This window comes from Halococcus agarilyticus, from assembly GCF_000334895.1.
Taxonomy (GTDB): Archaea; Halobacteriota; Halobacteria; order Halobacteriales; family Halococcaceae; genus Halococcus; species Halococcus agarilyticus.
Map to the genome: position 1 here is coordinate 55,502 of NZ_BAFM01000004.1, position 112,963 is coordinate 168,464.

A 112,963-nucleotide genomic window follows, 5' to 3' on the forward strand; every position below is an offset into this window, starting at 1 on the left:
AAAGCTTTGGGACGGCCTGTCAACGTCCCCGTGCGCCCGGCTCGCACGCCGTGAGCGGTTGAAAGCGTTTTTATGCGGGCCTCCGCTACCCCGCGCTACAACCCGTGCGGGGTTGATGACGCTCCCAGCCTCACAGGACTCTCAGGCCGCCGGCGGGGCGGCCAGTCGGGATCGACGTGGTTCCGGCGAAGGCGGGGGACGAAGAGCCCGCGCACGGGACGGACCAACCAATGTCAGTATACGTCACCTATGACGTCCCGGCGGATCTCGAGGACGACGCCATCGAGGCGCTCGAAGTCGCCCGGGACACTGGAACTGTGAAGAAAGGGACCAACGAGACGACGAAAGCTGTGGAGCGCGACAGCGCCGAACTCGTCTACATCGCCGAAGACGTGAGTCCCGAAGAGATCGTGATGCACCTGCCGGAGCTCGCCGACGAGAAGGAGATCCCCTTCGTGTTCGTCGAGACTCAGGACGACGTCGGCCACGCAGCGGGTCTCGAAGTCGGCAGCGCCGCGGCGGCGATCGTCGACGCGGGCGACGCCGACGAGCAGGTGGAGACGATTACGAGCAAGGTCGAGGACCTCCGATAGGACGATGAGCGCAGAAGGGGAGTCCGACTCCACGCCCGCCGAAGTCATCGAGGTCGTCGGCAAGACCGGGATGCACGGCGAGGCGATGCAGGTCAAATGCCGCATCCAGGGCGGCGAGAACCGGGGACGAATCATCACACGGAACTGTCTCGGCCCCGTCCGCGAGGGCGACGTGCTCCAGCTCAGGGAGACCGCTCGCGAGGCCGACGCCATCGGGGGTCGCTGATGGTTCGCACGCGTTCGTGTGATTACTGCGGTACGGACATCGAACCCGGCACCGGAACGATGTTCGTCCACGTCGACGGGCGCGTCGTGCACTACTGCTCGTCGAAGTGTGAGAACAACGCCGACCTCGGCCGGGCCGCGCGCGACCTCGAATGGACCGCCGAGGGCCAGCGGATGGCGGGCGGCGAGGCCGGCACGGCCGACGAGATCGAGCAGGTCGCGGCCGAGCCGGATGAGGACCAGACCGACACCGTCGCTGACGAGATCGACACGGCACCCGACGAAACCGAGGCCGAGGCGGTCGCCGCAGCGGCGGGCGACGCGGGCTCGCGATCGGGCGAGCCGACAGCCGACACCGACGCCGCCGACGACACCGGGGCCGAGACCGAGGAACTCGACGAGATCGAGGGCCGACCGGCCGGCGGTCGCGAGGACGAAGAGGGAACGACGGCAGCGGCCGATCCCGACGAGGCCGAGGCGACCGTCGATAACGAGGAGACGGTGCGCGATACCGACGACAGTGGCGAGGACGAGGACGAGCAGTGAGTCACCACGACGAGCGGACGTTCGTGATGGCGAAACCCGACGCCGTTCAACGGGGATTGATCGGCGAGATCGTCGCCCGGCTCGAAGGCAAGGGTCTCACGATGGTCGGCGGGAAGTTCATGCGGATCGACGAGGAGCTCGCCCACGAACACTACGCCGAGCACGAGGACAAGCCGTTCTTCGAGGGACTCGTCGAGTTCATCACCTCCGGACCCGTGTTCGCGATGGTCTGGGAGGGCACTGACGCGACGCGCCAGGTCCGCCGGCTGATGGGCGAGACGGACGCGCAGGAGGCTGCCCCGGGAACGATCCGTGGCGATCTCGGCAACGACCTCGGCCACAACCTGATCCACGGGAGCGATCACGAGGACGAAGGGGCCAACGAGCGCGAGATCGAGCTGTTCTTCGAGGAGAGCGAGCTCGTCGACTGGGAGCACGACACCGCGACGTGGGTCTACGAGGACGCGGACGACCACTGACAGTACTGGTGGGGACGTGACCGAACAGTCTCGCCGGTACCGCCAGTAACGAAGACCGATTCATCCGCGACGAATCTCGACGCAAACGAGAACCACAGACCACACACCTCCCCAGCCGACTCCCTCGCTCGCTACGCTCGCTCAGTCATCCCTCGCACGAGTCGTGCGCCTCCGGCGCACTCCCGCGCGCCACCGTAACGGAGAAGCGACGTTCGAACGATGACGGTCGGAGCAAATCACCAACCAGTTCATCACCGTTTTCGCGGCTTTATATCGCGCGCCACGTAGTGACACGCATGGACAGCGATCTCACGCGGCGCGCGCTCGTGGGGGCGATCCTCGCGGGCGGCGTCGGCGCGAGCGTGTTCTCGCCCGTCAGAGGGTATCTCGAACGGTTCGCGCCGCTCTCGGGGTCGGCGTGGGACGCGACCGACCGGCCGGACTCCCGCACGATCGAGGGCCCCTACGGCGCGGCCGAGGTGCGCTACGACGAGTACGGCGTGCCGAACGTCACCGGCGAGAGCGAGGAAGCGCTCTACTACGCGGTCGGGTACGCCCAGGCGCGCGATCGGGCCTTCCAGCTGGATCTCCAGCGCCGACAGATGCGCGGCGAGCTGTCGGCGGTCGTCGGCGAGCAGACCCTCGATTCCGACGAGTTCCGGACGAAGATGGATTTCGCGGGCGCGGCGCAGGTGACGTGGGACTCGCTCGCGGACTCTCGGGCCGGTGCACTCACCGAAGCCTACACCGCGGGCGTCAACGAGATCATGGCGAACGACCCGTCGGCGCTCGAATTTTCCTTACTAGAGTACGAGCCCGACCCGTGGACGCCGGTCGACACGATCTTGATGCAAAAGCAGATCGCGTGGACTCTCACGGGGAGCTTCCGGACGCTCCGGACGTCGCTCGTGGCCGACCGGCTCGGCGGGGAGGTCGCCGAGGAGCTCTACCCGTCGCGGCTCGACCACGAGTCGCCGATCATCCGCGATGGGGGGATCGACCAGGCGAGCCAGCAGGGATCGAGAACGGAGCACGAATCGTCGCCACACACCGTCGATCCCGCGCTCGCCGATTGGTTGAGTCAGTTCGAGTCACCGTCGGGGATCGGCTCGAACAGCTGGGTGGTTTCGGGCGAGCACACCGCGAGCGGCGCGCCGATCGTGGCGAACGATCCCCATCTGAGCCTGATGGCTCCCCCCGTGTGGTACGAGATGAACCTCAGCACCCCGGCAACGAGCGTTCGCGGCGTGACCTTCCCGGGGGTGCCGTTCGTGGTCATCGGCGAGAACGACGCCGGCGCGTGGGGATTCACGAACACCGGCGCGGACGTGATCGACTTCTACCGGTACGACACGCGGAACGGCGAGTATCGATACGAGGACGAGTGGCGCGAGTTCGAGACCGAACAGCGGACGATCGAGGTCGACGGCGGCGAGAACAAGCAGATGACCGTCAGGAAGACCGTCCACGGCCCGGTCATCGAGCGCGAGGGCGAACGGGTTGGAGTCGCGTGGACCGGCCACACCGCGGAGTCGACGCCCCAGGCGATCTATCAATACAGTCAGAGCGAAGGGCTCGACGACATCGTCGAGGCCACACGAAACTTCGACGTGCCGACCCAGAACCTCGTGTACGCAGACCGCGACGGCAACACGCTCTATTACGTCACCGGCAGAATCCCGATCCGCACCACCGACGGCGAAGTGGTTCCGGGGGATCGAATCTTCGACGGCTCCGCTGGCGAGGGCGAGTGGCAGGGGTTCACACCCTTCGGCACCTCCTCGTGGGAGGGGTTCGTGCCGTTCGAGGAGAAGCCACACGTGATGAACCCCGATTACATCGGCACGGCGAACCAGCGAGTCGTGGACGATCCGGAGCACTACATCGCCGAGGCGTACTCCGATCCGTATCGCGGCATCCGGATCTACGACCGGCTCGACCGGCGGGCGCAATCGGACGAGCCGATCGATCCTCAGTTCGTGAAGGAGCTCCAGCGTGACACGCTCGACCTGCGCGCCGAGGCGCTCGTGCCGCTGCTCGTCGAGATCGCGCGCGCGGCGGACGATACGGCCGAAATCGGGCAGTACGTCGACGCGCTCGACGACTGGGATCGCCGAATGGAGCGTGACTCGCTCGCGGCACTGCTGTTCACGCGGTGGTTCGACGAGTACCGAGAGCGGGTCTTCGGCCCGACCTTCGAGGAGCACGATCTCGGTTCGTCGTACTACCCGAACGACTGGGTACTCCAGCATCTCGGTCCCGACAGTCGGTGGTTCGAGGGACGTTCGCGTGCCGGGGTCATGCTTGATGCGCTCGACGCGGCGATCGAGGAGATCGAGGACGCCGAGTACGACACCTACGGTGGGTACAACACCACCGGGGCGATGGATCATCCACTCGGCCTCGACTTCCTCGGCTACCCCGCGCTCCCCACGGACGGCTCGCGCGCGACGGTGAACAACTACGCCGTCGAGAACCCCACGGGGAGCAGTTGGCGGATGGTCTGTCCGATGGACGGCCCCTCTCAGGGGGTGGTTCCCGGGGGCAACTCGGGATCGTACTACTCCGGGCACTACGACGACCAGCTCGAACTGTGGGCCGACACCGAGTACAAGTCGATGAGTCGGGAGATCCGGGGCGAGTCGACGCTCACCTTCGAGCAGGGGGACGACCAGTGAGCCTCACGAACCGGTGGCGGCGGTTCCGGTCGGCCGAGGCCTGGCGGTGGCTGACGATGATCGTCGCCATCGCCGTCGGGCTCGTTGCTGCGTGGGTCCACTGGGCCGGGCTGTTCGTCGGCGGCGCGCTCGTGGGGCTCGCGTCGGCCACCCGTGGCCGCGCGCTGCTCGCTGGCTTCGGGTTCGGCGTGCTCGTCGTGGCGCTGTTCGTCGTGGCGCTGTTCGTCGGCGGCGACCTGACGCAGTACCTCGCGATGGGCCGGATCGTCGCCATCAGTCTCGCCCTCCCGCCCGTGGTGGCGGCGTTCGCGGCGCTCTCGCGGTGGCTGGTGTAGCGCCGGTCAGGCCGTCGTGAGTGAGCTCTCGGTGCGAACGAGAACTGCCACACCCAGCAGTGCTGCGAGCGCGCCGAAGCCGGCGAGCACCGCGAACAGGACCGCCGGCGAGAACGCGGTCAGGATCGCGCCGGCGATGGTCCCGCCGAGCGCGCCGATGCCGAACACGCCGAGGTAGGTGTAGCCGTAGGAGACCCCCCGGGCCTCGGGCGGGCTGAACTCCGCGATCGCGGCCTGGTACAGCGGCTGGACGAAAAACAGGAAGAAGCCGAGCGCGGCTCCCACGACCAGAAGCGGAACGATCCCGATCCGGGCCACCGGGAGGAAGAGCACGGCGAGCACGGCGAGCGCGCCGTAGCCCCCGGCGATCCCCGCCGCGGGCCGGACGTGATCGGTGAGCCGCCCGCCGACGTACTGGCCGAGCACGCCGACCATCAGCAGGCCGGCGTAGAAGTACCGCTCGGGCAGGAGTTCGGAGCCCGCGAACGCGACGGGCTGGAACGCGGGGAACTCGGAGAGGATCTCGGGCAGGAAGGTGAGCACGCCCCGGTAGTAGAGTCCCGAGAGCATCGCCACCCCGAAGACGAGCACGAACACCCCCCCGAACAGCGCCTTCGAGCTGGCGAGGAACTCCCCGAACGACTCGATCCCGCCTGTCGCGGTGCCCGTCTCCGTTTCAGTCGCTTCGTCGTCGGGCGTGCCGCCATCGGTGGCACGGCTCCCGGTGCCGCCCTCGGCTGTGCCGACCGCAGCGGTCTCGTCGATGTCGGCCCGGAGCGCGAACAGCCCCGCGATCAGGGCAGGGATCGCGAGGAGGCCGGCGACAGTTCGCCAGCCGAACGCGAGGAGGGCAAGCGTGGTGGCGAGCGGCCCGAGCGCGATCCCGAGGTTGCCCGCCATCCCGTGGTACGCGAACGCGCTGCCGCGCTCGTGGACGCCCTTGCTGATCAGCGCGAGGCCCGATGGATGGTAGACGCTCGCCGCCGCACCCCAGCAGACGAGGGCAAGTGCGATCACGACGACGCCAGGCGCGAGCCCGAGCAGGAGAAAGGATCCACCCATCCCGAACAGACAGAGCGCGATCGAGGGGGCGCGAGCCGTAGGCGTCGGCGAGCACGCCGGCGAGCAGCGCGCCGAGCCCGAACAGCGCGTAGCCCGCCGACACCACGACCCCGAGCGTGGCCGCGTTGACCGGAAACGTTGCAGAAAGTACCGAGACGGTGTCGAACTCCACGAGCCAGACCGACACGAGGATCGGGATCGAGAGCTCGTAAGTGTGGACCATCGCGTGCGCGCCCATCACGAGGCCGACGATCGTGCGGTCGTTGCCGTTCACACTCGAAATCCTCCGGCGACCGATTTCAACCCGTCGGTCGGGGGGTTTCGTGGGGCCTCGTCACCGCCGATCGGTCGCCCTCGCTCGCACCACGGCCGAGAGAGTGACCGTGCGAGCCGGTCGTCGGCGCTCACCGCGACCACCTCAGTACACGGGATCGTCCGCCGGTCCGTCCCGACGGATTCCGGTGCTCGCGGACACGGTTGTTGGCGTGGCCCTGACCCCGCTGGCCCTCACCATCGAGTAGAGCAGCGTGTCTCGTTCCTGAGCATCGACTTGCAGCGCTATCCGGTAATCCTACCGACGCCAACGGAGATGGATTTATGAAACCCCCCATCCAACCAACAGCATGGCCTCGGAGAACCTGAAAGTGATACTCGGGCTTGCAGCCGTGGTAGTCGGGGCGTTCGTACTACTTGTAGCATTCACCTACCCAACGACGTTTTGCGTGAGTGGGACCGGGATCGAAGAAACCTGCACCACCGACACTATCGCAACGGCAGGCGTCATCGTTGCAGGAGGGATTGGCCTACTCCTCGGAGGAACGGGAATCCGAACTGCTTGGGCGAATTGGTGAAAGCACGACAGAGCAGTAGCAACCATCGAGGCCGGTGGATTTTGGCATAGAGCACTGAAATCCTACTGCGCCTCACTTTTCAGCCCCATCTGAACACCACTGTTCTACCGGCAGAACGCTAATACGGATACAGGAAGATCGTTGTGGTGGCGGCGATGACGAATCACCAACCTCTCTGAGCCCCTTATGATGAGATGGGAGGGTCACTGAGCCGCTACCGCTTCGATTACAAACGAGAATCGCACAGCGGCTTTCATCTGATTCGGGAGCCCTCAGCGGGTTTCTGATGCAACAGCAAGTCAAAGCAGCACAGCACTCCGGCGGACACCCGGAGAGGGCCCGTCGAAATCCCCACTGCTCTCCGAGATCGAACGCAGCCCTGACCTGGACGGCAAGCCGTGCCGCCGTGCACGCTCGAATCGCCTACGAGCAACGAGATCATGCGAACGGTTGCGCGATTTCGAGCACTGTGGTCAGCCACATGGCAAGAGAGACCAGCACAGCAGATAGCTACCAAACAGCCAGAGGATACAGGGATTTCCGTGCAGTACTCCGCTCAAGCGTGCATCAGACAGCCGTCTGGCAAGAACCTCTCGGTCGTCTCTGTCGAGTAGATCGCGGTTCGGCGCGTCCACGGGGAGCCACCAGTCATAAGCCGTCGCTCCGCCGATGACACGTCATGACGCCGGCCACCGAATCCGACGAGGCGCTGTTTCTCACGAGCGAGGAGTGTGCAGGGCTCGCGACGCCTGCGGAGTACGTCGCGGCGGTCCGCGAGGGCTACCGCCAGCGGGGCCACGGCGCGCCCGCGGCTCCGCGGACGACGCTCACGAACGACGATCCACCGGGGATGTTGACGGGCTACACCGCGATCCTGCCAGAGACGGGCGCGATGGGCGGGTACACCTACGCCGCGGGCTTCGGCGACCACGACGCTCACTTCATGCTGCCGCTGTTCGACGCCGACTCGGGCGCGCCGCTCGCGCTGCTCGACGGCGCGAGCCTCAACCCCTTCAAAACGGGAGCGGCGGGCGCAGTGGGGGTCGACGCGCTCGCGCGCGAGGACGCGACGACGCTCGCGGTGATCGGCAGCGGCGCGCAGGCCCGCGGCCAGGTCCGGGCGGCGGCCACGGTCCGCGAGTTCGAGACCGTGAACGTCTACTCGCCGACCCACGAGCATCGCGAGTCGTTCGCCGCGACGATGAACGAACGACTCGACCCGGCGGTGGCCGCGGTCGCCTCCAGCGCCGCCGCGGTCGAGGACGCAGACGTGGTCATCACCGCGACGAATAGTTCGGAGCCGGTGTTCGACGGCGACCTCCTCGAAACCGGCGCGCACGTCACCGCGATGGGCCAGTACAACCCGGAGAAACGCGAACTCGATGCGACGACCATCCAGCGCGCGAAATACGTCCCCGACCTCCGCGAGCGCGTGATGCAGGACGCGGGTTCGTTCATCCACGCGGTCGAGGAGAGCGTCGTCAGCGAGGACGCGATCCACGCGGAACTCGGCGAAGTGGTTGCCGGCGAGGCTCCGGGTCGTGAGGCCGACGAGGAGATCACGGTGTTCGACTCGGGCGGGACGGGCATCGAAACCGTCGCGGCCGCCCACCTGCTCTACGAGACGGCGCACGAGAAGGGGCTGGGGACGCCGATCGAGTTCTCGCCGGCGAGTCAGGCGCTTACTGGGGAATGAGGGGATGGCGGGACTATTTCACAAGAACGAGAACTGTCCCGACTGACAACAGAATTGACACTGAAACACCCCAGATTCGAAGCGCTCGGTTGAGTGTACTATTGTCCCTCCAATGATATCCCACGAGCAAGCTTATACCACAAAAAATGCCACCGGCGTATCCGCTAATCAGTCCAATCGTGAATACCGACGCTGAAAACGGGAGTCCTTGTTCTACCAACCCATCCAAACTGCTCAGAACATCCGGAGTCACTCGCAACGCGAGCACGAGAATCAAAACGCCGAGAGCCGCACCCCCCCCCAAGAGTCCGGTCGCATGGTATATTTCTCAGCCATTCGAGTAGCACGGATATAGCTTGCGCAGGATGGAAGAAGTCAATCCTCAGACGTACGGTCCGAGACCGACCGCGCGCACCAGCGGGATCCCGGCTGCGAGCGCGCCGAGGAGGTAGCCGCCGACCGCGCCGCCATTGAGAAGCGGAAGACCGGCGTGTGCGCGGCCCTGCATCACGAACCAGAGCAACGCCACGAGGCCACAGATCGTCCCGATCATCGCCGTGAGTGCGGGCAGAGTGAGCGCGAACCCGGTGACGAGCGGTGATGCGGGCGCGAACACGGCGGCGCTCGCCACCATCACGCCCGGCATCACCGCGTCGCCCAGACCGACGAACAGCGCCTCGCGCTCGTCGAGGCCCGGCCGCTCGGCCGCGTCGTCACCGTCGCTGTTGGCGTCCGCTGTCTCGTCGGTGGCTGCGTCGTCGCCGCCGTCGGACTCGCTTCGCTCACGGCCTTGCCGTTCGCTGTTTCGAGGCGCTCCCTCCGGTCGCACCTCGCCTCGCTCGTCCGACGAGGCGAGCCTCGTTTCGCTCGGCTCGCCGCCGTCCGCTTCGACGGCCCGTCCGTCAGAATCCTCCGCGGTCGAAGGGCTCTCGTCGAGAAACGAATAGGAGAGTGTGAGCGGGATCACGAGGACGACCGGGAGTTTGAGGTCCATCACACCGTCGGCGAGCGCGAGCATGTGTTCGGTGCCGTACACCGAGATGGCGTCGTAGACCGCGAGCGCGACCAAGAGTACGATCGCGGGGAGGAGGCCGAAGCTGATGCCGAACAGTGCGGCCGCGCCCGCACCCATCACGATCCCGGCGGCGTCGATGACGTACCACTCCGGGTAAAAGAGGAGTGCGCCCGCGAGCAGGCCCGCGGCGGCGAGCGCGAGCGGCGAGGTCGCGATCCCGGCGACCGACCAGCCGAGGGGTGCGGGCAGGAGCACCGAGAAGACATAGAGCGAGACGAACCCGGCCGAGAGGATCACGAATCCCCGAAGTACCCAGTCCGCGCCGAGTTTGATCGTTCCGAGCATCACTGCTGTGGCGACGAGGATCGCACCGAGATAGATCGCGCTGTTCGCCGGGTTCGAGGGGTTCTCGACCGCACGGTAGCCCGCGGATTCGAACGGGCCGACGAGCGCGAGCGCGCCCACCTGGACCGCGAGAAAGATCGCGATCGTGGCCGCGCCGGCCGCGACGACCCGCCTGCGCTGGTGCATGGGCCACTCACTCCCGGCGCACCCTTCGGGGTTTCGTTGCGGGCTCGCGGGAATGAGTGTTCGAACGCCGAGCGATGCGAAGAGTTAGGCGGTCGCACACCCTCATTCGGGGAAGGATCGAAGAGTCATGAACCTCCGTTCGTCACGGCCGGCGACGCTCGTCCGGGCGACGATCGCCGAGATCCGCGAGAACCATCTCACCTTTCTGGCCGGGAGTCTCGCCTTCTACGCGTTCGTCTCGCTGGTGCCGCTGTTCGTGCTGGCGTTCGTCGCGGCGACGGTCGTCGGCGGCGAGGCGTTCGCGACGCGGATCACCGAACTCCTCGAATCGACGCTGACCGAGAGCGCGCGCGACCTGCTCGCGGACGTGCTGACCGATCCCTCGGGCCAGACCGGCGCATCGGTGATCGGACTCGTGACGCTGCTGTGGAGCGCACTCAAGCTGTTCCGCGGGCTCGACATCGCGTTCGACGCGATCTACGGCGTGCGGCGGCCGAAATCGTTGCTCGCCCAGCTCCGCGACGGGGCGATCGTCCTCCTCGGCGTGGGGCTCGCGGTCGGCGCGATCGTGCTCACCAGTGCGGCGCTCGCGCTCCTTCCCACGATTCCCTACGTCGAGGGGTTCCATCCGTTGCTTCTCGTGGTTGGGCTCTCGCTCACCTTCCTGCCGCTGTACTACTTCCTGCCGGACGTCGACGTCTCGGTCGTCGAGGTGTTGCCGGGAACGCTGCTCGCGGCACTCGGCTGGACCGTGACCGAGTTCGCCTTCCAGCTCTACGTCGCCTACGCCGGCCAGTACGCCGCCTACGGCGTGATCGGTGGCGTTCTCCTCGTGCTGCTCTGGCTCTACTACAGCGGCCTCGTGCTCCTGCTGGGCGCGGTCGTGAACGTCGTGCTCGCGGGCCGATCGGGGTTTCTCGACGACGAACGCGCGCCGCTCGATGCGTCCCGTGCTCCCGACACCGCTTCCGACGGCGGGCGGTGGCGGTGGTGAGCGCGCCTTCGGCGCGCGAGCCTCACTGGACCGGAGGTCCAGCGGTGGTGAGAGAAGCTTCGCTTCTCGAACGTCGGAAGACGAGCGGAGCGAGTCTTCCGGAAATGAGCAGGCCTCCGGCCTGCGAGCCTCGTCGGGCGAGCGAAGCGAGTCCGGCGGTGGTGAACGTCTCAACCGAGAACGCGAACACAGAACCGCAGGACGCCGTACACTACCAGCGCCCAAAACAGCAGTTCGGCCATCCGATTCGCGGCCACGAACCCATCGAACCCGAACGCGAGCGTCATCGCCAGCACCGCCAGAGCGGTCACGACACCCGCCGCGACACGACGATCGCGCAGGACTGCCATTTCGTCCCCTCTCCAGCTCCGATCGGAAGTCAGTATCGCTCGGACGAGCTATCGACCCTCATCAGTCACTCGGCGTAGAGTCGACTGCCGAGCAACAACGCCGGCTCGTTTCTGGGATCGACCGCGAGATACGGCCGCTCGACCGGTCCAAATACGTCGACCACTTGGCCCACGGTCGAGAGCTCCTGATCGCTGAGCTCGGTCCCGATGTCGGGATGAGTCTCGTCGGGACAGCGGACGATCGCGAGTCCCTGAGCGACCCGGACGACCTCGCCGGCGCGTTTCATTCCCGGAGGACGGCGACGTACGCCGCGACCGCCTGGAGGAGATCGGACTTGCCGGCGTCGTCGGCGTTCTCGATCAGGACTCGCCCCCGAGGTTCGTACTCGCGCGGGTAGGTCTTCTCGCGCTCGATCACCACGTCGTAGCCGACCTGGCCAGCGGCGCGCGCGATCTCGTCGACCGTCGGTGCCGGGACCGCCGCCGACCGGGGGACCCGCCGGCCCTCGCTCCGGCTCAGCTCCCGATCGAGGTAGGCGGGCCAGATGACGTTCTCGACCATGCCGCGTCTTTCCCCCGGCCCCGCGTAAACGTCTTCGGTCCGGGCTGGTTCGGCTCCAGCTTCGAGCGGGTCGGGACGTTATCGGTGTTCCTGCTCTCCGCCGTCGGTGATTCGGCCGGAGCAGGTGGGTGGTGGATCGACCGTCTGCTTGAACTTCCTGAATCGGAGTCCGGACTCCTCGTCGATGTAGATCTGGATGTACTCGTAGTTGCTACAGCGAGCTATTTCCCACGTGAACGTCTCGCTCGCGCCGGATTCCGTTTCGGCTCGGATTCGGTAGCTGCCCTGTTTCGTTATCGGGTTGTCCACGCGCGTCGAGGAGTCGGCGTCGAGATCGAAGGTGTCGTCGAGCAACGCCGAGCCGTTTTTCGTGATCGAAACAGAGAGCGAGTGGGATGCGTCGTCGTCGTTCCAGAGGACGAACTTACCCACGTACCGGGCGTCACCGACGGTGGTCTGTGGGCCGGGAGGTGCAGTCGGCTCCGTCGTTTCGGTCACCGTGGGGTCGATTTCAGCCGTTTCGCCGTCGGTCGTCGCGTCCAGGGTCGTCTCGTTCGGGGTGGTCGATCCGTCTCCGACGGAAGTCGTGGTCCCCTCGGTCGTTTCGGTGTCGGTGGCGGCGGACGTGTTCGCAGCCGTTTCCGACGTGGACTGGATATTACCGGTCGTGGTGGTCGGTGATGACGATTCGTCGCCCGACCGTCCCGCGTTCGTGCATCCGGCCACGAGAGCGGTCGCGCCGAGAGCCGCTCTGCGAACGAAGCGCCGACGGCTCTCGTCCATGTCGTTCGTGGCGAACGGGGCGACAAGTGCTTTGTGGGGGCGATCGATTCGCCCCGCGCCAGACGATCCGCGGTCCGCTACCGGCCGCCACGTTTCGCTCGTCGGCGGTCGTGAGAGCCCGATCGAGTTCGGACGTCCCCTCTCGACAGCACCGCCTCGCACCTTCCGGAAAGCGGTCCGCCCGTCCGCTGGCTATTAGTCGGTCGGTCCCGACGACCGCGTATGAACCGTGTCGCGGCAGTCGGGAACCGTGCCGACCGGGCGCTTGCAGTGGCAGGCGAAACCGTCGCGCTCCCGCGTCGCGTCGACACCCCCACCCATGGTTGAGGCGATCGTCGGCATCGCGGTGCTCGGCCTGATCCTCGGGCTCCTCGCGTGGCGGATCCACGTGAACCGGGCGACAGCGCCGCCCGAACCGGCCCGCCCGGACGGTGGTGAGCGTGCCGACGGTGGCTACCTCCCCGCGAACCCCACCACCGAGGCCGGCACGGAGACCGCGGCAAAGTCGGCGGGGATCACGCGCTGGCTCACGACTGTCGATCACAAGGACATCGGGATCATGTACATCGTCTTCGGGACGATCGCGGGGCTGTGGGGCGGCACCGACGCGATGATGATCCGGACCGAGCTCCTCACCCCCGAAGCCGACATCTGGACCGAGGCGACCTACAACGCGCTCTTCACGACCCACGGGATCACGATGTTGATCCTCTTTGTCACCCCCGTGTTCTTCGGCCTCGCGAACTACTTCCTGCCCATCCTGATCGGGGCCGACGACCTCGCCTTCCCGCGACTCAACGCGCTCGGCTTCTGGCTGTTGCCGCCCGCACTGATCCTCATTCGGGGCGGGCTCGTCATCAACGTCTTCGCGAAGTTCCTCGGCGTCTGGATCCCCGTGGAGGCGATCGAGTTCCTGTTCGCGATCAAGCCTCCCGAGATCGGGTGGTATCTGTACACACCGCTGTCGATCCAGTCGCCGAACCCCCAGGTGGATTTCTTCCTGCTCGGCCTCCACCTGAGCGGGATCGCGACCGTGCTCGCCTCGATCAACTTCATCGTCACCGTGTTCGCCGAGCGCGGCGAGGGCGTCTCGTGGGCCGACCTCGACCTGTTCACGTGGACGCTCGTCACGACGGCGGGGATCGCGCTGTTCGCGTTCTCGCTGCTCGGCAGCGCGATCGTCATGTTGCTGCTCGATCGGAACTTCGGCACGGCCTTCTTCACACTCGACGGCGGCGGGCCGATCCTCTGGCAGCACATCTTCTGGTTCTGGGGCCACCCCGAAGTGTACATCCTCGTCCTCCCCGGGTTCGGGCTGATGAGCTACATCCTCCCGAAGTTCGCCGGACGGACGCTGTTCGGCCGAACCTACGTGATCTACTCGACGTTCGCGATCGGGGTGCTCTCGTTCGGGGTGTGGGCCCATCACATGTTCTCCACGGGGATCGATCCGCGGATCCGCGCGAGCTTCATGGCGGTCTCGCTCGCGATCGCGATCCCGAGCGCGATCAAGGAGTTCAACTGGATCACGACGATCTGGAAGGGGCGAGTCAGGCTAACCGCGCCGATGATCTTCTGTGTCGGCGGGCTCAGCACGTTCGTGATCGGCGGCATCACGGGGGTGTTCCTCGCCTCGATCCCGGTGGACCTGCTGTATCACGACACCTACTACGTCGTGGGACACTTCCACATGATCCTGATGGGCGTCATCCCGTTCATGATGATGGCGGCGAGTTACTACTGGTTCCCGATCCTCACCGAGCGGATGTACGACCGGCCGCTCGCCCGGTTTCAGGCCGTGCTGATGGTGGTCGGCGTGATCGTGACCTTCGGCGCGATGCTCATTACTGGTGCGCTCGGGCTGCCGCGGCGGTTCGCGAGCTACCCCGCGGAGTTCGCGCCGCTGATGGAGATCACGACGATCGGGGCGTACGTCGTCGGGATCAGCGTAATGTTGTGGGTGTGGAACATGCTCAAATCCTACTTCTGGGGCTCGCGGATCACCGAGGCCGACGTCTGGGATCTGAAGGAGGTCGGCCAGTTCACTCGCGAGTGGCAGCACTTCGAGGCGCAGCTCCGCGAGCGCTACGCGACCGATGGTTCGGGTACGCCGAGCGAGTCATCCGGGAGTGAGAGCGAGAGATGAGCAGCGACGACGAACTGGAGGGTAGCGACGAGAAGGACCTGCGAGAGCACTTCGCGCCGGTCGCGCGCAGCGCCCGGCGGGCGGTCACGAGCCGAACCCTTCAGGTCTACACGATCGCGTTCGTCGGCGTGGTGGTCCTCTCGGCCAGCATCGGCCCCACCGTCGTCGGTGCGTACGCGGTGTTTCAGGAGGACTTCGACCTGTGTAGCGATCCGTACATCGAGGTCCTGCCGCCGGAGGACACCGAGGCGGTCGACGCCGGAGCGGAACCGCCGGAGTTCGAGCGGCTCGACTTCGCGGCGCTGACCGCCGACGAACAGCGTGCGTTCCGCGCGGCGCTCGACGAGGCGAGCAACGAGCACCCGATCGAGGGGGAGAGCGTCGAGCACCTCGACGCGTTCCGCGACGGCGTCCTCGTCGAATACGAGGGCGCTGAATACTACGTGGCGATCACCTCCAACAACGAGTGTGTGACGGCTGGCGCGGTCCGCTTCCCGCTCTCGATCGCGGGCCTCGTGATCGGTAGCGGGATGGTCGTCGCGCCGGAGCTACAGCGCCGCTTCGGCCGAAAGGAGGACAAAGGTAATGAGTGAGTACGAGATCCACCGACCGAGCTTTTCGGGCACGACGCGAAACGACTGGGAGTTCCCCTCCGAGGTGGACTTCGACACCGAGGACCTCCCCGCGGCCGCCGATCGCTTCCTGCTCTCGAAATCCGGGTTCGACGAGCCCGGGGCGTTCGAGGACCTCGCGCTGCCGGTGGTCACCTCGCGGGGCGAACTCAGCTACAACGCGCTCTGGGCCGCGAAACGAGGCCCGTACAGCGTCGAGCGGATCGACGGGCTCGACGCCGAGACCAGACAGGAAGTCGAGGAACTCGTCGACGACCTCGGCCACGAGCACTTCGGGGGGTTCGACGACGTCACGCTACCCGCCGCACGGAGGGAGATCGCGCTCTCGAACGATGAACTCGACGAGGACGACGAAGGCATCGGCGGGTTCGTGACGGCAGGTCACGCGACGCCGACCCCGACGCGGGCCGCCATCGGCCTTCTCGCTCTCGTCGGGGCGTCCGTCGCGATCGATCGGCTCCGGCGCTGATTCACCCGTCCACCACCGATCACGGTCGATGGCTCGACGGGTCGAGTCGTCGTCCCGGGGCGTGTCTCGCGCTGGGCGGTCACTGGAACGTCGTCCCGACGAAGGCGACCTCGACGCGCGGCTCGGCGTACTCGAAGACGAGGCCGAGCACGAACCCGTAGAGACACTGGCCGACGAACGTGAGCACGAGAAAGAGCAGGAGCTCGATGCCGGTCTGACCCGAGTAGAAGGCGATCGCGAACCCGGACCAGCCGATCGCCGCGAACGTGATCCCGCTGACTGCCATCCGCCAGCCAGGCAGGTAGTGATGGAGCGAGGCGAAGAGGAACGGCCACGTCGTCATCCCGCCAGCGACGAAGATCGCGAAGCCGACCCGCGGGTTGCCCTCGCCGACGATCGGATCGCCGATCCCGGCGAGCCCCGCGAGTTCGCCGAACTGAGTCGGCTCGAACGCACCGAGGACGACCGCGAGGGCGAGCAGCGCCGAGAACGCGAGGGTGCCGAGCCCGCCCGCGATCGCACCCACGAGCCCGCCGACGACGATCCGCCGGAGGTCGGTGAGCGCCTCGCCCTCGGATTCGCCCGTCACCCACTCGATGAACCCGCCGGCGTCGACCATGCCCGTGGGTTCGCCCCCCGGGCGCAAAAAGACTCCCACCGCGCACTCCTCACGGCCTCCGTTCTGGCATCCCCGGCACCGACGGCCGCCGTCAGTAGATACTTGTGCGCGCCAGGCGATGATCGCCCAATGGCACGCAGGCGCGCGACAGTCGGGGGAGCGCTCGCCGCCGCGCTGGTGCTCGCCGTCGAACCGGCCGCAGCCCAGTCGATCAACCGGGCGCTGATCCAGAACCTGAATCGCCAGCTCCTCTACGTCGCCGCCCCGCTCGCGATCCTCGTCGAGACCATCCTCTTTTACGCGGTCTGGCGGTACCGAGACAACCACGACCCCACCCCCACGAAGGAGAACCGCTCGCTCGAAATCACGTGGACCCTCGCGACCGCGATCGTCCTGCTGTTCGTGGGGTTCGCGTCGTTCAACGTCCTGTTGAGTCCCTACATCTCGCCGAGCTACGGCGACGCGAGCGTCCAGACGAACGCCTCGGAGCAGGCCCTCCAGGGCGCGGTCGTGCCCGACGATCCCGACGCGATCGAGGTCGAGGTGGTCGCGTACCGCTGGGGCTGGGAGTTCGTCTACCCCGAGGCGAACGTCTCCACGCAGAACACGTCGGTGATTCCGGCGAACACCGACGTCTACTACCACATCACCGCGCGGGAGGTGATACACGCGTTCCATGCACCCGAACTCGGCCTCAAACAGGACGCGATCCCCGGCCAGTACAACACCATCCGAACGAGCGTGGGCGCGACCGGCGAGTACCGGGTCTACTGCTCGGAGTTCTGCGGGGCGGGCCACTCCCGGATGTACGCGAACGTCACGGTCAGAAGCGAGGAGCGATATCGGGCGTGGCTCGACGAGCAGCGATCCGGAAACGCCACCGGGTCGGCCGACTCGTCGAACGCGACGAGTTCGCAGAGGGCAGCGCAGCGCGCACCCGTCCAAGTGGGGGACGACGGTCGGTCTTCCACCAGTCACGCGCCAGCGGAACCCGCGACGGCGGCGAGGCCGTGACGCGATCGACGCCTGGACGCCTCAGAACCCGGCGACCGTGCCGTCCTTCCGCGGTTCGGTCGCACCCGAGAGCACCCCATCTTTGTTTCTCGCGATCTGCGCGCCGCCGAACAGCGTCGGCGCGAGCACGCGGACGTCGTGGCCCATTCGAGTGAGCTTCGTCGCGAGATTGCCGTCGATCCGGCCCTCGACCGCGAGCGAGCCGTCCTCGCGGTAGCGCCATCGGGGGCGATCGAGCGCGGCCTGGAGCGGCAGGTCGTGATCGACGAGATTGCTGACGACCTGGACGTGACCCTGGGGCTGCATGTACCCACCCATCACGCCGAACGCCGCCCAGTCGTCTTCCTGGGTATCGGGCGCGAGATCCACGATGCCGGGGATCAGCGTGTGAAACGGTCGCTTCTCGGGTTCGAGACTGTTCGGATGGTCCGGATCGAGCGAGAACGACGCGCCGCGGTTCTGGAGGGCGATCCCGGTGTCGCCAGCGACGAGACCGGAGCCGAACCCGGCGAACCGGGAGTTGATGAACGAAACCACGTTGCCCGCGTCGTCGGCGACGCAGAGCAACACGGTGTCGGAATCCTCGGCGCGCGCGTCGGGGACGCCGAAGCTCACGTCGCTCGCGGTCGCGTCGACGTCCGCGGCACGCTGCCGCGCCCACTCGCTGGAGGCGAGCGGCGGGACGTCCTCGTAGGTGGGGTCGGTGACGTAGCGGTGGCCGTCGTGGAACGCACGCTTCGTGGCCTCCGCGAAGTAGTGGACGCGCTCGGGCGAGTCGATGGGGTGTTCGCCCGCGCCGACTGCCGCGGCGACGTTGAGCGCTTCGAGCGCGATCAGTCCCTGATTGTTCGGCGGGAGCTCGTACACCTCCGCGCCGTTGTACCGCGTCGAGACGGGATCGGGGAACTCGGGTTCGAAGCCCGCGAGGTCCTCGCGGGTGAGGAAGCCGCCCTTCGCCTGAACCTCGCTCGCGATTTGTTCGGCGATCTCGCCCTCGTACACGGCGTCAGCGCCCCGTTCGGCGATCGTCCGAAGACTCTCGCCGAGATCGGGGAGGCACATGCGCTCGCCGACGCCCGGAGCTTCGCCGTCCTTCAGATAGGCGTCGGCGGCGTGCTCGTCGGTGAACAGGTCCTCTGCGGCCTGCCAGTGGTGGGCGATGACCTCCGAGACGGGGTAGCCCTCGGTGGCGTAGCCGATCGCGGGCTGGAGCACCTCGGCGAGCGAGCGGCGGCCGTGGCGCTCGACGGTCGCCTCCCAGCCCCGTGCGGTGCCGGGCACGGTGACGGCGTGGGGGCCGAGAAACGGCATGCCGAGTTCGTCGGCGGCGTCGCTGTCATCGACCGCGTAGCCGCGCTCGCTGGGGTACCACTCCGAGGGATCGTCGTGCTCGCGGATCGCGGCACGGACGTTTTCGATGGTCGCCTCGCGTGGCGCGCCGCCGCAGGCTCGCATCGCGCCGGTCTCGCCGTCGGCGGTTCGGTAGAGCGCGAACGCGTCGCCGCCCAGTCCGGTGCTCGTCGGCTCGACCACGTTGAGCGCCGCGGCGGTGGCGACGGCGGCGTCGAAGGCGTTGCCGCCCTCACGCAGGATCTCGACGCCGGCCTCCGCGGCGAGCGGCTGACTGGTGGCGACGACGCCGCGCTCGGCATACACGGTCGATCGGCGCGACGTGAACCGGTCGAGGTCGGGCGCTGGCATTACGGGTCCTTACACCGAGACCAGCCTAAAGGACCCACCGGACACATTCGGGGTGAACGTTATCGGCCGACATATCGTCGGACCGAGCATGACGTTCTCGATCTGTGTTCGCGAGACGACTGGCGCGGGAACGACCTTCGGCGTCGGCGTCGCGACCGACGCACCGGCGGTCGGCGCGTTGGCACCGCACGTCAGCCACGACGGTGTCGTCAGCACCCAGAGCTTCGTCAACGTGCGGCTGGGCCGGCGCGGCGTCGCGCTGCTGCCCGATCTCGGCGTCGACGACGCACTCGACGGACTGCTGGCCCGCGACGATCACGCCGACCTCCGGCAGGTCCACGGGCTCGACGCGCGCGGCAACGCCCACGCCGTCTCCGGCGAGGGATGTGAGGGGTGGTTCGGCCACCAGGTCCACGCCGACCGCGGCGTCACCGTCGCCGGGAACATGCTCGTCGGCGGGGATACCCTCGATGCGCTCGTCGAGACGTTCACCGAGCGGGATTCCCACGATGACGTGGTCGCGAAACTGATCGACGCGCTCGCGGCGGGCAAGGCAGCCGGCGGGGACAAGCGAGGCCACACCTCCGCTGCGGTCGCGGTGAAGGCCCCCGAAACCACGGCGTACCACGATCTCCGGGTCGACGCCCACGACGAACCGATCGCGGAGCTCCGGCGAGTGTACGAAACGGCGAAGGCGGCCAGCGACGGGTTCAGCGAGTCCTCGAAGGACCGGATCTTCGACTGACGGGGCTCCGGAACGGGGCCGGGCAGTGCTCACCGTGCCGGAACCGATCGAATGCGCCGGAACCGATCGGTCACGTTCACTCCTCGACCCGGTGGCAGGCCGCCGTGTGACCGGGGGACGCCTCCCGGCTTTGCGGAATCTCGCGCTCGCACGGCGAGGGGAACGCCTCGGCGACGACCGACTCCGCGCGGTCGCGGTTGCCGGCCGCGAGCTCGTCGGCGGCTTCGCGGACGGCGTCGGCCGCTTCCGGCGGCAGGTCGGCGGGATCGCGGGACAGCAGCTGTTCGACGAAGTACCCGGCGACGCTTCCCTCGTCGGTGCCCCGACCTTCCGAACGGAGGCGGTCCTTCGCTGCTTCGCGATCGAGCTCCGCCGAGAGCACCTGATTCCGGAACGAGAACGCGTCGCGGAACTCGTCCTCGGTTCCGGCCCACTCCTCGGGCGGGATCACGACCGGACACCGGGTGTGGAACCGACAGCCGGAGGGCGGGTCCATCGGTGATGGCACCGTCCCTTCGAGGATGATGCGCTCGTCGCGGTCGCCGGGATCGATCCGCGGGACCGCCGACAGCAGCGATCGCGTGTAGGGGTGGGCGGGATCGTCGAACAGCTCGTCGACCGGCGCGGTCTCGACGATCTCGCCGAGGTACATCACGGCGACCCGGTCGGCGACGTGGCGCACCACGCTCAGATCGTGGGCGATGAACACCAGGGAGAGACCGAGGTCGGCCTGGAGCTCGTCGAGCAGGTTCAAGATTTGCGCCTGAACCGAAACGTCGAGCGCGCTCACCGGCTCGTCGGCGATGATGAGTTCGGGTTCGAGCGACAGCGCCCGTGCGATGCCGACGCGCTGTTGCTGGCCGCCGGAGAACTGGTGTGGGTAGCGGGTGGCGTGGCCCGGCTTCAGCCCGACGCGTTCGAGGAGGCCACGTGCACGCTCCGTGCGGTCGTCGGCGTCCGTACCGATGTCGTGGACCTCCATCGGCGCGGTCAGGATCTCGCCGACGGTCTGGCGCGGGTTCAGCGCCGCCAGCGGGTCCTGAAAGATCATCTGGAGGTCGCGGCGATACGGCCGCATTTCGCCGGCCGAGAGTCCGGTGAGCTCCTCGCCGTCGTAGTGGACCGATCCCGCGGTCGCGTCGTCGAGGTTGAGGATCGTCCGGCCGAGCGTCGACTTGCCACAGCCGGACTCGCCGACGACCGCGAGCGTCTCGCCCTCTCTCACGGTGAGATCGACGCCGTCGACCGCCCGGACGGCCGCGTCGTTGCCGACGAGTCGGTCGAGCACGCCGCCGGACTGATCGAAGTGTTTCTTCAACCCCTCGACCGCGAGCAGGGGGTCGTCGGTGCGCTCGTCGGTTCGGGTCGTCTGGAGGCTCATAGCTGCTCCTCCTCGGGTCCACGGCGGAGACAGGCCGCCTCGTGGTCGCCCCACCCCTCGCCGGGCGTCGCCCCGGCGTCGAGGGTCCGTCCGACCGGTCTGAAGTCGGGCGGAACCTCGTAACACTCGCGTTTCGCCTCGGGACACCGCGGCGCGAAGTGGCAGGCGTAGGGGATGTCGATCAGGTCGGGGACGTTCCCCTCGATCGGCTGAAGATCCTCCATCGGGGTGTCGAGTCGCGGCGTGCTGGCGATCAGCCCCTGGGTGTAGGGGTGCTGGGGGTTGTCGAACAGCTCGCGGGCCTCCGCGCGCTCGACGATCTCGCCGGCGTACATCACGTTCACCCGGTCGCAGACCTCGGCGACCACCGAGAGGTCGTGGGTGATGAGCAGGATCGAGGTGTCGAAGGCCTCTCTCAGCGCCCGGAGTTCGTCGAGGATCTGGGCCTGGATCGTGACGTCCAGAGCAGTGGTGGGCTCGTCGGCGATCAGGAGATCGGGCTCGGCCGCGAGCGCCATCGCGATCATCGCGCGCTGGCGCATCCCGCCCGAGAACTCGTGGGGGTAGTCGACCGCCCGGCTCTCGGGTTCGGGGATCTCGACGGTTTCGAGCATCTCGATCGCGCGCCGCCACGCCTCGCCGTCCTTCGCCGCGCCGAGGATCTTGCGTTTGACCTCCGCCGGCAGGCGCGTCGACTCGCCGCCGTGGCCGTGGAGCCGGACCGACTCGGCGATCTGCTCGCCCACCGTCAGGGTGGGGTTGAGGCTGTTCATCGGGTCCTGAAACACCATCGAGATCGCCCCGCCGCGCACCTCGCGGCGCTCGGCTTCGGCCATCGACAGCAGCGACTCGTCGTGGAGCCGGACGTCGCCGCCAGCGATCTCGCCTGGCTCCTCGACGATGCCGGCGATACTGTCGGCGAGCACGCTCTTGCCGGAGCCGGACTCGCCGACCAGCCCCACGATCTCGCCCGATCGAATGGTGAGATCGACCTCGTTCACGGCGTCGACGGTGCCCCGTGGGGTCGGGAACCTGGTGTGGAGCCCGTCGATTTCGAGCAGGCTCATCGTCCCTCGACCTCCCCTTCGCTCACGTCGAAGACGTCGCGCAGCCCGTCACCGAGCGTGTTGAACGCGAGTACGACGATCATGATGGCGAAGCCCGGCATCACGCTGATCCACCACGCCTGGCTGATGAACTGCCGGCCGTCCGACAGCAGGAGGCCCCACGTCGGCGTGGTCGGCTTGACCCCGAGCCCGAGGAAGGAGAGGCCGGCCTCCGCGAGGATCGCGAGCGGGATCATCAGCGTCGCCTGGACGATCAGCGGCGCGACCGCGTTCGGCAGGATCTCGCGGGTCATGATCCGCCGGTCACTCATCCCGATCGCGCGCGCCGCGGTGACGTACTCCTCCTCGCGCAGCGAGAGCACCTCGCCACGGACCAGCCGCGCGAAGTCGTCGATGTACGCGATCCCGATGGCGATGATGACGTTCTGGACGCCAAGTCCGCCGGAGATGGCGATGATCCCGACCCCGAGGATGAGTTCGGGGAACGCCCACTGGAAGTCGACGTACCGCATCAGCGCGCTGTCGATCCAGCCGCCGTAAAAGCCGGCGAGCAGCCCGATCGACGTGCCGAGCGTGAACGCCACCGCGACGGTGGCGAGCGCGACGAGCAGGGAGACGCGCGCGCCGTAGATGATGCGCGAGAGCAGGTCGTGGCCGATCGAGTCGGTGCCGAGGGGATGCCAGACCCGCTCGGTGCCGGGATCGCCGTCGTAGTTGCCGACCGAGTAGCTGTTCGGCTCCTGCATCAGCCCGTAGGTCGCGTCGGGGTCGTGGGGCGCGATCATCGGTGCGAACGCCGCGACCAGCACGAACAGGACGACGACCACGGCCCCGAACAGCGCCAGCTTGTCCGCCAGCAACCCCTCGACGATGCGCTGACGGGTGGTGCGGTGTTCCTCGACCGACTCGTCCGTGTCGCGGTACTCGGGCGGGACGTCCGCCGGCCCCGGTTCGGCGGGCGTGTTCGGCCCGACGCCCGGTTCGGTGGCGTCGCTCATGCCTGCTGCCCTCCCTCGTAGCCGATGCGCGGGTCGATCACGGTGTACACGAGATCGACCGCGAGGTTCGTGAACACCATCACGGCGGCGACCAGCAGGATGACCGCCTGGGTCACCGGGTAGTTGCGGTCGAGCATCGAGTCGACCAGCAGCCGGCCGAGCCCCTGGATGCCGAACACGATCTCGACGGTGACGCTCCCGACGAGCACGAGCGCGAGCTGGATCCCCGCGACCGTGACGACCGGGATCAGCGCGTTCTGGAGCGCGTGCTTGTAGAGGGCGACCCGGCTGGTGACCCCCTTCGCGCGTGCGGTTCGCATGTACGGCTCGTTCATGACTTCGAGCAGCGACGACCGCATCATCCGCATCACGACCGCGGCGTACGGCAGCCCGACCGCGATCCCCGGCAGCAGAATGCTCTTGAGCCACGGCACGATCCCCTCGCTCGGCGGCGTGTAGCCGAAGACCGGCAGCACGTTCAGCCAGACGCCGAACACGAGCGCGAGCAGGATGCCGACGAAGAAGGCGGGCATCGAGACGCCGAGAAACGCCGTGATCGTCGCGACGTAGTCCGCGGGCTCGCCCTTCCGGGTCGCGCTCACGATGCCGGCCGGAACGGCGATACCGAGCCCGACGACGATGGCGAACAGGGCGATCGAGGCCGTCCGCGGTGCGGCCTGGCCCACGAGCGTCGCGACCGGCTGGCTCGTGCTCAGGCTCTGGCCGAACTGGAACGTCGCCATGTCGACCAACCAGTCGACGTACTGGACGTACAGCGGCTGGTTCAGCCCGAGCTCGGTGCGCAGCGCGGCGACCGCTTCCGGGGTCGCCTCCTGGCCGAGCATGGTGCGGACGGGACCACCGGGGATGAGCCGGAGCCCGAAGAACACCGTGGTGGCGACCATCCACATCACGAAGACGGCGTGGGCGACTCGTTTCGCGACGTATCGGCGCATGCTACTCGTCGACCCACGTCGTGTGGAAGTTGCGGAGGTAGGGGATGTGGGTGAACCCCTTCACGTTCGAGCGCTTCGCCGCGATGTCGTCCTGATGCATCAGGTAGGCGTGTGGCACCTGCTCGATCAGCCGGTCTTCGAGCGTCCGGAGCACCTGCTTGCGCTGCTCGCGGTCGGTCGTCCGGCGTTGCTCCGCCAGCAGTTCGTGGACGCGGTCGTCGACGAAGTTGACCCAGTTCCAGACGCCGCCCTCTTCGGGCTTGCGGTAGAAGTTGTACAGCGACTGGTCCGGGTCGGGATCGCCGACACTGCCGCTGATGGTGGTGTCGTAGTTGCCCTTCTCGTAGCGCTCCCAGTAGGTCGAACTCGTGACCTGCTCGATGTTCACCGAAAAGCCCGCCTCGTTCAGCTGCTGGCGGATCGCCTTCGCGCCGCGCAGGTTGCTCTTGGTCGCGAGAATACTGAACGAAGCGCCCATCGCTCCCGACTCCTCCAACAGCTGCTTTCCCCGCTCGGGATCGTGGTTCTGCACCTCGGGCTTGTCGTCGCGCCACACCCAGTTGGTCGCCTTGTTGATCGGGCCGACATCGGGGAGGGCGTTGCCGAAGTACGCCGTCTTCACGAACGCCTCGTTGTCGATGGATTTGGCGATCCCGAGCCGTGCCTTTCGGGAGCCGAACGGTTCGCGGCGCTCGTTCATCGCGAAGCCGTACCAGTTGACGCCTGGCGCGGCGAGCTTGCTCACGCCGTCGGCGTTCTCGACCTTGCTGACGTTCTGGAGCGGCACGAGGTTCGAGAACTCCACGTCGCCGCTCCGGAGCGCGTTGACCAGCGTCGCCGGCTCCGGGATCGGCTGGATGTCCACGCCGTCGAGGTACGGCAGCGAGTTGCCCTCCGCGTCCGTCCCGAAGTAGTCGTCGAACGCGTCGAGCGTGATCCCGGAGCCGACCTGGTGCTCCGTCACCTCGAACGGCCCGGTGCCGACGGGCGTGACCTTGTACTGGTCCGCACCCATCTCCTCGATCGCCTCCTCGTTCACGATGGTCGCGGCGCGACCCGGACCGCGCGACAGGTAGATGAGCGCGGGGGCCATCGCCTGCTCGAACCCGAGCTCGACGGTGTAGTCGTCCTTCACCACGACGCCGCCGTCGTCGACGGGTTTCAGCGTCGTGAGCTTCGAGGCGGCGGGGGCCTCCTGGGAGATGGTCCGGTTGATCGTGTACTTCACGTCCTCGGCGGTGAAGTCGGTCCCGTTGTGGAATTTGACGCCCTCCCGCAGATCGAACGTGTACGTCGTGCCGTCGTTGCTGACCTCCCAGTCCTTCGCGAGATCGCCCCGAACGGTGAGGTCCTGTTCGAGCGTGACGAGCCCATTGAACACGTTGCCGGTGACCTGGAAGTACTGGCCGACGCTGATGTACGGCGGATCGAGCACGTCGATGCTCCCGGTGTACCACGCGGCGGAGAGGCGACCGCCGCGCTGGTTCGACGAGGGCGTCGCCGTCGCTTCGCTGCCGTTCCCACCCGCACCGGATCCGTTGCCGGAGCCACCGGAACCGCCGCCGTCGCTGGAGCCGTTGCCCGAACCGCCGCTGCCGCCGCTCTCGCCACCGCCGCCGGTACAGCCCGCGAGGGCCGCCATGCCCGCCGCACCGAGTAGTTCGATCGTCGTCCGTCTATCGACGACCGGCCCGCTCAGGTCCGCGTCGGTGATGGTGTCATCTGATCCCATGGGACGATGGTACGGAGTGAGACACTTCGCTGTACACCCGAATATAGCCGGGGCGAACGGCGCACGCCTCGCGGGTCCCGAGCAAGGTTCAATTCGGTGGGGTCCGAAGGGGGTCCAATGCGAGAAGTGACTCTCCGGATTCGCCACCACGGCGAGCCCGAGAGCGATCTCAGCGCCGACCATCCCGACCTCACGCTCAAGTCGGTGTCGTCGATGACCGGGAGCGCCGCCGAACGCAAGCGCATCATCGAGATCTCGGGCCCGGCGGCGTCGATCGAGGGGTTCCTCGCCGACTTCACGGCGGCCGACGCCGTGCTCGACGCGTCGCCGCTGACGCCGCTCGACGTCCCGCGGGTGCTGATCGACATCACGTACGACAGCTACCGGTGGGACAGCATCTCCCAGCGCCTCGCCGACATGGGCGTTCACTACCGGACCGGCACGACGATCACCGCCGGCTGGGAGCGCTGGACGGTGTACCTCGACGACGGCGACGACCTCCACGAGATCATCGACTCGCTCGAACGCGCGGGCAACGAGACCGACCTCGTCCGGAGTGTCGAACTCGACGAGGTGAACGAGCGCGAGCAGCTCGAACTCTCCCCGGTCGTCGACGAGCTGACGCGTCGCCAGGCGGAAGTCCTCGGCACCGCGATCGAGCTCGGCTACTACCAGCGCAAGACCGACACCAGCATCGAGGACATCGCCGCCGCCGTCGGCATCGCCTCCACGACGGCGTGGGAACACCTCGCGCGAGCCGAGTCGAAGGTGATGACCGCGGTCGGGAACCACCTCGCCTCAGTCGGTCGCGGGTCCCCGGACCGATAGCACGATCCCGAGCACCGACGCGAGCGACGCGAACACCGCGAGCACGACGAACAGCGCCGTGGGCGAGGCGTACTGGAGCACGACGCCCGCGACCGCGGCACCCAGCGCACCGACCCCGAACACGCCGAGGTAGGTGTAGCCGTACGAGAGGCCGCGAGCACCGGGCGGAGTGTACGCCGCGACGGTGGCCTGGTAGAGCGGCTGGACGACGAACAGGAAGAAACCGAGGGCGAAGCTCACCGCGAGCAACGGCCCCAGCCCGGCGGCGCTCGCGGGAACGAACGCCAGCGCAAGCACCGCGAGCACGCCGAACGCGACCGCGATCCCGCGAGCGTTCTCCATCCGATCGGTCAGCTTGCCGCCGACGTACTGGCCCGCCATCCCGACGGTCAACAGCCCGGCGTAGAGGTATCGTGCGGGTTCGAGGCTCTCGCCAGCCACCTCCACCGGCGCGAACAGCGCGAGGCCGGAGAGGAGGTCGGGGAGGAAGGTGAGCACGCCGCGGTAGTACAGCCCGGAGAGCATGACGACGCCGAAGACGGCGACGAACCACCCCGAGAACAGCGTTCGGGAGTCCACCACCAGCTCCGACACCGAGGTCACGCCGCCGTCCGCGCGGGCGTCGCCCGCGCCGTCGGCTCCGACCGCGGCCGCCTCGTCGATGTCGACCCGGAGCGCGACCAGCGCGGCGGCGAAGGCGGGCATCGCGAGCACGACCACGACCGTCTGCCAGTCGAGCACGAGCAGGAGGAGCGTGGTCATCAGCGGGCCGACCGCGATGCCGAGGTTGCCGGCCATCCCGTGGTAGGCGAACGCGCTCCCCTGCTCGGTGACGCCCTTGCTGAGCAGCGCGAGCCCCGAGGGGTGGTAGACGCTGGCCGCCACGCCCCACAGGACCAGCGCGAGCGCGACGACCCACAGCGAAGGAGCGACGCCGAGCAGCGCGAACGCGCCGCCCATCCCGAGGAGACAGCCCGCGATCAGCCGCCTGGAACCGTACGCGTCCGCGAGGACGCCGCCGGGCAACGCTCCGATCCCGAACAGCGCGTAGCCCGCCGAGACGACCACCCCGATCGCCGCCTGGGTGGTCCCGAACTCGGCGAGCCAGACCGGCACGAGGATCGGAATCGAGAGCTCGAACGTGTGGACCATCGCGTGCGCCAGCATGGCGAGCCCCACGATGGTCCGATCGTTGTCGTTCATTCGTGCGTCGTTCGTTTCGATCTATACCGGCCGATGACCTAAACCGTGACCCGGATGGAGCCGGGGTTGTCCGTCGAGCAGCGAGGGATCATCGCGGGGTCAGGTCCGACCGCCACGCCCGATCCCGCCAGGCCTCACGGGCCTCAAAGGACCGGTGTGACCGACGCGCCGACGTAGAGGACGACGACGAGGAACACCCAGACCACGTCGACGAAGTGCCAGTACAGCGATACCGTGGCGATCGAGGTGTCGCGGCCGGGCTCGTACTGGCCGAGGTGGGCGCGCGCGACGAGGATCCCCAGGAGAACGGTCCCGAGCGCGACGTGGAGGCCGTGAAGTCCGGTGAGCGCGTAGAAGGCGCTCCCGAAGATCCCCGATGTGATGGTGAACCCCTCGACCACGACGAGCTCGTGGTACTCGTAGACCTGGCCGGCAACGAACAGCAGGCCGAGCACGAGCGTCGTCACGAGCAAGAACCCGAACCGCCGGTCGTTGCCCTCTTCGAGCGCCGAGTGAGCGTAATGGAGCGTGAAGCTGCTCACCACGAGGAGCGCGGTGTTCACCACCAGCACCGTGCTGAGGAGTGGCGGGATCTCACCGGGCGGCCAGCCGCCCGCCCGGATGAAGAAGTAGTAGATGAACCCGCCGGCGAAGGTGAACACGTCAGTTCCGAGAAAGAGGAGCATCGCCGCCCGGAGCGGCCCCGGTTCGCGCCCCTCGGTGCGTGTCCGGAAGTCGGCGATGAACGCCTGATACAGCCAGCCGAACAGCCCGATCAGGAAGACGAGCCCGCCGCCACCGATCACGCTTGGCCCGACGAACCCGGGAACGAGCGCGACCTCGCCGTGGCCGAACAGGTAGAGTCCGGCCCCCAGATAGAGCCCGGTGGCCCCGATCGCACAGACGATCGGCCACCACGACGACTCGCTCCGCCCGAGCGGGAAGTCCATGCCGACGGGCGGCTCGTGGGTGTCGTGTTCTTCGGTCTCGCTCGCCGATCCCATACCGTCGGTTGTGTGCAGGCCAGCAAAAACCCCCTGGCTGTGCGTCACCGATGGGGCGGCCCGTGGGTCGGCCGCCGGTCGATCGGTCCGACGCAGGCGGCCGATTTATCTGCCGACCGGACGTACCCGAATCGACCGATCGATCATGTCCGCACCGAACGCGTCGGCCGTCGTCTCGCCCTCGTGGCGGGTCGCGGTCGGCCTCGTCGCCGCCACAGTTGGCTTTCTCGCCGTTCTCGTCGGCGTCGCGCTCTACGCGTGGGGCGAGATCCACACGGTGTATCGCGTGCCGACGCTGGTCGTCCCAGTGATAGGTCTCGCGAGCGTCGTCGCCGGGAGCGTGCTGATCGGGCGCGAGCGCACGAACGGCTGAGATCACGCTCAGACGGCGCAGCACGTTGTAGAGATGTTTATAAGTCGGTCGATCCGATATCGCCGAACACCTCATCTGTTCGATAAAGTGTGTAGACTGAGCGCCTAAACGGTTATATCAACGTCACACATCGAGCATGATATGGTGAGCTTGCTTCGAATACTAACCAAAATATATCATTATTCGCATCCCGTGATCGGGTTCTGTGGTCTGACAGCGACAGTCGTACTATACAGCCCTGGAACTCACCTGATCACTGTCGGGCCGATGCGCTTGGACGTTTTCTATATTGTAGTGATCGCGTTCGGATCGTTGCTGATACTGTCTGCGATCGATAAGTATGACCCCGAAGAGTACGGTCTCGGTTCGTCGAAGGCTGATAGATAGTGTTTCGCCGCTGGGACATCGAGAAGCGACGAACGGTTGTGTGATTTTCACGATACCTTCGATCGGCGAGCTACGCCTCGTCGTCCGCGTCGGGTCGCTCGCCGGTCGCGAACGCGGCGATCGCCGTGGCGGTCTCGGAGTGGCCCGTTTTCTGGCTCTCGGCGATGATCCGCCCGGTGAGATACGTGGTTCCCGTGAGCACGACGAACGGCACGACGAGGAGCGCCTGGCTGACCACCGTCGCGATCGGGGTCGAGCCGACGGTGGTGACGGCGAACAGCAGGACGAAGAACAGCAACATGCCGAGCGGAATGACGTTGACGGTGAGATCGAGCAGCGTTTCGCGGTCGAAGACTCGCTCTGCCATCGCCGATGCGTACACGCCGAAGCGTCATGTAACTACCGAGAGACGCGTGGTCGACGGTTCCCCGCTTCCGTCCCGGATCGTCGTGGTCGGAACAAGGGGAACTATTTGTGTACCCGCCGAGCAGACGATGCATGGGATTCACGCCGATCGAGGAGTACGGGGTCATCGGGAACCTCGAGACCTGCCCGCTGATCGGGAGCGACGGCTCGATCGACTGGTGCTGTTTCCCCCACATCGAATCGTCGAGCGTCTTCGCCGGCATCCTCGACGAGGACGGTGGAGGGCACTTCGCCATCCAGCCGAGCGGCGAGTTCGAGTCGAGCCAGGAGTACGTCACCCGAACCAACGTGCTCCGGACGACCTTCGAGACCGATTCGGGGACGATGGTGGTGACCGACTTCATGCCCGTGGCCGACGGGGTGGAGCTCGGCCACACAACGAGTGCGATCTACCGGAAGGTGGCCTGCACCGAGGGCGACGTCGAGTTCGACGTCGAGTTCGATCCCCGCTTCGACTACGAGCGCGTCGGCACCACGGTCGAGCAGACCCACGAGGGCGTCCTCGCGCGTGGCAACGGCGAACAGCTCTACCTCTGGAGCCAGGCGTCGTTTCACGCCTCCGAGGGCGAGGAGGAACACGCCGAGGCGACCGAGACCCTCCACACCGACGAGACGATGTGGTTCGTGCTCCAGTACAACGACCGCGAACCGATCGACGCGGCCGACTGCGCGGCGCTGCTGCGCGAGACCATCGACTACTGGCAGGACTGGACCCACCAGTGTCTCGACGAATCGGGCTGTCCGTTCGAGGGCCCCTACCACGACGACGTGATCCGTTCCGGCCTCGTGCTTCGGCTGCTGATGAACCCCCAGACCCACGCCATCGCGGCCGCGCCCACGACCTCGCTGCCCGAGGAGGTCGGCGGCGTTCGTAACTGGGACTATCGGTACGCGTGGATCCGCGACGTCTCCTACACCATTCAGGCGCTCAACGAACTCGGCCACGAGCGCGAGGCGCGCAACGGGTTCGACTGGTCGCTCACGATGTGTCACAAGGACGATCCGGGCGAGATCGGCTACCCGCTCTACGGCCTCCACTACGAACCGGAGATGGTCGAGGAGGAGCTGCACCACTTCACGGGGTATCGGGGCTCCAAACCCGTGCGGGTCGGCAACGCGGCGGGCGACCAACAACAGCTCGACACCTACGGCGAACTCCTCACCGCGATCTACACCGCCACCGACTACGGTGCGGAGATCTTCGCGGGCGAGTGGGAGGTCTTGGCGGAGATGATCGAACACGTCTCGGGCGTCTGGATGAACGAGGACAGCGGCATCTGGGAGGTCCGGAGCGAGCCGAAACACATCGTCCACTCGAAGGCGCTGTGCTGGGCGGCGCTCGACAGGGGGATCAAGATCGCGGAGGACAACGAGTTCGACGCGCCGATCGAGCGCTGGACGGGTGAGCGCGACGCGATCCGCGAATCCCTGCTCGAAGAGGGGTTCGACGAGGAGCTCGGCTGCTTCACCCAGACGTACGAGGGCGAAACCGTCGACGCGGCCGCGCTCAGACTCGGCAGCGTCGGCTTTCTCCCGTTCGACGACGATCGAATGCAGGCCACGATCGACGCCGTGATGGACCACCTCATGACCGACGACGGGCTCGTAATGCGCTACGAGGGCGACGACGGCCTGCCAGGCGAGGAGGGAGCCTTCGTGCTGTGTTCGTTCTGGCTGGTCGAGTGTCTCGCGCTCTCGGGCCGCGTCGAGGAGGCCCGCGAGGTCTTCGAGGACGTGATGGAACACATCAGCCCGATCGGGCTGTTCGCCGAGGAACTCGATCCGGGAACCGGCGAACACCGCGGCAACTTCCCTCAGGCGTTCAGCCACATCGGGCTGATCAACGCCGTGCTCTACCTCAACGAGGCCGAGCCGGGCGAGGTCATCGACCCTCTCGATCGGTGAGAGCGAGATAGCGGGATCGGTCGGAAGGAAGCGAAAGCGCGGATCCGGTTTGACGACGGCGTTACAGCCCGTTGCGCCCCGCCGCGAGCAGCGTCCCGGCGAGCACCGCGACGACCGCGATCACGGAGCCGAAGCCGGGCCCGCTGCCCGAGCTGGTCGTCGTCGCGGTTCCGCCGTCGCCGGCCGTCCCGGCGTCGCCGTCGGCTGCCGCAGCAGTCGTTTCGTCGGTCATCGTCGCGTCGTTAGTCTCGATCGAGGTCGCGCTAACGGTCGTTTCGTCGGCAGTCGTTCCGGCCATCGTCGTCTCGGCGCTCGTCCCGGCAGTCGTCGTTGCGGCCGTTTCGCCGCCGTCGGTGGCCGCTGTCGTGTTCTCGGTTTCACCATCGGCCGTGGCCGCGGTCGCGTTCGTCGACGTGCGGTTCGCGGGCCCGATGGCGGCGTTCGTCAGGTTCGCCGCCGCCATCGCGTCGGGGTGGAGCTGTCTGGCGATCGCGGTCAGCGAAAGCACCACCCGCGGTGCGGGCTGGTTGATGTAGCTGTTGTTCACGACGACGGTCTGGTTCCCCTGGACGGCAGTCGTGTCCGCCCACGGCGTCCCGTTGGGCACCACCGCCGGGCTGGAGACGACGAGCCACTCGGGGTCTTGCTGGGCGACGACCTCGTCGCTGATCTCCTTGTACCCCTCGATGCCCGCGCTCGCCGCGAGGTTCTCGCCGCCAGCGGTCTCGATCACCGAGCCGATGAACGTGTCGTTGCCCGCGACGAAGCCGCCGCCGAGCAGGTAGAGCGTCCGTGGCGTGGACTCGTTGCCGACCGTCTCACGGATCGCCTCCACCCGCGTTTCCATCGCGTCGGCGGTGCGGTTCGCCTCTTCGCACGCGCCGACCAGCTCGCCGGTGAGCCGCGTCTTCTCGGTGACGTCCTCGATCGAGCCGGCGAACCCGAACCGGAACACGGTCACTCCGGCGCTGCGGAGGCGTTCGACCGTCGCGTTCGGGACGACGTTCGGCGCGAGCACGAGATCGGGTTCGAGCCCCACCACCGCCTCGACGTTGACGTACTGCTGGCCCGCACCCGAGACGTTGGTTCGGGTCTCGGCCCCGTCGAGGTAGGTGGCGTACTGCGTGACGCCCACCACCTTCTCCCGCGCACCGATCTCCCACATCGTCTGGGCCGCGCTCGGCGAGAGCGTGACGATCGACTCGGGTTCACCCTCGACGGTGACGTCGGTACCGGTCGCGTCGGTCGCCGTCGTCGGGAACGAGCAGGTCGCCTGAGCCGCGACATCCGCCGTCGCTGCCGGTCCGTCCACGGTCGAGGTCGTCTGTACACCGGTCGTCGCCGCGGCCGGGCCGATCGCGCCGACCAGCACCGTCGCGACGAGGAGGATCGAGAGGAAGTCCGTTCGCATGGACGGACGGTACCGCTGATACAATAAATATTTACCTAAAGCAACCCGGGTTGCAGTCATGGGAACCGGGACGCGAGCCGAGTCCGGGACCGCGGCCCCCGAGGGCGAGCCGGGCACGGACGCCGCCGTCGGGGCCTCCGGCGTGGTCCGACGCACCGTCGCGTGGTCCGCTGGCCTCACGGTCGCGCTGATCGCGGTGGTGCTCGCGAGCGCGACGATCGGGCCGGTCGGGATCGGGTACGGCGTGGTCGCGAGGGCCGTACTCGACGCGCTCCCGTGGTTCAGCTTTCGCGTCCCCGATACCGCGGCGACCATCGTGCTCGGCCTCCGGCTGCCCCGGATCGCGCTCGCGGCGGTCGTCGGGTTCGCGCTCGCGAGTGCGGGCACCGTGATGCAGGGCTTTTTCAGGAATCCGATGGCCGACCCCTCGATCATCGGGGTCTCGACCGGCGCGGCGGTCGGCGCGGTCGCCACCATCGTGTTCCCGCTCGCGGTCCCGTTCGGGCTCGGGCTCCACGGGGCGGCCTTCGTCGGCGCGCTGGTCGCGGCCTTTTCGGTCTACGCCATCGCCACCGAGAACGGCCGAACGCCGGTCGCCACTCTGCTGCTCGCGGGCGTCGCGATCCAGACCTTTCTGGGTGCGGTGATCTCGTACATGACGATCAACGCCGGCTGGAGCATCCGGCGGGTGGTCTTCTGGCTCTCGGGGAACCTTACTAACAGCACGTGGGGGAACGTCGTCACGACGCTGCCGCTCGCGCTCGTCGCGTTCGGGATCCTGCTCGCGTACGCCCGCGACCTCAACGTCCTCCTGCTCGGCGAGGCGGACGCCCACGCGCTCGGGATCGAGGTCGAGCGCACCAAGCGCGTGCTGCTCGCGGTGTCGAGCGTGCTGACGGCGGCCGCGGTCGCGGTCGCGGGCGTGATCGGGTTCGTCGGGCTGATCGTCCCCCACGTGATGCGGCTGCTCGTGGGTCCCGACCACCGCATCCTGCTGCCGACCAGTGCGCTCGCCGGCGGGGGCTTCCTCGTCGCCGCCGACACCCTCGCGCGGTCGGGGGCCGCCGAGCTCCCGGTCGGGATCGTGACTGCGGCGGTCGGCGCGCCCTTCTTCCTCTACTTGCTCCGCCGTCAGGAGGTCCACGCGCTGTGATCGACGTCGAGGACCTCTCGATCGCGTTCGGCGACGTCGCGGCCGTGAGCGACGCCTCCCTCGACGTCGATCGCGGCGAGGTCGTGGGCCTCGTCGGGCCGAACGGTGCGGGCAAGACCACCCTGCTGAGCGCGATCAACGGACTGATCGACCCCGCGAGCGGAAGGGTTCGGATCGACGGCGACCGCGCCGGGAGCCTCTCGGCACGCGCGATCGCGCGTCGAGTGGCAACCGTACCCCAGGAGACGAATCTCTCCTTCGCCTTTCCGGTCCGCGAGGTGGTCGCGATGGGCCGAACGCCGTACCGCTCACGATTCGAGCGCGCCTCGGAGAGCGATCGCGAGCACACCGCACGCGCCATGGAGCGAACAGGGACGAAGCGCTTCGCCGACCGCGCCATCGACGAGATCAGCGGCGGCGAGCGCCAGCGCGTGATTCTCGCCCGCGCGCTCTGCCAGGACCCCGAGGTACTCCTGCTCGACGAGCCGACCGCCAGCCTCGACGTCAACCACCAGGTGCGCACGCTCTCGCTCCTCGGCGAGTTCGTCGCCGACGGCCGGGCGGCGCTGTGTGCGATCCACGACCTCTCGCTCGCCGCCCGGTTCTGTGACCGGCTCGCCCTGCTTTCCGAGGGTCGTGTGGTCGCCACCGGTCCTCCAGAATCGGTGCTGACCGAGACCCACGTCGAGCGCGCGTTCGACGCCGACGCCGCCGTGACCCGCCACCCCGTCACGGGTGCGGTCGACGTGACCGCAACGGCCGACCGCCCCGAGCGTGACGTGCGGGTTCACGTCCTCGGCGGTGGCCGGGCGGGCGCGCGAGCCGTCGCCGCGCTCGCCGACGCCGGTTTCTCGCTGTCGGCGGGCGTGCTCCCGAACGGCGACGTCGCGCTCGAAACCGCCGATGCACATGGAGTCGAAACCGTCACCGCCGCGCCGTTCGCGCCGATCGACGAGCACACTCGTGAGCGTGCTGCGGCGGCGGTGCGGGCGGCCGACGTCGCGGTGCTCGTCGGGGGCGGCGAAACGAACCGCCGGCTCGCCACCGACGCGAGGCGATTGGTGATCGTCGAAGGTGAAGCGTCGGAAACCGCCGCCGAGGGGAGCGCGAGTGTGGCCGCCGATCGCCCCCGGCCCGCGTGCGTCGTCGGCGTCGAGGGAGTCGTCGCCGGGGTCGAGACGGCGTTCCACGCTTCGAGCGGTCCCGAGCGGCCCGAGGCGGCGGCCGACGACTGAGATCACTCCTCGACGAACCGATCGTAGGCGAGGTCGGCGACCCGCGTCGCGACCACGAGTGGCGGGAAGACCGAGAGCGCAGCCAGAAGTGCCAGCGTGAACTCCCGACTCGATGGTGTGCCCGATGCGGTGAGGCGTTCGACGTACGCGAACAGTGCTTCGTGGAACAGCGCGACGAAGGGGGCGAACACCACGACGACGGCGACGAGCCTGGTCGCGGTTCGTGGGTGGACGTCGTGGACCGACCGCGGTGGTGAGGGCGCGGTCACGACGTGGCCTGGCCCGCGCCCGCCACCCCGCGCCCCGCGGTCGTGGCGGCTGACTCGCTGAGCTGTGTGGTCACGAGCCCGGTCACGTGCTCGGGATCGGGGACGTCGCTGAGTGCGAGGTTCACGCCGCCCGAGCCGGCCGTGTACACCGCGACGTCGCCGTACGAGAGGAGGCGCTCGGTCAACGACTGCTCGAACGCGGTGTTCTGGATCCGGTCGATCGGCACGCGCGTGACCCGGATCGAGAACACGCCCGTCTTCTCGTAGATCGCCTTCGTCGTGAACACGTACCGGGTGCCCCAGCGGACGAGGTACACCCACGCGACGATCGCGATCCCGAGCGGAACGAGGGCGAAGGCGAGCCGTTCGGGCACGCCCTGAATCGTGACCTCGCGGGGGAGCCACGCACCGAGCAGGCTCAGCCCGAACCCCACGAGGATCGCGGGCGTCGCCGGGGCGAGGCTCGGCGTGCCCGCCCAGAGCACCTCCTCGTCGGCGGTGAGCGGGAGCCACCCGGTCGACTCGACGCCCGAACTCATCGGGGAACCAACGGCGAGCACGGACTTACGCGTTTTCGTCCGCCGCGGGTTCGGGGCGGAGTCGATCGGCGATCGGCGAACGTTTGTCACGGACGGTCGCCCGAGTACGAGGCGTTTTTATCTCTCGGCATGGGAGAACCGCCACGATCGGATGCAAGGGACAGCGCTCCGCGGGACGACGATCCGAACCACGAGCCGGCGATCGGTGCGGAGAGCGACGGCCGTCGCCGCGATGGGGGCCACGGCACGGCCATGACGGCGTCGGGTTCGCCGTCGGTCTCGATCATCATCCCCACCTACAACGAGCGCGAGAACATCGAGCGCGTCGTCGATCGCTGCCAGGCGGCGCTCGACGGCTACCGCTTCGAGATCGTGGTCGTCGACGACGACTCCCCCGACAAGACCTGGCAGGTCGTCGCCGACGCGTACGACGGTGCGGAGACGGTGCGGGTCGTCCGCCGCACCGAGGAGTCGGGGCTCGCGACCGCGGTCTCGCGCGGGTTCGACGAGGCGACCGCCGAGCTGTGCGCGGTGATCGACGCCGACCTCCAGCATCCCCCCGAGAAACTCCCCGAGCTCGTCGCGGCGTTCGACACCGGCGCGGACATCGTGATCGGGAGCCGCCACGTCGCCGGCGGCGGGGTCGAGAACTGGTCGCTCGCCCGCCGGATCGTCAGCCGCGGCGCGATGGCGATCGCGAAGCTCGCGCTCCCGCCGACACGGGGGATCTCCGACCCGATGAGCGGCTTCTTCGCGATCCGGCGCGAGATCATCGACGGCGTCGCGCTCGCGCCCACCGGCTACAAGATCCTGCTCGAAGTCCTCATGAAATGCGAGTACGACCGGATCGCCGAGGTTCCCTATGTCTTCACCGAGCGCGAGCGCGGCGAGTCGAAGCTCACCGCCGACGAGTACCTCGACTTCCTCACTCACGTCTACGATCTCCGGCGCGACGAGCGTGGCGGATGCGAGCGGGCGATCCCCGTCACGGTCGAAGGCCGGCGGTAGCTTCGGACCGACCGCCGATCGCTCGTCGTTCGAACGACGGCGAACGATCGGCAGCCGTCCCGAAGCCAATTAGCCGACGAACCAATAGCCCTAAACCGGGTCCCGACGTTCGATCCGGGTAGCACATGGCTCCGCTCTCCCGCCAGCGACTCGGGACGCTGTTGATCCTCCTCGCGGTCGTGGGCGTCGTCGGATCGTTCGCGGTGAGCGCGGCGACCGCACCCAGCGCCGGGACGGGATCGGCGAACGACTCCGCCGACCGCGGCCGGACGCTCGTCGGGATGCAGGCCGAGGGCCGGGTCGCGATGCTCGACGCGAACGGCGATCCGCTCTGGCGGATCGGCAGCGAAACCGTCGATTACTTCGACGTCACCATGCTCGACAACGGCAGCGTCCTCGCGGGGTTCGTCGCCGAGGACCAGGAGGAGTGTGGCCAGTACGAAGCGCCGTGCTCCCGCACGGGCTTTCGGCTAATCGATCCGGAGCCCGAACCGACCGTCGCGAACGAGTGGTCGTTCCCGGTGCGCACGAAACTGAACAGCGAGGTCCACGACGTCGAGCCGTTGCCCTCCGGCGAGTACCTCCTGACCGACATGGAGTACGAGCGGATCCTCACGGTCGCCCAAAATGGTTCGATCACGTGGCAGTGGAACGCCAGCCAGCACTACGACGCGCCGCCCGACGTCACACGCACCGACTGGCTCCACATCAACGACGTCGATCGGGTCGGTGACGGCCGGTACATGGTGTCGGTCCGGAACGCGAACCAGCTGTTGGTGATCGAGCGCGGCGAGGGCGTCGTCGACGTGATCAACGAGGACGAGGAACGGGGCAACGACGCCAACTGTAAACGCCGAGGCGGGCTCGCCGACTACAGCAACGACAGCGGCGGCGACGTGCGGTGTGGCGATCCCGAGGTCATGGACCACCAGCACAACCCGCAGTCGATCGACGACGGCGCAGTTCTCGTCGCCGACAGCGAGAACGACCGCGTGATCGAGCTTCACGAACAGAACGGTAGCTGGGAGGTCGCATGGGGCGTCGACACCTCGAACGGCGTCCGGTACGACTGGCCGCGCGACGCCGACCGGCTGCCGAACGGCAACACGCTGATCACCGACTCGCGGAACGATCGGGTGGTCGAGGTCACGCCGAACGGCACGACAGTATGGAAAGCCGACACCGGGCGGTGGCCCTACGAGGCCGAACGACTGCCCTACGGCGAACTCATCAACGACGACCGGCTCACGCGGCTCGACAGCAACGGCGACACGCCGACCCGGGGGACCGACTCCCCCCTCCCGTTCGTCGACCGGGCGTACGCCGGGCTCTCCTTCGTGGTCTCGCTGCCCACGTGGTTCCAGCCGTGGCACATCGGCGTGGTCGCGGTCGCGGTCGTCTTCGTCGTCGTCGGGAGCGTGCTGGTCGTGAGCGCGCGGTGGAACCGATAACGGGACTCGGCCGCCGGCCGAGACGCCATCGCCGCCCTCCGGATCCGGGGGACGGGAGTGGTAATATACGCCGAGCATACGCAGGCCGCGAGGACTTTCTCGATCCGCTCGACACACCGAGTATGGGGAGTGGAACGTACCCGACGAACGAGAGCGGGATGCCGGTGTGCGCCCGTCCTGAGGAGGACGAACAGCCGTGTCTGGAGGAGGTATCGGTTCCCGGAGCACCCTGCGAGGCCCACCGTGGCCGGAGCCCGATGGTCGACGAGCGGATCGTCTGGCGGCCACGGGACCCGCAGTGGACCCTGAGCACGACGAACGACGAACGACCGATCGAAACGGACGGCACGAACGGGAAGGTCAGCCGGTAGCGCGGACGCGAACGGGTTCTATTCGATGTAGCCGAGATCGCGGAGCCGTTGCTGGACGTCCTCGTCGCGCTCGGTCGCCTCGGTGTCGGCGATCTCGATCGCCGCGAGGCGGTCGTCGAGCGCGGCGCGGAGCGCGTCCCAGTCCTCGCCGGTCGGCTCCGTGATCGGGTCGCGTTCGCCGGGATCGTCGCGACGATCGTATCCCTCGATCCCGTCGTTAGTGTAGATGAGCTTCCGTTCTGGCGTTCTGACCGCGACCTGGAGCGCGTCGGGCGCGAGCCGGCCGGGTTCGGTCGGCGTCGAAGCGACCTCGCTGATCGCGAGTTCGTCGTCGAGGCCGTCGCCCTCGATCGCGGGCCGAAGCGATCGACCACGGTAGCTCGCCGGGAGATCGACATCGGCGTAGTCGAGGATGGTCGGCGCGATGTCGATGTGACGCGCCTGCGTGTCGACGGTATCGGTGTTCACGTCCACGTCGGCCGGTGGCCGGACCAGGAACGGGACGTGAGTCAGCTCGTCGTGGAGGTTGGGTTCGTGGCCGACCTGGCCGTGCTCGAACAGCGCCTCGCCGTGGTCGGCGGTCACGATCACGAGCGTGTCGTCGTCCACGCTTTCGAGAAGTGTGCCCGCCTTCTCGTCGGCGTGGCGGACCGACGCGGCGTACAGCCCCCGAACGACCTCGCGCTCGCGCTCGGTGAACGACTCGGGTTCGTGCTGGGCGCGCGTCACGAGCTGTGCGGGGCTGTCCTCGATCGCGGGCACGCCGACCGCCTCGCGGTGGCGTTTCGGCGGCGTGTAGGGGGCGTGGGGTTCGAGCAGGTGGGTCCAGACGAACGCCTCGTCGTCGGCGCTGTCGAGCGCCTCGCGCGCGACCTCGATCTCGGCGGCGTCGCCCGTCACCGTTCGAAGCGGTTTCTGGGCGTAGCGGTAGACGTACTGGGCGGCGCGGTAGACGGGGTGATCGAGCGAGAAGTTGTCGAGCAGGAACTGGCGGGCGGGTTCGAGCCCCGGCAGGCCGAACTCGCCGACGTCGCGGTACTCGGTGTACCCCCGGCCGTAGCCGTACTTCTCGCCGAGCCACGGGTTGGCGTGGACGCCGACCGATCGCCAGCCCGCTCGCGAGAGCGCCTCGCTCACCAGGGTCCGGTCCTCGCTCAGCCGTTCGTATCCTCCGTGATCGAGCGGGAGCGTCGAGGTGAAGACGGATGGGAAAGCATAGGGCGTCGCGGGGCCGTGGCTCACACCCTCGGTAAAGACGACGCCGTCCTCGGCGAGCCGCGCGAGATTGGGGGTGTGATCGCCGACGGCGTCGGGCACGAACGAGGCGTGTGACGCGCGCCACGCGTCGATGGTCAGGAGGAGAACCTTCATTGTCCCGACGAACCGCTCGGTCGGGGATTTATCTTACTATCCGCGAACTGCCCGTCCGTCCACCGGATAGATATGTTTAATGGGCTTCGGCCAGTCGTTCCGGTCAATGGACGTTCCGCCGCGCGACAGCCGCTCTCCCGTCGTCTCTCCGCCCTGGACACGCCCCGATTCGACCGACAGCGACGCTCGTTCGACCGCATAGTCATGGTCGGGACGCGTATCGCCCTGTGTCCGCACCTCTCGGTCGAGCACTACCGCGGCGGCGAGAAGTGGGTGACTGCGCTCGCCAATCGGCTCGCTACTGACGGAGTCGACGTCTCGATCCGCGCGCTCCCCTACGCGCCCGGCGGCGAGCGCCGGGTCGACGTTCGGGACGTGCTCCACCCGGAAGTCCCCTATCGGGAGGCGTGGCACCACGACCTCTCCGGGTTCGACACCGCGTACGTCTTCTACAACCCGCTCTCGGAGGTGTTCTTTTCCGGAGGGACGACCCGCATCGCGGGCATCCACTCGTGGGCGTTCGTCTCGCCGAAACTGTTCGAGGCCCACTACGGCGTCGTCCCCACCGCCGTCAAGCTTCTCTACCGCGCGATCGGCGAACGCGACCTCGGCCGATTCGACGCGGTCCACACGGTGACACCGGCCTACGACTCGCCGCATCCGAACACGATCCACATCCCGAACTTCGTCGACGTCGAGCGGTTCCACCCCGACAGGGACGACCGCGCCGAGGAGTTCACCGTCCTGACGACCGCCGCCCACATCCGCGAGAAGGGCTGGGACACGGTCCAGGCGGTGGCCGAGCGGCTCGCGCCCGAGATCCGGGTCGTGACGACCGGTGACGGTGCCGGAGCGGTCGAGGGGCTCGGGTTCCTCGACGAGGACGAGCTCGCCGACGCCTACGCCCGCGCGCACGTCGTCCTCCACCCGGCACGGGTCGACACCGACAGCATGGTGATCAACGAGGCCTGCGCGTCGGGCACACCGGTGGTGACGACGCCGCTTTCGACCCACGTCCGCGAGAACGACGCCATCCTCCACGCCGAGACGCCCCGCGGGATGGCTCACGCCGTCCGTCTGCTCCGCGCCGAGTGGCGACACGACGGCGGCTACGACGAGCGCTGCCGGCGCGCGCGAGAGGAGGGTGAGGCTCACGGGTTCGACGAGATCTATCTGCGGCTCAAGGACCTCCTCGTGTCGCCACCGACCGTCGAGACGGGTACGACGCGAACGGAGGTGCGGGTGTGAGCGTTCTCGACACCGTTCGGGACGTTCGAGAACGTTCGCTGTTCCACCCCCAGAACAAGCGACTCGCGATGTACATCGGGGTCGGTCTCGTGGGTGTCGCGATCAATCAGGCAATCACCGTTGGGTTGCCTCGATTCGGCGTTCCGGTGGTGATCGCCGGACTGGCCGCGCGCATCATCAGCACGCTCACGAACTACGCGTTGAACGACAGCGTGACGTGGCGCGGTCGCGGCGCAGCAGGGTTCGGCCAGTGGTGCTGGCGCGGGGTGAAATACGTCGCCACCCGGCTCGTCGGGATCGCCATCGGCACCGTCGGTCTGGTCTTTTTCCACCAGGTCCTCGGCATCCCCCTGTTCTGGGCGAACCCTCTCTCGATAGCGCTCGGTTTCGCATGGGGGTTCGGCGCGAGCGAGAAGTGGGTCTGGGCCTCGGAGGACTCCTCGCTGTCGTTCGAGAAAGTCAAGCGGACGCTCTCACCCTCGGGCGAGGGCAAGCGTGAGTAGACTCAGCGAGGCCGTCGACACGTCCGATTCGTCCGCGTCCGCGACAGACAGGCTGCTCGCCTTTTTCCCGAATCGCGACGACCCGACGTGGTACGTGCTCGGTCTCGCACTCGCCCTGTTCGTCGGCTTTGCGATCTACACGTCGTTGATGCACGCGCGCTTTGCCTCCACCGGGGCCGATCTCGGGGCGTACACCCACATGTTCGCCACCACGCTCGACGGCGAGGGGTGGCTCCTCCACGGGAAGTACCGGGTGAGCCAGCCCACCGGCTCGTACTGGGGCGCACACTTCTCGCTCACGCTCCTCCTCTTCCTCCCGCTGTTCGCGCTCGTTCCCTCCGTTTACACGCTCCTGGTCGCCAAATCGTTCGTGCTCGCGACGAGCGTCGTGGTGCTGTGGCTGCTCGCGCGCGAAGTTCTCGACTCCGACCGGCTCGCGGGTGTGGTGACGCTCTCCTATGCGTTCAACCCCTTTCTGTGGTCGGCGTGGTCGTTCGACTTCCAGGAACAGATCCTGATCCCGCCGCTGCTGTTCGCCGCGTACTACGCCTACCGGAAGGAGCATCATCTCGCCTTCCTCGGACTGCTCGCCGCCGTACTCTTCACCAACGAGTTCGTGATCTACGTCGTGGCGGGGTTCACCGTCGGGCTGATCGTCGCGGCGGCCAGAGCGGGTCGACTGCGCGAGCGTGCACCCGTCCTCGTCGCGGCGGTGGTGCTGGTGGGCGTCGCGCGCGTCGTCTCGACGACGATCATGAGCTACTACAGCGCGTTCGGCGGGCTGCCGTCGTACGTGGTGGCGGCACCGCTCCAGCCGTTCATCGACACCGCGCGCGTCTCGCTGACCGACCTCGTCGGGCTCATGCTCGCGAACCCCGAGCTCCTGCTCGAATCGGCGACGTTCGCGGTCGACCAGAAGCTGCTCTTCTTCGCCGCGTTCATGCTGCCCGTCCTCTTTCTCGCCCTGTTCGACGAGCGGTCGCTGTTCGCGCTCGTGCCGTTCCTCGGGTTCGCGTGGGTGTTCACCGGCGAGGCGAAGGCGGTCTACTACACCTTCGGCGCGCACTACCCGCTCTACCTCCTGCCCTTTGTCTACGTCGGGACGATGGGCGCGCTCGATCGGCTGTCCGGCCGGTTCGAGTCGGTCTCGCGACCCTCCAGGGCGGTGTTCGCTGGCCTGGTCGCCGTCGTGCTCGTCACGAGCCTCGTGGCCGGCGTGGCCTCGGGCGGCGGCCACCTCGCGCGGCCGCCCGACCCACAGCCCGACCACCGGGAGACCCTCGACGCCGCGATCGAGTCGATCCCCGCGAACGCCACGCTGATCGCCCAGAACGACATCTACCCCCACGTCGCCACCCGCGAGAACGCGGGGTTCATCGTGAGTCAGAACACCTTCAGCGCGTACGAGCGCGAGTACGGACCGGTCACCCCCGAGTATATCCTCGTCGACAGCCAGCTCAACCCGAACGCGCCGTGGTCGCGCACCGTCCAGCGGAGCTACGCCGACCGTCTCGGCTCGGAGTACGGCCTCTCCCGGTACGAGGACGGGGTGCAGATCTTCGAGCGCGGCTACGACGGCCCGGTTCGGGGGATCACGCAGTCAGAACCGGACGCGCGTCGGTACGACGCCGCCGACTTCGCCACCGACACCGGCACGGAGAGCGACGGCCGGATCGTCAGCGCGAACGGCTCGGCTGGCGATTACATCTGGTTCGGCCCGTACGACGTGCTGACGCCAGGGACCTACACCGCAACCGTCCGGGTCAACGTCTCGGGCGTGGGGTCGACACCGGTCGTCCGGATCGACGCGGCCGCCGGGGGTGGTTCCGAGATCCTCGCCAGCGAGACGGTCGCGCCCGAACGCGGGTGGCAGACCGTCACGATGACGTTCACGATCGACGAGACGGTGAGTGACGTCGAGTTCCGCGGCATCCGCGAGGGTGACGGACGGGTGGTGTTCGACGGCGTCCGGGTGCGCTATGACTCAGCCGGGAACGGGACGAACGCCAGTCGTCTCGCTGCCGACGCAGCAACGACCCCACCCCGGACGGAGGTGAGCGGATGAGCACCGTCGATCGACTCGGCGAGACCGTCGGCGGGTTCCTCCCCGAGCGTGGCGACCCGACGTGGTACGTGCTCGGGCTCTCGCTCGCGCTGTTCGTCGGCTTCTCGGTCTACCTCTCCCTGCTCTATCGGAGCTTCTGGCTGACCGGCGCGGACTTCGGGAGCTACATCCACATGTTCGAGACCACGCTCGACGGGAGCGGGTTCCTCGAACAGGGGAAGTACACCGTTCGCGGTCCCGACAGTTCGTACTGGGGCGGGCACTTCACCGCGACGCTGCTCGCCTTCCTCCCGATCTACGCCCTGGTTCCGTCGCCCTACACGCTGCTCGTCATCAAGTCCGCGCTGCTCGCGGCGAGCGTCCCGATGCTCTGGGTGCTCGCGCGCGAGCACCTCGATTCGGACCGGATCGCCGGACTCCTGACCGCCTCGTACGCGCTCAACCCCTTCCTCTGGTCGGCGTGGCTGTTCGACTTCCAGGAGCAGATCCTGCTGCCGCTCCTGCTGTTCGCCGCGTACTACACCTACTCCCGGCAACGCTACGTCGCCTTCCTCGCCTTCCTCACGCTCTCGCTGTTTACCAACGAGTTCGTGACGCTGCTGGCGGCGGGCTTTCTCGTGGGTCTCGCGGTCGCGTCCTACCGTGGCGGCCGACTCCGGGCGGAGGCGTGGGTGTTCGGCGCGGCGGCCGGGATCCTCGTGGTCGCGCGGGCGATCGCGAGCTGGGCGATCGGCCAGTACAGCGAGACCTCCGGGCTGCCGACCGACGTGATCGCGGCCCCGCTCCAGGCGTACGTCGAGGGGTCGCGGGTCGGTCTCGGCCGACTGATCGAGATCGTGCTCGCCAACCCAACCCTGATCGTCGACTCGATCGCGGTCGACGTGCTCGACAAGGCGACCTTCCTCGTCCTGCTGTTGGTTCCTGTTCTCTTCGTCGCGGCGGTCGACGAGGTCTCGCTCGGCGCGCTCGTGCCGTTCCTCGGGTTCGCGTGGGTGTTCGCCGGGCGTGACGTCTACTACACCTTCGGCGCGCACTACCCGCTGTACCTCCTGCCGTTCGTCTACATCGGCGCAGTGCGCGTGCTCGCGTGGCTCGATCTCGACGCCACGATCGACCACGACGGAGCCAGGGCGTCGGCGCGCACAGTGTTGTCGGGGCTGTTCGCGCTCGTGCTCGTCGCCAACCTCGTCGTCGGGGTGGGGATGGCCGCCCAGAAGGACGCGATGCCGACGACGAACGACCACACCGAGACGCTGCAGGAGGGAATCGAGGCGGTGCCGGCGAACGCCAGCCTGCTCACCCAGAACGACGTCTTCCCCCACGTCGCCGCGCGCGAGAACGCGACGTTCACCGCGAACCGCACGCTGTTCTACCGGTATCAGCGCGCGAACGAGCAGCCACGGCCCGAGTACATCCTGCTCGACACCGAGCTCGAAACCCAGGGGATCGAGTGGGCGCAACCCGTGCGCCAGATCTACCTCGGCCAGTTCGGCACGACCTACGGCCTCGAGCACTACGGCGACGAGGTCTGGGTGTTCAGACGCGGCTACAACGGCTCGCCGACGGGACTCTCTGGTTCGTACGCCGTCGAGCCGCGCACCTACGAGCCGAACGACTTCATCCCGAACGACGCGCTGACCATCGACGGGCAGCTCGTGGGGACGGGCGGTGCGACGGGGATCTACTACTGGTACGGCCCGGGCACGATGCTCCCGCCGGGCGACTACACCGCGACCTTCCTGGTCAACGCGACCAGCGAAGATGCACGCCCCGTCGCGGATCTCGAAGTCGCCGCGGGCGTCACGCCCCGCCGGATCGGCAACGAGACCGTGACGAACACCGACGGTCTCGAGAACGTGACGGTGGAGTTCTCGCTCGATCGGATGCAGTCGAACGTCGAGTTCCGCGCGGTCAGGGCCGGCGGCGAGGGACGGCTCGCGCTCGAAAACGTCACCGTCGCGTCGCGGGCCGCGGTCGGCGACACCGGCGGAGTCGACGCGAACGGGTCGGGCTGAGCGCCGGCTGCCGGCGATCCGGTGATCGAACCCAGAAGAATCGGCGACTGCAACCGCAACCGACGGCCGCCTCGCTCACTCGCGGTCGGACAGCAGCTTCGCGGCGACGCCCCCGAGCGCCGTGAGCGTCGCGAGCACGCCGAATCCCGGGCCGTCGACCCGACTGATCCACCCCTCGCTCTCGCCGGTGTTGGTGGCCGTCGTGGTCTCGCGTGTCGTGTCGCGGGACGTCGTGTCGGTGGCCGCGGCGGTCGTGGTCGGTGTTTCGCTCGTCGGCGTCGGTGACGGCGTCGCCGTCGGTGTGGATGTCGGTGTCGGCGTCGGAGTAGGTGTCGGCGTGGGTGTCGGGGTCGGCGTCGCGGTGGGTGGCTGCTCCGGCGTCGCGGTGGAGGATTGGGTCGTCGTCTCGGGTTCGGGGGGCAGGATCTTCCGGACCGCGCCGGTCTCGCCGCTGACCTCGATGTTGTCGGTCGTCAGGACGTAGAGCTCGCCGCGCGAATCGGGATAGACGCCGAGCACGAACGAGTCGAGAGTGCCGTCCTCGAACCCCTCGAAGGTGACCTCTTCGAGGGGCCACTGACCCTCTTCGGGCGGGGTGGCGGCGAACACCGAGCCGCCCGGCGCACCACCCTTGGTGTAGTCGCCGAAGACGAACTTCCCGCGGAGGCTGGGGATCGTCGCGTTCTCGTAGATCGTGCCACCGGTGACCGCGTTGCCCACGGGTTCACCCTCGTAACTGTGGGGGTACTCGATGACCGGCGGGATGAGCGGTTCGCCGCCGCGAACGTTCTCGGGGGTCCGATCCGGACAGTCGTCGATGATGGTGTCGCCGTTCGACCGGCGCTCCGCGCTGGCGAAGCAGTGGGTGCCCTCCTTGACGTTCCAGCCGTAGTTCTTCCCCTTCGCGACGATGCTCACCTCCTCGTAGCTGAACTGGCCGACGTCACACACGAACAGGTTCCCCCTGGCGAACGTCATCCGCCACGGGTTGCGAAAGCCCCACGCGAACTGCTCGTCGAGGCCCTCCTCGCCCACCAGCGGGTTGTCGTCGGGGATCCCGTAGGGTTTGCCGTCCTCCCGGCTGTCGACGTCGATCCGGAGGATCGATCCGAGGAGGTTCTCGGTGACGTCCTGGCCGTTGCCACCGCGATTCCCGTACCAGTCGTCGACGTTGCCCTCGATCGCGAGATCGCCGCCACCGTTGCCCATCCCCATGTAGAGGTAGCCGTCGTCGGGACCGAACAGGATCTCGCCCGCGTTGTGGGTATAGAACGGCGACGGGATCTCCAGGACCGTGCGCTCGGAGTCAGGAACCCCCGACGAGAAGTCCTCGGTCGCGCGGAACTCGGAAAGCACCTGGGTGTGGGTGTAGCCGGCGGGCGTTCCCGGCCGCGGCGGCGCGCTGTAGTGGAGGTAGAACTTCCGGTTTTCCCGATAGTTCGGGTGGAAGGTCAGGCCGAGCAGCCCGCGCTCGTCGATCTGCTTTTCGCCCGGCAGGTTGTCGAAGTTCACGAGCCGGCTCCCGATGTCGATGAACGGCTCCAGACCGCCGTCACCGAGCGTGTAGACCTGGCCGACCTGATCGACCACGAACCGGCGATCGCTGCCGGGCGGGGTTTCGAGCGCGAGCGGGGCGGTCATCCCGCCCTCGACGACGGTTTCGATCGCGACCGTCGGCCCTCGTGGCATGTATCGCTCGGACGAGGGCTCCTCCGGTGTCGGGGTCGCTGTGGTGGTCGTCGCTCCCTCGACCCGAAGATCGCCGCGCATCGAGGCCTGATGGGGTTGACAGAAATACTCCGCCATCTCCTCGGTCGCGGTGAAGGTGAGCGTCTGGGTCGCGCCCTGTTCGGACATGATCTCGGTGCGTTCGAGGACGTTCCCCTCGCCGTCGACCAGCACGAGGTTGTGGCCCTGTCCGTCGACGTTGGTCCACGTGATCTCGTAGCGCTCGCCAGGCGTGAGGGCGAGGGTGGGGTTCGTTTCGTCGGCGATCGCGTCCGGGCTTCGACCGACCCACCCCGAGATCTCCCCGCCGAGCTCGAAGGTCGTCGTCGACTGGGCTCCGGCGACACCGCTCAGTCCGAGTGCGGTGGTCGCCGTGGCGGTCTGCAGGAACCGCCGCCGGGACAGGGTCGGAGGGGTGGAGGGCGTAGGCGGTCCTCTCGTCACGGTCGTACGTGTACGCAAAGCGGATTAAGCGTGACGGCTTCGGCCCGCGCGGCCGGCTGGTGCGGGCGCTCCCTCGGCGACGTGTGTCGCGAGCGAGTCGAGCCGTCCCGTACCCGTCGACTCACTCGGGCCCCGACCCGCGGCCGTCGACGACCGTGCCGCCGACGATCTGGCCGTACGCCCGCCGGAACCGCTCGGAAAGCGCCTGATGCGAGATGCCGAGCCGGTCGGCGAGGTCGGCTGCCGTGACCTCGCGCGGCACCTCGTAGTAGCCCGCCTCGAACGCCGCGACCAGCGCCTCGCGCTGCTCGTCGGTCAGGTCGAACCGGTCGCCACGGCCGCCGCCGTACGTGCCGATGCGTTCGAGTTCGGTGCCACACTCGCAGTCCACGATCGCCTCGTACGCCCGCGTGAGCGCGTCGCGATCGGGGAGCAACAGCTGAAGCGTCCACGTGCCGCCCCCACCCCGTGCCGACAGGATCGTGGCGTCCTCGGCGCGCACGCGTGCGAGGAACCGGCGCGGCTGGCCGTCCCACGCGACCCCGAACACCCACCCGTCGCCACGGTCGGCGAGATACTCGACCGCCGTGACCGACGGGTCCGCGCGGAGCGCGGCGGCGACCTCGCTCTGGCTGGTCGCGTCGGTCCGGATCACGAGCAGCACGCGATCGTCCGGGGCCGCGATCGCGGGTTCGAGGTCGACACGGGCGTCCGGGGCGCGCTCGAACAGCGTTCCGAGCGCGAACCCTGCGGCCGTGACCGCGATCCGCGCGGTGGTCGCGTCGGCTTCGGCTGCAGCGGTCGGCCGCGTGTCGGCCGTCGGCGTGCCCTCACCCATCGGCGTGACGCGGCGAGCGTGCGCCGCGGACCCCGTTCCCGTCGCGCAGCTTGTCCTCGCAGTTCGGACAGACGCGCGCGTTCTCCATCCCGTTCGGGGCGAACACGCGCACGTACTGTGCAGTCACGAACCCGCCGCAGTTCTTGCACTCCGGCATATGCTCGAAAGCCAATGGCCAGTGAAATACCTGTACTCCCTTACCACGCACCCCACTTATCACGGGATGGATGACAACTCGCCCTCGCTCGGCGATCGTTTCGGCGAGCGCCGGGCGACCGGTGGGCCACCCGTCGATGCGGGGATAGAAACCCACTTTTGAGCCGGCTGATAACGACTGATATGTTCGACGGCGTGCGTGCGTCCCTCGCCGCCGCGTGCTCGCGCGCCAGGCGGCTCGAACGCAGGGAGGTCCACGAGTTCCGGCGCTGGATCGAGAGCACGCAGAACCTCGTCCACCTCTCGGTGCTGCTGTTCGTCCCGTTGCTGATCGCCGGGGTGACGGCCATCTCGAACCTCTCGGCCGAGCTGACCTTCCTGCTGTTCCCGCCGCTCGCCTCCGGGGCGTACCTGCTCTTTGCCCACCCGACGGGCCGGTACTCCTCGCCGTATCGGTTCGTCGCCGGGCTGACCCTCGGCGCGCTGTGTGGCTGGCTCGCGCTCCAGCTCTCGGCGGCGTTCCTGTACCACGGCCCGCCGAGCCAGCACCGGGTTCACGCCGCTGGCGCGGCGCTCGCGATGTTCCTCACCGGCGCGACGACGTGGGGGTTCGACATCGAGGAGCCCGCGGCGTACTCGACCGCGCTGCTCGCGCTCGTCGGCGACGCCGCCGGTTTCGCGTACGTGGTCTCGATCGCCGCGTCGAGCGCGCTGGTCGCGGGCGCGTTCGTGCTCTGGCACCGTGCGTTCTACGCCGACCGCGCCCGGTATCTCTACCAGTCGACCAAGGGTGACGACCACGTGCTCGTGCCGATGCGCGGCGAGCATCCCGACGCGACCGCCATGCTCGGCGCGCGGCTCGCTGCCGCCCACGACGCCGGCAAGGTCGTGCTCCTCGACATCGTGGACGCGGACGACGGCGACACGACACGGCGGACGACCGCCGACGGCGGCGATGGGGAGTCGCTCGCGACGGACGGCGGCGCGACGGGGACGACCGACGAGACAGCGGCCGACGAGATCGCCACGAGCCTCGAAGACCGTGCCGCCACGATCGAGACGACCGTCGGCGTCCCCTGCGAGGTCGCGGTCGTCGACAGCGGAGCGGAGTCGCTCGCGGCGGCGGTGCTCCGGACCGCCCGCGAGGCCAACTGCGACCTGATCGCGACACCTTACGAGGAATCGGACGGAACTGCCGCGCCGTACATCCGGTCGCTATTTCGAACGGACATGGACGTGCTCGTCCACCGCTCGGCAGACGGCCGCACCGACTGGGGGCGCGCCCTCGTGCCGGTGCGGAGCGTGAGCGACGTGGCCCACAGCATGCTGGAGTTCGCCTGCCGGCTCGCGGGCTCGGCCGGGGAGACCGCGGTCTGTCACTGCATCGACTCGCCGGCGGAGCGTCGGCGGGCCGAGCGGATGCTCGCCGACCTCGTCGAGACGTTCCCCGGCGGGATCGAGACTCGCGTTCCCCAGGCCTCCATCGGGTCGTTCCTCGAAACCGTCGCGCCGCAGTACGACCTCGTCCTCGTCGGCGCGAGCACCGACCGGAGCAGCGTCTCGCGACTGCTCTCGCCCGCCACGTTCGAGCGCCTGCCCGACATCGACTGTGACCTCGCTATCGTCGATCGACGGTCCCGGCCGCTGTCGCGCGAGTGATGTCATTCAGCACATCACTTATGGGGCTGTAGTGGTTACTGGCAACCGATGAGTGGGCGTGACGAGGACGACGCGACCCCGCTCTTCGAGGACGCTCGGACGACGGCGAACGGAAACGTCGTCTCGGTCACGATCTACGACGCACGGGCGTGGGATCGCTTTCCGAGCGATAGCAAGTACAGTATGCACTACGGGACGACGGCCGGCGAAATCATCGTTCGGTACGACAACCACCACGCAGACACGAAAGGCCACGAGCGTCACGACGGGGAAACGACCGAATCGATCGCGTTTCCCGGCTACGAAGCGCTCCTCAAGCGGTTCTACACCGAGGTGACACAGCATGAACCAGGATTCGAACTCCCGACCGGAATCGAACTCGACAGCGCCGACGGTGCTGACAGTCCGGGTTGAACCCGACGAGCGGTTCGTCGACCGATCGATCGCTGCCGTGCGAGCACTCGATCGGGGCGAACGACCCGACGAGTATCACGGCGTGAGTCTCCGCGACGCCGACGAGCTGGGCCGGCTGCTCAGCGCGAACAACGTCGAACTCCTCCGGACCATCGCCCGCGAGGAGCCCGACAGCATCCGCGAGCTCTGTCGGCTCGTCGACCGCGATATCAGGCAGGTCAGCGACAACCTCGCCGAACTCGAGGCATTGGGAATCGTCGAACTCCAGCAGGACGGACGGGCGAAGCGCCCGCGCTTCGAGTACGACGAGATCGATATCCGAGTGCCGATCGGGGACGACGCTGAAACCGATCCAGCGCCGGCGTAGAACCGGATATTGGGTAATAGCTTGGCTGCCGGTTTCGACGACGACGGCACGTGATCGTCGTCGACCGTGCCGATCAGTCCAGCAGTTGTGCGGGTTGCCGCTGTCGATCTTCGCTATCGAACAAAAAGAGCCGGTGGGGGGATTTGAACCCTCGGCCTAATCCTTACGAAGGATTCGCTCTAGCCAGTCTGAGCTACACCGGCGCAGGTTGAACACCGGCCACGAGGGGTATAATCGTTGCGAATCGCCGGTGGCTAGCCGTCCCGACGACCCGCAGCTACGGCCCGCCTCACGCCCGAAGTCGAACGTCGAGACAGACGTTCAGTTCGTGGGGTGCGTACGATCGGACCGTATGCTTGGTCTCGACCGACACCTCGTAGCCCTCGGCGGCCACCCGGATCGCGCGCTCGCCCGGTCCGTAGGGATCGTCCTCGTGCTGGATGTCGTAGTAGTGGAGGACACACTCCTCGCCAGCGAGGTCGATCGCCGTATCGAGGAACGCGTCGGCGCTGTGGGGCAGGTTCATCACGATGCGGTCGGCTCCACCCTCGATCCCCGTTGCGACCTCGCGGACGTCGCCCTCGATCGCCTCGATTCGCTCGGCGACGTCGTTCCGCCTGGCGTTCTCGCGGAGGTACTCGATCGCCACCGGGTTGCGATCGACCGCGATCACGTCCGCGCCGCGTCCCGCGAACGGGATCGCGAACGGGCCGACGCCGGCGAACATGTCGACGATCCGCTCGTCGGCCGCCGCCTGCTGGATCACACGGTGGCGCTCGGTCGCGAGCCGGGGCGAGAAATACACCTCCGCAACGTCGAGCGCGAACGCACAACCGTACTCGCGGTGGATGGTTTCGGTGCTCTCGCCAGCGAGCACGTCCCACTCGCGGGTTCGAAACTCGCCCTCGATCTTCGAGGCGCGATTCAGCACCGTTTTCACCGGGATCGAGGAGTCCATCACCGCGTCGGCGATCCGCCGCGCGCGCTCGTGATCGTCTTCTCGGAGCAGCACGATGTCGCCGAGGCGCTCGTAACTCGGATCGAACCCGAGCAGGTCGGCGGGCATCGTCTGGGTCTCGCGGGTGGGCACGTCGCGCTCCTCGATCGTGTACTTCTCCGGCACCGCGTCGGGATCGACGACGGGGGCGTAGAGCCAGCCGTCCACGACGGTGATCTCGTGGTCGTGATCGAGGAGGTCTCGCTCCGCGAGGCGCTCGCGCGTCCGCTCGCCGTCCTCGCGCGCGACGCGGACACACGGTATCTGCATACCCGCACTCGCCGGCAGTCGGGCCTAAGGCTGACGCTTCGCGCGACGACCGTGCGCCCGCACGCGAACGGAGACGTGGTCCGACCGCTCCGGCACAACGTATAACCGCCGGCCGGCGGGAAGACGATCATGGACACCGACCTCGCAGGACGGACGGCGCTCGTCACGGGTGCCGGCCGGGGTAACGGCCACCGAACCGCGCTCTCGCTCGCCGAGCACGGCGCGAGCGTCGTCGTGAACGACGTGGACGAGGACGTGGCGGAGGCGACCGCCACCGAGATCCGCGAGGCGGGCGGCGAAAGCGTCGCGGTCGCCGCCGACGTGAGCGACGAAGCCGCCGTCGAGGCGATGGTCGAGCACGCGAGCGCGGAGTTCGGCACCGTCGATGTCCTCGTCAACAACGCGGGCGTCGGCACCGCGGGGCCGTTCCTCGACGCTGACTACGACGACGCCTTCGAGTTGAATCTCGACGTCCACCTCCGGGGATCGCTCAACTGCCTGCGCCACACCGTCGATGGGATGGTCGAGGCGGGCTACGGCAAGGTCGTCAACGTCACTTCGATCCACACGAAAAACGGCGTCGGGATGTCACCGCAGTACGATATCGGGAAGTACAGCCTGCTCGGGCTCACGAAGAGCCTCGCGCTCGAGCTCGGTCGCGAGGGCGTGCGGGTCAACGCCGTCGCGCCCGGCTGGGCCGACACCCGGATGACCGACGAGTTCTCCGACGCGGTGACCGAGCAGATCCTCGACAACAACCCGCTCGGCCGGTTCGCGGAGCCCGAAGAGATCGCCGACGCGATCACCTTTCTCGCTTCGCCCGCCAGCGACTACGTGAACGGCCACGAGCTTCGGGTCGACGGCGGCCAGGTCCCGATCGACAGCTGGCGGCTCGACGACCGGTAGACCGCTCCGACGCCGAACACCGATTTTGGCGCGCGCTCGCGCTCGTGTGCGAGTGAAGCGAGCACCGAGCGCGGATCGGCGTGCGAGGGATGAGCGAACGAACGAAGTGAGTGAGCGAATCGGCTGGGGAGGCGCGTGGTCAGCGGTTGTGGCGCGGTACTGTGGCGTGCGGTACCTGGCGGACTGAAAGGGCGAGGCGCGCTCGCGGGGCGAGGGCTTTTAGCCATTGCTGTCGACTTCGGTCGAGTCTTCCGGACAAACGCGTTGAGGCTTGACACATCATTCCAAGCGGGTCGAACCGCTTACCCCGCCTCGAAACCGAACCACGCCATGCTCACCTTCGTCGGACTCGGCCTCTACGACGAGCGCTCGATCACGGTCGAGGGCCGGGACGCGCTCCGCGACGCCGACCGTGTCTTCGCCGAGTTCTACACCAGCAAACTCGCCGGGACCACAGTCGAGAGTCTCGAAGCCTACCACGACACCGAGATCGAGGTTCGCGACCGGACGGGCGTCGAGCAGGAGCCCGAACCGGTCCTCGATGCAGCCGAGGACGGCGCGACGGCGTTCGTGGTCGCCGGCGACCCCATGATATCGACCACCCACACCGATCTCCGTCTTCGTGCCCACGAGCGCGGGATCGCGACCCGCGTGATCCACGGCACGACCGCCCAGGCCGCCGCGAGCTCCCTGACGGGACTCCAGAACTACCGCTTCGGCAAGGCGACCACGATCCCGTTCGCCTACGGCGACGGCGATATCCCTCAGAGCGTGCTCGACACCATCGACGCGAACCGCGAGCGCGGCCTCCACACGCTCTGCTATCTCGACATCAAGGCCGCCGAGGAGCGCTACATGACCGCGAGCACCGCCGCCGAGCGGCTCGCTCCAGACCTCGACGATCCGCTCGGGGTCGTCGTCGCCCGCGCGGGGAGTCCCGATCCGGTCGTGACCGCGGATCGGCTCTCGGTGCTCGCCGAGCGTTCGTTCGGCGAGCCGCTCCACCTGCTCGTGATTCCCGGCGATCTCCACCACGTCGAGCGCGACGCGCTGGTGGGGCTTGCCGATGCGCCCGAAAACCTGATGTAGCGCCCTTTCGCTCGTCGGCGTCACCGCGTGAGCATGAACGTTTCGTCGTCTCCCTGCCGATGGACGACTTCGACTTTCGCCGGGAGGTCGCCGTCGACAGCGATCGTGACTTCGTAGTCGATCGTTCCGGCCTCGGCCTCACAGCCGAGCGTCGTCGTGCCGTTCGACGGTCCGTGTCGGCCCATCCCGACAACGACGACGATGGTTTCGCTCTCGTTACGGATCGATGTGAGAGTTGGGTCCCCACACGTCTCGACGAAGATAGCACCCGTGACGACGATACGGCTTCGATCCGGTTCGAACCTGGCGGTCGCCGTTTCGTCGGATGGGCGATCGCCGGGACTGGCGTAGTCGGTGATCGTGAACGCGGCCGAGACGTTCTCAGTAGTCCTCCGTACCCGCGTCGGCGTCGTCGTGGTTCTCGTCGGCACGGTGGCCGTCTCCGCGTCGTCGGCGACCGTGGCGGTCCCCATGATCGTCTCGACGTCGGTCGCCGTGGCCTCCATCGTCTCCGTGGCGTTCATCGTGGTCGCTTTCGTGTCCCGCTCGGTGGTCGTCGCGGTCGCTGGCGTCGGGGTTTCGTCGGTGCCTGACGTCTCGGTTTCCGTGTCACCCCCGACGGCGGGTTCTCGACACAGCCGACCGTGCCGATAATCGACAGCACGACAGCGGTCCACTCGACGAAGGTCCGTCGGTGCACGAGTGTTCGTATGGGCCGAAGCAACACCCCGTTAAGTGCTTTCTGTCGGGTTCTGGTGTTCGTTCGGGGTTGCTCGCCATCAGAGGTTCGTCGAGGTGCGAGGACCGACGGCGTTCGATCAGCCCTCCCGTCGGCGCGCGTTCACGGGCTTCGCCCGCTCGTGCCATCCGAGTCGTCGGAAACGCTTCGCGTTTCCGAGATCCCGAAAGGCGAAGCCTTTCGGGTGACTGCGAGAATCGTTTTACGATTCTCGAACGCTTCGCGTCTCGCGCATCCCGACACCGAGCGCTCGCTGGAGGTCGTACTCCGTCCCGGTCGCCATGTAGAGCACGTCCTCGATCACGACCATCACCTCCGGGAGTTCGTGGATCACGACCCACGTGATCGCGACCATCGCCACCACCGAGAGGCTCTGGGCGAGCACCCGATCGGCGATGAAGTACGACACCTTGTACGGGTCCGAGGAACCGAACAGCGACATGACGGTCTCGGGAAAGAGGTGAAAGCGCTGAGTGCCGAAGCCGACCGCGATGAACACGTTCCGGACGAGATTTAGTCCATAAATCACCGGGATCGAGACCGCGAGCGCACGGAGTTTTCTGCCGAGTGGCGCGTCGGTCGCAGCGATCAGCCCGCCGAAGATCGCCATGCTCCCCACGCCGGTGCAGGCGATCAGAATGGTATACGTGATGGTCTGCTCGCCCTCGACGAACCAGAACGTGCTCTGGTAGTCGGGGTACGTCCCGCTCGGGACCTGGGTGCCCGAAACCACCGTCGGATCGACGCCGATGAGCTCGATCAGGAACGCGGTCTGGCGCGTGACGGTCTCGATCAGGAACTCCTGGAGGACGGTGATCGTCTCGAACGGGAAGAAGATCAGCCCCATCGCGGCGATGGCGCGCGAGAGCACGAACAGCGAGTCGCGCCCGCGCGCGAGCAACAGTCCCGCATAGCAGCTCGCCGGCACCGCTATCAGGGTGCCGATCCCCTCGATGAAGCTCTTCTGGACGAACGCGAAGTGATGGACCACCGAGAGCCAGAACACCGCGAAGACGACCCACGCCGCGACCGTCACCGGGCGCGCAAAGCGACTGTCGCGCCACGAGAGCACCGCGCCGGCGGTGAAGGTACCGACCACGAGCCACGCGAGCGGGTCGGAGAACTGACCGAACCACGCGAGCGCGGCGAGCAGGTCCCCGAACATTCGTCGTCGCTACGGCGATGACGGTCATAGGTCTTGCCGTCGAGACGCGAAACCGTCGGCCGCCGGCGATCGATCCGTCGGCGGAGTCACTCCCGTCTGGTCGCGAGCGCCGCCGTGGCCACGATGACCGCGACAGCGACCAGAATTCCGAACCCGGGGCCGTTCTCGCTCGTGGACCGATCCGAGCCGCTTGCGTTGCCGCCGCCGGACCCGCTCCCGTCGTTCCCGTCGCTTCCGGCCCCGACCGTGGTCGTGGTGACGTTCCGGACCGATACCTCGACGGTCGCGGCGACCGGTTCGCCGTCGCCCGTCGTTTCGCCCATGGCGGTGGCCGCTTCCGCACTGGTCTCGGCTTCGGCAGCGGTTCCGGCCGCCGTGGCGGCCGATCCCGTCGCTGACGTGTAGGGGCCGTCCTCGCTCCCGTTCGAGCTCACGAAGTCGAACACGCCGTTGTCGTTGGTGTCGCGGTGGGCCATCACCACCACCGTCGTGGTCTCGTTGAGCCGCCGGGTGAGCGTCACGGTGACGTTCTCGGCGGTGCCGTTTTCGAGGTGGCTCGACGCACCGAGGACGCTCGCGACGGGGGCTTCGTCGGCGTTCTGTGTGTGGACCACGACGTACCCACCGTTCGCGAGGGTGACGTTCCGGACGGTGACGGTTCCGCCGGTCGTCGTCTGATCGGCGACGGTGAGTCGGGCACCGCCGACCATCGGTTCGGGCGCGCTGTTCGGCCGGACGGGAACCGTGATGTCGTCGCTGGTGTTGAGCGGGCCGACCGCGCGCACGTCGACCGTGGTGTTCGGCGAGGTGTCGGAGAGGTTGAAATCGGTGGCGAAGCTGCCGTTCGGCGCGACGAGGGTGGTGTTGGTCCGCACGAACGACGCGGTGTCGTTGGCCGCGATGGTGACCGTCACTTCGCTCCCCGGCGCGACGCTCGTCGTCCCGGTGACGGTCTGGCCGGCGTCGGCGGTCAGCGAGACGTCGCCGAGACCCAGCTCGGCCCCGACGATGGTGACGTTCGCCGCGATCGACTGGTTGCTCGCGGCGAGGGCGCTCTCCTCGCGCACGGCGAGTTGAGTCTCGAACTCGTCGCCCGGTCGCGGCGGTCCGCGCTCGAACACCGCACTCCCGGTGTCGACGTTGAGGTAGAGCACGTCGTTGTCGGGGTCGGGGATCGCCCGGATCGAGCCGTTCGCGAGGCTCCGTGTGAGATCGAGTCGCTTCGGCCGCCGGTTCGTGTCGGGGTTGGTCTGGCGGACAGTGAGGTTGAACATGCCGCGTTCGACGAGCTGGCTGAAGTTCGCGGCCGCGAACGCGCCGTAGACTCCCGAAACCTTCGACTGGAGCACGAGGACGTCGCCGGCGGCCACGGTGTCGGTGGTGGTGATCCGGTCGTTCTCGATTGCGGCCGCGGCCTCGCTCGCGTTCGTCACGCCATCGAAGCTCCCGGCCGGAGTGGTCCACGTCACGAGTCCGTCGGTCGAGCGCTCGGTCAGCCTGAGTGTCGCGTTGTCGGTTTCGCGCCCGTCGACCGCGACCGAGAGGTTGTACGCGCTGGTGTCGAGGGGAGCGTCGAGCCGCTCGGTCGTCCGGTTCGTCTCGACGACGGCGTCGGCTCCGGCCAGCGTGTCGTACACGCGACTCTCGTTTTCGACGGTGCCGGCGAGGTACGAGTTCATCAGGAGCGTGACCTCGTCGTCGCCGTCGTCGGCGACCGTGACGTTCGTCTCGTAGTTGACTGCACGGCCGCCGATCGTCACCGTGGCCTCGCTCGTCCCGTCGAACTCGAGTTCCACGGCGGCGATGTCGCCGCGGTCCTCGGCGACGGTCGACCGGTTGAACGTCACGTTGCGCTCACCGGCCGGGGTCGTGTTGCCCGGGGGAGCGGCCGTCCCGTTGGTTCCCGTGGGTGTTCCGTTCGGACCGGTGGTCTCCTGGGCGCTCGCCGGCGCGAGGAGCGCCACGCCGCCGAACGACGCGAGGACCACGAGCAGCGCCAGCCAACAGCCGGCAGCTCGTCCGCGGCGGTCGTTCGTCACGGCTCACTACCGACGCGTCGACACGTCGCCGCTCCGGCCGCCGCCGTGTCCGTGGAGGGCGAACACGAGGACTGGAAGGGGGCGTTCGATTCTGGCATCATCCGTCGGATACGAATTGAGGGAACTGCCTGTCTAATAAAGCCTTTGTGGTGGACCCCGCTGCCGGCAGGCGGTCAGTTCGGTCGGGCGACGACCGCGAGGTGGTCGGCGTGGTGGGCGAGCCGGCGGGTATCGAGCACCTCGTACGTCGTCCGGAGTTCGTCGAGCGCCGCGTCGAACACGGTCTCGGGGTCGGCCGTCGCGTCCTCACTCCGAGCCTTGATCGCGGCGATGAGTCGGCCGTCCTCGGCGAGGAACCGCCGATTCGCACACGCCACGCGCGCCTGGCCACGGGTGGCGACGTCCTGAACGATCGCATCGAGATCGGCCTCGACCACGTGGGCGTACGTCTCGGGCTGATGAGCGTTCTTGAGCAGCGGCACGAGCGTGTCGCGCGACTCGGCAACGTCGACGAGATCACCCATCGGCCGCGACGCGAACTCCACCGCGTAGACGACCCGGGCGAGATCAGCGACGTGGCTCGCGGTGGTACCGTTGGCTGCGCCGAGATAGAGCACGCGGTCGTCGCCCGCGAGACCGGTGTCCATCCCGGCGTCGAGCATCGCGCCGAGCTTCGATCGGCGGACGTCCCACGCGCGCCAGTCACCATCGACGGGTTCGCCGTAGACTGGCGGGCCCTGGGTGGCGAGGCGCTCCTCGCCGTCGATCTCGCGGGAGGCAACGCCCTCAGGCAGCGCCATCGTCACCCCGTTCGTCGGCGTGCTGGTCGGTGCCGCCGTGGCCCCCATCGCTGTCGTCGCGGCGTGCTCGGATCCGCGCGATCCGCTCGTCCAGCTCGCGAGCGAGGTCGGGCCGGCGGTCGCCCGCGTAGTGATCGATCCGCGCTGCGATGGTGAGCTTGCCCGCGAGCGCGCGGGCCGCCGATCCCCGCTCATCGGGATGGGTGTGGCGGACGTACTCGTGAGTGTAGATGACGCCGTGTTTCGGCGACGGGGCCGATCCCCGGAGGTGGGCGAACAGCGCGTCCTCGGCTCCGAGGACCTGCATCGTGGAGCTCGACGTCCGCGCCAGCGACTCCAGCCCCCCGGCGAGCGCGAGCAGCCGTGCCGCAAGCGTCGGCCCGGCGAGCGCAGCGAGGTTCGGGGCTACCGTTCGAACCGTTCGCTCGACGTACGTTTCGAGTTCCGCCGCCTCGCTATCGAGTTCGACGACCCGTTCGGCGAGCGTCGTCAGGCGGTCGTCGGCGGACTCGGCGCGGCCGTCGGCCTCCCGCTCGACGAGTTCACGACAGTATTCGATACCGGTGCCGGCGTCTGCCTCCCAGCTCGCGGCCCACTCCGCGACCCGCTCGGCGAGTTCGTTCGCCACGCGTTCGGCGTCGTCCATCGCGCGGACCGCGTGGATCACCTGGCGGTCGTCGGCGCGCTCGCGCTCGGCGGCTGCCTCGCCCGCGGCCGCGATCGCGGCCTCGCGGAGCGCCGCGTAGTACTCCTCGTCGGTGTCGGCGAAGCCAGTCTCGACGGCCCGTGCGGGCCAGTCAGCCGGGGATTCGGCGCTCCCGGTCTCGATCGCGTCGCGTGCGCCATCGAGATCACCGCGCTCCAGCCCCTCGAACCACCCTGTCCCTGCCGGCGTTCCCTCGCTCATGCGTCGGGTCGTGGCCGGGCCGACAAATCAGTTCGTGGTTTCGACGCCGCCGGTGTGTAAGAACGCGACCAGTTTCTCGGGATCGGCATCGAAGCCGCCGGCCTGGGCCACCGTCTCGCTCCCGCCGCCACCGCCGCCGAACTCGGCCGTGAGATCGTCGACGACCCTGCTTGCGTCGATTTCGCCATCCGTGGCAACGGCGATGCTCTCGCCGTCGGCACCGACGAGCGCGACGGCATCGGCGGCCGAGCCAGCGAGATCGTTCGCTCGCTCCGCGAGTTCGTTGGTGTCGAGATGATCGACCGTCCCGACGAGCCACCTGTGGCCGTCCCGCTCGACCACGGTCTCGCGGAGTTCGTCGAGTCGCGATTCGACGAGACGTTCCTGCAACCCTGTCCGTTCGGCCGCGAGCGCGTCGCGTTCGTCGCGGAGCCGCGCGACTGCGTCGGGAAGGTCGGTCACGCGGGTTTCGAGCGCGGCGGCCGCGTCGAGCGCCGCGGTCTTCTCGGCACTCCGGCGCTGGATCGCGGCCGGCCCGACCGCGAACTCGACTCTCGTCACGCCCTCGCCGGGGTTCGATCGATCGAGCGCTGCGACCGGCCCGATCTCGCGGGTGTTCCGGACGTGGGTTCCGCCGCAGGCAGCGACGTCCCAGCCGTCGACGTCGACCAGCCGAACCGCCTCGCCAGCGATCCCCTCTTCGGTCTTGGTGTTGAACGCCACGTCGTCGCGGGCGAGTGCCGCCTCGCGGGGTGCGGTCTCCCACGTCACGTCCTTGGAATCCCAGACCGCGCGGTTGACGAGGCGTTCGAGGGTCACGAGCGCCGCGTCGTCGATCGCCGTCGGCGTCGCGAAGTCGACTCTGACCTTGTGCTCGTCGATGTCGAACCCGCCGTAACCGAGATCGTCGAACAACCGGCGACCGGCCCCGTAGAGCATGTAACTGGCGGTGTGGGCACGCATGCAGTAGGTTCGAAAGGCGGGATCGATCCGGCCGGCGACCGTCTCGCCGACCTCGACCGCCGGTGCGTCCGCGAGCGTGTGGACGATCTCGCCGTCGCGCTCCTGCACGTCCACGATCCGCTCGCCGGCGAGCGTGCCACGGTCGGGCGGCTGGCCCCCGCTCTCGGCGTAGAAGTACGTCTCGTCGAGCACGAGTTCGTCGTCGTCCCGCGATTCGACGACCGCCTCGAACTCGGTCGTGTACGGCTCGGCCGGTGCGAGGGTTTGCATACCATGGAGACTCGATCGGTCGACAAAACCCCCACGGTGAGCCGAGCACTGTCGGCGGACGGGGATCGTGGGGATTCGGGAGCTCGTTCCGTCCGCTTCGCTGTGTTCAGTCGTCGTCCCGGAGCACCTCGCTCGGGCCCGCGATACCGCGGTCGCGGACGGCGGCGCGGAGCCTGGCGACCGGCGAGCGGTGGCCGCGTTCCTGGCGGCGAAAGGTCAGCGTCAGCCCGACCAGCGCCACCACCAGCAACACCGCGAACGGGCCGCCCGTCAGCACCGCGAGCGCCTGCAACGCCTCGCCGCCGCCGACGAGCAACACCGCCACCGCGACCCCACCCTGAAGCAGCCCCCAGAAGACGATGCTCCCGGTCGTCGGCGCGCGATTTCGTTTCGTGGCGAGGATCGACACCACTAGCGTCGAGGTGTCCGCGGAGGTGACGATGAACACGATGATGAGCGCGAGAAACAGGAACATCAGGAGCTGGCCGAGCGGGAGCGCCGCGAAGATCGGGAAGCCGGCGACCGCCTCGGGCGTGGCGTAGGCCTCGATGGCGGCGAGGATGTCGGCCGTCCCGGAGCGCTGGAGGGAGAGTGACGTCCCGCCGAGCAGGACGAACCACACGGCGGTCGCGGCCGACGTGGCGACCGCGCCCGTGAGAACCACGGTTCGGATCCGCCGGCCCTTCGAGAGCGCCGCGAGGAAGAGTCCGGCGAAAGGTGCCCACGAGAACCACCACGACCAGTTCCACACCGTCCAGCTCGCCACCCACTCGTCCGCGACCAATCCACCGCCGAGATAGAGGCTCATCGGCACGAAATCCACGACGTAGCCGCCGACGGCGGCGGTCCCGATATCGAGGACGGCCGATCGTGGGCCGACGCCGATCAGCAGCGCCGCGAAAAGGATGAATAGGACGATGGCGATCCCGGCGATCCGACGGATCCCGCGGTGGACGCCGCTCGCGGCGGAGACGACGTAGATGAGCGTCAGGCCGGCGACGACGAGGACGGGAGCGATCGCACCGTAGGTGACGCCCCACTGGTAGCTGACGCCGGCGAGGAACTGCTGGCCGACGAGCGCGACGGAGGTGGCGATCCCACCGATGGTGGCGAACACCGCCAGCACGTCGACGAGCGTCGCCCAGCGGCTGTCGAGACCGTCGACGCCCAGAAACGGCGTCAGGATCGCGGATATCCGCAACGGTGCGCCCCGCTGGTGGGTGAAGTAGGCGATCGGCACGCCGATGGCGACGTAGGCGCTCCACGCCGAGAACCCGTAATGGAAGATCGCGTAGGTGAGCGCACCGGCCACGGCACCGCCCGATCGTGGCTGGGCGTCGAGGAACGGCGGCGGCATGTCGTAGTGAAGAAGCGCCTCGGCCGGTCCCCAGAAGACGATGCCGGCGGCGATACCGGCGGTGAAGAACATCGCGAAGTACGTCGGGTAGGTGTAGGTGGGTTCGGCGTCGGGCCCCCCGAGTTTGATCGCTCCCCACGGCCCGATCAGCAAGAACAGGCAGTAGAGTACGGCAAGAAACATCGCGCCCAAAAACAGCCACGCGAACTCGAAGAGCAGCACGCTTTCGACGGTGCCGACGACCGACTGGGTACCCGACGGTGCGAGGTAGTACGCCGCGAAGAAAAGGGCGAAGGCCGCCACCGGGACGCCGAACGTGATCGGGTTCTGACGGGCGAGAAATCCCCTGAACCGCGCCGCGCCGCCCCTGAGCGTGCCGATCCACCCGAGACGACGGATCCGCAGCAAGTATGGGGCGTCACGGCGGGCCTCCTCGGTCTTCGCGTCGACCGTGATCGGCAACAGCGCGACGTACGCGAGGCCGGAGCCGAAGAACATCAGCGAAACCACGAGGATGGCTCGCCCGGTCAGCAGCGAGCCGACGATCCCCGGAAAGAAGAACACCGAGACGACGGCCGCGCCCGCGATCACGCAGACCGGCACGAGGACGCTCCGGAGGACCGTCTCCACGGGACCGGCCCCCTGGGTACTCATGGCACGAGGTACGGTACTTACCCCCATAGTCCTGTCGTTGGCGCGCTCGACGGCTCGAATCCGGCCTCGCTCGCGGATCGCTCCGTGGACCACAGCGGCCCCAGCGACGGACGGATCGTCGTCGTGGCCCCGCGATCGCGACCGTCGGGCATCAACGGCGGTGCTATCGGCGACCAGCCTTTATGATCGCACGCCTGGTACGTCACGGGGTGGCGAACGATCCCCCCGAGACGACGATGGACGCCGCCCTTCGGGAGCTGTTCCACCACGACGACAGGGTGCCGTTCGTCTACTGGCGGGAGTACACCGGTACGGACACCACGGTTCCGCTGACCGGGGCGGTCGCGGTTCTGGCGTTCGTCACCGGTCTCTCACATTTCAGCCAGGGCGATCTCGCGTTCGGTGGCCCGCTCGCACCCGTGCTGCCGGCCGAATCGGCGACCGTCGTCCCCTTTGGAGCCGTGCTCCTCGCGTTCGTGCTCGGGGGGCTCGCGGTGGGGCTCCGCCGCCGTCTCCGGATCGCGTGGTACGGCACGGTCCTCGTGCTCCCGCTGGTGGTGGTGTTGCCGCTCGTGACGGCAGAGCCGACCGATGTCCTGCTGTTCGTGCTCTCGCTCGGCACGTTTCCGCTGGTGGTCCGCAACCGGACCGCGTTCGATCAGTCGCTCGATCTCTCGCCGTTTCAGACCGCCGCCATCGTGGCGTTCGTCGCGGGCCAGGCGTACGGCACCATCGGGGCGTACAGGCTCCGAAACTTTTACACCGGGATCGAGACGTGGACCGACGCGTTCTACTACATCGTCGTCACCGGGACCACCGTCGGCTACGGCGACGCGACGCCGACGAGCCAGGGGGCGAAACTGTTTACCCTCTCGGCGATAGTCATCAGCACCGGCACGTTCGCCGTCGCCTCGGGGTCGCTCATCATTCCGACGATCGAGTCCCGGGTGTCGGCCGCCTTTGGCACCATGACCGCATCCGAACTCGCACTCATGGACGGTCACGTCGTGGTTCTCGGCTACGGCGATCTCACCGAACCCCTGGTCGACGAGCTGGTGGCCACGACCGACGTGGTGGTCGTGACCCCCGACGCCGACACGGCGTCGGCGCTCGGCGAGGACGACGTGAACGTGCTCACCGCGGATCCCACGGACGAAGACGCACTGCTCGACGCGCGGATCGACGTCGCGAGCGGGGTCGTGGCCGCGACTTCGGACGACGCCCAGGACACCCTCGCGGTGCTCGCCGCGCGGGAGGTGAACCCCGACGTCCGGATCGTCGCGGCGGCGACTGATCACGGCCACGTCGGCAAACTCGAACGCGTGGGGGCCGACGAGGTCATCAGCCCGTCGGTCATCGTCGGCCGTCAGCTCGGACAGTCGGTTCTCGGCGATGCCGACGCGTCGGCCGTTGAAGCCGAGGTAGCCGAAACGGAGACAGCCGGAACGGACGACGCCGACGACGAAGACACTGATGAGGACGGAGACACCACGGTGCAGCCGTGACGGTGGGCGAGCGGACCGTCACGGTCCGCCGTGCGGCCGGCCGTGCTCGAACCCGACTCTCATAAAGGGGTGTACCATCACGTCCGCGGATTTATCCCGATGCACGGACGTTCTTGTTGTGGATAAACCATGTACGACACGATCCTCATCCCGACCGACGGGAGCGACGAGGCACGGAAAGCGGCCCAGCACGGGATCGAACTCGCGGCGACGCTCGGCGCGACCGTCCACACGCTGTACGTGATGGATCTGCCGGGTGTGCCCCGTGCCCTCTCGATCAGGGACGACGAGGAGCAAGTCCGCAGGGAGTACCGGGAGTACGGCGAGCGCGTCACCGAGGAGGTGGGCGAGATGGCGAGCGACGCCGGCGTCGAGTGTGTCACCGCGCTCAAGAGCGGCACGGTCCACGAGGAGATCGTCAGGTACGCCGACGAGGAGGGGGTCGATGCGATCGTGATGGGAACCGGCTATCAGGGCCGGTTCGGCGCGCTGCTCGGCACCGTCGCCGAGAAGGTCGTCCGGCTGTCGACCGTCCCGGTGATCTCGACCAAACTGAGCGAGAGCGAGGCGCTCAGTCAAGTCAGCGACTCCTGACGTCGGTCGACGGTCCACTCTCAGGACAGCGCCGTGTCGACTGCGTCTTTGGTATACCCCAGCCACACGCTGAGGACACACGACACGACGACGAGCAGCACGGGCAGTCCGAAGACGGCAGCGAGAACCGCGCCAGGAAGCCCCAGTACACCGGTCCGCACGAGAAGCCAGAGACCGATGAGAGCGAGCGTCGTCGCCGTCGCGATGCCGAGCGTGAACGCTTCCGCCGCCGCAAGACCGGGCGAGTGACGAATGGCGGCCATTGGCCGGCGCTACGGCAACGGCCGATATGAACTGCGCGATGCTCTTCGATCGACGGTCGGAGAACTGGAGAGCCGGAGAATCGATCGGACAGGGGTCCGACCGATACACTGACGTCATCGACCGAGAACGTCGATCGCCCTACAGCCGCGACTCGCGCAGATAGATCACGATGCTCGCGGCCAGAAACAGCGCCCCGGCCACGCCGAAGTTCCCCCCGGTCATGACCAGCGCGCCGCCGAGCATCAGCACGGTCGCCACGACCGCCAACGCCAGCGCGATCGTGTTCACGATCGCCTCCGTTCGGGAAGCCGTGTTCGAAGGGGTCGGGGATCGATCGAGAACGGATGGGTCGCGACTGGAGCACCGATCATGGTCAGAAGTGATCGAACTCCCAGTGGTACTGGCAGCTCCGACACGTGGCCCACTCGGGAACGTCGAACGCGTTCGGATGGCGTCGCCCGTGGCGCATCCGGTCCTTGCAGACGGGACAGTGGAGCGTGAGGAGTTCCAACTCGGGGAACTCGTGTCTGGTGAACTCGGCGACACACCGGGGGCAGTCGATCGGGTCCATCCCGCCCGCCTGGTAGATCTCGTGTTCGCATCGCGGACACTGGAGCGTGGCTGGCGGGCGCTTGTTCCAGCCGATGTCGCCCTCGACCGTCGTGGTCTGTGCCTCCGGGATCGACAGCCGGAAGTTCTCGAGGTCGTCGTCGGTCCGGAGGGGTTCGATCAGCCTGTCCGCGAGCCACTTGAGGCGTCCGAGCATGATGTGTACCGAGCGATCGTCTCCTGGGGTCGCTACGCGAACACTGGTAATAAGCCACACGCCTGTGTGCCGACGGACCATCCGATCAAGCGGACGACAGTCGTGCCATCCATCCGAACGACCGGCGTGCAGGCCGACAGTTCGCGCCGACAGCGAGGAGTTGCTGGCGCGGAACGACCGACCGGGAACGCCGATTCGGCGATAGAACCATCCGGCCGGAGCGGGTAGTGAGAGCATGGAACCCGATCGCTGGGTCATGGCGGCGGTGGAGGCGATCGGTCCGCGCGCGAGCAGCGTCCAGGCCGTCGACCCGAGCGTGATCGTCGACGCCCCGCCGACCCGAGCGATCGGCGCGTTCGTGTTCGTGGTGCTGTTCGGCGGTTTGTTGCTGTGGCGGTCCGACGGGTTCGTCGATCGGGCCGTCGACACCTCGATGGAACGCCCCGCGGTGTCGACGGCCTACGGCGTGATGGCACACGTCTGCGTGCTGTTCTTCGGCGTGTACTTCTTCAGCCAGGTGACCCGGCTCAGCGCCAACGGGCTCGTCGTCGCCGGGGCTGGCGCGGCGGTCGCCGTCGCGGTGGTGGGGCTCGCGGGGCTCGGGTTGACGGTCGTCGGCGCACGCCTCACCGAACTCGTCGGCGAACGCAGACCGTGGTACGGCCTCCTCGTGGGAGCGGTGCTCGGCGCGGCCGCGTGGCTCCTACCGGCGGTCGCCGCGGGACTCGTCGTCTGGGTCCTCCTCGTCTCGATCGGGATCGGCGGGCCGACGCGGGAGTGGATCCACGCCTCCAGGACACCTGCCACCGAAACCGACGCCTGAGAACACTCCCCCTTGACGGCAGATGGGGATGGGCACGGGAACCGACCATGGCAAGTTGACACGTACCAACGTTCATGTCCGTCGACGACCGTGTGTTCACATGGAACACATCGTCTCGGAAGACGTAGCGGTCGTAGTCTGGGTTGCGGTCCCGGGACAGGCCACGTGGCTGGTGACGATCGGTGCGTCGCTCGTGTTGATTCTCATGCTGGTCGGGTTCGGCGGCTTCGTCTATCAGAGCATGACCGGCGACGGCATCACGTGGCCCGACGAGCGGAGCGACGACCCGGACAACGCGGACGACGAGGGGGTCGAGCGAAGTCGTGGGGACGACGAGTGGGAGTACTACTGAGGAGTGCTGTACGGGGCGCTCGCTGGGCAGTTCGCGGATCACGAACCGTGAACCGTCTCGGTGAGGGAACGTCGAAAAGCGCGAAGCGGCGGAAGATCGATCGGTGAACGAGCGCGGCCGGGTCGAACCGGGTAGTCGGTCAGTCGTTGGAGGTGTCCCTCCCGTCCGCAACCCCGGTTACCACGTCCCCACCCGTGCGATCCACGGCCACGTCGTCGCTGTCACTGATCTGATCGATCTGCTCGCGGAACGCCTCGGATTCGAGGATGGTGTACTCGTTGTCGAGCCCCAAGTACACCGTATAGCACATCACGAGGAGGATCACCGCGAACGGGAGGCCGGTCGAGATCGCCGCCGCCTGGAGGCCGTTGAGGCCGCCGCCCCAGAGCAACACCGCCGCGACGATCCCCTCGGTGGTCGCCCAGAAGACGCGCTGGGCGCGCGGCACGTCGTGCTTGCCGCCCGAGGTCAGGTGATCGATGACCAGCGATCCCGAGTCAGAGGACGTGACGAAGAAGGTGATCACGAGCAGCGTGGCGAGAATACCCGAGATGGCACCGAGCGGGTACTGCTCGAGCATGATGAACATCCCGAGCGTCTCGAACGTGCTGTACTCCATCGAGCTGTACGCGCTCATGATCGGCCCGCTCCCGCTCCCCTGCAGCGCCGTCGCCAGGGCGCTCCCGCCGAACGTCGAGAGCCAGACGACCGAGAACAGCGTCGGCAGGACCAGCACGCCGAGTACGAACTCACGGACCGTGCGACCCTTCGAGATGCGCGCGATGAACATCCCGACGAAGGGCGACCACGCGATCCACCAGCCCCAGTAGAAGACGGTCCACGCCGAGACGGTCCCATCGAGCGCAGCGCCCCCCGCACCGAGCGTCCCGGTGAAGAAGCTCAGCGCGAGGAAGTTGCCGAGATACGCGCCGAGCCCTTCCGCCATCGTCCCGAGGACGAAGAGCGTCGGCCCGACGATGAACAGGAACCCGAGCAGGATGAGCATCAAGTAGAGGTTGACCGTGCTCAGGCGCTTGACACCGCCGTCGAGGCCGGCCGCGACCGACAGCACCGCGATGAAGGTGATGCCCGCGATGAGCACGACCTGTACTGACGTGTTGATCGAGAGGTCGATGATCCCGAGCATATCGCCGCCCACGTAGGAGAAGCCGGAGTTCACCTGCGCGACGCCGAGGCCGAGCGAGGTACACAGGCCAAAGAGCGTGGCGAACACCGACACGAGGTCGATGATGTGGCCGGGCCAACCGTAGATGCGGTCGCCGAGCAACGGCCAGAAGATCGAGCGGAACGTCAACGGTAGCCCGCGGTTGAAGGAGAAGAAGGCCAGCCCGAGTCCGACGAGCCCGTAGATGGCCCACGGGGAGAGCCCCCAGTGGAAGAACGTCTGAGCCATCGCCGCCGTTCCCGCCGCCGCCGTCCCGGCCTCGGCACCGAAGAAGGCCGGTGGACTGTTGAAGTACACCACCGGTTCGGTCACGCTGAAGAACATGAGACCGATCCCCATGCCGGCGCTGAACAGCATCGCCATCCACGAGAACGTGCTGAACTCCTTTTCCGCCTCCACGCCGCCGATCCTGATCGACCCGTACTTGCTGATCGCGAAGTACACGATCGTGATCAGGAAGACGTTCACCGCCAGCAGGTAAAACCAGCCGAACGTCGACTCGATGAACGTCTTGGTGCCGTCGAAGACCGCTGTGGCCTGTTCTTGGCCCAGAATGAGGGTGATGGCGATGAACAGTACGATCAACAACAGCGCACCCGGGAAAACGACGGGGTGGATGTCGAAGTTCCCCCCAAGGAGTTGCTTGTTCGTGTCTCCCGGTGATCGATCGGAGTCGGGGTGGAACAGCTCCACTTGCAGCCCGTCGGACATCTCGCCCGTCGCCTGGTCGGATTCGTCGCTAGCCATGTGCTATCTCCGTTCTCAACCCGTTCTCGCTGCCGTGTGATACGCTCATGAGTGAGTGGATCGTGATTCGGCTGTGGTCCGCGCCGCCGTTCGCTTTCCGTGTCTGTCCGTCTCTACACCGCCAGCCGCGTCGTGCGTAACCATGACACGAATGCCGTGTCAACCGATACCATTTGTAAGGATTAAGCGTTCGCGTTGAATCGCGCAGGTCTTTTTAAGTACTCTGGGCCAGAGATCCCTCGTTGGCGGCCACGAGCCGGAAATCGAGTACCGGCCGAGCGCATCAGGCATTGACGTGTCTGACCTCGTATCCGTGATCGCGGATCGACCGGATGATGGTGCGAGCGTGGCTCGCGCCGGTGGTCTCGACCTCGAAGACGAGGTAGGCCTCGCCGACGTCGAGTTCGGGGGCCGAACGGTCGTGGCGGACGGTTCGAATGTTGGCGTCGTGGTCGGCGATCACTCCCGACACCTCCCGCATCTTGCCGGCCTGGTCGTCGATCCGCACCCGGAGCCGGAGGAGCTGCTCGCGGTCGGTGAGCGCGTGGATCAGCACGGTTTGCAGCATCGTCATGTCGAGGTTCCCGCCGCACAGTAGCGCGAGGACACGCTCGTTTTCGACATCGAGATCATCGCTGAGGATCGCGGCGACCGACGCCGCACCCGCACCCTCGACGACCTGTTTCGCGCGTTCGAGGAGGAGGAGGATCGCGCGGGCGATCTCGCCGTCGGTGACGGTCACGATCTCGTCGACGTGTTCCTCGATGAGCGAGAGCGTGAGATCCGAGATCCCGCCGGTCGCGATCCCGTCGGCGATCGTGTCGACGGAATCGAGCGTCTGTGGGAGCCCCTTGTCGAGGCTGTCCGGGACGGTTGCGGCCCCCTCGGCCTGGACGCCGACGACGCGCGTCTCGGGCGAGAGCTCGCTGTACGCCGTCGCGATCCCCGAGATCAGGCCGCCGCCGCCGATCGGCACCACGACAGTATCGACGTCGGGACAGTCCTCGACCATCTCGACGCCGAGGGTGCCCTGGCCCGCGACGATCGCGGGGTCGTCGTAGGCGTGGACGAACGCGGTCGCGTCGTCCGCGACGAGCTCTTGAGCATGGTTCATCGCCGCCTGGAAGTCCTGGCCGACGAGTTCGACCGTCGCGCCGTACTCGCGGGTCGCGTCGACCTTCGCCTGCGGGGCCCCGTTCGGCATCACGATCGTGGCGTCCATCCCGAGTTTCGTCGCGGCGAGCGCCACGCCCTGCGCATGATTACCGGCGCTCGCCGCGACGACTCCTTCTGTACGGCCCTCGGCGACGAGCCGGGCGATCTTGTTGTACGCGCCGCGGGGCTTGAACGAGCCGGTCCACTGGAGGTGTTCCATCTTCAGGTGAACCTCACCACCAGTAACGTCGTCGAGCGAGGTGCTCCGCTCGACCGGCGTGGGCTTCACTACCGACTCGTCGTCGAGCCGGTCGCGGGCCGCCTCGATATCCGCGAACGTCACTGGAGGGGCGGCGTCCTGGCTCATGTCAACGGAGAATTCGGTCCATGTCGGGATCGAACAGCGGTTCCTCGCGCACGGTTGCGGAGTGACGTTCGCCCTCGTAGCTGATATGAACGTCGGTCCCCGGCTCGGCGTGGCTTGCCGGGAGGTAGGCGTAGACGATCCCCGCGTCGATCGTGTAGCCGTAGTCGGCGCGGCAGCCGTAGCCGATCACGTCGTCGCCATCGAGAACCGGATGCCCCGAATCGACGATCATCCCTGTGTCATCGAGCGTGATCGGCACGAGCTTCTCGTCGATCCCGTCCTCGCGGGCCGCTACGAGCGCGTCCTTCCCGATAAAGTCGGTGTCGAGGTCGACCGCGAACTCGATCCCCGCCTCGTAGGGGTTGTACTCCGGCGTGACGTCGGTTCCCCACAGCCGGTAGCCCTTTTCTAAACTGGTGGAGTCGAGCGCCTCCCACCCCATCGGCACGACGCCGTACTCCTGGCCCGCCTCCCAGATCGTATCCCAGAGCTGCGCGCCGTACTCGGTGGGTGTGTAGAGCTCCCAGCCGAGTTCGCCGGCGTAGGACAGCCGAAGCATCGTCACCGGCAGGCTCCCCAGGTAGGTCTCCTCGACGGAGTAGAAGGGGAAGGCGTCGTTCGAGAGGTCGGCCTCGACCAGTGGCTGAAGAACGTTCCGCGACTCGGGACCGAACACCCCGATCCCCGACCGGCTCGAATCGTGGACGGTGATCGACACCGAGTCGGGCGCGTGCTCGCTGATCCACCGCGAGTGCAGCGTCGCGGAGTTGCCACCGCCGGTCGTCAGCAGATACCGATCCTCCCCGAGCCGCGCGACGGTCAGATCCGCGAGAATACCGCCATCCTCGTTCAACATCGTGGCGTAGCGCATCCGCCCCACCGAGCAGTCCATGTCGTTCGTCAGCAGATGCTGGAGGAATTCCTGGGTTCCCTCGCCTTCGACCTCGATCCCGGTGAAGGTGGTCATGTCGAACATCGCTACCCGGTCGCGGACCGCCTGGTGTTCGACGCCCTGTGCTTTCGACCAGTTGCGCGTGAGCCAGTCGGGGCGATCGGGAACCTTGTACTCGGAGAGGAGGGATTCGTTCGTCTCGTACCACTGGGGGACCTCCCAGCCGTCGGTGTCGTAGAACTCCGCGCCGAGGTCCGTCTGCCGGTCGTAAAACGGACTTCGTCGGAGCGCGCGCTGGTTCTGCGGTTGTTCGCGCGGGTGGATGAGCTGGTAGACCTCCTGGTACTGCTGGGCCCCGCGGCCGTAGGTGTACTCCCGACTGCCGGCGTGGGACTGGAACCGACTGATGTGGGCCGGATCGGCGTTCACGCGCTCGCCGTCGAGTCGGGGAGTCCCATCCTCCATCCATGCGGCGACGATGTCGCCGGCACCGCCCGACTGGGTGACCCAGATCGCGAGCGACCACCACAGCCCGTCGGTGTCCTCATCGGGACCAAGAATCGGCATCCCATCGGGCGTGAAACAGAACATCCCGTTCATCTCGGTCTCCCACGAATCCTCGTCGAAGGCCGGGACGAGTTCGCGGGCGGCGTCGTAGGCGCTCTTGTCGTGGTCGGGGTGGGTGTTCTCGTAGAAGTGGGTGGCGGTGAACTCGCGGAGGGAGGGGTATTCCAGCCCGAGATCGTCGAGTTTCTCGGGGCCGTAAATGTCCTCGGGGTCGACGAGCAGCGGTTCGTGGTTGTACGACCCCACGCCGTAGGAGTCGCCGTGCTGGCGGAAGTACAGCGAGTAATCCTGATGGCGGAGCATCGGCTGTTCGATCTCCCGCTCCGCGCCAGCGAGCTCGTCGATCGGATCGCTCACGAGGTACTGGTGTGAGCACGGCACGAGCGGAATATCCCTGTCGACCATCTCCCCAAAGAGTGGGCCCCAGATGTTGGTCGCGACGAGGAGATCGTCACACGCGATCCGCCCTTGGTCGGTGACGACCGCCTGCACCGCGCCGTCGGCCGTTTCGATGTCGGTGACGAGGGTGTTGCCATAGAACTCGTGGCCGGCGAGTTCGCTCGCGCGCTCGGCCATCGCCCGCGAGGCGTCGACGGCGTGGGCCTTCCCGTCGGTTGGCAGATAGTACCCGCCGTGGATCACAGTCGAATCGATCTGGGGAACGCGCTCGGCGACCCTCTCCGGCGAGAGGAGTTCGCCGCCCTCCAGGCCGTAGGACTGGCCCCACTCGCGCTTTCGTTTCAGGAACTCCCATCGGTCCTCGGTGTACGCGACCTCGATCCCGCCGGACATCCGGTAGCTGTCGAGATCGGTGTAGAGGTCGCGGGTGTACGCCGCCATCTCGGTCATCATCTTCCCGCCGGCAGTCTGGAACACCAGTCCGGGGGCGTGCGACGTGGAGCCGCCGGTCTCGAACAGCGGTCCACGATCGAGAACGACGACGTCCTCGCGACCCCGTTCGGCGAGATGATACGCCGCCGAGCAGCCGACACAGCCCGCACCCACGACGACGATCCCGGCGCTCTCCGGCAGTGTGCTCTCCGTGCTCATGATGCTATTCGCCGTTCCCGTCGGATTAAACGGCGGGGTGGACTACCACACCCGTTTATACTATCGAACGGACGATCGTGAAATTCGTCGCTGTATCGAGGCTCCCTCTGGCGATTTTCGAGCGTTCATCCATCGAAATACCGCTCCGAGAGGACGCCACGCCGATCGGTTGGGGTCCGGCCGATGGAGCGATCGCACTTAGTGGGCGCAACTACCGATCCCGAACCCTTTTTGCGTGACTCGCCGACCTCGACGCATGACCGAAATCATCGACGGTGAGGCGGTCGCGAGCGAGATCAGGGACGGCGTCGCCGAGTGCGTCGACACCCTCGGCGGCGCGGGCGTCACGCCGGGGCTCGCCACCGTCCTGATGAGCGACGACGACGCCAGCGAGACGTACGTCTCGATGAAACAGCAGGACTGCGAGGAGGTCGGGATCGCAGCCCACGACATCGAGATCGATCCCGACGCGCCCGCCGAAGAGCTGTACGACACCGTCGACGAGCTGAACGCGGACGACGCGATCGACGGCATCCTCGTCCAGATGCCGGTGCCCGACCACGTCGACGACCGCGAGGTCCTTCGGCGGACTCGTCCCGCGAAGGACGTCGACGGGTTCCACCCTGAGAACGTCGGCCGTCTGGTCGCCGGCGACGCCCGATTCAAACCCTGCACGCCTCACGGCATCCAGAAACTCCTCGAAGCCTACGACATCGAGACCGAGGGGGCTGACGCGGTGGTGGTCGGTCGCTCGGACATCGTGGGCAAGCCGATGGCGAACCTCCTGATCCAGAAAGCGCCCTTCGGGAACGCGACGACGACCGTCTGTCACTCCCGGACGACCGACCTCGACGCGAAGCTCGGCAACGCCGACATCGTGGTCGCCGCGATCGGCGTGCCGGAGTTCGTCGACGGCTCGCTGCTCAAAGAGGACGCGACCGTGATCGATGTCGGGGTCAACCGTGTCGAGACCGACGACGGCGACTCCGAACTCGTCGGCGATGTCGACTTCGAGAGCGCACAGGAGGTCGCGGGGGCGATCACGCCCGTTCCGGGTGGCGTGGGTCCGATGACCCGCGCAATGTTGCTGTACAACACCGTCAAGGCGGCGAGTCAACAGCACGGCGTCGAGGTCGAACTGCCCTGAGACAGGCCTGAAGCGCGGGGAGCGATCCGATCCACGAACCGCGTGGGTTTGCCAGGCAACGTGTAGGCCGGCGAGCGCCCGGCAATCGCTTATATTGCTCGGCAACGTAGATCTGCGTAGATGGTCGCGCCGAAGCATTCCCCCGGGCCAGCCGCCGAGCACGCCTTCAGAACGGGCATCATAGCTGCGGCGCTGGTCGGGCTCGCCGCGATCGGGATTTCCTACTGGACGGGGACGATCGCGCTGCTGTTGGCGGGTTACTCGTTGGTGCTGCTGTTCCCGCTGTATCTCGTGGCCGCGGCGATGGTGCTCAGCGTGTGGCTCGGCTACAACACGGACGCGAGCGATCTGCGCCCGGTGTACCGGAACGACCGGCGATCGTAGGCGAGCGGCGACGCCGGAGCCGTTCGGAGTGTTGGTTTCGATCGAGAGCCGCACGGCGCGACGTCCGCCCGGGCTCAGAGCAGCGGTTCTTCCTGAACTGTCGCCGCGTAGCGCTCGCCCTCGTAGCGGACGTCGACCCCGGTGCCTGGCTCGGCGTACTCGGGCGGGAGGTAGGTGTAGATCACGCAGGCCCCCACGCTGTAGCCGTACTCGGCGGCGTGGACGTATCCGAGGACTTCGTCGCCATCGGTCGGGAGGACCGGTCGATCGGCGAGCACCATCTGGTCGGGGTCGTCGAGCGTGAGACAGGCCACTTCGTGGTCGATATCGCCGTTCGCGGCGGCTTCGATTGCCTCCTTCCCGAGGAAGTCGGTGTCGAAATCGACCGCGAAGCCGAGGCCGGCCTCGTAGGGGTCGTGCTCGGTGTGGAGGTCCTCGCCCCACAGCCGGAACCCCTTCTCGATCCGGAGTGCGTCGAGCGCGCCGTTGCCGTAGGGGCGGATGTCGTACTCCGCACCCGCGTCCATGACGTGCTCCCAGAGGCGTTCGCCGTACTCAGAGGGTGTGTACAGCTCCCAGCCGAGTTCGCCGGCGTAGGACAGCCGGAGCGCGGTCACCGGGATGTTCTCCACGAACGTGCGCTGGCTCGAATAGAAGGGGAACGCCTCGTCCGAGAGATCGGCGTCCATGACCTTCGAGAGGGTCTTTCTGGCGTCGGGACCGGTGCAGACCATCGCCGCGAGGTTGGAGGTAACGTCGTTGACCACCACGTCCTCGGGGGCCTGACTCCGGACCCACGCGAGGTGGTTGCTGCCGACCTCCCGCCCGGTCGTCAGGAGGAGGTAGCGATCCTCGTCGACCCTGGTGACGGTGACGTCGGCGCGAACGCCGCCGCCCTCGTTGCACATGAGTGTATAGCGAATCTGTCCCACGTCGAGATCCATGTCGTTGGTGCAGAGCCACTGGAGGAACCGCCCGGCGTTGCTTCCGACGAGTTCCATCTTGTTGAACGACGTCATGTCGTGGAGCCCGACGCCGTTCCGGACGTTCAGCGCCTCCGCCCCCTCGATCGGCGACCAGTACTTCCCTTCCCAGCCTTCTCGATCCGGGATGCTATCGCCGTACTCCGCGAGGAGATCGGCGTTCGAGTCGAACCAGTGTGGCTCCTCCCAGCCTGCCTCGGCCCAGAGTTCGGCATCGCGTTCCTTGTGACTGTGGTACATCGGCGTCCGCCGGATATCGCGCTGGTGTTCGGTCCAGACCCACTTGGGATGGATGATGGAGTAGAGGTTGCGGTACTCCTCGCCGCCGAGGTCCTTCGCGAAGTCCCAGCTCCCCTCGTGGGGCGCGAATCGGTTGACATTACAATTCCGGAGGTCGATCGGGCCGTCGGGGAGGCAGGGAACGCCGGTCTCCATCCACTCGGCGAGCGCCTTGCCCGCACCGCCCGCGTGGGTGATCCAGACCGCCGCGGCGGTCCAGAGGCCCGGACACTCCTGGACCGGGCCCAGAACTGGAAGTCCGTTCGGCGACGCGGAGTACATCCCGTTGTACTTGTAATCGAGGCGCTTGCCCTTCGTGGCGGGGAGGAGTTCGTCGCTCGCCGTTCGCGGCGCTTTCTCCTGGCGATCGGGATGGGTCGCGTTGTTCAGGTGGTACTCGGTGAAGTCGTGGACCGACGCCTGGTTGCCATCCTCCTCGTTGCCACCCAGCTTCGCGGGATCGGGGACGATGGATTCGTGGTTGTACGATCCGATCCCGTACCGATCACCGTGCGTCCGGAAGTACATCGCGTTGTCCTGATCCCGGAGGATCGGTCGGTCGGGATCCTGGAGGAGAACCTCACTCTTGTCGCCGGAGACTGACTTGTAGTTCTCGTATACGGGATCGTCGGTGACGTCCTGCCTCGCCCCTTCGAGTTCGGCGAGCGGCTCCGTGATGGTGTACTGGTGTTCGACCGGCGCGATCGGGAGGTGGATGTCGAGTTTCTCGCTCAGCTGGCGCGCCCAGATGTTGGTCGCCACCACGACCTCGTCGCACTCGACCCGGCCGTTCTCGGTCACGATCGCCCGAACGCCGTCGCCGTCGGTCTCGATGTCCTCGACCGCGGTGTGGCCGACGAACTCCGCACCCATCGACTCGGCTGCCTCGGCGAGCGCCGCACACGCCCGGACGCCCGAGGCCTGGCCGTCGGTCGGCGAGTAGTACCCGCCCTCGATGGCGTCGGGATCGACCAGCGGGAGCTTTTCCGCGACTTCGTCGGGACTCAGAAGCTGTGGCTCCGGCACACCCCACGCCTCGGCCCACTCGACCCGTCGCTGGAGGTAATCCATCCGCTCGTCGCTCCGCGCGACCTCGATCCCGCCCGTCTCGTTGTAGACCGGTTCGTCCTCGTCGCGTTCGAGCGAGGAGTAGAGCCGACGGCTGTACGTCGCGAACTTCGAGAGCACCTTCGGCTCGTCGGTCTGAAACATGATTCCCGGTGCGTGGGTCGACGAGCCACCCGTGGTGGGGAGCGGTCCCCGGTCGACCACGAGCACGTCTTCCCGACCGAGGTCGGCGAGGTGATACGCCGTGTTGCAGCCGACGATACCCGCGCCGATGACGACGGTTCCTGCCTCGCTCGGCATCGTGTTCGCATTGCCCATGAACGCTACGCCAATGTTGCGCTTCGGTATTCACTTTTCGCCCCCAGTATCGGCTACGTTTATCACAGAAACCGATGTCGAGACTGTCACCACCTGGAATCGTTCGTCCACGGACCCTCCCGAACGAGCCTCGGTGATCCCACTGCTGTCCCCGGATACGCGACGCTCGATCCTTACGGCGCTCCCCTGGCGGTATATACGTGTTAGGCTGTGCCGGCCAAGACCTAAGTCCGCAGTGTCGACAACTATGTGCAATGTTCGCGTTCGAGCCGGGACGACAGCCGTGCGGAACGAGCGCCGCCGAAATCGGTGGGGAGCCGAACGAACCATGTCGGTAGCGCGTTCGGCCGCCGCCTCGGACGGGGCCACCGATCTGCTCACCGACCTCCGGTTCGAGCTGATGCCGTTCGACAGCTTCGAGGGTCAGATGGGCCACCTGCCGGACGGGGCGACGATCGCCATCACGACCTCCCCACAACTGGGACTCGACGCGACGATCGAGTGGGCCGAGAAAGCCGCCGAGCAGGGGTTCGCGGTCAGCCCTCACATCGCCGCACGCTACGTCCGCGACGAAAAGCATCTCGAAGAGATCGCGCGCCGGCTCACCGACGCCGGCATCACGGACATCTTCGTGCCAGGCGGCGACCGCGAGGAACCGATCGGCGAGTTCGAGTCGGCCTACGACCTCCTTACCACGCTCGACGATCTCGACTACGCGTTCGAGGAGGTGGGGATCACCGGCTATCCCGAGGGCCACGAGTTTCTCGACGACGCGACGCTCGCCGAGGCCATGAAGAAGAAAGCGCCCTACGCGACCTACATCGTGACCCAGCTCTGCTACGATCCCGACGCCGTCGTCGAGTGGATCGAAGCGGTTCGGGAGCGGGGCGTCGATCTCCCAGTAGAAATCGGGATCCCTGGCGTGATGAAGTACCAGCGGCTGCTGAAGATCTCCCAGAAGGTCGGTGTGGGCGACTCGGTCCGCTTTCTGAAGAAGACGACCGGCGTTCTGGGATTCGTGCGCCAGCTCGTCGGCTCGCGCGGGAAGTACACCCCCGACGATCTCATCGACGGGCTCGCACCCTACGCCGACGATCCCCACTACGACATCCGGGGCCTCCACATCTACACGTTCAACCAGACCTCCGACATCGAGTCGTGGCGGTACGGCCGGCTGGAAGAATAGGACTACCGATACCGATCCGACTCGTCGGGCATCACGTACTCGCCGAAATCCTCGACCGTGCCGACTGGTGGCGCACCGAACAGGATCCAGACGTGGGTCTCGTCGGTGTGGTTGCAGAGCCCCCGGATCGGATCGGGACCGAACCGGACGACGCCGCCTTCGGGCACGTCGTGGACCTCGTCCTCGATGCCGACCTGACCGTCGGTCACCGCGACGTAGATCTCCTCTTGGCGCTCATGGGCGTGCGGGTCGAGCACCTCACCGGGATCGAGTTCGACGGCGTTGACCCGCATTTCGGTCGCGCCGAGGTGGTCGGTCAGCTTCCGGTGTTCGACCGCCGACTCGTTGAACGGCTCGGCCTCGACGTCCGTGTAGTCCACGATGGCGAAGTCGTCGCTCATGGGAAGAGGTCGGGCTTAGAACAGCCCGGAGACCGTGCCATCGGGATCGATGTCCATCTCGGCGGCAGCGGGGTCGGCCGGGAGGCCAGGCAGCGTCAGCACATCGCTAGTGAGCGCGACGAGGAAGCCCGCGCCGGCGGAGGGGTAGATCTCCTGAATTTCGAGCTCCCACCCTGTCGGCGCGCCCTTCCACTCGGCGGTGTCGCTGAGCGAGTGGAAGGTTTTGGACATCACCACTGGCACGTCGTCGAACCCCAGCGACTCCATCCGCTCGATGTCGTCCTGCGCGCTGCTCTGGAACGTGACCGACTCTGCGCCGTAAATTTCGGTCGCGATCGTCTCGATTTTCTCCTCGATCGAGTCGTCGACGTCGTAGAGGTACTCGAACTCTTCGTCGTCCTCGTCGATCGCGGTCATGAGCTTCCGGGCGAGGTCCGCACCGCCCTCGCCGCCCTCGCCGAACACCGTCGATTCGGCGGCCTCGACCCCGAGATCGTCGCGGCAGTGATCGAGAACGGCCTGCACCTCCTCGTCGGCGTCGCCCGGGAATCGGTTGAGCGCCACCACGACCGGCACGCCGAACTTCCGGAGGTTCCTGACGTGGGCGTCGAGGTTCTCGAACCCGCCCCGAACGGCCTCGACGTCGGTTTCTTCGAGCGCGTCGAGGTCAGCGGGCCACATGTCCTTGCCGTGGTACTTCAGCGCGCGGATCGAGGCGACGAGCGTCACTGCGGCGGGTTCCATCTCGCCGAACCGACAGACCACGTTCATGAACTTCTCGGCCCCCAGATCGGAGCCGAAGCCCGCCTCGGTGATAAGGTAATCCGAGAGCTTCCGCGCGACGTCGTCGGCGATCAGCGAGTTGGTTCCGTGGGCGATGTTGGCGAACGGACCGCCGTGAACGAACGCGGGCGTGCCCTCGATGGTCTGGACGATGTTCGGCTTCAGGGCGTCCTTCAGCAGGATGGTGACTGCGCCCGTCGCCTCGATGTCGTCGGCGGTCACGGGGTCGCCGTCCTCGTCGTAGGCGACGATGATCCGTGCGACGCGCTCCTTGAGATCGGCGAGATCGTCGGCGAGACAGAGGACGGCCATCAGTTCGGAGGCTGCCGTCAGGATGAACCCGTCCTCGCGGGGCACGCCGGTGACGTCGCCGCCGAGGCCGACCACGGTCTCGCGGAGCACCCGATCGTTCATGTCCATCGCACGGGGCCACTCGACCCAGTTGACCGCGATGTCGAGCTCGTTGCCCTGCTTGATGTGGTTGTCGAGCATCGTCGAGATGAGGTTGTGCGCCGACGTGAGCGCGTGGAGATCGCCCGTGAAGTGGAGGTTGATGTCCTCCATCGGCAGTACCTGAGAGTAGCCGCCGCCGGCCGCGCCGCCCTTCACCCCGAAGACGGGGCCGAGCGAGGGCTCGCGGATGGCGGCGAGGGCGTCCTCGCCGATGTGGTTGAACGCCTGGCTCAGCCCCACAGTAGTGACGGTTTTGCCCTCGCCCATCGGGGTGGGTGTCATTCCTGTCACGAGAATCATCTCGCCGTTATCGCGATCGGATTCCCGGACGCGCTCGATCGCGTCGAACGTGAGCTTCGCGGTGTCGTCGCCGTAGAGGTCGAGGTCGTCGGCCGCGAGCCCGAGCGGTTCGACCACCTCGGTGATCGGATCGGTGTCCACGCTCTGGGCGATCTCGTAATCCGTCGGGAACCCGTCATCTTCGTCCGAGGATGCCATGTGCCATCGTTCTCCGGAGTGCCTTTTCAACGTTCGTGTGAAGCACGTCCAGCCTTTTTATGCGATGAACGACGACGATCGCTGCTCGGCGATCACAAAACCGTCGTACAGCGCCCCGGTACCGCGTCGGCCGCGGCTCCTTGGCGACGCTGAACGAACGATCCTCGCGAAATCCTTTAGGCGTCCTCCACCGGAGAGAGTGTCGACCGGTTCGCCGGAACGAACCGATCGGCCCCTCGATGAACGAACCACGCGTCGTCACGACCCGCTCCGCGTTCGCCGGAACCGCCCGCGAGGCTCCACGAGCAGCGCGCGTGCCGGTCGAAGTTCGAGTGACTGTCGACGATCCGTTCCTCGCTTATCGGCGCGCACGCGGTCGTGAGCAGACGGAACGAGCCGATGGAGTGTACCTCGAAACCACTGGTGGTCAGGCGGGCTGGGGGTACTTCGCCATCGACCCAGTGTTCCGACTGCAAGTCGGTGACACCTTCGAACCCGCCGACGACGCCGAACCGTCACCCTCGCTTGCGGAACTCGCCGGGCTGCTCGATCGCGAGACGCTCGTCCGCGGCGACTGCGACGTGCCCTACCCCTGCGGGGCGTTCGGCTGGCTCTCCTACGACATCGCCCGCGAGCTGGAGGATCTTCCCGATACCACCGTCGACGATCGCGGCCTACCCCGACTCCAGCTCGGGGTCTTCGATCGGGTGGCCGCATGGGAGACGGGATCGGCGGACGAGACGACGCTTCGTGTGACGGCCTGTCCCCGGATCGGCGACGACCCCGCCGCGGCGTACGAGCGGGGTCGCGAGCGTGCGCTCGATCTCGCTCGCGCCGCCATCACGGGCGACCCGTCGATCGGTGACGCACCGATCGAGGCCGACGACGCCACGTTCGAGAGCGACTGCACTCCCGAGGAATTCGCCGAGCGGGTGCGGCGGGTCAAACAGTACGTCCGCGACGGCGACACGTTTCAGGCGAACGTCTCCCAGCGGCTGCGCGCGCCGGCCGCTGTCCATCCCGTCGCGGCCTTTGCTGCGCTCCGGCGGGTGAACCCCGCCCCCTACTCGGCGCTGCTGGAGTTCCCCGGCGTAGATCTCGTGAGTGCCTCGCCGGAACTCCTTCTGGATGTGAACGAGGACGAACTGCTGACCGAACCGATCGCCGGCACCAGGCCACGCGGTGACACCCCCGAGGAAGACGCCGAGCTGGAACGCGATCTTCTCACGGACGAGAAGGAACGCGCCGAACACGCGATGTTGGTCGATCTCGAACGCAACGATCTCGGGAAGGTGAGCGAGTACGGCAGCGTCGAGGTTTCGGAGTATCGCCGGGTCGACCGCTACTCCGAGGTGATGCATCTCGTCTCGCTGGTCGAGGGACGTCTCCGCGCGGATCGGGACCTCGTGGATGCCGTCGCCGCGACCTTCCCCGGCGGGACGATCACCGGTGCGCCCAAACCCCGAACGATGGAGATCATCGACGAGGTCGAGACGACCCGGCGCGGGCCCTACACCGGCTCGATCGGGGTTTTCGGCTTCGACGGCCGCGCCACGCTGAACATGACGATCCGGACGCTGGTGCGCCGCGACGAGGAGTACTTCCTCCGAGTGGGTGCGGGGATCGTCCACGACTCCGAGCCCGAGAGCGAGTACGCCGAGACCATGGACAAGGGCCGCGCGCTGATTACGGCGATCGACGACGCGCTCGGCGACCGTGGCGAGCTGGCGGTCGAGCGCGCGACCGCGGCGGACGGCGGTGCAGCCGCGGCCGACGACGGGGAGGTCGGCGAACGATGACCCGGATCCTCGTGATCGACAACTACGACTCCTTTGCCTACAATCTCGTCCAGTACGCCGGTACGGCGGTCGACGCCCCCGAGAACGGCGAGGTCGTGGTGCGGCGCAACGACGCGATCGACGTCGCGGGGGTTCGAGAGCTGGATCCCGACGGGATCGTCGTTTCCCCAGGACCGGGCACGCCCGCCGAGGCCGGCGTGTCGATCCCGGTGTTCCGCGAGCTCGACTACCCGACTCTCGGGGTGTGTCTCGGTCATCAGGCGCTCTGTGCGGCCCACGGCGCGCCCGTCGGCCACGCGCCCAGCGTGGTCCACGGCAAACCCTCGACGGTCCGTCACGACGATCGAGGGGTCTTCGCAGGGCTGCCCGAGACGTTCGCCGCCGGTCGGTATCACTCCCTCGCGATCGAGCGCGACGACCTCCCCGATCCTCTCGTCGAAACGGCGCGATCCGAGGACGCCGAGACGACGGACGAGGATTCGCCAGCCCACACCGACGGCGTCGTGATGGGCGTGCGCCACCGCGAACTCCCCCACGAGGGCGTCCAGTTCCACCCCGAAAGCATCCTGACCGACGTCGGGATGGAAATGATGAAAAACTTCGAGCGGCGGTGTCGCCCGAACGATCGGTAGCACCAGGGGCTGAGCGCCTGATACTGGTGCTCAGCCCTCGGCGTCCGCCTGGCGCTCGGCCGCGCGCGCCACGTTCGCAACGAGCATGGCGAGCGTAACTGGGCCGACGCCACCGGGGACGGGCGTGATCGCCCCCGCGACCGACTCCGCACTCTCGAAGTCGACGTCGCCGACGACCTCGGTGCTTCCCTCGCTTCCCGATTCGACTCTGTTGGCGCTCACGTCGACGACCGTGACGCCAGGCGAGAGCATCGAGCCATCGACGAGCCCCGGCACACCGACGGCAGTCACGACGACGTCCGCGCGGCGGGTCACGCTCCCGAGATCCGAGGTTCGAGAGTGACAGACCGTCACTGTGGCGTTGCCGTCCGGGCACTTCTGGAGCAGGAGGTTCGCGAGCGGCTTCCCGACGATGGCCGAGCGGCCGACGATAGCGATGTCCTCGCCGGCGATCGGAATCTCGTGTGCTGTGAGCAGGCGGCGGACCGCGGCGGGCGTCGCCGGGAGATAACGGGGATCGTCCCGAACGAGCCGGCCGAGGTTCGCGAAGCTGAGACTGTCGACGTCTTTTGTTGGGTCGAGCCGTCGCCGCACGCCGGCGAGCGCGACGTGATCCGGCAGCGGGATCTGGACGAACACGCCGTCGATTTCGGGGTCGGCGCACAGTCGGTCGACCGTATGATGGAGTCGCTCCGCGGGTGCACCGGGATCGATTCGGACGTCCTGACTTGCGATGTCGAGGTCGCGACACGCCGCGTGTTTCAGTTCCACGAACCGCTCGTCGGCCGGATCGTCGCTCATCAGGACCGTGGCGAGCGTCGGCGTGACGCCCCGCTCGTCGAGTTCGCGGACGCGATCGTGCACGTCGGCCCGGATCTCGGCCGCGACCGGCTCGCCGCGCAGCCGTTCGGCGGACGGCATATGCTCCGTCTGGACCGGCCCGGGTTTGAACCTATCCGTGTGAGCGGGCGCACTCGAAGTATGCTACCGGGGAGGAGATTTTGACTAGCATCGGCGTACAACCACAGGAAGGCGGCGACCGATCGGACCGATCCGCAGATGGCGTTCCTCCCAACAGCATGAGAGCATCGGGCAAGTCACGACTCGAATGAGAACCGCAGACCACACGCCTCCCCAACCGATTCGCTCAGTCACTCCGTTCCTTCACTCATCCCTCGCGCGAGTCGCGCGTCTCCGGCGTCTGCTCGCGGGTGCTTCGCACCCGCTCGCACGGCCAGCGGGACCTCCGGTCCCGCTCGGCGCTCCCGCGCGCCACCGCTCCCCGGTGGTGAACCGATTTCCGCTGACAGTACCGCGGCTCACGACACGGCCGGCTGCGCGATCGATGGATGAGTGGGCGCAGAGAGAACGCCGCCGATGACTCCCGACATAAATGGGTGGTGCTGTTAACTCTTTCATTTATGATCCGGAGGAACAGTGTTCGAAGGCGATGGCAGAACCCGAACCACCGACCACCGAACGCGATTCGCACCCGAACCACCCGAACGTCGACCAGTCCGACCGCGTGCTCCCGCGAAATCTGCGCCAGTCCGGCGACCCCGGAATCGAGATGCTGGTCTCGACCCGCGTCCGGAAATCGCCGTTCTTCCACAAGTCGTTCAACGAGGAGGGTGCATGGCGCGCGACGGTCTACAACCGGATCTACCACCCCCGGGGGCTGGTCGAACCCGAGGACGGCGGAGCGATGGCGGAGTACGAGGCACTGACCGAGGCCGTGACGCTGTGGGACGTCGCGGTCGAGCGCCAGATCCGCGTGAAAGGTCCCGATGCGGAGGCGCTCACCGACTACGTCATCACCCGGGACGCGACCGAGATCGAGCCGATGCACGGCAAGTACGTCATCCTCTGCAACGAGGACGGCGGCGTGCTGAACGACCCCATTCTACTCCGCGTCGAGGACGACGAGTTCTGGTTCTCGATCTCCGATTCCACGCTCATGCAGTGGCTCGAAGGGGTGAACGTCGGCAAGGAGTTCGACGTCGCAATCGACGAGATCGACGTCGCCCCCATGCAGATTCAGGGTCCGCGCTCGGAGGACGTAATGGTCGAGGTCGTCGGCGAGGAGGTTTCCGAGATCCCCTACTACGGTCTGATGGAGGCCGAAATCGACGGCTGTCCCGTGCTCGTGAGCCAGACCGGGTTCTCGGGCGAGAAGGGCTTCGAGATCTACGTGAAAGAGGCGATGGAGAACGCAGAGCGGGTGTGGGACCCCGTACTGGAGACCGTGAAAGACCACGGTGGGATGCAGATCGCGCCGGGCCACCACCGTCGGATCGCGGCGGGCATCCTCTCGTGGGGCCAGGACATGGATCACGAGACCTCGCCGTTTCAGGTCAACCTCGGCTATCAGGTCCCCGACGACAAAGCGGGCGACTACGTCGGCAAGGAGGCACTCGAAGCCCAGCAGGAGCGGATCGAGAGCGGCGAGTATCCGTTCAACCTCAAGATGGTCGGGCTGAAGATGGCGGGCGAGCCGATCCGGGACTACGCGCCCGACTTCTGGCTCGTCTCCGATCCCGATACGGGCGAGGAGTGTGGGTACATGACGTCGCCGTGGCACAACCCCGAACTGGAGACCAACATCGGCCTCGGCTTCGTGCCGGCGGAGAAGCTCCAGCAGGAGACCGACGCGGCGCTCAACGACGAGATCTACGAGGAGGATCTCGACATCGAGTTTCAGGTGCATCTCCCCGACGAGTACGCCGAGGAGTCTGGCGAGTCGGTGTACGCCACGGTGGCCGAAGTGCCGTTCAAGGAGTCGGTCAACCCGAGCGCGCGCGAGCAGGCCAAGCTGAACGCGCGAAAGGACGCCGAATCCGAGTAAGCCCCGCTCGCGTCACGTGATCGCCTTTCCGAGGGCGCTATGCGCGTCGATCGGCGCGTCATCCGAGCGAACGACGTTCCGGCGGTCGATGCGCGAACGCGGTCGTGTCACTCCTCCAAGAGCGCCGTCTCGACGAGTTTGGCCGTCCCACGACGGATGCGACCGCCGATGGCGGTCGGTGAGAGATCGAGTTCGTCCGCGACGTCGGCGAGGCGGGCCTCGCGCGGCTCCTCGAAGTAGCCGTTCTCGTAGGCCGTCACGAGCGCGACGCGCTGAGCCTCGGTCAGGCCCGTGGGTTCGCCACCGTTCCACTCGTCCTGGCGGAACATCTGCTGGAGGGTGAAGGAGATGTCCTCGTCGTCGCAGTAGTCGGCGAGCGCGGCGAGCGCTTCCCGGTCGGGGAACTGGAGTCGGACCGTCCAGCCGCGGGCGCTGGTGGTGGCCTCGCGCATCAGCCCGCTGAGTTCGCTCGTCTTCGGCGAGACGAGCTTCGTCTCGGGCGGGTGGCGGATCCGGTAGACGCGGGTCGCCGCCGAACCGGCCACCAACTGCCACTCCGCGACCGTGTGATCCTCGTCGAGTCTGGTCTCGAACTCCTCGCCGGGGTTCTCGACGAGGAAGAAGAAGATCCCCGTCTCGGGGTCGGTGCCGGACTGGGGCACGACTCGGATGGTCACGTCGGGACACTCGCGGATCGTGGGCGCGAGCGAGAGGTCCGGGTGGTCGATGTCGACGACGGCGATCAGGTTCACGACCGGCCACCCCGTCGTGCCTGGTTCGGCGTGCCGGCACGGCGATGCACCCGTCGCCAGGCGGTCGGCGAGGCGGCAGTCGGCACGGCCGGCCGCCGAACGCATCGGGCGGCCGAAACCGAGGGCCGAAACGGCGATTCACGCGTGGGCGATCGTCGATCGTCGTCGGTCCGAGGATCGATCACTGTTCTCGTGTCTCATGAACCGATTCGCCGACAGTCGGTTAAACCGTTCGGATCGCCATGGCGCGTCGCGTGCCGATCGGACGGCGGACCGTCGAGCGTGGACGGCGGAGCCACGATCCCCGACGATCGGCCCCGTGTCCATCGCACGCTCGAAGCGAGGCTGGACCGAAACGGCGACGCGAACAGGGACGAATTTGGGTGTGAGTTCGGGGTATGTTTTTATGTGACCCGTATGTGGTGAGTATGTGGGTGAGCACCCAACTATGTCAAACGACACCATCGCGGAACGCATCGAAGCGGGGGAGAGCTTCGTCGACCCCGACAACTTCGAGTTCGACAACGCCGACGACGACATCGATCGCGAGAACGAGAGCACGCGTGACCTGCTCGGCCGCGTCAGCGGCGCGCTGAACCGGCGCTCGTTCATGGGCAACGCTGCGAAGGCCGGAGCCGGGGCGGTCGCGCTCGGGACCCTCGCGTCGGGCTCGGCGGCGGCCTACCACGAGGCCAGCGACGTCGACATCCTGAACTTCGCGCTGACGCTCGAACATCTCGAGGCCGCGTACTACAACGAGTTCCTCGACGAGTACTCCGAGGGCGAGATCGAGAACGCGGACGCGATCGGCATGAAGTTCGCCGATCCGAAGCTCCGGTACTCGACCTGGCAGGAACTCGTGCGGATCCGCGACCACGAGGAGGCCCACGTCGAGGCGCTGACGAGCACGATCAACGACCTCGGCGGCACGCCCGTCGAGGCCGCCGAGTACGAGTTCCCGTACGACTCGCTCGAATCGTTCGTCAAGTTCTCGAACCGCGTCGAGGCGGTCGGCACGTCGGCGTACGCCGGTGCGGCACCGTTCCTCGACAACGAGGCCGTCGTGGAGGCGGGGCTGTCGATCCACTCGGTCGAGGCACGACACACCAGCTACTTCGGCGCGCTGCTGCCGAAGAGCTCGATGCCGAACGCGTTCGACCCGGCCCGCAGCATGGACCAGGTCGTCGGCATCGTCTCCCCGCTGATCGTCTCCGAGTAGTCAGTTCGGCCCACTCTCGCTTTTTTGATCGTGTGCCGCCGTGAGTCGAGACTGCCGTCGAGCAGCCGGTCAGTCACTTGGCGAGAGCGTCGTAGTCGAACCAATTCGTTGCCGGCGCACGAGCGGGTTTCGACAAGATTTAACCTCCGGGTCGTCTCCGAGCGGACATGAGCGAAAGCGAACAGCAGGCGAGTGCGACCCGATCGTGTGTCTCGTGTGGGATCAACATCTCGGGCACCAACGCCGCCGCCTTCGACTGTCCCGAGTGTGGGACGCAGATCTACCGGTGTGCGACCTGTCGCAAGCAGAGCAACCTCTACGAGTGTCCCGACTGTGGGTTCACGGGGCCGTAATCATGGGGAAGGTCGCCGCGAAGCTCAAGGTGATGCCGGAGAGCCCCGAGGTCGATCTCGACGAGCTCCAGCACGAGCTCGAGGACTCGCTGTCCGAGGGTGCGAAGATCAACGGGTTCGAGCGCGACGACGTCGCCTTCGGCCTCGTCGCGCTCCTGCCGACGGTGATCGTCCCCGACGACGCCGGCGGAACCGAGGCGGTCGAGGAGGCGTTCGCGGACGTCGAGACGGTCGAGAGCGTCGCGGTCGAGAACGTCGGCCGGATCTGAACCGCGGAGCGGCAGGTGGTACGGTCGGCCCGACGTGTCGACCCGGAACGGACGTTTTATGACGGTCGACGGGCAAGCGAGCCGTATGCCTAACTCGAAAGGACCTCTCAAGAAGACCCGCAACAAGCTCTCGAACGATCCGCGCGAGCGCGGCACGTCCCCGCCCCAGCGCGCGATCGAGGACTTCGACGAGGGCGATCACGTCCACCTCAGCCTCGATCCGAGCGTCACCGATGGACGGTTCCATCCCCGGTTCAACGGCCACACCGGCGAGGTGCTCGGGAGCCAGGGCCGGGCCTATCGGGTCGAGATCGTCGACGGCGACACCGCGAAGACCCTGATCGTCACCCCGGAGCATCTCCGCCGTCAGGAATGACGATCTTCAAGGAGCGCCTCGACGAGGAGTACCTCACGCTCGCCGAGACGAAGGAACTGCTCGCCGACGTCGAGGCCGAACACGCCGCCGACGAGGACCGCGAGATGCCCTACGAGCTCGCGCGCGCCATCGAGCACGTCAACCGGTTCGCGGAGCTCACCCCCGAGGAGTCCCGCGAGTTCGTGGCCGAACTCCGCGAGCACGAGAAGGTCGACGAGCCGACCGCCTACAAGATCGCGGACCTCAAACCAGCCAATCGCGACGAGCTCCGCGCGATCTACGCCCAGGAGCGGTTCTCGCTGTCGGGCGACGAGCTCGACGACGTGCTCGGGATCGTCGCGAAACACGTCTGATCGCCGCGAATTTAAGTACGTCCTCGGTGTACGGGAGGTATGAATGACGCCGAGAGCGGCGACGATGCGGGAGCACGCGAGCCACGAGCCGTCGTGCTCGATCTGCTGCCGAACGGCCGTCCCGACGACGACCGCCCGGCCCACCGGAAACCGCCGCTCGCCTACGCCCTCGGCGAGTCACAGTTCCGACTCCGGGAGCTGACGCTGGCCGAGGACGCCGACATCTCCATCGGCGATCGGATTCAGTTCGACGGCGAGGGGGTCGAGTCCTCCCGCGAGGTGGCGTACGAGGACCTGTCGAACGCCGCGCGATCGGAGCTCGAGTACGCGGCCGAGGAGATCATCGACCGCGACGAGGCGCGGTTCGTCGACTTCTACAACGACGCCCAGCCGATCACGCTCCGGCTCCACCAGCTCAATTTGCTCCCGGGGATCGGCAAGAAGCTCCGCAACTCGATCCTCGACGAGCGAAAGCGCGAGCCATTCGACGGGTTCGACGATCTCGAAGAGCGCGTCGCGGGACTCCACCGACCGAAGGAGATCCTCGTCGAGCGCCTGATCGAGGAGCTCCGCGACGACGACCTCAAGTACCGCATCTTCGTCGGGCGCGACCCGAACGAGGGGTAGGTATCGTGACTCGATCGCGCGGTCCAGTGCGGACCTCGCATCTCGGGTGACGTCGGGAACCGCCCGAACCCGCGTCAGTCGTACAACCCGTACATGACCGCATCGGCCGACACGCCGATCGGGGTGATGAGAAGTGTCGGGATCACAGCACCGATACGTAGCACCTCTCGTAGCGTGGCAACATCGCTGAACTCACTCGGAGCGCCCACTATCGCGAGGCCAACGGCTACCGTGGTCGCAAGTGAGACGACGCTGAGCAACAGCGCCACGCCGAAGACGGTCCACGTGTGCCCCTCTGTGAGATCGAAACTTCGACCGAGTGCTTCTATCGGTCCGCAGTCGTCCAACATGACGGCAGCCGTGACCAGCCGCAACCGCACACTGAGGTAGATCCCAGGAACGACCAGGAACAGCAATCCGAAGATGATGATCACGCCGGAGATCAGTCCGGCGACGAACACGATGACGAGACGGACACCGAACGACACTCGGTTCTCGGGACGGCCACCCAGCGTAGAGTACGCCATAGCCACCACGACTCCGCCGGCAACGAGCGACAGAACGTTGGAAAGCGACTGGGAAAGCAGCGAAGCCACTGCGACGAACAGGTACACGACGAAGATCATGGGGGCACGGCGAGCCGTCGAAACCCCTTCGGAGACGATACCGATGGTGCTGGCCGACGCTCCGCGGTCGATATCGAGAGAACTACCCGTTTCAGTACTCATCGTGATGTGGTATGTCGCCCGAATGGCTCAGTTAAACGCCTTCCGGCCCGACAGAGAACACGGCGACGGCCGTTGGCGAAGACAACTGGCCGCCTCTCGGTAGAGTGGGTTCCCCGACCTGATCCATCGTGCGCGAGCATCGGCTACGGCGCTCGCTACTCACGCCCCTTTGCGTTCTGCCCTGCGCAAGCGGGATGAGCAGAAACGCGATGTTTTCATCAACCGGTCGTTGTCAGTACGCCGACACCGAACGCTTTCAAGACAGCGAGGGGCTTTTCGTTCCGTACCGTCCGTTACCAGCGCTACGGATCCTGGGAGAGAGCAAACACGGCGTTTAACATGCGACGAACGGATACACCGAGTCATGACCGGTCGGAACCGTTCGTCGACGGCGAGCCGCGATCCCGACGCGCTGCTGGCCCGCGCAGGGATCCAGCCCGACCGCGATCAGGACCAGCACTTCCTCGTCGACGACCGCGTGCTCGATCGCCTGCCGACGTATGTCGAGGGGGTCGACACCAATCACGTCCTCGAAATCGGGGCCGGGACGGGCGCGCTGACCGACCGCCTGCTCAACGTCGCCGATCGCGTCACGGCGGTCGAGCGCGACGCGCGTCTGGCCGAGTTCCTCCGCGAGGAGTTCGCCGACGCCCGCGGGGAGGGGCGGCTCGAAATCGCCGAGGGCGACGCGCTCTCGGTCGAGCTTCCCGAGTTCACCGCGTCGGTGTCGAACCTTCCGTATGGGGTGTCGAGCGAGGTGCTGTTTCGACTGCTGCCCGCGAAGCGACCGCTCGTGGTCACAGTACAAACGGAGTTCGCCGAGCGGATGGTCGCCGATCCGGGTACGGCGGAGTACGGCCGGCTGTCGGTGACTGCGGGCCACTACGCCGAATGCGAGATCGTGGAGACCGTCCCGCCGGAGGCGTTCTCGCCGCCACCGGCCGTCGAGAGCGCCGTTGTGCGCACCGCGCCGCGCGAACCGAACTACGCAGTCGACGAAACGGCGTTTCTCGCGTTCGTCAGGGGGGTGTTCACCCAGCGACGCAAGACCGTCCGCAACGCGATCCGGAACACGACCCACATCTCGGGGATCGAGCGGCCCGGGGCGGTGGTCGAGGCCGCCGACGAGGCGCTGCTGAGCCAGCGGGCGGGCGACCTCGCCCCGGCGGAGTTCGCCGAGCTGGCACGGCTCGGGTGCGAGGTCGGTGGTGTGTCGAGCGAGGGAGCCACGTCGGGAGAGGAGGCCGGATGAATCGCGAGCGTCGGCGGGCGATGATCGGCGATCCGTGTGGTGCGACCACCGTGCTCGCACGGTCCCGGCGATTTCATGCAACGGCGGAAAGTGAGCGGAAACACACGACCCGATATGGGCGTCGTAGAGGAAGTCCGGGACTCGATCGTTCCCGGCGGCGACGGCGAAACGACGGCGTATCGCTGTATCGACTGTCTCGCGGAGTTCGACGAGCGCCGACAGCTCTGTCCGAAGTGTGGCGGCGAGCGATTCGAGACAGTCTGAATCGGGGACACGAGCCTCCCGAGGAGTTCCGAAGTAACATCACTTCGAGTCATCGGCCGACCGACCGACCACTGGAGTCGGCGGGAGGATGGTCGGCCATCACGGTCCGCGAGAAGGGAAAACGCCGATGAACATCTTCCGGTACGCCTGGCAGCTACAGCGGGCGTACTTCGACACGCTCGGGGAGAAACTGCTCGGGACCGTCGTGCTGTTCGTGCTGCTGGCGGCGATCGGCGAAGCCATCAGACGCGCGGGCCGGCCGCTCAAGCGGCGCTACAGCACGCGACTGACCGAGGCGACCCAGGCCGGCGCGGTGGCGGTGCTCACCGTGGGTGTCGTCCTCGCGCTCGCCGTCATCTGGGAAGTAACGGGCCGTCTCGGAACGCTCGTCTATCCCCTGTTGTCCGTCAAACCCTGGATCATCGTCCGGGGGCTGGTTTCGGTCGCGCTCGTCGTGGTCGCCTACCTCCTCATCCGACTGCTGAACCGATCGATCGACCGGCTCTCCGAGGAACACGACGCGATCACCGACCACCAGAGCGAGGTCGCGTACCACGTCGCCGACGTCGGGGTGTTCGTGTTCGCGTTCCTGGGCGTTCTCGTCACCTGGGGTATCGATCCGGGGCGGCTGTTCGTGGGTGCGGGCGTGCTCGGTGCGGTGCTCGGTTTCGCGGCGCGGGACACCCTCGGTGCGATCACGTCGGGGTTCGTGCTGCTGTTCTCGCGGCCGTTTCGCGTCGGTGATTGGATCGAGGTCGAGGAGTACGAGGGCGTGGTCCGCGACGTGACCATCGTCAACACCAAGATCAGGTCGTTCGACGACGAACACGTGCTGATCCCGAACGACGAGATCACCAGCAACCCCCTGGTCAACCGGTCGCGGAACGACCGGCTCCGGATCGACATCGAGGTGAGCGTGGACTACGACACCGACCTCGACCGGGCGATGGCGGTGGCCGCGAACGCGATGGACGAGTGTGACGACCGCGTCCGTGAAATCCCCTCGCCACGGGCAGTGCTGAAACGCTTTGCGGACTCGGGGATCGTGCTCGAACTCCGGTTCTGGGTCGACGATCCGAGCGCGAGACGGGTCTGGGAGGCGAAGACCGTCGTGATCCGGACGGTGAAGGAGACGTTCGACCGCGAAGGGATCGTCATTCCGTTCCCCCAGCGCACGCTCAACGCGAGGGACGAATCCGGGTTCGGCGTCGCCGGCCGCGGCGCGACGGAACGCGGCGGCTCGGGCGAGCGGGCACGGGGGTCGACCACGGCAGCCGACGGCGGCGAGGACTGATGGGACTCGACGACCGCCGCGAGCGCGACGACGTGTACCAGGCCGCCGAGGATTCGGCCCTCCTCGCGACCGCGGCGGTTGCGGCGGCCGAGCCCACCGACCGCGTGCTCGACGTCGGCACCGGATCGGGCTACGTCGCGGCGCGAGTGAACGAGACCGGCGCGCGAGTGGTGGGAACTGATCGGAACCCCCACGCCTGTCGCCAGGCCCGCGACGCGGGTATCGAGACCGTCAGAACGGACCTCACGACTGCCTTTGCCGCCGACGCGTTCGATCTCGTGACGTTCAACCCACCCTATCTCCCGACCGAGCCCGACGAGGCGGTCGACGACTGGATGGGGATGGCGCTGTCGGGCGGTGAGACCGGCCGGGCGGTCATCGAGCCGTTCATCGCCGACGTCGGCCGCGTGCTCGCACCCGAAGGACGGGTTCTCCTGCTCGTGAGCACCCTCTCCGGGGTCGAGGCGGTCGTCGAGCGCGCCGCCGACGCGGGGTTCGCGAGCGAGACCGTCTCCGAGGAGTCGTTCCCGTTCGAGACGCTGTCGGTGCTCCGGCTATCGAAGGAGTGACGCCGTCGACGGCAGCGATGGATCGACGAACGAAACGAAAGGCGTCGAAATCGCCGACCTGACTTTCGAATCACAGGCTGGGATGGGGTCAGGACTAAGGGATCACAAGAGCAACCGCATTGAACGGGGAGCCCGTATCGGTACACAATGAGCCACCGGAAGACACAGCTCGACATCCGGGGGATGAGCTGTGCGAACTGTTCGCAAACGATAACCGAGGCGCTTCAGGGCCTCGACGGAGTGCGGACGGCGGACGTCAACTACGCCACCGACGAGGGAAGCGTCGAGTACGACCCGGACGAGACGACGCTCGCGGCGATCTACGCTACGATCGACGACGCCGGATACAGCGTGGCGAGCACGTCGATGTCGATCGCCATCACCGATATGACGTGTTCGAACTGCGCGGAGACCAACGAGACGGCACTCGAAGCCGTTCCGGGGGTTATCTCGGCGGACGTCAACTACGCCACCGACGAGGCCAGCGTCAAGTACAATCCCGCCGAGACCGATCGAGAACGACTCTACGCCGCGGTCGAGAGCGCCGGCTACTCGCCCGTGCGCGAGGACGACGACGGTGAGTCGGAAGCCGAACGCCGCGACGCCGCCCGTGACGACGAGATCCGCCGCCAGCTCCGGCTCACGCTGTTCGGCGCGGCGCTCTCGCTCCCGCTGATCGCCTTCATGATCGAGAAGCTCGTGCTCGGTGGCGGGGCGCTCCCCGAGACGATCCTCGGTGTGGAGTTCGGCTGGGTCGAGTTCCTGCTCGCGACCCCGGTCCAACTCGTGCTCGGGCGGCCGTTCTACAGGAACTCGTACAACGCGCTGGTGAAGAACCGGACGGCCAACATGGACGTGCTGATCGCGCTCGGCTCCTCGACAGCCTACGTCTACTCGGTTGTCGTGCTCCTGGGGCTGCTCGCGGGTGGGCTGTACTTCGACACCGCCGCGTTGATCCTCGTGTTCATCACGCTCGGGAACTACCTCGAAGCGCGCTCGAAGGGCCAGGCGGGCGAGGCGCTCCAGCAGCTCCTCGAAATGGAGGCCGACACCGCGACCGTCATCAACGACGGAGGAAACGAGGAGGAGGTTCCCCTCGAAGAGGTCGACATCGGCGACCGAATGAAGGTCCGGCCAGGCGAACAGATCCCGACCGACGGCACCGTGGTCGACGGGCAGAGTGCGGTCGACGAGTCGATGGTCACCGGCGAATCGGTCCCCGTCGAAAAGGAGGAGGGTGACGAGGTCGTCGGCTCGACCATCAACGAGAACGGTGTGCTGGTCGTGGAAGCCACCAAGGTCGGTGCCGACACCGCGCTCCAGCAGATCGTCCAAACTGTGAAGGAAGCGCAGTCGCGCCAGCCCGAGATCCAGAACCTCGCGGATCGGATCTCGTCGTACTTCGTGCCGATCGTGATCGCGAACGCCCTGCTCTGGGGGATCGTCTGGTATCTGTTCCCGGCAGCGCTCGCCGGGTTCGTCGGCGTGCTGCCGGCGTGGGGGCTCGTCGCTGGCGGGCCGGCAGTCGCGGGTGGCACGGTTTCGGTGTTCGAGTTCGCGGTGGTCGTGTTCGCCTCCTCGGTCTTGATCGCGTGTCCGTGCGCGCTCGGGCTCGCAACCCCGGCGGCGACGATGGTCGGCACCTCCATCGGCGCGAAAAACGGCGTCCTGTTCAAGGGTGGCGACGTCCTCGAACGTGCGAAGGACGTCGATACGGTGGTGTTCGACAAAACCGGGACGCTGACCGAGGGTGCGATGGAACTCACCGACGTCGTTGTCTTCAATGCTCGCACCGCTACCGGCGGCGACGACCCCGAGACGGCGGCCGACGGGGGCGCGCAGGCGCTCGACGGACAGTCCAAGGCCGGGAGCGAGGCAGCAGTCGACGAGGGGACCGTCCTCCGAGCGGCGGCGAGCGCCGAATCCGGCAGCGAACACCCGCTCGCACGAGCGATCGTCACGGGTGCCGAAGAGCGAGGGATCGACCTCGCCGAGTCCACCGGGTTCGAGAACGTGCCTGGTCACGGCGTCCGCACAGTAGTGGAGGACGACGAGGTGCTCGTCGGGAACCGCAAGCTCATGCGCGATAACGACATCGACCCATCGCCCGCCGAGGACGAACTCGAACGCCTCGAAAACGAGGGCAAGACCGCGATGCTCGTCGCGCGCGGCGGGAGCCTCCTCGGCCTCGTCGCCGACGCCGACACGGTGAAAGAGAGCGCGAAGGAGGCCGTTTCGGCGCTCCACGAACGCGGCCTCACGGTTCACATGATCACCGGCGACAACGAGCGTACAGCCAGAGCAGTCGCCGAGGACGTCGGCATCGATCCGGCGAACGTTCGCGCCGAGGTCCTGCCGGAGGACAAGGCCGACGCGGTCGACGAGATCCAGGCCGACGGTACGAAGGCGATGATGGTCGGTGACGGCGTGAACGACGCGCCCGCGCTCGCAACCGCCTACGTGGGAACGGCGATCGGCTCGGGCACCGACGTCGCGATCGAGGCCGCGGACGTCACGCTGATGCGCGACGATCCGCTCGACGTGGTGAAGGCCATTCGGATCTCCGATGGGACGCTTCGGAAGATCAAGCAGAACCTCTTCTGGGCGCTCGGGTACAACACCGCGATGATCCCGCTCGCCTCGCTTGGCCTGCTCCAGCCCGTGCTCGCCGCGGCGGCGATGGCGTTCTCGTCGGTATCGGTGCTGTCGAACAGCCTGCTGTTCCGGCGGTACACGCCCGACGAGGACTACCGCCCGCTGTACGACTGGCGATAGGCCGTGGGGCGTGGGTTCTGCCTGGCGAACCGAGCGAGGCAGGCTCCGGTACACGCCGGATCACGACGACGAACTGTTCGGGCTCTATCGGTAACTCCGTTCAGCACGGCCCTCTTCCTCCGCTTCGCTGCCTCGTGTTCGAGGGGGCTGCGCCGTCCAGCCGTCCACGAGGGGGACACTGCAAGTCGCCTGGCCAGCTGGTCTCGCTGTACGATTACCGCTGAGCATCAAACGGAGTAGTAAATATTAAGCCGCGTCATTCCGTTGGGCGGGTATGACCGAACTCGTGGCGACGACGCCAGGCGTCTTTCCGCTGCCCGACTGGGCGAAGGATCGGCTGGGAAGCCTGAAGGGCCACCAGAAGGAGGACCTGATCGACGGCGGGGAGACCGGCGAGATCGCCGACGCCTACGACGAGGCGCGCGCGGAGGTCGCCGACTGGCAGGCGACCGCCGGCCTCGATCGCGTGGTGGAGGGCCAGCTCCGGTGGGACGACATGCTCGCGCACCCGCTCTGTGTCCACGATGCCGTCGAGACCCGCGGGATCGTCCGGTACTACGACAACAACAACTTCTATCGCGAGCCGGCGGTCACAGGAGAACTGACGTTCGACGGCGACCTCGCGGACGACCTCGACCACCTCGCGGCGCTCGACGGCGTGACCGAGTCGCGCCAGGCGGTCGTTCCGGGACCGTACACCCTCGCGGACCTCGCGACCGACGAGTTCTACGGCGACCGGGTGGAATTCCTCGATGCGATCGCTGAGTTCCTCACGGGCGAGATCCGAGCGTTCCCCGACTGTGAAACCGTCTTTGTGCTCGAACCGTCGCTCGTCACGAACCCGCCCGAAGATGGGTTCGACGAGCGTGCGAGCGACGCGATCGATCGGGTGGCGGACGCGACCGACGCCGACGTGGTGGTGCACACCTACTGGGGCGCGCTGGAGGAGAAGGTCCACGCCCACCTGCTCGACGCCGACGTCGACGCCGTGGGCTACGACTTCGTGACCAACCACGAGGAGAACCTCTACAACATCAACGAGTACGGCACGAAGGAGTCGATCGCGCTCGGCCTCGCCGACGGCCAGAACACCAAAGTCGAGGACGGCGAGACGATCGCCGAGCGGATCGAGTGGGTCACCGAGAGCGTTCCTGCGGCGGAGTTCGAGACGATCTACGCCACCACGAACACCGAGCTGTTCTACCTGCCGGTGAACAGGACGAAGGAGAAACTCGGATCGCTCGCCGAGGGAGTCAAGCTTGCTGACGTGGATGCAGGCGAGGAGGTGAACGCATGACTCGCGAGCAGTTCCGGCCGGACGATCACCCGAACGAGCAGTTCATCCTCTCGACCGTGGTCGGCAGCTATCCCAAGCCGAAGTGGCTCGACCGCGTTCGCGAGCGCTACGAGGAGGCAGACGACTTCGACGACGCGAACTGGGCGGAGGCGACCGACGACGCTTCGCGACTCATCACCCACGAGCACGAGCGCGCCGGCCTCGACGTGGTGGTCGACGGCGAGATGCGCCGAAACGAGATGGTCGAGTACTTCGCCGAGCGGATCGATGGCTACGAGTTCAATGGCCCGGTCAAGGTCTGGGGCCACAACTACTTCGACAAACCGTCGGTCGTCGAGGACGTCGTGTACGACGACTCGTGGCTGGTCGACGAGTTCGCGTTCACCGACGACGTGGCCGCCCGGCCCGTGAAGGTCCCGATCACCGGACCGTACACGCTCGCGAGCTGGAGCTTCAACGAGAGCTACGACGACGATCGCGCGCTCGCGCTCGATCTCGCTGACCTCGTGAACGAGGAGATCGGCAAGCTGGTCGAGGCCGGCGCACGCTACATCCAGATCGACGAGCCAGCACTCGCCACCACGCCCGACGACCACGCGATCGTCGGCGACTGCCTCGATCGGATCGTCGCCGGCCTGCCCGAGGACGTCCGGATCGGGCTGCACGTCTGCTACGGGGACTACTCCCGGATCTACCCCGAGATCCTCGAGTTCCCGATCGACGAGTTCGACGTCGAACTCGCGAACGGCGACTACGAACAGCTCGACGTGTTCAAGCAGCCCGAATTCGACCTCGATCTCGCGCTCGGCGTGACCGACGTCCACGTCGCCGAGGTCGAATCCGTCGAGGCGATCGAGGCGAACATCGAGAAGGGTCTGGAGATCGTCCCGCCGGAGCGCCTGACCGTGAGCCCCGACTGCGGCGTGAAGCTCCTCCCACGCGAAGTCGCCTACGGCAAGATGGCGAACATGGTCGAGGCCACCCGGAACGTCGAGCGCAAACTCGACACCGGCGAGATCGACGCGCGGGCGCTCCGCGAGGGGGCGGCCGTGAGCGCCGACGACTGACGATCGACGAGTCCTGCCCACGGTAGACTCCTCGCCAGTCCTGCCCACGGTAGACTCCTCGCCAGTCCTGCCCACGGTAGACTCCTCGCCAGTCCTGCCCACGGTAGACTCCTCGCCCTGTGATTGGCGCGCGCTCGCGCTCGTGTGTGAGCGATAGCGAACACCGAGCGCGGATCGGCGTGCGAGGGATGAGCGAGTGAGGGAAGTGAACGAGCGAATCGGCTGGGGAGGCGTGTGGACGGTTGCGGTGCTGTGCTGTTTCCCCATTGGTGTCGGCATCGCAGCGGTCACGACGACAGCGACAACTACCGAAACAACCGCAACGGCGACCGCAACCGTCTCGAAAGCCCCGACTGGCTCAGGTCCCGGGACTCGCTGTGCGCCTCGCCTCGCTCACTTCGTTCGCTCGGCTGCGGTGCTTACTTCGTCCGGGTTCCCTGAACCAGTCGCCCCTTTCAGTCCCACCCGACGTGGTTTCCCCGGTCAGTCGTGATGTATCGCCGCCTCCCAAACACCGAGCGAAAATGGCAGGGTTGTTACTGAACCAATGTTCGGGAAGGTTTTACCACGGCGTAGACCCACGAATGGCTGATGTCCGATCCCGACGACGTGCTCGAAGCCCTCGCCAGCCTCCCGAGCTTCCACCACCCGACCGCCACCGAGGACGGCGATCGGGTCGCGTTCTACTACGACGAATCGGGCCGCAACGAGCTCCACGTGCTCGACGTCGAGTCCGGCGAACACCGCCAAGTCAGCCACGGCGAAGTCCCCCGAAACGCCCGGTGGGGCGTCGAGTGGAGCGCCGACGGCGACCGGGTGTTCTTCCACGTAGACGAGGACGGCAACGAGCAAAACGACGTTCACGCCATCGGCGTGGATGGACCCACCGCGGGCGAAACCGAACCCGTCGTCGAGATGAATGGTCAAGTATCCCTCGCCGATGTCGGCGACGACGGCGACACGCTCCTCTTGGGGTCGACCCGTGACGGCCAGATGAATCTCTATCGTCACGATCTCGCGACCGACGAAACCGAGAAGATCACCGACTACGAGCGCGCGGCCGTCGGCGGCGTGCTCTCGCCCGACTGCGAGCGGATCGCCTACGCGACCAACGAATCCGACGACTTCGACAACATGGACGCCTACGTCGCCGAGGCCGACGGGTCGAACCCCCGAAATCTGGAAATCGGCGAGACGGGCGCGGAGTCCGCCCCCGCCGACTGGGGCCCCGACGGCGAACGTCTGCTCGTCTCCGACAACACCGAGGACGTGGGTCGGTGTGGCGTGTACCACGTTGCGAACGACAACGTGACCTGGTACGGCGATCTCGACGCGGAGGAGTCGCCGGTCGGCTTCCTGCCCGACGGCGAGCGTTTCCTCGCGCTCCGAACGCACGAAGCGGCGATCATGCCCCTCGTGTACGACTGCGAGACCGGCGAGGCGCGCGAACTCGATCTCCCCGAGGGCGTCGCGACGTTCCCCGGCGAGGCGGTGCTCGACGACGATCGGGTGCTCGTGAGCCACACCACACCCGACCGGCGGCCCGAGCTGCTCGCGTACGACCTCGCGACCGACGAGCACGAGACGCTCCTCGACGCGGAGTACGGTGGGTTCGATCCCGGGAGCTTCGCCGACGCCGAGTACTTCACGTTCGAGAGCGACGGTGCGGCCGAGAGCGGCCCCGCGACGGCGTGGACCGACGACAACGAAACCCTGGAGATCGGCGCGCTGCTGTACGACTCGGGCGAACGTCCGTCACCACCGTCGGACCACAGGTCCGACGAGGATCGCAGTGCTTCGCACGGCTCACCACTGATCGTCAACCCCCACGGCGGGCCGCGCGCGGCGGATTACCGGTTGTTCGATCTCTACACCCAGTTCCTCGTCCGGCGGGGTTACAGCGTGTTGAAGGTCAACTATCGCGGGTCGACCGGCCACGGCCGCGCGTTCGTCCGCGAGCTCTACGACGACTGGGGCGGTGGCGAACAGGCCGACATCGCGAAAGCGGTACGCCTGGTCTCCGAGTACGACTGGATCGACGACGACCGAATCGGGGTCTTCGGTGGCTCCTACGGCGGCTACAGCGCGTACTGCCAGATGACGCTGTACGCCGACCTCTACGACGCGGGCATCGCGTGGATCGGACTCACCGATCTGGCGGACATGTACGAGAACACGATGCCGCACTTCCGGACCGAGCTGATGGAGAAGAACCTCGGCACGCCCGAAGAGAGTCCCGATCTCTACGACGAGCGCAGCCCCGTCAACTACGTCGACGAGGTCTCGGCCCCGCTCCTCATGGTCCACGGCGTCAACGACCGTCGTGTGCCGGTCTCCCAGGCCCGCATCTTCCGCGACGCACTCGACGACCACGGCTACGCCGAGGGCGAGGACGGCGACTACGAGTACGTCGAGCTCGGCGAGGAGGGCCACGCTTCCTCGGACATCGACCAGAAGATCCGCTTCTTCCACGTGCTCGACGACTTCCTCGATCGACGGCTCGGTGGGGGCGACGAGGGAACGGCCGACTGACGCCCGTCGATTTCGGAGCGAGTCAGTCGGACCGCGAGCCGGGCGGTCGACGCTCGGGACGATGTTTCGCGGTGGTGTGTCGTGCGCGGGAGCGGTACGTTCAATCGGCTGCCGGCCGAGTCGATCCCATGAGCGACGAACCGATCGGGGACGCCGCCGCGCGCCGTGGCCTCGCCCTCGGTGCGTTCGGCGTCGACGCCCACGACCTCCGGACGGACTACCAGTACCGCGAGACGCTGCGCCGCGAGTTCAGGACCATCACCCCGGGGAACGCGCTGAAGATGGGCCCGCTCCGCCCGTCACCGCACGCGTTCGACTTCGCGGACGCCGACGCCATCGTCTCGTTCGGCCGCGAACACGACATGCGGGTTCGCGGCCACACGCTGGCGTGGCACGAGGCGGTTCCCGAGTGGTTCCAGCCGTGGGAGTACGACGACGAGCAAGTGCGAAACCTGCTCCGTGATCACGTCAGGACCGTGGTGAGCCGCTACCGCGGTCGCATCGACACGTGGGACGTGGTGAACGAAGCGGTCGCCGACGACGGGTCACTCCGCCGGACGGCGTGGTACGACGCGCTCGGCGAGGCGTACGTCGACCGGGCGTTCGAGTGGGCGCACGAGGCCGACCCCGACGCCGCGCTCTACTACAACGACTACGGGGCCGAAGCGCCCGGCGCGAAGGCCGACGGCGTCTACGACCTCGTCGCGGGGCTCGTCGACCGGGGCGTGCCGATCGACGGCGTGGGACTCCAGCTCCACGCGCTCGACGCCTGGCCCGATCCCGACGACGTGGCGACCACGATCGAGCGGTTCCACGATCTCGGGCTCGCGGTCCAGATCACCGAGATGGACGTCGCCTTCCCCCGCGACGCGGTGCCGGACGACCCCCTCGCGGTCCAGGCCGAGTACTACCGCGACGTGGTCGAGGTCTGCCTGGCGACCGGCGTCGACGCGCTCCTCACGTGTGGCGTCCACGACGACAGCTCGTGGCTCCGCTTTTTCGAGGACTTCCCCGAGCGGTTCACCGGCGATCCGTTGCTGTTCGACGACTGGTATCAGCCCAAACCGGCCTACCACGCGGTCCACGAAGCACTCTCCATCGACGACTGATCGGTGACGGCGACTGCCGAACGCTCGACTCTCTCGTGGAATCGGGAGCCTCGCTCGCGAGCGTGGGGGACTGACCGCTACCCCCGACCGGTCGTCCGCTTCGTCGCCTGCAGCGAGAACGTCAGCGGTAGCTCCACGGATACGTCGTCGGGGAGCCACCACCGCCCCTCGTCGTCCTCGCTCATCCCCTCGTACATCCGCCACGTCGCCCACGGGAACTCGTGGAGGGACTCGATCCGGAGGCCACGCTCCGCGAGTGCAGTCACGATCTCGCCAAGCGAGTGGGCGAACTCGTACTGTTCGGTGTGCTCGAACTCGGCATCGAGGTCGGCGTAGCTTCCCTGAGCGTCGAACATCATCGGTTCGTCGGCGAAGTACGGATGGGCGAGCTCGGCGGTATCGTCGCCGACGTTCTCGAAGACACCGGCGACGGGGTGGTTCTCGACGATGTAGAACGTCCCGCCCTCACGGAGATGGCGAGCCACGGTGGCCGCCCACGCGTCGGGATCCGAGAGCCAGGCGAGCACGCCGTAGGAGGTGTAGACGACGTCGAACGAGCGGTCGAGGTCCAGATCGAGCACGTCCGCTTCGACGAACGCCGCCGTGTCGCCGAGCCCCGCCTCCGCCGCGAGATCGCGGGCCTGCTCGATCGCCACCGACGAGAAATCGACGCCGACCACCTCGTTCGCACCCGCACGGGCGAGCGAGAGCGTATCCAGCCCGAAGTGACACTGGAGGTGGAGGATCGTTGGAGATTCGCGCTCCACGAACGGGGCGAACTCCTCGCGTTCGAGGGGGTAGAGACTCGATTCCCCGGCCAGAAACCCCTCGACGTCGTAGAAATCGGTGTCGGGGTGGCGGGCCGCGCGCTCGTCCCAGTTCCGACGATTCGTCGCGACGTACTCGTCCATATGGTGTCATTGTTTGTCCGTTCAAAATCGGTTACGGCCCGCTACAACAGAGATGGCCAGATTCGGCGTGGAGAGTAAGCCTCGAGACTGCTTCGGTACGCCACAACGGGTTCTGCAGTCGTTCGTCCGATCGACGATCACCTGGCCGGAGTTACTAACTCGACCAGCGATTATGCGCAAAGTTATTATCCTAGCATTCCAGATTAACATCCTGTATGGCACACATCCATCTCGGCGAAGGCTCGTTCCCCCTGTGGGCGCTCGTCCTCTGGACCGTCCTCGGAATCGCGTTGCTGGGGACCGTCACGTACCGCGTCCGCAAGGGCGGCATCAAGACCAACCAGATCGCGCTCGCCGGCATCGGTGCGGCGGCGAGTTTCGCGGTCTTCCAGCTCAACATCCCGGTGTGGGGCGGCGTCCACATGAACCTCACCGGCCTCGTCGGCATCCTTGCCGGGCCACTGCTGGGCACACTCATCGCGCTCGTGGTCAACATCTTCTCGGCGGCGCTCGGCCACGGCGCAGTCGGTTTGCTCGGCGCGAACGTTCTCGTCAACGCCAGCGAAGCCATCGTCGCCTACTACGCCTTCCGAACCCTGCTGCGCATGGACTGGGACGTCTTCCCCGCGAGCGCGAGCGCAGCTACCATCGGACTTTCGACGGGCGCGATCCTCATGGGTGCGATCATCGTGATCAGCGGCGTCAACGGCAGCGCACTGCCCCGCTCCGATCTCACCATCGCCGTCGCCGGCATGGTCGGGATCAACCTCGGCGTCGCCGTCGTCGAAGGTCTCCTGACGGGGTTCATCGTCCAGTTCCTCGCGTCGGTTCGCCCCGATCTCGTTCCGGGCGCGACCCGCGACGGGCGCGAAACCCCCGCGAGGGTGGGTGCCTGATGCAGCGCTGGAAGCAGTACGGCGGGCTCGCGGGACTGCTCGCGGTCTGCCTGGCCGCGGGTCTCTACGGGTTCACCGCCACCGGCGGCGCGCTCCCCTACGCCAAGCGGTTCGCGACCGCACTCCAGCAGGGCGCACGCGAGGGCAGCGGTCCGCTCGTCGACCTCGGACGGGGCATCGTTATCGCCGGCCCCATTCGCAAGGGTGGGCTCGTCATGGAGTATGCCGCGCTCGTGATGTTGTTCGCCGGTGTCGGGATCGGTTTGTACGTCTACGCCACACGCCGCACCGACGAAAACGATCAGGACACCGATCGGGATATCCTCTGATCCCGGAATGACGACGCTCTCGAACCACGTTCCGGACCCGCGGCTCATCACCGCCTACGCCGAGCACCGCGACGGGCCGCTCCACCGCGTGAACCCCTGGACGAAGCTCGGCGTCGTCGGCACCCTCGTCCTCGCGGTTACCGTCGTCGACGCGCTCGCGGTTCTCGCGGGACTGTACGCCGCGACACTCGCCGTCTACGGCATCGCCGGACTTCCGTATCGTCGACTGATCTCCTGGTACTCGCTGCCGATGCTGTTCCTCGTCTCGGTCGCCGGGCCGCTCGCCTTCCTCGAACCAGGGACGCCGATCCTCGGCGCGCTCGCAACGCCGGTTGGAGAGGTGTCGATCACGTGGCAGGGTGCGGCGGTGTTCGCCGAGCTGGCCTGCCGGTCGCTCACGGTCGTCACGTTCGCGCTCACGGCCTCGATGACCACGAAGTACAACGACATCGCGTACCTGCTCGGGCGAGTCTTCCCAGCGCCGATCGATCAGGTCGCGCTGTTGACCTACCGGTTCACGTTCGTCATGCTCGAAACCCTCGAAGACCTCGTGAAGAGCTCGCTCGCACGCGGAGCGAACCTGAACGAGTTCTGGGCCAACAGGCGACTGTACGCACGGATCCTCGGTATGACGATGCTGACCGCGATCGAGCGGTCCGAGCGACTCGTCACATCGATGGAGGCGCGCGGGTACGACGGCGACATCACCGTCTACGGCGATGTCCACCGGCCGCCAGCACACGAGACGGCGGCGGTCGTCGTCATGCTCGCTGTCGTCGTCGCGTACGCGCTCGTGATCGCCTACGGGGTGACGCCGATATGATCGACGGGGATGGCCCTGGAGGGAGCGACGGCGCGACCGAGCCACTCGTCTCCCTCCGTTGTGACTCACATACCTATCCCGACGGCACTGTCGGGATGCACGACGTCGCGTTCAGCGTTCACGCCGACGAGGTCGTCGCGTTGATCGGCGGGAACGGTGCGGGAAAGTCCACGCTGCTCGAACACCTCAATGCGACGCTCACCCCCGACGAGGGCGAACTCCATGTGACCGGCCGGCGCGTCACCGACGAGAACAGGGCTCACGCTCGCCGGGAGGTCGGGTTCGTCTTCCAGGACGCCGACACGCAACTGGTCGCGCCCACGGTCGTGGACGACGTGATGTTCGGGCTCCGGAACGACGGTGTGCCGGCCGAGGAGGCCCGCGAACGCGCCGAAGCCGCGCTCGAAACCGTCGACGCGCTCCACTTGCGGGATCGGATTCCGCACTATCTGAGCGGGGGAGAAAAGCGCCTCGTCGGCCTCGCAGGCGTGCTGGTGCTCGAACCGAGTGTGATCGTGCTCGACGAGCCGCTGGCCGGGCTCGATCCCCAGCGATCCCGCCTGGTCGCCGACCGGATCGAGCGCATCCACGAGGCGGGGATCAGCGTCGTGCTCTCGACGCACGATCTCGACTTCGCGGCGGAGATCGCCGACCGGATCTGCGTGATGTGTGAGGGAAACGTCGTCGGACGCGGGCCGCCGCGCGAGGTGTTCTACGACGACGAGCTCCTCGCACGCTCGAACCTGCACCCGCCGACGGCCGTCCGCGTCGCTCGGGAGACGCACCTTCCCACCGGTTCACACCCAGTGACCAGAAACGAACTCGCCCATCTCATCGACGCCCGCGCGGCCGATACGCCGCGCTCGTCCGGATGAGATGTGGCCCAGTGGGAAGACGGTCAGCGTGTAATGATCTACCTGCACCAGCGAACGTGTCGTCACTGATGTCCGAGGGCAACCGACAACTTTCGTGGGCACTCCTTTCGATACCATCCGACCGTCGCCCACAACAATAGGAGTATGTTGCTGGTTTCGGGCGGGTGATACCGCTGCCCACGAGTGTTGTATGGGGATGAGTGACGCACAACAGCCGGACGACACGACGGCTCACACGGAGCACGAACACCACGACACCGAGGGGCCGGGCTACGCGACGCCCCAGGCCGCGATCGAGGAGTCCGAGCCCGAGGAGGTCGCCTACGTGATGGGGCTCTATGTGGGAACGGACGTCGACGCGCCCGACTTCCTCGGGGTGGTCGATGTCGATCCCGATTCGGACACCTACACCGAGATCGTCGACCGGGTCGAGATGCCGAACCGGGGCGACGAGCTGCATCACTTCGGCTGGAACGCCTGCTCGTCGTCGTGCCACATGGACGGCCTCGAACGACGCCATCTCGTGATTCCCGGCCAGCGCTCCTCGCGCATCCACGTCGTCGACACGAAAGACCGGCGCAACCCCGAACTCGAATCGGTGATCGAACCCGAGGAGGTGTTCGAGCACGATCTCTCCGCACCGCACACTACCCACTGCATCCCCGACGGCCAGATCCTCATCTCGATGCTCGGGGATGCCGACGGGGACCTTCCTGGGGGGTTCCTCGCGCTCGACGAGAATTTCGAGGTCGACGGCCGGTGGGAGCCACCGGGCGAGATCGAGATGAACTACGACTACTGGTATCAGCCCCGGCACAACGTGATGGTCTCCTCGGAGTGGGCCGCGCCGAAGACCTACTATCCGGGGTTCGACTTCGAGGACGTCGAGGCCGGCAACTACGGCCAGCGACTCCACGTCTGGGACTGGGAGAACAAGACTGTGGAGCAGACGATCGATCTCGGCGAAGAGGGGCTGATCCCGCTCGAAGTCCGCTTCCTCCACAGCCCCGAGGCGACCCACGGCTACGTCGGCGCGGCGCTGTCCTCGAACGTGTTCCACTTCCACGAGGCCAGCGAGGCGCGAAGCGCCTCGGAACAGTCGAGCGGCGATAAGCCGCGAGACGGCGACGAGTGGCGTGCCGAGAGCGTCATCGACGTCGAGGCGCGCGAGCACGACGGCTGGGACATGCCCGTCCCTGGTCTCGTCACCGATCTCCTCGTGTCGATGGACGACCGCTACCTCTTTTTCTCGAACTGGCTCCACGGCGACGTCCGGATGTACGACATCTCGGACCCGGCGAACCCCCGGCTCGCCGATCGGATCTGGGCGGGTGGTCACTTCGGCGACCCAGCCCCGGTGCAGGATCGTGAGCTCGCGGGCGGGCCACAGATGCTCCAGCTCTCACTCGACGGTGAACGCCTCTACTGGACCACCTCGCTGTTTTCGAGCTGGGATAACCAGTTCTACCCCGAGGAGGCAGAACGGGGATCGGTGATGCTCAAGGCCGACGTCGATCCGCGAAACGGCTCCATGAGCCTCGACGAGGAGTTCCTCGTGGACTTCGGCGACCTTCCCGGTGGTCCAGCGCGCGCCCACGAGATCCGGTGGCCCGACGGCGACTGCACGAGTGACGTCTGGCAGTAGCGCACACGACGTCGCTCTCGAATGGCCCGACGGCCACGAAGAACGGGTGTCGGTCGCTGAGGACGAGCCGATTTTGTCGGCAGCCGAACACGCGGGCGTCGCGCTCCCCTTCGGCTGTCGAACCGGTGCGTGTGCGACCTGCACCGGGAAACTCCTCGACGGGCGGATCGAACACACCCGTCCACCACGGGCGCTGAAACAGCGCCATCGCGATGCGGGCTACGTCCTGCTCTGTATCGCCGAACCCCGGTCGGACTGCCGGATCGCGGTCGGGGCCGACATCCAGGCCGAGCTGGTCTCGAACCCGTGGCGGTGAATCGCGGCCGTCCGGTTCAGCCGCGAGTGCCGACGTACGCGACCGCCGCGCGCCACGGCACCAGCAGCGCGAGCCCGACGCCGAGCGAGACGAGGACGAACGGGATCGGGGACTCGCCGGGGAAGACCGACGTCGTGCGGAGCGCCTGACCGACCAGCGCCGCCCCGATCCACGCGACCGCGGTCCGGCCGGCTGCGGTCCCGATCGATCGATGGACGACCGGTGTGTACGCACCGACGAGGACCGAGACGAGCGCCCAGCCGAGAAAGAACGGGAGCGCGGTGCCGAGCACGCGCGGCGCGTCGGCCACGATATCGTAGCCGTGCTGGAGTTCGCCGAGGACGACGAACAGGCTGATGAGGAGGAGATCACCGAGTGCCACGCCGAGCGTCCGTGGCGAGAGGGTGATGCGCGCGCGGAGCGACGCGACGGCGCTGCTCATGCACTCGATTCGAAGTCCGGCAGAATGTATCCGTCGATCAGCCATCGGTCAGCGCTTGACGCCGGCGACCGTGTAGCCGAACCCGCGGGAGGGGACTGCGGCGTCGAGTCCCGCGTTCTCGACCCCTGCGGCGAGCTCTTCGGGCGTGAAGAACTCCGAGTCGAAGCCGGCGAGGTGTTCGGCCGCGACGAGGGCGCGCCCGCGCAGCGTCGCGCGATCGAACTCCCGGCAGACGAGCACGCCGCCTGGCCGGAGGACGCGGGTCGCCTCGGCGAGCGCCCCCGCCCTGTCGGCGACGTGGTGGAGCGCGTCGACGATGAGCACCGCGTCGAGGCTCTCGTCGGCGAACGGGAGCGACGCGCCGTCCGCGCGGACGCCGTCGAGTCCGACCCTGTGTGCCTCGCGCAACATCCCGTGGGCGGCGTCGACCACGATCCGCACGGGGACGTCGATCGTTCGCACCGCCCGGCCGGTGCCACCGCCGACGTCGACGACGCGCTCGATGTCGCGTTCGGCGAGCGCGAGCCCCGCCCGGAGCGCGCGCTCGTCGGTGGAGGGCATGAGCCGCTCGTACTGGCGCGCGAATCGCTCGAAGTACGCGACGTCGCCGGGCGTGTGCATGCTCCCCTGTGGATCGGCCAGCGGTTAAAACTCTCCCCGGAGGACATATCCCGCGCGCACGTCCACGGGGACCGTGGAGTACGTCGTGTGTGGCTGGCCGGAGGACGGGCCGACGCTCCGGCTCGACTACCGCGAGTTCGGCTACGCTGGGAAGTTCGTGATGTCACAGACTGGGAAGGCCGTCGCGCGCGAGTGCGACGCGGCCACCAGGGACGCCGACGATGAGAGCGAGTTCGAGGAGGGTGTCGTCGCGGCGGTCGCGTTCAACGAGGACCGCACCGACCCCGACACGCTCTGGCTCCGGTACATCACCGTCCGCAACGACCGCCGCGGCGAGGGGATCGGCGCGCGCCTCGCGGCGTTCGCCACAGAGCGGGCCGCGGCGCGCGGCTACGATCGGCTCCGGATCGCGGTCAACAACCCCTTCGCCTACGAGGCACTCTACAAAGTCGGGTTCGGCTACACCGGCCGGGAGACCGGGCTCGCAGAACTCGTGCTCGAACGCCCCGCCGACCGGCCGACCGAGCGCTCGCGCGCGAGCTATCACGCGGGCCTCGATGTCTACCGCGAGCGCGACCTCTCGGATGGCGAGCAGCGGTTCCTGGCATCGCGGAGCGACGCCGAGCCGCCGGCGGTGATCGGTTCGCCGACGTAGCTGATCGGTACTGCCCTCACCCGAGATCGAACCGCTCGACGGTTTCGAACGCGGGGAACCGTTCGGCGAGATCGATCGCCACGAGTTCGATAGCCGAGACATCGAGCGGCCCGGCCCGGACGGCACGGTTCGTTTCGAGATAGTCGAGCAGTCGTCCGTACCCGTCGGTGTCGATGAACTGTCCGAGCGTCGCGTGCGGAACGAACCCCTCACCGTCCCGGTCCCAGGTCTCGACGTCCGGTACGTCGCAGACACGACGGTTCAGCTCCGCGAAACGACCATCATCGTCGACCTCGGCGTAGACCACGCCCGGAAAGAGGTTGTATCGCGGGAACGCGACGGTGAACGGTTCGAAGCCGTCGAAGGCCGAGCGTGTGTCCTCAATGATCTGGTCTTCGTTTTCCTCAGTGAACGCGGCGTCGCTCTGTGGGTTCTCGACGACGTTGCCCACGACTTTCACTGTCACGTGGAGGTAGCTCGGAGGAACGGCGGCGATGCAGTCGAACCGTTCGAGCGCGGTCAACGCGGGTTCGAACTGCGACACCACCGTTTCGTCGGTGACATCGGCCACGAGCACCAGATGCCGACCGCCGTTCGTCGCCCGGTTTTCGATGTCGGCGGTGGTCGTGGTCCGTGGCGTCAGGTCGTACCGGCGCTCCCAGAACTCGGCCGGATCGTTCACCACCGATTCGTCCATGTGTGGTCTCCCGTCGCGGTTCCGATGGACAGTTGATAAATCCACGCATCAGGTCGTGTGGAGATTGCAGTAGAGTCAAGCGACCGACGCGCGTACGATGGCCAATGGGAAACGCAGACCTCCGCCAGCTCGCCGCGATCGAGCCGATCGCCTTCGCGGAGCTTTCGGGTGCGACGGTGGCGATCG

At 67.3% G+C, this 112,963-nt stretch carries 110 protein-coding genes, 1 tRNA gene and 1 pseudogene (1 of these 112 only partly in view); 64 read left to right on the plus strand and 48 right to left on the minus strand.

What is annotated here, in order from left to right; genetic code table 11:
* The first annotated feature begins 230 nt into the window (after positions 1-230).
* From rpl7ae to TX76_RS04455, 6 genes are all read left to right on the plus strand, one after another.
* Positions 231-593: a 50S ribosomal protein L7Ae gene (rpl7ae, locus tag TX76_RS04430; RefSeq protein WP_049899534.1), complete on the plus strand. Its 363-nt coding sequence runs from the start codon at positions 231-233 to the stop codon at positions 591-593.
* A 4-nt stretch (positions 594-597) separates the two neighbouring features.
* The gene (locus TX76_RS04435) at positions 598-819 is read left to right on the plus strand and encodes a 30S ribosomal protein S28e (RefSeq protein WP_049899536.1); all 222 of its coding nucleotides are present in this window, start codon (positions 598-600) and stop codon (positions 817-819) included.
* Entirely contained in the window at positions 819-1,364 is a 546-nt protein-coding gene (locus TX76_RS04440; RefSeq protein ID WP_049899539.1) for a 50S ribosomal protein L24e, read from the plus strand. The genes TX76_RS04435 and TX76_RS04440 overlap by 1 nt, the downstream gene beginning before the upstream one ends.
* Positions 1,361-1,843 carry a nucleoside-diphosphate kinase gene (gene ndk, locus TX76_RS04445; protein WP_049899543.1) on the plus strand — a complete coding sequence of 161 codons (483 nt, stop codon included), beginning with the start codon at positions 1,361-1,363 and terminating at the stop codon, positions 1,841-1,843. The genes TX76_RS04440 and ndk overlap by 4 nt, the downstream gene beginning before the upstream one ends.
* Positions 1,844-2,139: 296 nt before the next feature.
* Complete coding sequence (locus TX76_RS04450) at positions 2,140-4,521, plus strand: penicillin acylase family protein (protein WP_049899546.1); 2,382 nt, start codon at positions 2,140-2,142, stop codon at positions 4,519-4,521.
* Positions 4,518-4,856, plus strand: a complete 339-nt coding sequence (locus TX76_RS04455) for a hypothetical protein (RefSeq protein ID WP_049899549.1) — start codon at positions 4,518-4,520, stop codon at positions 4,854-4,856. The genes TX76_RS04450 and TX76_RS04455 overlap by 4 nt, the downstream gene beginning before the upstream one ends.
* A gap of 6 nt (positions 4,857-4,862) precedes the next feature.
* On the opposite strand, the pseudogene TX76_RS04460 reads toward TX76_RS04455, so the two are convergent.
* Positions 4,863-6,192 (minus strand): annotated as a pseudogene (locus TX76_RS04460) (MFS transporter).
* A 349-nt stretch (positions 6,193-6,541) separates the two neighbouring features.
* Between TX76_RS04460 and TX76_RS17485 the strand changes: the two are divergent.
* Both TX76_RS17485 and TX76_RS04465 read left to right on the plus strand, forming a co-directional pair.
* Positions 6,542-6,769, plus strand: coding sequence for a hypothetical protein (locus TX76_RS17485; protein ID WP_154018999.1), 228 nt, complete (start codon positions 6,542-6,544; stop codon positions 6,767-6,769).
* Positions 6,770-7,448: 679 nt separating this feature from the next.
* A complete protein-coding gene (locus tag TX76_RS04465; RefSeq protein WP_049899552.1) occupies positions 7,449-8,465 on the plus strand; it encodes an ornithine cyclodeaminase family protein in 1,017 nt (338 codons plus the stop codon).
* 382 nt (positions 8,466-8,847) lie between these two features.
* Here TX76_RS04465 and TX76_RS04470 read toward each other — a convergent pair whose 3' ends face one another.
* Positions 8,848-10,011, minus strand: coding sequence for a presenilin family intramembrane aspartyl protease PSH (locus TX76_RS04470; RefSeq protein ID WP_049899554.1), 1,164 nt, complete (start codon positions 10,009-10,011; stop codon positions 8,848-8,850).
* 127 nt (positions 10,012-10,138) lie between these two features.
* On the opposite strand from TX76_RS04470, the gene TX76_RS04475 reads away from it, so the two are divergent.
* Positions 10,139-11,005 (plus strand): YihY/virulence factor BrkB family protein, encoded by an 867-nt coding sequence (locus TX76_RS04475; RefSeq protein WP_049899557.1) that lies wholly within the window; start codon positions 10,139-10,141, stop codon positions 11,003-11,005.
* Positions 11,006-11,175: 170 nt separating this feature from the next.
* Here the strand turns inward: TX76_RS04475 and TX76_RS04480 are convergent, their stop codons facing one another.
* The 4 genes from TX76_RS04480 to TX76_RS04495 all read right to left on the minus strand — a co-directional run bounded on the left by TX76_RS04480 (position 11,176) and on the right by TX76_RS04495 (position 12,700).
* Positions 11,176-11,355 (minus strand): hypothetical protein, encoded by a 180-nt coding sequence (locus TX76_RS04480; protein ID WP_049899559.1) that lies wholly within the window; start codon positions 11,353-11,355, stop codon positions 11,176-11,178.
* A gap of 65 nt (positions 11,356-11,420) precedes the next feature.
* A complete protein-coding gene (locus tag TX76_RS04485) occupies positions 11,421-11,642 on the minus strand; it encodes an H/ACA ribonucleoprotein complex subunit GAR1 (protein ID WP_049899563.1) in 222 nt (73 codons plus the stop codon).
* A complete protein-coding gene (gene srp19 / locus TX76_RS04490; protein WP_049899564.1) occupies positions 11,639-11,917 on the minus strand; it encodes a signal recognition particle subunit SRP19 in 279 nt (92 codons plus the stop codon). The genes TX76_RS04485 and srp19 overlap by 4 nt, the downstream gene beginning before the upstream one ends.
* A gap of 78 nt (positions 11,918-11,995) precedes the next feature.
* Positions 11,996-12,700, minus strand: a complete 705-nt coding sequence (locus TX76_RS04495; RefSeq protein ID WP_049899567.1) for a hypothetical protein — start codon at positions 12,698-12,700, stop codon at positions 11,996-11,998.
* A 319-nt stretch (positions 12,701-13,019) separates the two neighbouring features.
* Here TX76_RS04495 and TX76_RS04500 point away from each other — a divergent pair, with 319 nt between their 5' ends.
* The 3 genes from TX76_RS04500 to TX76_RS04510 are packed head-to-tail and all read left to right on the plus strand — an operon-like array spanning position 13,020 to position 15,947.
* A complete protein-coding gene (locus tag TX76_RS04500) occupies positions 13,020-14,846 on the plus strand; it encodes a cytochrome c oxidase subunit I (RefSeq protein WP_049899570.1) in 1,827 nt (608 codons plus the stop codon).
* Positions 14,843-15,439 carry a hypothetical protein gene (locus TX76_RS04505; protein ID WP_049899572.1) on the plus strand — a complete coding sequence of 199 codons (597 nt, stop codon included), beginning with the start codon at positions 14,843-14,845 and terminating at the stop codon, positions 15,437-15,439. Before TX76_RS04500 ends, TX76_RS04505 begins: the two co-directional genes overlap by 4 nt.
* Positions 15,432-15,947 (plus strand): hypothetical protein, encoded by a 516-nt coding sequence (locus TX76_RS04510; protein ID WP_049899576.1) that lies wholly within the window; start codon positions 15,432-15,434, stop codon positions 15,945-15,947. Before TX76_RS04505 ends, TX76_RS04510 begins: the two co-directional genes overlap by 8 nt.
* A gap of 79 nt (positions 15,948-16,026) precedes the next feature.
* On the opposite strand, the gene TX76_RS04515 is transcribed toward TX76_RS04510, so the two are convergent.
* Positions 16,027-16,566: a DUF6789 family protein gene (locus tag TX76_RS04515; RefSeq protein WP_049899580.1), complete on the minus strand. Its 540-nt coding sequence runs from the start codon at positions 16,564-16,566 to the stop codon at positions 16,027-16,029.
* A 129-nt stretch (positions 16,567-16,695) separates the two neighbouring features.
* Between TX76_RS04515 and coxB the strand changes: the two genes are divergently transcribed.
* Positions 16,696-17,580, plus strand: coding sequence for a cytochrome c oxidase subunit II (coxB, locus tag TX76_RS04520; protein ID WP_079890749.1), 885 nt, complete (start codon positions 16,696-16,698; stop codon positions 17,578-17,580).
* 21 nt (positions 17,581-17,601) lie between these two features.
* Here the strand turns inward: coxB and TX76_RS04525 are convergent, their stop codons facing one another.
* Positions 17,602-19,281: a gamma-glutamyltransferase family protein gene (locus TX76_RS04525; RefSeq protein WP_049899583.1), complete on the minus strand. Its 1,680-nt coding sequence runs from the start codon at positions 19,279-19,281 to the stop codon at positions 17,602-17,604.
* Between the two features lie 88 nt (positions 19,282-19,369).
* On the opposite strand from TX76_RS04525, the gene TX76_RS04530 reads away from it, so the two are divergent.
* The gene (locus TX76_RS04530; protein WP_049899586.1) at positions 19,370-20,026 is read left to right on the plus strand and encodes a DUF1028 domain-containing protein; all 657 of its coding nucleotides are present in this window, start codon (positions 19,370-19,372) and stop codon (positions 20,024-20,026) included.
* Positions 20,027-20,102: 76 nt separating this feature from the next.
* Here the strand turns inward: TX76_RS04530 and TX76_RS04535 are convergent, their stop codons facing one another.
* The 5 genes from TX76_RS04535 to TX76_RS04555 are packed head-to-tail and all read right to left on the minus strand — an operon-like array spanning position 20,103 to position 26,160.
* The gene (locus TX76_RS04535) at positions 20,103-21,407 is read right to left on the minus strand and encodes an ABC transporter ATP-binding protein (RefSeq protein WP_049899588.1); all 1,305 of its coding nucleotides are present in this window, start codon (positions 21,405-21,407) and stop codon (positions 20,103-20,105) included.
* Positions 21,404-22,474: an ABC transporter ATP-binding protein gene (locus TX76_RS04540; protein ID WP_049899589.1), complete on the minus strand. Its 1,071-nt coding sequence runs from the start codon at positions 22,472-22,474 to the stop codon at positions 21,404-21,406. The genes TX76_RS04535 and TX76_RS04540 overlap by 4 nt, the downstream gene beginning before the upstream one ends.
* Positions 22,471-23,472 (minus strand): ABC transporter permease, encoded by a 1,002-nt coding sequence (locus TX76_RS04545; RefSeq protein WP_049899592.1) that lies wholly within the window; start codon positions 23,470-23,472, stop codon positions 22,471-22,473. The genes TX76_RS04540 and TX76_RS04545 overlap by 4 nt, the downstream gene beginning before the upstream one ends.
* Positions 23,469-24,428 (minus strand): ABC transporter permease, encoded by a 960-nt coding sequence (locus TX76_RS04550; protein WP_049899595.1) that lies wholly within the window; start codon positions 24,426-24,428, stop codon positions 23,469-23,471. Before TX76_RS04550 ends, TX76_RS04545 begins: the two co-directional genes overlap by 4 nt.
* 1 nt (position 24,429) lies before the next feature.
* A complete protein-coding gene (locus TX76_RS04555) occupies positions 24,430-26,160 on the minus strand; it encodes an ABC transporter substrate-binding protein (protein WP_049899596.1) in 1,731 nt (576 codons plus the stop codon).
* 117 nt (positions 26,161-26,277) lie between these two features.
* On the opposite strand from TX76_RS04555, the gene TX76_RS04560 reads away from it, so the two are divergent.
* Entirely contained in the window at positions 26,278-26,988 is a 711-nt protein-coding gene (locus tag TX76_RS04560; RefSeq protein ID WP_049899597.1) for a helix-turn-helix domain-containing protein, read from the plus strand.
* On the opposite strand, the gene TX76_RS04565 is transcribed toward TX76_RS04560, so the two are convergent.
* Both TX76_RS04565 and TX76_RS04570 read right to left on the minus strand, forming a co-directional pair.
* Positions 26,959-28,191 (minus strand): MFS transporter, encoded by a 1,233-nt coding sequence (locus TX76_RS04565; protein WP_049899599.1) that lies wholly within the window; start codon positions 28,189-28,191, stop codon positions 26,959-26,961. The two genes, TX76_RS04560 and TX76_RS04565, sit on opposite strands and share 30 nt — an antisense overlap.
* Positions 28,192-28,334: 143 nt before the next feature.
* Entirely contained in the window at positions 28,335-29,195 is an 861-nt protein-coding gene (locus TX76_RS04570; protein WP_049899601.1) for a cytochrome c oxidase subunit 3, read from the minus strand.
* Between the two features lie 145 nt (positions 29,196-29,340).
* Here TX76_RS04570 and TX76_RS04575 point away from each other — a divergent pair, with 145 nt between their 5' ends.
* Positions 29,341-29,568, plus strand: a complete 228-nt coding sequence (locus TX76_RS04575) for a hypothetical protein (RefSeq protein WP_049899604.1) — start codon at positions 29,341-29,343, stop codon at positions 29,566-29,568.
* A 457-nt stretch (positions 29,569-30,025) separates the two neighbouring features.
* On the opposite strand, the gene TX76_RS04585 is transcribed toward TX76_RS04575, so the two are convergent.
* Positions 30,026-30,322: a DUF6684 family protein gene (locus TX76_RS04585; protein WP_049899609.1), complete on the minus strand. Its 297-nt coding sequence runs from the start codon at positions 30,320-30,322 to the stop codon at positions 30,026-30,028.
* 131 nt (positions 30,323-30,453) lie between these two features.
* On the opposite strand from TX76_RS04585, the gene TX76_RS04590 reads away from it, so the two are divergent.
* Positions 30,454-32,286: a glycoside hydrolase family 15 protein gene (locus TX76_RS04590; protein WP_049899612.1), complete on the plus strand. Its 1,833-nt coding sequence runs from the start codon at positions 30,454-30,456 to the stop codon at positions 32,284-32,286.
* Positions 32,287-32,347: 61 nt separating this feature from the next.
* Here the strand turns inward: TX76_RS04590 and TX76_RS04595 are convergent, their stop codons facing one another.
* On the minus strand, positions 32,348-33,697 hold the full coding sequence (locus tag TX76_RS04595) for a PGF-CTERM-anchored ABC transporter substrate-binding protein (RefSeq protein ID WP_154019001.1): 1,350 nt from the start codon (positions 33,695-33,697) through the stop codon (positions 32,348-32,350).
* A gap of 58 nt (positions 33,698-33,755) precedes the next feature.
* On the opposite strand from TX76_RS04595, the gene btuC reads away from it, so the two are divergent.
* Both btuC and TX76_RS04605 read left to right on the plus strand, forming a co-directional pair.
* A complete protein-coding gene (gene btuC, locus TX76_RS04600) occupies positions 33,756-34,850 on the plus strand; it encodes a vitamin B12 ABC transporter permease BtuC (RefSeq protein ID WP_049899614.1) in 1,095 nt (364 codons plus the stop codon).
* Positions 34,847-36,085: an ABC transporter ATP-binding protein gene (locus TX76_RS04605; protein ID WP_049899616.1), complete on the plus strand. Its 1,239-nt coding sequence runs from the start codon at positions 34,847-34,849 to the stop codon at positions 36,083-36,085. Before btuC ends, TX76_RS04605 begins: the two co-directional genes overlap by 4 nt.
* Before the next feature lie 2 nt (positions 36,086-36,087).
* Here TX76_RS04605 and TX76_RS04610 read toward each other — a convergent pair whose 3' ends face one another.
* Both TX76_RS04610 and TX76_RS04615 read right to left on the minus strand, forming a co-directional pair.
* Entirely contained in the window at positions 36,088-36,354 is a 267-nt protein-coding gene (locus tag TX76_RS04610; RefSeq protein WP_049899619.1) for a hypothetical protein, read from the minus strand.
* Positions 36,351-36,893, minus strand: a complete 543-nt coding sequence (locus TX76_RS04615; protein WP_049899621.1) for a PH domain-containing protein — start codon at positions 36,891-36,893, stop codon at positions 36,351-36,353. The genes TX76_RS04610 and TX76_RS04615 overlap by 4 nt, the downstream gene beginning before the upstream one ends.
* Before the next feature lie 129 nt (positions 36,894-37,022).
* On the opposite strand from TX76_RS04615, the gene TX76_RS04620 reads away from it, so the two are divergent.
* From TX76_RS04620 to TX76_RS04630, 3 genes are all read left to right on the plus strand, one after another.
* Positions 37,023-37,901 (plus strand): polyprenol monophosphomannose synthase, encoded by an 879-nt coding sequence (locus TX76_RS04620; protein ID WP_228842303.1) that lies wholly within the window; start codon positions 37,023-37,025, stop codon positions 37,899-37,901.
* Between the two features lie 125 nt (positions 37,902-38,026).
* Positions 38,027-39,352: an arylsulfotransferase family protein gene (locus TX76_RS04625; protein ID WP_049899622.1), complete on the plus strand. Its 1,326-nt coding sequence runs from the start codon at positions 38,027-38,029 to the stop codon at positions 39,350-39,352.
* Between the two features lie 122 nt (positions 39,353-39,474).
* Positions 39,475-39,723, plus strand: coding sequence for a hypothetical protein (locus TX76_RS04630; RefSeq protein WP_228842304.1), 249 nt, complete (start codon positions 39,475-39,477; stop codon positions 39,721-39,723).
* A gap of 18 nt (positions 39,724-39,741) precedes the next feature.
* Here TX76_RS04630 and TX76_RS04635 read toward each other — a convergent pair whose 3' ends face one another.
* Entirely contained in the window at positions 39,742-41,094 is a 1,353-nt protein-coding gene (locus TX76_RS04635; protein WP_049899624.1) for a sulfatase, read from the minus strand.
* Positions 41,095-41,298: 204 nt separating this feature from the next.
* Here TX76_RS04635 and TX76_RS04640 point away from each other — a divergent pair, with 204 nt between their 5' ends.
* The 4 genes from TX76_RS04640 to TX76_RS04655 are packed head-to-tail and all read left to right on the plus strand — an operon-like array spanning position 41,299 to position 46,925.
* Positions 41,299-42,342: a glycosyltransferase family 4 protein gene (locus TX76_RS04640; RefSeq protein WP_049899627.1), complete on the plus strand. Its 1,044-nt coding sequence runs from the start codon at positions 41,299-41,301 to the stop codon at positions 42,340-42,342.
* The gene (locus TX76_RS04645) at positions 42,339-42,845 is read left to right on the plus strand and encodes a GtrA family protein (RefSeq protein WP_049899628.1); all 507 of its coding nucleotides are present in this window, start codon (positions 42,339-42,341) and stop codon (positions 42,843-42,845) included. The genes TX76_RS04640 and TX76_RS04645 overlap by 4 nt, the downstream gene beginning before the upstream one ends.
* A complete protein-coding gene (locus tag TX76_RS04650; protein ID WP_049899630.1) occupies positions 42,838-44,910 on the plus strand; it encodes a DUF2079 domain-containing protein in 2,073 nt (690 codons plus the stop codon). Before TX76_RS04645 ends, TX76_RS04650 begins: the two co-directional genes overlap by 8 nt.
* On the plus strand, positions 44,907-46,925 hold the full coding sequence (locus tag TX76_RS04655) for a DUF2079 domain-containing protein (RefSeq protein WP_049899631.1): 2,019 nt from the start codon (positions 44,907-44,909) through the stop codon (positions 46,923-46,925). Before TX76_RS04650 ends, TX76_RS04655 begins: the two co-directional genes overlap by 4 nt.
* Before the next feature lie 75 nt (positions 46,926-47,000).
* On the opposite strand, the gene TX76_RS04660 is transcribed toward TX76_RS04655, so the two are convergent.
* The 3 genes from TX76_RS04660 to TX76_RS17975 all read right to left on the minus strand — a co-directional run bounded on the left by TX76_RS04660 (position 47,001) and on the right by TX76_RS17975 (position 50,092).
* Positions 47,001-49,097, minus strand: coding sequence for a PQQ-dependent sugar dehydrogenase (locus TX76_RS04660; protein WP_079890750.1), 2,097 nt, complete (start codon positions 49,095-49,097; stop codon positions 47,001-47,003).
* A 121-nt stretch (positions 49,098-49,218) separates the two neighbouring features.
* Positions 49,219-49,935, minus strand: coding sequence for a helix-turn-helix domain-containing protein (locus TX76_RS04665; protein ID WP_049899633.1), 717 nt, complete (start codon positions 49,933-49,935; stop codon positions 49,219-49,221).
* Positions 49,928-50,092 (minus strand): DUF7563 family protein, encoded by a 165-nt coding sequence (locus TX76_RS17975; RefSeq protein ID WP_195155995.1) that lies wholly within the window; start codon positions 50,090-50,092, stop codon positions 49,928-49,930. Before TX76_RS17975 ends, TX76_RS04665 begins: the two co-directional genes overlap by 8 nt.
* Before the next feature lie 182 nt (positions 50,093-50,274).
* On the opposite strand from TX76_RS17975, the gene TX76_RS04670 reads away from it, so the two are divergent.
* Genes TX76_RS04670 through TX76_RS04680 form a run of 3 tightly spaced genes read left to right on the plus strand, consistent with a single transcriptional unit; the run spans position 50,275 to position 52,531 of the window.
* Positions 50,275-51,750: an HPP family protein gene (locus tag TX76_RS04670; RefSeq protein ID WP_049899636.1), complete on the plus strand. Its 1,476-nt coding sequence runs from the start codon at positions 50,275-50,277 to the stop codon at positions 51,748-51,750.
* 48 nt (positions 51,751-51,798) lie between these two features.
* A complete protein-coding gene (locus tag TX76_RS17980) occupies positions 51,799-52,164 on the plus strand; it encodes a toxin-antitoxin system TumE family protein (protein ID WP_195155996.1) in 366 nt (121 codons plus the stop codon).
* A complete protein-coding gene (locus TX76_RS04680; protein WP_049899638.1) occupies positions 52,094-52,531 on the plus strand; it encodes an HVO_A0114 family putative DNA-binding protein in 438 nt (145 codons plus the stop codon). The genes TX76_RS17980 and TX76_RS04680 overlap by 71 nt, the downstream gene beginning before the upstream one ends.
* A gap of 128 nt (positions 52,532-52,659) precedes the next feature.
* Here TX76_RS04680 and TX76_RS04685 read toward each other — a convergent pair.
* Both TX76_RS04685 and TX76_RS04690 read right to left on the minus strand, forming a co-directional pair.
* Positions 52,660-52,734 (minus strand) — tRNA-Thr (locus TX76_RS04685).
* 86 nt (positions 52,735-52,820) lie between these two features.
* Complete coding sequence (locus TX76_RS04690) at positions 52,821-53,798, minus strand: class I SAM-dependent methyltransferase (protein ID WP_049899641.1); 978 nt, start codon at positions 53,796-53,798, stop codon at positions 52,821-52,823.
* Between the two features lie 129 nt (positions 53,799-53,927).
* Here TX76_RS04690 and TX76_RS04695 point away from each other — a divergent pair, with 129 nt between their 5' ends.
* Both TX76_RS04695 and dph5 read left to right on the plus strand, forming a co-directional pair.
* Entirely contained in the window at positions 53,928-54,704 is a 777-nt protein-coding gene (locus TX76_RS04695; protein ID WP_049899648.1) for an SDR family NAD(P)-dependent oxidoreductase, read from the plus strand.
* 330 nt (positions 54,705-55,034) lie between these two features.
* Complete coding sequence (dph5, locus tag TX76_RS04700) at positions 55,035-55,793, plus strand: diphthine synthase (RefSeq protein WP_049899651.1); 759 nt, start codon at positions 55,035-55,037, stop codon at positions 55,791-55,793.
* A gap of 20 nt (positions 55,794-55,813) precedes the next feature.
* On the opposite strand, the gene TX76_RS04705 is transcribed toward dph5, so the two are convergent.
* From TX76_RS04705 to TX76_RS04735, 7 genes are all read right to left on the minus strand, one after another.
* Entirely contained in the window at positions 55,814-56,317 is a 504-nt protein-coding gene (locus tag TX76_RS04705; protein WP_154019002.1) for a hypothetical protein, read from the minus strand.
* A 417-nt stretch (positions 56,318-56,734) separates the two neighbouring features.
* Complete coding sequence (gene artA / locus TX76_RS04710; protein ID WP_049899658.1) at positions 56,735-57,697, minus strand: archaeosortase A; 963 nt, start codon at positions 57,695-57,697, stop codon at positions 56,735-56,737.
* 86 nt (positions 57,698-57,783) lie between these two features.
* On the minus strand, positions 57,784-59,736 hold the full coding sequence (locus TX76_RS04715; protein WP_079890751.1) for a DUF7282 domain-containing protein: 1,953 nt from the start codon (positions 59,734-59,736) through the stop codon (positions 57,784-57,786).
* A 173-nt stretch (positions 59,737-59,909) separates the two neighbouring features.
* Positions 59,910-60,536 (minus strand): fibrillarin-like rRNA/tRNA 2'-O-methyltransferase, encoded by a 627-nt coding sequence (locus tag TX76_RS04720; protein ID WP_049899893.1) that lies wholly within the window; start codon positions 60,534-60,536, stop codon positions 59,910-59,912.
* Positions 60,523-61,443 (minus strand): NOP5/NOP56 family protein, encoded by a 921-nt coding sequence (locus TX76_RS04725; protein ID WP_049899661.1) that lies wholly within the window; start codon positions 61,441-61,443, stop codon positions 60,523-60,525. Before TX76_RS04725 ends, TX76_RS04720 begins: the two co-directional genes overlap by 14 nt.
* A gap of 27 nt (positions 61,444-61,470) precedes the next feature.
* Positions 61,471-62,676 (minus strand): serine-tRNA(Ala) deacylase AlaX, encoded by a 1,206-nt coding sequence (locus TX76_RS04730; RefSeq protein ID WP_049899665.1) that lies wholly within the window; start codon positions 62,674-62,676, stop codon positions 61,471-61,473.
* Positions 62,677-62,782: 106 nt separating this feature from the next.
* The gene (locus tag TX76_RS04735; protein WP_049899668.1) at positions 62,783-64,687 is read right to left on the minus strand and encodes a BCCT family transporter; all 1,905 of its coding nucleotides are present in this window, start codon (positions 64,685-64,687) and stop codon (positions 62,783-62,785) included.
* Between the two features lie 209 nt (positions 64,688-64,896).
* Between TX76_RS04735 and TX76_RS04740 the strand changes: the two genes are divergently transcribed.
* Together TX76_RS04740 and TX76_RS04745 are read left to right on the plus strand one after the other, a co-directional pair.
* A complete protein-coding gene (locus tag TX76_RS04740) occupies positions 64,897-66,192 on the plus strand; it encodes an NAD-binding protein (protein ID WP_049899671.1) in 1,296 nt (431 codons plus the stop codon).
* 129 nt (positions 66,193-66,321) lie between these two features.
* The gene (locus tag TX76_RS04745; RefSeq protein ID WP_049899673.1) at positions 66,322-66,786 is read left to right on the plus strand and encodes a universal stress protein; all 465 of its coding nucleotides are present in this window, start codon (positions 66,322-66,324) and stop codon (positions 66,784-66,786) included.
* A 20-nt stretch (positions 66,787-66,806) separates the two neighbouring features.
* Here the strand turns inward: TX76_RS04745 and TX76_RS04750 are convergent, their stop codons facing one another.
* From TX76_RS04750 to TX76_RS04755, 3 genes are all read right to left on the minus strand, one after another.
* Entirely contained in the window at positions 66,807-67,049 is a 243-nt protein-coding gene (locus tag TX76_RS04750) for a hypothetical protein (RefSeq protein ID WP_049899676.1), read from the minus strand.
* Between the two features lie 139 nt (positions 67,050-67,188).
* Positions 67,189-67,338: a hypothetical protein gene (locus tag TX76_RS17490; RefSeq protein ID WP_154019003.1), complete on the minus strand. Its 150-nt coding sequence runs from the start codon at positions 67,336-67,338 to the stop codon at positions 67,189-67,191.
* A gap of 85 nt (positions 67,339-67,423) precedes the next feature.
* On the minus strand, positions 67,424-67,816 hold the full coding sequence (locus TX76_RS04755) for a hypothetical protein (protein ID WP_195155997.1): 393 nt from the start codon (positions 67,814-67,816) through the stop codon (positions 67,424-67,426).
* Positions 67,817-68,051: 235 nt separating this feature from the next.
* On the opposite strand from TX76_RS04755, the gene TX76_RS04760 reads away from it, so the two are divergent.
* Complete coding sequence (locus TX76_RS04760) at positions 68,052-68,639, plus strand: hypothetical protein (RefSeq protein WP_049899679.1); 588 nt, start codon at positions 68,052-68,054, stop codon at positions 68,637-68,639.
* Positions 68,640-68,739: 100 nt separating this feature from the next.
* Positions 68,740-68,991, plus strand: coding sequence for a hypothetical protein (locus tag TX76_RS04765; RefSeq protein ID WP_049899681.1), 252 nt, complete (start codon positions 68,740-68,742; stop codon positions 68,989-68,991).
* A gap of 139 nt (positions 68,992-69,130) precedes the next feature.
* Here TX76_RS04765 and TX76_RS04770 read toward each other — a convergent pair whose 3' ends face one another.
* The 3 genes from TX76_RS04770 to TX76_RS04780 all read right to left on the minus strand — a co-directional run bounded on the left by TX76_RS04770 (position 69,131) and on the right by TX76_RS04780 (position 74,955).
* Positions 69,131-70,924, minus strand: a complete 1,794-nt coding sequence (locus TX76_RS04770; RefSeq protein ID WP_049899683.1) for a BCCT family transporter — start codon at positions 70,922-70,924, stop codon at positions 69,131-69,133.
* Between the two features lie 283 nt (positions 70,925-71,207).
* On the minus strand, positions 71,208-72,446 hold the full coding sequence (ilvA, locus tag TX76_RS04775; RefSeq protein WP_049899687.1) for a threonine ammonia-lyase: 1,239 nt from the start codon (positions 72,444-72,446) through the stop codon (positions 71,208-71,210).
* 1 nt (position 72,447) lies between these two features.
* The gene (locus TX76_RS04780) at positions 72,448-74,955 is read right to left on the minus strand and encodes a GcvT family protein (protein WP_049899690.1); all 2,508 of its coding nucleotides are present in this window, start codon (positions 74,953-74,955) and stop codon (positions 72,448-72,450) included.
* A 256-nt stretch (positions 74,956-75,211) separates the two neighbouring features.
* On the opposite strand from TX76_RS04780, the gene TX76_RS04785 reads away from it, so the two are divergent.
* Entirely contained in the window at positions 75,212-76,102 is an 891-nt protein-coding gene (locus TX76_RS04785) for a tetrahydrofolate dehydrogenase/cyclohydrolase catalytic domain-containing protein (RefSeq protein WP_049899692.1), read from the plus strand.
* A 120-nt stretch (positions 76,103-76,222) separates the two neighbouring features.
* Positions 76,223-76,486, plus strand: a complete 264-nt coding sequence (locus TX76_RS04790) for a hypothetical protein (RefSeq protein ID WP_049899695.1) — start codon at positions 76,223-76,225, stop codon at positions 76,484-76,486.
* 74 nt (positions 76,487-76,560) lie between these two features.
* Here TX76_RS04790 and TX76_RS04795 read toward each other — a convergent pair whose 3' ends face one another.
* On the minus strand, positions 76,561-79,134 hold the full coding sequence (locus TX76_RS04795) for a GcvT family protein (protein ID WP_049899698.1): 2,574 nt from the start codon (positions 79,132-79,134) through the stop codon (positions 76,561-76,563).
* A gap of 328 nt (positions 79,135-79,462) precedes the next feature.
* Here TX76_RS04795 and TX76_RS04800 point away from each other — a divergent pair, with 328 nt between their 5' ends.
* On the plus strand, positions 79,463-80,320 hold the full coding sequence (locus TX76_RS04800; protein WP_049899898.1) for a methylenetetrahydrofolate reductase: 858 nt from the start codon (positions 79,463-79,465) through the stop codon (positions 80,318-80,320).
* A gap of 2 nt (positions 80,321-80,322) precedes the next feature.
* On the opposite strand, the gene TX76_RS04805 is transcribed toward TX76_RS04800, so the two are convergent.
* Both TX76_RS04805 and TX76_RS04810 read right to left on the minus strand, forming a co-directional pair.
* Positions 80,323-80,721 carry a cupin domain-containing protein gene (locus TX76_RS04805; RefSeq protein ID WP_049899700.1) on the minus strand — a complete coding sequence of 133 codons (399 nt, stop codon included), beginning with the start codon at positions 80,719-80,721 and terminating at the stop codon, positions 80,323-80,325.
* 15 nt (positions 80,722-80,736) lie between these two features.
* Positions 80,737-82,455 (minus strand): formate--tetrahydrofolate ligase, encoded by a 1,719-nt coding sequence (locus TX76_RS04810; RefSeq protein WP_049899702.1) that lies wholly within the window; start codon positions 82,453-82,455, stop codon positions 80,737-80,739.
* 239 nt (positions 82,456-82,694) lie between these two features.
* On the opposite strand from TX76_RS04810, the gene pabB reads away from it, so the two are divergent.
* Both pabB and TX76_RS04820 read left to right on the plus strand, forming a co-directional pair.
* Entirely contained in the window at positions 82,695-84,254 is a 1,560-nt protein-coding gene (gene pabB / locus TX76_RS04815; RefSeq protein WP_049899705.1) for an aminodeoxychorismate synthase, component I, read from the plus strand.
* Entirely contained in the window at positions 84,251-84,886 is a 636-nt protein-coding gene (locus tag TX76_RS04820) for an anthranilate synthase component II (RefSeq protein WP_049899707.1), read from the plus strand. The genes pabB and TX76_RS04820 overlap by 4 nt, the downstream gene beginning before the upstream one ends.
* Positions 84,887-84,916: 30 nt before the next feature.
* Here the strand turns inward: TX76_RS04820 and TX76_RS04825 are convergent, their stop codons facing one another.
* Complete coding sequence (locus TX76_RS04825; protein WP_049899711.1) at positions 84,917-85,807, minus strand: bifunctional 5,10-methylenetetrahydrofolate dehydrogenase/5,10-methenyltetrahydrofolate cyclohydrolase; 891 nt, start codon at positions 85,805-85,807, stop codon at positions 84,917-84,919.
* A gap of 529 nt (positions 85,808-86,336) precedes the next feature.
* On the opposite strand from TX76_RS04825, the gene TX76_RS04830 reads away from it, so the two are divergent.
* The gene (locus TX76_RS04830; protein ID WP_049899714.1) at positions 86,337-87,731 is read left to right on the plus strand and encodes an aminomethyltransferase family protein; all 1,395 of its coding nucleotides are present in this window, start codon (positions 86,337-86,339) and stop codon (positions 87,729-87,731) included.
* Between the two features lie 107 nt (positions 87,732-87,838).
* Here the strand turns inward: TX76_RS04830 and TX76_RS04835 are convergent, their stop codons facing one another.
* Positions 87,839-88,483 (minus strand): helix-turn-helix domain-containing protein, encoded by a 645-nt coding sequence (locus TX76_RS04835; protein WP_049899900.1) that lies wholly within the window; start codon positions 88,481-88,483, stop codon positions 87,839-87,841.
* 448 nt (positions 88,484-88,931) lie between these two features.
* On the opposite strand from TX76_RS04835, the gene TX76_RS04845 reads away from it, so the two are divergent.
* From TX76_RS04845 to TX76_RS04870, 6 genes are all read left to right on the plus strand, one after another.
* Positions 88,932-89,702, plus strand: a complete 771-nt coding sequence (locus tag TX76_RS04845; RefSeq protein ID WP_049899720.1) for a ferritin-like domain-containing protein — start codon at positions 88,932-88,934, stop codon at positions 89,700-89,702.
* A gap of 167 nt (positions 89,703-89,869) precedes the next feature.
* Complete coding sequence (locus TX76_RS04850) at positions 89,870-90,055, plus strand: HVO_2753 family zinc finger protein (protein WP_049899723.1); 186 nt, start codon at positions 89,870-89,872, stop codon at positions 90,053-90,055.
* A gap of 2 nt (positions 90,056-90,057) precedes the next feature.
* Positions 90,058-90,324, plus strand: a complete 267-nt coding sequence (locus TX76_RS04855) for an elongation factor 1-beta (protein WP_049899726.1) — start codon at positions 90,058-90,060, stop codon at positions 90,322-90,324.
* 85 nt (positions 90,325-90,409) lie between these two features.
* A complete protein-coding gene (locus TX76_RS04860; protein WP_049899728.1) occupies positions 90,410-90,700 on the plus strand; it encodes a 50S ribosomal protein L21e in 291 nt (96 codons plus the stop codon).
* On the plus strand, positions 90,697-91,053 hold the full coding sequence (locus TX76_RS04865) for an RNA polymerase Rpb4 family protein (protein WP_049899731.1): 357 nt from the start codon (positions 90,697-90,699) through the stop codon (positions 91,051-91,053). The genes TX76_RS04860 and TX76_RS04865 overlap by 4 nt, the downstream gene beginning before the upstream one ends.
* Before the next feature lie 39 nt (positions 91,054-91,092).
* Positions 91,093-91,680: a DUF655 domain-containing protein gene (locus TX76_RS04870; RefSeq protein WP_049899735.1), complete on the plus strand. Its 588-nt coding sequence runs from the start codon at positions 91,093-91,095 to the stop codon at positions 91,678-91,680.
* Positions 91,681-91,754: 74 nt separating this feature from the next.
* Here the strand turns inward: TX76_RS04870 and TX76_RS04875 are convergent, their stop codons facing one another.
* Complete coding sequence (locus tag TX76_RS04875) at positions 91,755-92,408, minus strand: hypothetical protein (RefSeq protein ID WP_049899738.1); 654 nt, start codon at positions 92,406-92,408, stop codon at positions 91,755-91,757.
* Positions 92,409-92,772: 364 nt separating this feature from the next.
* Between TX76_RS04875 and TX76_RS04880 the strand changes: the two genes are divergently transcribed.
* The 9 genes from TX76_RS04880 to TX76_RS04915 all read left to right on the plus strand — a co-directional run bounded on the left by TX76_RS04880 (position 92,773) and on the right by TX76_RS04915 (position 104,567).
* Positions 92,773-93,660 carry a 16S ribosomal RNA methyltransferase A gene (locus TX76_RS04880; RefSeq protein ID WP_049899741.1) on the plus strand — a complete coding sequence of 296 codons (888 nt, stop codon included), beginning with the start codon at positions 92,773-92,775 and terminating at the stop codon, positions 93,658-93,660.
* A 114-nt stretch (positions 93,661-93,774) separates the two neighbouring features.
* A complete protein-coding gene (locus TX76_RS17985) occupies positions 93,775-93,924 on the plus strand; it encodes a hypothetical protein (RefSeq protein ID WP_195155998.1) in 150 nt (49 codons plus the stop codon).
* Between the two features lie 127 nt (positions 93,925-94,051).
* Positions 94,052-95,218, plus strand: a complete 1,167-nt coding sequence (locus TX76_RS04885) for a mechanosensitive ion channel family protein (protein WP_049899902.1) — start codon at positions 94,052-94,054, stop codon at positions 95,216-95,218.
* Positions 95,218-95,787: a HemK2/MTQ2 family protein methyltransferase gene (locus tag TX76_RS04890; RefSeq protein ID WP_049899744.1), complete on the plus strand. Its 570-nt coding sequence runs from the start codon at positions 95,218-95,220 to the stop codon at positions 95,785-95,787. Before TX76_RS04885 ends, TX76_RS04890 begins: the two co-directional genes overlap by 1 nt.
* 147 nt (positions 95,788-95,934) lie before the next feature.
* A complete protein-coding gene (locus tag TX76_RS04895) occupies positions 95,935-98,562 on the plus strand; it encodes a heavy metal translocating P-type ATPase (RefSeq protein ID WP_049899747.1) in 2,628 nt (875 codons plus the stop codon).
* A gap of 274 nt (positions 98,563-98,836) precedes the next feature.
* Entirely contained in the window at positions 98,837-99,859 is a 1,023-nt protein-coding gene (locus TX76_RS04900) for a 5-methyltetrahydropteroyltriglutamate--homocysteine methyltransferase (RefSeq protein ID WP_049899750.1), read from the plus strand.
* A complete protein-coding gene (locus TX76_RS04905) occupies positions 99,856-100,926 on the plus strand; it encodes a methionine synthase (protein WP_049899753.1) in 1,071 nt (356 codons plus the stop codon). Before TX76_RS04900 ends, TX76_RS04905 begins: the two co-directional genes overlap by 4 nt.
* A 591-nt stretch (positions 100,927-101,517) precedes the next feature.
* Positions 101,518-103,458: a S9 family peptidase gene (locus TX76_RS04910; protein ID WP_049899757.1), complete on the plus strand. Its 1,941-nt coding sequence runs from the start codon at positions 101,518-101,520 to the stop codon at positions 103,456-103,458.
* 128 nt (positions 103,459-103,586) lie between these two features.
* Positions 103,587-104,567, plus strand: coding sequence for an endo-1,4-beta-xylanase (locus tag TX76_RS04915; RefSeq protein ID WP_049899760.1), 981 nt, complete (start codon positions 103,587-103,589; stop codon positions 104,565-104,567).
* 77 nt (positions 104,568-104,644) lie between these two features.
* Here the strand turns inward: TX76_RS04915 and TX76_RS04920 are convergent, their stop codons facing one another.
* On the minus strand, positions 104,645-105,478 hold the full coding sequence (locus TX76_RS04920) for a class I SAM-dependent methyltransferase (protein WP_049899763.1): 834 nt from the start codon (positions 105,476-105,478) through the stop codon (positions 104,645-104,647).
* 215 nt (positions 105,479-105,693) lie between these two features.
* Between TX76_RS04920 and TX76_RS04925 the strand changes: the two genes are divergently transcribed.
* The 6 genes from TX76_RS04925 to TX76_RS04950 all read left to right on the plus strand — a co-directional run bounded on the left by TX76_RS04925 (position 105,694) and on the right by TX76_RS04950 (position 110,362).
* A complete protein-coding gene (locus tag TX76_RS04925; RefSeq protein WP_049899767.1) occupies positions 105,694-106,374 on the plus strand; it encodes an energy-coupling factor ABC transporter permease in 681 nt (226 codons plus the stop codon).
* On the plus strand, positions 106,374-106,703 hold the full coding sequence (locus TX76_RS04930) for a hypothetical protein (RefSeq protein WP_049899768.1): 330 nt from the start codon (positions 106,374-106,376) through the stop codon (positions 106,701-106,703). The genes TX76_RS04925 and TX76_RS04930 overlap by 1 nt, the downstream gene beginning before the upstream one ends.
* A 7-nt stretch (positions 106,704-106,710) precedes the next feature.
* A complete protein-coding gene (cbiQ, locus tag TX76_RS04935; RefSeq protein WP_049899770.1) occupies positions 106,711-107,526 on the plus strand; it encodes a cobalt ECF transporter T component CbiQ in 816 nt (271 codons plus the stop codon).
* Positions 107,523-108,401 (plus strand): energy-coupling factor ABC transporter ATP-binding protein, encoded by an 879-nt coding sequence (locus tag TX76_RS04940; RefSeq protein ID WP_049899773.1) that lies wholly within the window; start codon positions 107,523-107,525, stop codon positions 108,399-108,401. Before cbiQ ends, TX76_RS04940 begins: the two co-directional genes overlap by 4 nt.
* A gap of 196 nt (positions 108,402-108,597) precedes the next feature.
* Positions 108,598-110,046, plus strand: a complete 1,449-nt coding sequence (locus tag TX76_RS04945) for a selenium-binding family protein (RefSeq protein WP_049899904.1) — start codon at positions 108,598-108,600, stop codon at positions 110,044-110,046.
* Positions 110,030-110,362 (plus strand): 2Fe-2S iron-sulfur cluster-binding protein, encoded by a 333-nt coding sequence (locus TX76_RS04950; protein WP_049899776.1) that lies wholly within the window; start codon positions 110,030-110,032, stop codon positions 110,360-110,362. The genes TX76_RS04945 and TX76_RS04950 overlap by 17 nt, the downstream gene beginning before the upstream one ends.
* Positions 110,363-110,378: 16 nt before the next feature.
* On the opposite strand, the gene TX76_RS04955 is transcribed toward TX76_RS04950, so the two are convergent.
* Together TX76_RS04955 and TX76_RS04960 are read right to left on the minus strand one after the other, a co-directional pair.
* A complete protein-coding gene (locus TX76_RS04955; RefSeq protein ID WP_049899779.1) occupies positions 110,379-110,804 on the minus strand; it encodes a DUF3054 domain-containing protein in 426 nt (141 codons plus the stop codon).
* Between the two features lie 48 nt (positions 110,805-110,852).
* Positions 110,853-111,425, minus strand: a complete 573-nt coding sequence (locus TX76_RS04960) for a class I SAM-dependent methyltransferase (protein ID WP_049899782.1) — start codon at positions 111,423-111,425, stop codon at positions 110,853-110,855.
* 73 nt (positions 111,426-111,498) lie between these two features.
* On the opposite strand from TX76_RS04960, the gene TX76_RS04965 reads away from it, so the two are divergent.
* Positions 111,499-112,080 carry a GNAT family N-acetyltransferase gene (locus TX76_RS04965; RefSeq protein ID WP_049899785.1) on the plus strand — a complete coding sequence of 194 codons (582 nt, stop codon included), beginning with the start codon at positions 111,499-111,501 and terminating at the stop codon, positions 112,078-112,080.
* 16 nt (positions 112,081-112,096) lie between these two features.
* Here the strand turns inward: TX76_RS04965 and TX76_RS04970 are convergent, their stop codons facing one another.
* Complete coding sequence (locus tag TX76_RS04970; protein ID WP_049899787.1) at positions 112,097-112,777, minus strand: 2'-5' RNA ligase family protein; 681 nt, start codon at positions 112,775-112,777, stop codon at positions 112,097-112,099.
* Positions 112,778-112,881: 104 nt separating this feature from the next.
* On the opposite strand from TX76_RS04970, the gene fen reads away from it, so the two are divergent.
* Positions 112,882-112,963: the 5' end (the start) of a flap endonuclease-1 gene (gene fen, locus TX76_RS04975; protein ID WP_049899789.1), read on the plus strand. It continues 899 nt past the right edge of the window; the window shows 82 of its 981 coding nt (coding positions 1-82); its start codon is at positions 112,882-112,884; the stop codon falls past the right edge of the window.

Bases quoted from the DNA above. Each gene is read 5' to 3' on its own strand.
- rpl7ae (WP_049899534.1), top strand. From the start codon at position 231: ATGTCAGTATACGTCACCTATGACGTCCCGGCGGATCTCGAGGACGAC.
- TX76_RS04435 (WP_049899536.1), top strand. From the start codon at position 598: ATGAGCGCAGAAGGGGAGTCCGACTCCACGCCCGCCGAAGTCATCGAG.
- TX76_RS04440 (WP_049899539.1), top strand. From the start codon at position 819: ATGGTTCGCACGCGTTCGTGTGATTACTGCGGTACGGACATCGAACCC.
- TX76_RS04450 (WP_049899546.1), top strand. From the start codon at position 2,140: ATGGACAGCGATCTCACGCGGCGCGCGCTCGTGGGGGCGATCCTCGCG.
- TX76_RS17485 (WP_154018999.1), top strand. From the start codon at position 6,542: ATGGCCTCGGAGAACCTGAAAGTGATACTCGGGCTTGCAGCCGTGGTA.
- TX76_RS04465 (WP_049899552.1), top strand. From the start codon at position 7,449: ATGACGCCGGCCACCGAATCCGACGAGGCGCTGTTTCTCACGAGCGAG.
- TX76_RS04470 (WP_049899554.1), bottom strand. From the start codon at position 10,011: ATGCACCAGCGCAGGCGGGTCGTCGCGGCCGGCGCGGCCACGATCGCG.
- TX76_RS04475 (WP_049899557.1), top strand. From the start codon at position 10,139: ATGAACCTCCGTTCGTCACGGCCGGCGACGCTCGTCCGGGCGACGATC.
- TX76_RS04480 (WP_049899559.1), bottom strand. From the start codon at position 11,355: ATGGCAGTCCTGCGCGATCGTCGTGTCGCGGCGGGTGTCGTGACCGCT.
- TX76_RS04485 (WP_049899563.1), bottom strand. From the start codon at position 11,642: ATGAAACGCGCCGGCGAGGTCGTCCGGGTCGCTCAGGGACTCGCGATC.
- srp19 (WP_049899564.1), bottom strand. From the start codon at position 11,917: ATGGTCGAGAACGTCATCTGGCCCGCCTACCTCGATCGGGAGCTGAGC.
- TX76_RS04495 (WP_049899567.1), bottom strand. From the start codon at position 12,700: ATGGACGAGAGCCGTCGGCGCTTCGTTCGCAGAGCGGCTCTCGGCGCG.
- TX76_RS04500 (WP_049899570.1), top strand. From the start codon at position 13,020: ATGGTTGAGGCGATCGTCGGCATCGCGGTGCTCGGCCTGATCCTCGGG.
- TX76_RS04505 (WP_049899572.1), top strand. From the start codon at position 14,843: ATGAGCAGCGACGACGAACTGGAGGGTAGCGACGAGAAGGACCTGCGA.
- TX76_RS04510 (WP_049899576.1), top strand. From the start codon at position 15,432: ATGAGTGAGTACGAGATCCACCGACCGAGCTTTTCGGGCACGACGCGA.
- TX76_RS04515 (WP_049899580.1), bottom strand. From the start codon at position 16,566: ATGGTCGACGCCGGCGGGTTCATCGAGTGGGTGACGGGCGAATCCGAG.
- coxB (WP_079890749.1), top strand. From the start codon at position 16,696: ATGGCACGCAGGCGCGCGACAGTCGGGGGAGCGCTCGCCGCCGCGCTG.
- TX76_RS04525 (WP_049899583.1), bottom strand. From the start codon at position 19,281: ATGCCAGCGCCCGACCTCGACCGGTTCACGTCGCGCCGATCGACCGTG.
- TX76_RS04530 (WP_049899586.1), top strand. From the start codon at position 19,370: ATGACGTTCTCGATCTGTGTTCGCGAGACGACTGGCGCGGGAACGACC.
- TX76_RS04535 (WP_049899588.1), bottom strand. From the start codon at position 21,407: ATGAGCCTCCAGACGACCCGAACCGACGAGCGCACCGACGACCCCCTG.
- TX76_RS04540 (WP_049899589.1), bottom strand. From the start codon at position 22,474: ATGAGCCTGCTCGAAATCGACGGGCTCCACACCAGGTTCCCGACCCCA.
- TX76_RS04545 (WP_049899592.1), bottom strand. From the start codon at position 23,472: ATGAGCGACGCCACCGAACCGGGCGTCGGGCCGAACACGCCCGCCGAA.
- TX76_RS04550 (WP_049899595.1), bottom strand. From the start codon at position 24,428: ATGCGCCGATACGTCGCGAAACGAGTCGCCCACGCCGTCTTCGTGATG.
- TX76_RS04555 (WP_049899596.1), bottom strand. From the start codon at position 26,160: ATGGGATCAGATGACACCATCACCGACGCGGACCTGAGCGGGCCGGTC.
- TX76_RS04560 (WP_049899597.1), top strand. From the start codon at position 26,278: ATGCGAGAAGTGACTCTCCGGATTCGCCACCACGGCGAGCCCGAGAGC.
- TX76_RS04565 (WP_049899599.1), bottom strand. From the start codon at position 28,191: ATGAACGACAACGATCGGACCATCGTGGGGCTCGCCATGCTGGCGCAC.
- TX76_RS04570 (WP_049899601.1), bottom strand. From the start codon at position 29,195: ATGGGATCGGCGAGCGAGACCGAAGAACACGACACCCACGAGCCGCCC.
- TX76_RS04575 (WP_049899604.1), top strand. From the start codon at position 29,341: ATGTCCGCACCGAACGCGTCGGCCGTCGTCTCGCCCTCGTGGCGGGTC.
- TX76_RS04585 (WP_049899609.1), bottom strand. From the start codon at position 30,322: ATGGCAGAGCGAGTCTTCGACCGCGAAACGCTGCTCGATCTCACCGTC.
- TX76_RS04590 (WP_049899612.1), top strand. From the start codon at position 30,454: ATGGGATTCACGCCGATCGAGGAGTACGGGGTCATCGGGAACCTCGAG.
- TX76_RS04595 (WP_154019001.1), bottom strand. From the start codon at position 33,697: ATGCGAACGGACTTCCTCTCGATCCTCCTCGTCGCGACGGTGCTGGTC.
- btuC (WP_049899614.1), top strand. From the start codon at position 33,756: ATGGGAACCGGGACGCGAGCCGAGTCCGGGACCGCGGCCCCCGAGGGC.
- TX76_RS04615 (WP_049899621.1), bottom strand. From the start codon at position 36,893: ATGAGTTCGGGCGTCGAGTCGACCGGGTGGCTCCCGCTCACCGCCGAC.
- TX76_RS04620 (WP_228842303.1), top strand. From the start codon at position 37,023: ATGGGAGAACCGCCACGATCGGATGCAAGGGACAGCGCTCCGCGGGAC.
- TX76_RS04625 (WP_049899622.1), top strand. From the start codon at position 38,027: ATGGCTCCGCTCTCCCGCCAGCGACTCGGGACGCTGTTGATCCTCCTC.
- TX76_RS04630 (WP_228842304.1), top strand. From the start codon at position 39,475: ATGGGGAGTGGAACGTACCCGACGAACGAGAGCGGGATGCCGGTGTGC.
- TX76_RS04635 (WP_049899624.1), bottom strand. From the start codon at position 41,094: ATGAAGGTTCTCCTCCTGACCATCGACGCGTGGCGCGCGTCACACGCC.
- TX76_RS04640 (WP_049899627.1), top strand. From the start codon at position 41,299: ATGGTCGGGACGCGTATCGCCCTGTGTCCGCACCTCTCGGTCGAGCAC.
- TX76_RS04655 (WP_049899631.1), top strand. From the start codon at position 44,907: ATGAGCACCGTCGATCGACTCGGCGAGACCGTCGGCGGGTTCCTCCCC.
- TX76_RS04665 (WP_049899633.1), bottom strand. From the start codon at position 49,935: ATGGGTGAGGGCACGCCGACGGCCGACACGCGGCCGACCGCTGCAGCC.
- TX76_RS17975 (WP_195155995.1), bottom strand. From the start codon at position 50,092: ATGCCGGAGTGCAAGAACTGCGGCGGGTTCGTGACTGCACAGTACGTG.
- TX76_RS04670 (WP_049899636.1), top strand. From the start codon at position 50,275: ATGTTCGACGGCGTGCGTGCGTCCCTCGCCGCCGCGTGCTCGCGCGCC.
- TX76_RS17980 (WP_195155996.1), top strand. From the start codon at position 51,799: ATGAGTGGGCGTGACGAGGACGACGCGACCCCGCTCTTCGAGGACGCT.
- TX76_RS04680 (WP_049899638.1), top strand. From the start codon at position 52,094: ATGAACCAGGATTCGAACTCCCGACCGGAATCGAACTCGACAGCGCCG.
- TX76_RS04690 (WP_049899641.1), bottom strand. From the start codon at position 53,798: ATGCAGATACCGTGTGTCCGCGTCGCGCGCGAGGACGGCGAGCGGACG.
- TX76_RS04695 (WP_049899648.1), top strand. From the start codon at position 53,928: ATGGACACCGACCTCGCAGGACGGACGGCGCTCGTCACGGGTGCCGGC.
- dph5 (WP_049899651.1), top strand. From the start codon at position 55,035: ATGCTCACCTTCGTCGGACTCGGCCTCTACGACGAGCGCTCGATCACG.
- TX76_RS04705 (WP_154019002.1), bottom strand. From the start codon at position 56,317: ATGAACGCCACGGAGACGATGGAGGCCACGGCGACCGACGTCGAGACG.
- artA (WP_049899658.1), bottom strand. From the start codon at position 57,697: ATGTTCGGGGACCTGCTCGCCGCGCTCGCGTGGTTCGGTCAGTTCTCC.
- TX76_RS04720 (WP_049899893.1), bottom strand. From the start codon at position 60,536: ATGGCGCTGCCTGAGGGCGTTGCCTCCCGCGAGATCGACGGCGAGGAG.
- TX76_RS04725 (WP_049899661.1), bottom strand. From the start codon at position 61,443: ATGAGCGAGGGAACGCCGGCAGGGACAGGGTGGTTCGAGGGGCTGGAG.
- TX76_RS04730 (WP_049899665.1), bottom strand. From the start codon at position 62,676: ATGCAAACCCTCGCACCGGCCGAGCCGTACACGACCGAGTTCGAGGCG.
- TX76_RS04735 (WP_049899668.1), bottom strand. From the start codon at position 64,687: ATGAGTACCCAGGGGGCCGGTCCCGTGGAGACGGTCCTCCGGAGCGTC.
- TX76_RS04745 (WP_049899673.1), top strand. From the start codon at position 66,322: ATGTACGACACGATCCTCATCCCGACCGACGGGAGCGACGAGGCACGG.
- TX76_RS04750 (WP_049899676.1), bottom strand. From the start codon at position 67,049: ATGGCCGCCATTCGTCACTCGCCCGGTCTTGCGGCGGCGGAAGCGTTC.
- TX76_RS04755 (WP_195155997.1), bottom strand. From the start codon at position 67,816: ATGCTCGGACGCCTCAAGTGGCTCGCGGACAGGCTGATCGAACCCCTC.
- TX76_RS04760 (WP_049899679.1), top strand. From the start codon at position 68,052: ATGGAACCCGATCGCTGGGTCATGGCGGCGGTGGAGGCGATCGGTCCG.
- TX76_RS04765 (WP_049899681.1), top strand. From the start codon at position 68,740: ATGGAACACATCGTCTCGGAAGACGTAGCGGTCGTAGTCTGGGTTGCG.
- TX76_RS04770 (WP_049899683.1), bottom strand. From the start codon at position 70,924: ATGGCTAGCGACGAATCCGACCAGGCGACGGGCGAGATGTCCGACGGG.
- ilvA (WP_049899687.1), bottom strand. From the start codon at position 72,446: ATGAGCCAGGACGCCGCCCCTCCAGTGACGTTCGCGGATATCGAGGCG.
- TX76_RS04780 (WP_049899690.1), bottom strand. From the start codon at position 74,955: ATGAGCACGGAGAGCACACTGCCGGAGAGCGCCGGGATCGTCGTCGTG.
- TX76_RS04785 (WP_049899692.1), top strand. From the start codon at position 75,212: ATGACCGAAATCATCGACGGTGAGGCGGTCGCGAGCGAGATCAGGGAC.
- TX76_RS04790 (WP_049899695.1), top strand. From the start codon at position 76,223: ATGGTCGCGCCGAAGCATTCCCCCGGGCCAGCCGCCGAGCACGCCTTC.
- TX76_RS04795 (WP_049899698.1), bottom strand. From the start codon at position 79,134: ATGGGCAATGCGAACACGATGCCGAGCGAGGCAGGAACCGTCGTCATC.
- TX76_RS04800 (WP_049899898.1), top strand. From the start codon at position 79,463: ATGTCGGTAGCGCGTTCGGCCGCCGCCTCGGACGGGGCCACCGATCTG.
- TX76_RS04805 (WP_049899700.1), bottom strand. From the start codon at position 80,721: ATGAGCGACGACTTCGCCATCGTGGACTACACGGACGTCGAGGCCGAG.
- TX76_RS04810 (WP_049899702.1), bottom strand. From the start codon at position 82,455: ATGGCATCCTCGGACGAAGATGACGGGTTCCCGACGGATTACGAGATC.
- pabB (WP_049899705.1), top strand. From the start codon at position 82,695: ATGAACGAACCACGCGTCGTCACGACCCGCTCCGCGTTCGCCGGAACC.
- TX76_RS04820 (WP_049899707.1), top strand. From the start codon at position 84,251: ATGACCCGGATCCTCGTGATCGACAACTACGACTCCTTTGCCTACAAT.
- TX76_RS04825 (WP_049899711.1), bottom strand. From the start codon at position 85,807: ATGCCGTCCGCCGAACGGCTGCGCGGCGAGCCGGTCGCGGCCGAGATC.
- TX76_RS04830 (WP_049899714.1), top strand. From the start codon at position 86,337: ATGGCAGAACCCGAACCACCGACCACCGAACGCGATTCGCACCCGAAC.
- TX76_RS04845 (WP_049899720.1), top strand. From the start codon at position 88,932: ATGTCAAACGACACCATCGCGGAACGCATCGAAGCGGGGGAGAGCTTC.
- TX76_RS04850 (WP_049899723.1), top strand. From the start codon at position 89,870: ATGAGCGAAAGCGAACAGCAGGCGAGTGCGACCCGATCGTGTGTCTCG.
- TX76_RS04855 (WP_049899726.1), top strand. From the start codon at position 90,058: ATGGGGAAGGTCGCCGCGAAGCTCAAGGTGATGCCGGAGAGCCCCGAG.
- TX76_RS04860 (WP_049899728.1), top strand. From the start codon at position 90,410: ATGCCTAACTCGAAAGGACCTCTCAAGAAGACCCGCAACAAGCTCTCG.
- TX76_RS04865 (WP_049899731.1), top strand. From the start codon at position 90,697: ATGACGATCTTCAAGGAGCGCCTCGACGAGGAGTACCTCACGCTCGCC.
- TX76_RS04870 (WP_049899735.1), top strand. From the start codon at position 91,093: ATGAATGACGCCGAGAGCGGCGACGATGCGGGAGCACGCGAGCCACGA.
- TX76_RS04875 (WP_049899738.1), bottom strand. From the start codon at position 92,408: ATGAGTACTGAAACGGGTAGTTCTCTCGATATCGACCGCGGAGCGTCG.
- TX76_RS04880 (WP_049899741.1), top strand. From the start codon at position 92,773: ATGACCGGTCGGAACCGTTCGTCGACGGCGAGCCGCGATCCCGACGCG.
- TX76_RS17985 (WP_195155998.1), top strand. From the start codon at position 93,775: ATGGGCGTCGTAGAGGAAGTCCGGGACTCGATCGTTCCCGGCGGCGAC.
- TX76_RS04885 (WP_049899902.1), top strand. From the start codon at position 94,052: ATGAACATCTTCCGGTACGCCTGGCAGCTACAGCGGGCGTACTTCGAC.
- TX76_RS04890 (WP_049899744.1), top strand. From the start codon at position 95,218: ATGGGACTCGACGACCGCCGCGAGCGCGACGACGTGTACCAGGCCGCC.
- TX76_RS04895 (WP_049899747.1), top strand. From the start codon at position 95,935: ATGAGCCACCGGAAGACACAGCTCGACATCCGGGGGATGAGCTGTGCG.
- TX76_RS04900 (WP_049899750.1), top strand. From the start codon at position 98,837: ATGACCGAACTCGTGGCGACGACGCCAGGCGTCTTTCCGCTGCCCGAC.
- TX76_RS04905 (WP_049899753.1), top strand. From the start codon at position 99,856: ATGACTCGCGAGCAGTTCCGGCCGGACGATCACCCGAACGAGCAGTTC.
- TX76_RS04910 (WP_049899757.1), top strand. From the start codon at position 101,518: ATGTCCGATCCCGACGACGTGCTCGAAGCCCTCGCCAGCCTCCCGAGC.
- TX76_RS04915 (WP_049899760.1), top strand. From the start codon at position 103,587: ATGAGCGACGAACCGATCGGGGACGCCGCCGCGCGCCGTGGCCTCGCC.
- TX76_RS04920 (WP_049899763.1), bottom strand. From the start codon at position 105,478: ATGGACGAGTACGTCGCGACGAATCGTCGGAACTGGGACGAGCGCGCG.
- TX76_RS04925 (WP_049899767.1), top strand. From the start codon at position 105,694: ATGGCACACATCCATCTCGGCGAAGGCTCGTTCCCCCTGTGGGCGCTC.
- TX76_RS04930 (WP_049899768.1), top strand. From the start codon at position 106,374: ATGCAGCGCTGGAAGCAGTACGGCGGGCTCGCGGGACTGCTCGCGGTC.
- cbiQ (WP_049899770.1), top strand. From the start codon at position 106,711: ATGACGACGCTCTCGAACCACGTTCCGGACCCGCGGCTCATCACCGCC.
- TX76_RS04940 (WP_049899773.1), top strand. From the start codon at position 107,523: ATGATCGACGGGGATGGCCCTGGAGGGAGCGACGGCGCGACCGAGCCA.
- TX76_RS04945 (WP_049899904.1), top strand. From the start codon at position 108,598: ATGAGTGACGCACAACAGCCGGACGACACGACGGCTCACACGGAGCAC.
- TX76_RS04955 (WP_049899779.1), bottom strand. From the start codon at position 110,804: ATGAGCAGCGCCGTCGCGTCGCTCCGCGCGCGCATCACCCTCTCGCCA.
- TX76_RS04960 (WP_049899782.1), bottom strand. From the start codon at position 111,425: ATGCACACGCCCGGCGACGTCGCGTACTTCGAGCGATTCGCGCGCCAG.
- TX76_RS04970 (WP_049899787.1), bottom strand. From the start codon at position 112,777: ATGGACGAATCGGTGGTGAACGATCCGGCCGAGTTCTGGGAGCGCCGG.